General features: G+C 56.8%; 102 protein-coding genes and 8 pseudogenes (2 of these 110 only partly in view). 50 read left to right on the top strand and 60 right to left on the bottom strand.

Annotated elements, in window-relative coordinates:
- Window positions 1-271, top strand: the final stretch of a protein-coding gene (locus ACM6IR_RS25960; protein ID WP_414910325.1) for a DeoR/GlpR family DNA-binding transcription regulator. 500 nt of this gene lie to the left of the window's left edge; the window shows 271 of its 771 coding nt (coding positions 501-771); the start codon falls outside the window, past its left edge; its stop codon occupies window positions 269-271.
- A 224-nt stretch (window positions 272-495) separates the two neighbouring features.
- Here ACM6IR_RS25960 and ACM6IR_RS25955 read toward each other — a convergent pair whose 3' ends face one another.
- Complete coding sequence (locus tag ACM6IR_RS25955) at window positions 496-1,710, bottom strand: MFS transporter (RefSeq protein ID WP_414910324.1); 1,215 nt, start codon at window positions 1,708-1,710, stop codon at window positions 496-498.
- 127 nt (window positions 1,711-1,837) lie between these two features.
- On the opposite strand from ACM6IR_RS25955, the gene ACM6IR_RS25950 reads away from it, so the two are divergent.
- Window positions 1,838-2,731 carry a LysR family transcriptional regulator gene (locus tag ACM6IR_RS25950; protein ID WP_414910323.1) on the top strand — a complete coding sequence of 298 codons (894 nt, stop codon included), beginning with the start codon at window positions 1,838-1,840 and terminating at the stop codon, window positions 2,729-2,731.
- A 149-nt stretch (window positions 2,732-2,880) separates the two neighbouring features.
- On the opposite strand, the gene ACM6IR_RS25945 is transcribed toward ACM6IR_RS25950, so the two are convergent.
- The 8 genes from ACM6IR_RS25945 to ACM6IR_RS25910 form a co-directional block, all read right to left on the bottom strand.
- Window positions 2,881-4,293 carry an aldehyde dehydrogenase family protein gene (locus ACM6IR_RS25945; protein ID WP_414910322.1) on the bottom strand — a complete coding sequence of 471 codons (1,413 nt, stop codon included), beginning with the start codon at window positions 4,291-4,293 and terminating at the stop codon, window positions 2,881-2,883.
- A gap of 10 nt (window positions 4,294-4,303) precedes the next feature.
- Window positions 4,304-5,347 carry a homoserine dehydrogenase gene (locus tag ACM6IR_RS25940; RefSeq protein ID WP_414910321.1) on the bottom strand — a complete coding sequence of 348 codons (1,044 nt, stop codon included), beginning with the start codon at window positions 5,345-5,347 and terminating at the stop codon, window positions 4,304-4,306.
- 174 nt (window positions 5,348-5,521) lie between these two features.
- A complete protein-coding gene (locus tag ACM6IR_RS25935; RefSeq protein WP_414910320.1) occupies window positions 5,522-5,959 on the bottom strand; it encodes an Lrp/AsnC family transcriptional regulator in 438 nt (145 codons plus the stop codon).
- A 22-nt stretch (window positions 5,960-5,981) separates the two neighbouring features.
- Complete coding sequence (thrC, locus tag ACM6IR_RS25930; RefSeq protein ID WP_414910319.1) at window positions 5,982-7,361, bottom strand: threonine synthase; 1,380 nt, start codon at window positions 7,359-7,361, stop codon at window positions 5,982-5,984.
- Window positions 7,362-7,377: 16 nt separating this feature from the next.
- The gene (locus ACM6IR_RS25925; RefSeq protein WP_414910318.1) at window positions 7,378-8,268 is read right to left on the bottom strand and encodes a LysR substrate-binding domain-containing protein; all 891 of its coding nucleotides are present in this window, start codon (window positions 8,266-8,268) and stop codon (window positions 7,378-7,380) included.
- Between the two features lie 60 nt (window positions 8,269-8,328).
- Window positions 8,329-9,759: an amino acid permease gene (locus ACM6IR_RS25920; RefSeq protein ID WP_414910317.1), complete on the bottom strand. Its 1,431-nt coding sequence runs from the start codon at window positions 9,757-9,759 to the stop codon at window positions 8,329-8,331.
- Window positions 9,760-9,912: 153 nt separating this feature from the next.
- Window positions 9,913-11,190: a cystathionine gamma-synthase family protein gene (locus tag ACM6IR_RS25915; protein ID WP_414910316.1), complete on the bottom strand. Its 1,278-nt coding sequence runs from the start codon at window positions 11,188-11,190 to the stop codon at window positions 9,913-9,915.
- Between the two features lie 316 nt (window positions 11,191-11,506).
- A complete protein-coding gene (locus tag ACM6IR_RS25910) occupies window positions 11,507-12,505 on the bottom strand; it encodes an NAD(P)H-quinone oxidoreductase (RefSeq protein WP_414910368.1) in 999 nt (332 codons plus the stop codon).
- Between the two features lie 186 nt (window positions 12,506-12,691).
- Here ACM6IR_RS25910 and ACM6IR_RS25905 point away from each other — a divergent pair, with 186 nt between their 5' ends.
- On the top strand, window positions 12,692-13,564 hold the full coding sequence (locus tag ACM6IR_RS25905) for a LysR family transcriptional regulator (protein ID WP_414910315.1): 873 nt from the start codon (window positions 12,692-12,694) through the stop codon (window positions 13,562-13,564).
- 99 nt (window positions 13,565-13,663) lie between these two features.
- Window positions 13,664-14,197 (top strand): polyhydroxyalkanoate synthesis repressor PhaR, encoded by a 534-nt coding sequence (gene phaR / locus ACM6IR_RS25900; protein ID WP_414910314.1) that lies wholly within the window; start codon window positions 13,664-13,666, stop codon window positions 14,195-14,197.
- A gap of 35 nt (window positions 14,198-14,232) precedes the next feature.
- On the opposite strand, the gene phaP is transcribed toward phaR, so the two are convergent.
- Window positions 14,233-14,796, bottom strand: coding sequence for a TIGR01841 family phasin (gene phaP, locus ACM6IR_RS25895; protein WP_414910313.1), 564 nt, complete (start codon window positions 14,794-14,796; stop codon window positions 14,233-14,235).
- 248 nt (window positions 14,797-15,044) lie between these two features.
- Between phaP and ACM6IR_RS25890 the strand changes: the two are divergent.
- Window positions 15,045-15,329 (top strand): annotated as a pseudogene (locus ACM6IR_RS25890) (poly(3-hydroxyalkanoate) synthetase); the annotation flags it as partial.
- Complete coding sequence (locus tag ACM6IR_RS25885) at window positions 15,316-15,492, top strand: hypothetical protein (protein WP_414910312.1); 177 nt, start codon at window positions 15,316-15,318, stop codon at window positions 15,490-15,492. The pseudogene ACM6IR_RS25890 and the gene ACM6IR_RS25885, both read left to right, overlap by 14 nt.
- Window positions 15,493-15,676: 184 nt before the next feature.
- On the opposite strand, the gene ACM6IR_RS25880 is transcribed toward ACM6IR_RS25885, so the two are convergent.
- Complete coding sequence (locus ACM6IR_RS25880; protein WP_414910367.1) at window positions 15,677-16,786, bottom strand: AraC family transcriptional regulator; 1,110 nt, start codon at window positions 16,784-16,786, stop codon at window positions 15,677-15,679.
- Window positions 16,787-17,054: 268 nt separating this feature from the next.
- On the opposite strand from ACM6IR_RS25880, the gene phbB reads away from it, so the two are divergent.
- The 10 genes and pseudogenes from phbB to ACM6IR_RS25830 all read left to right on the top strand — a co-directional run bounded on the left by phbB (window position 17,055) and on the right by ACM6IR_RS25830 (window position 26,723).
- A complete protein-coding gene (gene phbB / locus ACM6IR_RS25875; protein WP_414910311.1) occupies window positions 17,055-17,801 on the top strand; it encodes an acetoacetyl-CoA reductase in 747 nt (248 codons plus the stop codon).
- A gap of 64 nt (window positions 17,802-17,865) precedes the next feature.
- The gene (locus ACM6IR_RS25870) at window positions 17,866-19,044 is read left to right on the top strand and encodes an acetyl-CoA C-acetyltransferase (protein ID WP_414910310.1); all 1,179 of its coding nucleotides are present in this window, start codon (window positions 17,866-17,868) and stop codon (window positions 19,042-19,044) included.
- Between the two features lie 172 nt (window positions 19,045-19,216).
- Window positions 19,217-20,920 carry a class I poly(R)-hydroxyalkanoic acid synthase gene (gene phaC, locus ACM6IR_RS25865; protein WP_414910309.1) on the top strand — a complete coding sequence of 568 codons (1,704 nt, stop codon included), beginning with the start codon at window positions 19,217-19,219 and terminating at the stop codon, window positions 20,918-20,920.
- A 240-nt stretch (window positions 20,921-21,160) separates the two neighbouring features.
- Complete coding sequence (locus ACM6IR_RS25860; protein ID WP_414910308.1) at window positions 21,161-21,427, top strand: hypothetical protein; 267 nt, start codon at window positions 21,161-21,163, stop codon at window positions 21,425-21,427.
- Window positions 21,428-21,663: 236 nt separating this feature from the next.
- Entirely contained in the window at window positions 21,664-22,608 is a 945-nt protein-coding gene (locus tag ACM6IR_RS25855) for a chromate resistance protein ChrB domain-containing protein (RefSeq protein ID WP_414910307.1), read from the top strand.
- Window positions 22,601-23,959, top strand: coding sequence for a chromate efflux transporter (gene chrA, locus ACM6IR_RS25850; RefSeq protein WP_414910306.1), 1,359 nt, complete (start codon window positions 22,601-22,603; stop codon window positions 23,957-23,959). The genes ACM6IR_RS25855 and chrA overlap by 8 nt, the downstream gene beginning before the upstream one ends.
- 84 nt (window positions 23,960-24,043) lie before the next feature.
- Window positions 24,044-24,496, top strand: a complete 453-nt coding sequence (locus ACM6IR_RS25845; RefSeq protein WP_414910305.1) for a chromate resistance protein ChrB domain-containing protein — start codon at window positions 24,044-24,046, stop codon at window positions 24,494-24,496.
- A 134-nt stretch (window positions 24,497-24,630) separates the two neighbouring features.
- Window positions 24,631-25,671 carry a hypothetical protein gene (locus ACM6IR_RS25840; RefSeq protein ID WP_414910304.1) on the top strand — a complete coding sequence of 347 codons (1,041 nt, stop codon included), beginning with the start codon at window positions 24,631-24,633 and terminating at the stop codon, window positions 25,669-25,671.
- A 29-nt stretch (window positions 25,672-25,700) separates the two neighbouring features.
- Window positions 25,701-25,814, top strand: a pseudogene (locus tag ACM6IR_RS25835) (winged helix-turn-helix domain-containing protein); the annotation flags it as partial.
- A gap of 414 nt (window positions 25,815-26,228) precedes the next feature.
- Entirely contained in the window at window positions 26,229-26,723 is a 495-nt protein-coding gene (locus ACM6IR_RS25830) for a PaaI family thioesterase (protein ID WP_414910303.1), read from the top strand.
- Window positions 26,724-26,792: 69 nt separating this feature from the next.
- Here the strand turns inward: ACM6IR_RS25830 and ACM6IR_RS25825 are convergent, their stop codons facing one another.
- Genes ACM6IR_RS25825 through ACM6IR_RS25810 form a run of 4 tightly spaced genes read right to left on the bottom strand, consistent with a single transcriptional unit; the run spans window position 26,793 to window position 30,795 of the window.
- The gene (locus ACM6IR_RS25825) at window positions 26,793-27,881 is read right to left on the bottom strand and encodes an ABC transporter ATP-binding protein (protein WP_414910302.1); all 1,089 of its coding nucleotides are present in this window, start codon (window positions 27,879-27,881) and stop codon (window positions 26,793-26,795) included.
- Window positions 27,882-27,920: 39 nt separating this feature from the next.
- Complete coding sequence (locus ACM6IR_RS25820; protein WP_414910301.1) at window positions 27,921-28,718, bottom strand: ABC transporter permease; 798 nt, start codon at window positions 28,716-28,718, stop codon at window positions 27,921-27,923.
- Complete coding sequence (locus ACM6IR_RS25815; protein ID WP_414910300.1) at window positions 28,715-29,644, bottom strand: ABC transporter permease; 930 nt, start codon at window positions 29,642-29,644, stop codon at window positions 28,715-28,717. The genes ACM6IR_RS25820 and ACM6IR_RS25815 overlap by 4 nt, the downstream gene beginning before the upstream one ends.
- A 23-nt stretch (window positions 29,645-29,667) precedes the next feature.
- Window positions 29,668-30,795 carry an extracellular solute-binding protein gene (locus tag ACM6IR_RS25810; protein WP_414910299.1) on the bottom strand — a complete coding sequence of 376 codons (1,128 nt, stop codon included), beginning with the start codon at window positions 30,793-30,795 and terminating at the stop codon, window positions 29,668-29,670.
- Window positions 30,796-31,213: 418 nt separating this feature from the next.
- On the opposite strand from ACM6IR_RS25810, the gene ACM6IR_RS25805 reads away from it, so the two are divergent.
- The 3 genes from ACM6IR_RS25805 (at window position 31,214) to ACM6IR_RS25795 (ending at window position 34,795) form a co-directional block, all read left to right on the top strand.
- The gene (locus ACM6IR_RS25805; protein ID WP_414910298.1) at window positions 31,214-31,993 is read left to right on the top strand and encodes a creatininase; all 780 of its coding nucleotides are present in this window, start codon (window positions 31,214-31,216) and stop codon (window positions 31,991-31,993) included.
- A gap of 147 nt (window positions 31,994-32,140) precedes the next feature.
- Window positions 32,141-33,520 (top strand): GABA permease, encoded by a 1,380-nt coding sequence (gabP, locus tag ACM6IR_RS25800; protein ID WP_414910297.1) that lies wholly within the window; start codon window positions 32,141-32,143, stop codon window positions 33,518-33,520.
- Between the two features lie 258 nt (window positions 33,521-33,778).
- Window positions 33,779-34,795, top strand: coding sequence for a GlxA family transcriptional regulator (locus ACM6IR_RS25795; RefSeq protein ID WP_414910366.1), 1,017 nt, complete (start codon window positions 33,779-33,781; stop codon window positions 34,793-34,795).
- Between the two features lie 157 nt (window positions 34,796-34,952).
- Here ACM6IR_RS25795 and ACM6IR_RS25790 read toward each other — a convergent pair whose 3' ends face one another.
- The 3 genes from ACM6IR_RS25790 to ACM6IR_RS25780 all read right to left on the bottom strand — a co-directional run bounded on the left by ACM6IR_RS25790 (window position 34,953) and on the right by ACM6IR_RS25780 (window position 39,366).
- Window positions 34,953-36,287 carry an MFS transporter gene (locus ACM6IR_RS25790; protein WP_414910296.1) on the bottom strand — a complete coding sequence of 445 codons (1,335 nt, stop codon included), beginning with the start codon at window positions 36,285-36,287 and terminating at the stop codon, window positions 34,953-34,955.
- A 235-nt stretch (window positions 36,288-36,522) separates the two neighbouring features.
- Window positions 36,523-37,734, bottom strand: a complete 1,212-nt coding sequence (locus ACM6IR_RS25785) for a M24 family metallopeptidase (RefSeq protein ID WP_414910295.1) — start codon at window positions 37,732-37,734, stop codon at window positions 36,523-36,525.
- Window positions 37,735-38,376: 642 nt separating this feature from the next.
- The gene (locus ACM6IR_RS25780; RefSeq protein WP_414910294.1) at window positions 38,377-39,366 is read right to left on the bottom strand and encodes a GlxA family transcriptional regulator; all 990 of its coding nucleotides are present in this window, start codon (window positions 39,364-39,366) and stop codon (window positions 38,377-38,379) included.
- Window positions 39,367-39,723: 357 nt separating this feature from the next.
- Between ACM6IR_RS25780 and ACM6IR_RS25775 the strand changes: the two are divergent.
- Window positions 39,724-39,948: pseudogene (locus tag ACM6IR_RS25775) on the top strand (MFS transporter); the annotation flags it as partial.
- A 341-nt stretch (window positions 39,949-40,289) separates the two neighbouring features.
- Here the strand turns inward: ACM6IR_RS25775 and ACM6IR_RS25770 are convergent.
- The 4 genes from ACM6IR_RS25770 to ACM6IR_RS25755 form a co-directional block, all read right to left on the bottom strand.
- Window positions 40,290-41,039 (bottom strand): hydroxypyruvate isomerase family protein, encoded by a 750-nt coding sequence (locus tag ACM6IR_RS25770; RefSeq protein WP_414910293.1) that lies wholly within the window; start codon window positions 41,037-41,039, stop codon window positions 40,290-40,292.
- A gap of 372 nt (window positions 41,040-41,411) precedes the next feature.
- Window positions 41,412-41,711, bottom strand: a complete 300-nt coding sequence (locus ACM6IR_RS25765; protein WP_414910292.1) for a hypothetical protein — start codon at window positions 41,709-41,711, stop codon at window positions 41,412-41,414.
- A 147-nt stretch (window positions 41,712-41,858) separates the two neighbouring features.
- Window positions 41,859-42,311, bottom strand: coding sequence for a hypothetical protein (locus ACM6IR_RS25760; protein WP_414910291.1), 453 nt, complete (start codon window positions 42,309-42,311; stop codon window positions 41,859-41,861).
- Between the two features lie 136 nt (window positions 42,312-42,447).
- Window positions 42,448-43,338, bottom strand: a complete 891-nt coding sequence (locus tag ACM6IR_RS25755) for a hypothetical protein (RefSeq protein WP_414910290.1) — start codon at window positions 43,336-43,338, stop codon at window positions 42,448-42,450.
- Between the two features lie 347 nt (window positions 43,339-43,685).
- Between ACM6IR_RS25755 and ACM6IR_RS25750 the strand changes: the two genes are divergently transcribed.
- Both ACM6IR_RS25750 and ACM6IR_RS25745 read left to right on the top strand, forming a co-directional pair.
- Window positions 43,686-44,840, top strand: coding sequence for a hypothetical protein (locus tag ACM6IR_RS25750; RefSeq protein WP_414910365.1), 1,155 nt, complete (start codon window positions 43,686-43,688; stop codon window positions 44,838-44,840).
- 74 nt (window positions 44,841-44,914) lie between these two features.
- Window positions 44,915-46,033 carry a glycosyltransferase 61 family protein gene (locus ACM6IR_RS25745; RefSeq protein WP_414910289.1) on the top strand — a complete coding sequence of 373 codons (1,119 nt, stop codon included), beginning with the start codon at window positions 44,915-44,917 and terminating at the stop codon, window positions 46,031-46,033.
- A gap of 368 nt (window positions 46,034-46,401) precedes the next feature.
- Here ACM6IR_RS25745 and ACM6IR_RS25740 read toward each other — a convergent pair whose 3' ends face one another.
- The 4 genes from ACM6IR_RS25740 to ACM6IR_RS25725 all read right to left on the bottom strand — a co-directional run bounded on the left by ACM6IR_RS25740 (window position 46,402) and on the right by ACM6IR_RS25725 (window position 51,975).
- On the bottom strand, window positions 46,402-47,643 hold the full coding sequence (locus ACM6IR_RS25740) for a thiolase family protein (protein ID WP_414910288.1): 1,242 nt from the start codon (window positions 47,641-47,643) through the stop codon (window positions 46,402-46,404).
- The gene (locus ACM6IR_RS25735) at window positions 47,640-49,523 is read right to left on the bottom strand and encodes a feruloyl-CoA synthase (protein ID WP_414910287.1); all 1,884 of its coding nucleotides are present in this window, start codon (window positions 49,521-49,523) and stop codon (window positions 47,640-47,642) included. Before ACM6IR_RS25735 ends, ACM6IR_RS25740 begins: the two co-directional genes overlap by 4 nt.
- Window positions 49,524-49,612: 89 nt before the next feature.
- The gene (locus ACM6IR_RS25730; protein ID WP_414910286.1) at window positions 49,613-51,061 is read right to left on the bottom strand and encodes an aldehyde dehydrogenase; all 1,449 of its coding nucleotides are present in this window, start codon (window positions 51,059-51,061) and stop codon (window positions 49,613-49,615) included.
- A gap of 83 nt (window positions 51,062-51,144) precedes the next feature.
- Window positions 51,145-51,975: a p-hydroxycinnamoyl CoA hydratase/lyase gene (locus ACM6IR_RS25725; RefSeq protein ID WP_046038330.1), complete on the bottom strand. Its 831-nt coding sequence runs from the start codon at window positions 51,973-51,975 to the stop codon at window positions 51,145-51,147.
- Window positions 51,976-52,188: 213 nt separating this feature from the next.
- On the opposite strand from ACM6IR_RS25725, the gene ACM6IR_RS25720 reads away from it, so the two are divergent.
- Window positions 52,189-52,677 (top strand): MarR family winged helix-turn-helix transcriptional regulator, encoded by a 489-nt coding sequence (locus ACM6IR_RS25720; protein WP_414910285.1) that lies wholly within the window; start codon window positions 52,189-52,191, stop codon window positions 52,675-52,677.
- A gap of 61 nt (window positions 52,678-52,738) precedes the next feature.
- Here ACM6IR_RS25720 and ACM6IR_RS25715 read toward each other — a convergent pair whose 3' ends face one another.
- A complete protein-coding gene (locus ACM6IR_RS25715; RefSeq protein WP_414910364.1) occupies window positions 52,739-54,046 on the bottom strand; it encodes an OprD family porin in 1,308 nt (435 codons plus the stop codon).
- Window positions 54,047-54,391: 345 nt separating this feature from the next.
- Here ACM6IR_RS25715 and mhpT point away from each other — a divergent pair, with 345 nt between their 5' ends.
- From mhpT to ACM6IR_RS25695, 4 genes and pseudogenes are all read left to right on the top strand, one after another.
- Window positions 54,392-55,609, top strand: coding sequence for a 3-(3-hydroxy-phenyl)propionate transporter MhpT (gene mhpT / locus ACM6IR_RS25710; RefSeq protein WP_414910284.1), 1,218 nt, complete (start codon window positions 54,392-54,394; stop codon window positions 55,607-55,609).
- Window positions 55,610-55,658: 49 nt separating this feature from the next.
- Window positions 55,659-55,844 carry a hypothetical protein gene (locus ACM6IR_RS25705; protein WP_414910283.1) on the top strand — a complete coding sequence of 62 codons (186 nt, stop codon included), beginning with the start codon at window positions 55,659-55,661 and terminating at the stop codon, window positions 55,842-55,844.
- Window positions 55,845-56,344: 500 nt separating this feature from the next.
- Window positions 56,345-57,256, top strand: coding sequence for a YeeE/YedE thiosulfate transporter family protein (locus ACM6IR_RS25700; protein WP_414910282.1), 912 nt, complete (start codon window positions 56,345-56,347; stop codon window positions 57,254-57,256).
- Window positions 57,214-57,330: pseudogene (locus ACM6IR_RS25695) on the top strand (adenosine-specific kinase); the annotation flags it as partial. The gene ACM6IR_RS25700 and the pseudogene ACM6IR_RS25695, both read left to right, overlap by 43 nt.
- Window positions 57,331-57,368: 38 nt before the next feature.
- Here the strand turns inward: ACM6IR_RS25695 and ACM6IR_RS25690 are convergent.
- The gene (locus ACM6IR_RS25690; protein WP_414910281.1) at window positions 57,369-58,250 is read right to left on the bottom strand and encodes a LysR family transcriptional regulator; all 882 of its coding nucleotides are present in this window, start codon (window positions 58,248-58,250) and stop codon (window positions 57,369-57,371) included.
- Window positions 58,251-58,367: 117 nt separating this feature from the next.
- On the opposite strand from ACM6IR_RS25690, the gene ACM6IR_RS25685 reads away from it, so the two are divergent.
- Window positions 58,368-58,787, top strand: a complete 420-nt coding sequence (locus tag ACM6IR_RS25685) for an ester cyclase (protein ID WP_414910280.1) — start codon at window positions 58,368-58,370, stop codon at window positions 58,785-58,787.
- A 3-nt stretch (window positions 58,788-58,790) separates the two neighbouring features.
- Window positions 58,791-59,879, top strand: coding sequence for an SDR family oxidoreductase (locus tag ACM6IR_RS25680; protein WP_414910279.1), 1,089 nt, complete (start codon window positions 58,791-58,793; stop codon window positions 59,877-59,879).
- 383 nt (window positions 59,880-60,262) lie between these two features.
- Here the strand turns inward: ACM6IR_RS25680 and ACM6IR_RS25675 are convergent, their stop codons facing one another.
- Window positions 60,263-61,120 (bottom strand): TauD/TfdA dioxygenase family protein, encoded by an 858-nt coding sequence (locus ACM6IR_RS25675; RefSeq protein ID WP_414910278.1) that lies wholly within the window; start codon window positions 61,118-61,120, stop codon window positions 60,263-60,265.
- A gap of 246 nt (window positions 61,121-61,366) precedes the next feature.
- Window positions 61,367-62,392 (bottom strand): AraC family transcriptional regulator, encoded by a 1,026-nt coding sequence (locus ACM6IR_RS25670; protein WP_414910277.1) that lies wholly within the window; start codon window positions 62,390-62,392, stop codon window positions 61,367-61,369.
- 109 nt (window positions 62,393-62,501) lie between these two features.
- Here ACM6IR_RS25670 and ACM6IR_RS25665 point away from each other — a divergent pair, with 109 nt between their 5' ends.
- On the top strand, window positions 62,502-63,539 hold the full coding sequence (locus tag ACM6IR_RS25665; protein ID WP_414910276.1) for an alpha/beta fold hydrolase: 1,038 nt from the start codon (window positions 62,502-62,504) through the stop codon (window positions 63,537-63,539).
- A 64-nt stretch (window positions 63,540-63,603) separates the two neighbouring features.
- On the opposite strand, the gene ACM6IR_RS25660 is transcribed toward ACM6IR_RS25665, so the two are convergent.
- The 6 genes from ACM6IR_RS25660 to ACM6IR_RS25635 all read right to left on the bottom strand — a co-directional run bounded on the left by ACM6IR_RS25660 (window position 63,604) and on the right by ACM6IR_RS25635 (window position 68,838).
- Window positions 63,604-64,083, bottom strand: coding sequence for a 2,4'-dihydroxyacetophenone dioxygenase family protein (locus ACM6IR_RS25660; RefSeq protein ID WP_414910275.1), 480 nt, complete (start codon window positions 64,081-64,083; stop codon window positions 63,604-63,606).
- Window positions 64,084-64,190: 107 nt separating this feature from the next.
- Complete coding sequence (locus ACM6IR_RS25655; RefSeq protein ID WP_414910363.1) at window positions 64,191-65,063, bottom strand: TauD/TfdA dioxygenase family protein; 873 nt, start codon at window positions 65,061-65,063, stop codon at window positions 64,191-64,193.
- A 425-nt stretch (window positions 65,064-65,488) separates the two neighbouring features.
- Entirely contained in the window at window positions 65,489-66,349 is an 861-nt protein-coding gene (locus tag ACM6IR_RS25650; RefSeq protein WP_414910274.1) for a class I SAM-dependent methyltransferase, read from the bottom strand.
- Between the two features lie 69 nt (window positions 66,350-66,418).
- Window positions 66,419-67,756, bottom strand: coding sequence for an MFS transporter (locus ACM6IR_RS25645; RefSeq protein WP_414910273.1), 1,338 nt, complete (start codon window positions 67,754-67,756; stop codon window positions 66,419-66,421).
- A gap of 230 nt (window positions 67,757-67,986) precedes the next feature.
- Complete coding sequence (locus ACM6IR_RS25640) at window positions 67,987-68,343, bottom strand: hypothetical protein (RefSeq protein ID WP_414910272.1); 357 nt, start codon at window positions 68,341-68,343, stop codon at window positions 67,987-67,989.
- 282 nt (window positions 68,344-68,625) lie between these two features.
- Complete coding sequence (locus ACM6IR_RS25635) at window positions 68,626-68,838, bottom strand: DUF1059 domain-containing protein (RefSeq protein ID WP_414910271.1); 213 nt, start codon at window positions 68,836-68,838, stop codon at window positions 68,626-68,628.
- A 292-nt stretch (window positions 68,839-69,130) separates the two neighbouring features.
- Between ACM6IR_RS25635 and ACM6IR_RS25630 the strand changes: the two are divergent.
- Window positions 69,131-69,993, top strand: a pseudogene (locus ACM6IR_RS25630) (diguanylate cyclase domain-containing protein).
- A 69-nt stretch (window positions 69,994-70,062) separates the two neighbouring features.
- On the opposite strand, the gene ACM6IR_RS25625 reads toward ACM6IR_RS25630, so the two are convergent.
- Entirely contained in the window at window positions 70,063-70,773 is a 711-nt protein-coding gene (locus ACM6IR_RS25625) for a CerR family C-terminal domain-containing protein (RefSeq protein ID WP_414910362.1), read from the bottom strand.
- Window positions 70,774-71,149: 376 nt separating this feature from the next.
- On the opposite strand from ACM6IR_RS25625, the gene ACM6IR_RS25620 reads away from it, so the two are divergent.
- From ACM6IR_RS25620 to ACM6IR_RS25610, 3 genes are all read left to right on the top strand, one after another.
- The gene (locus ACM6IR_RS25620) at window positions 71,150-71,731 is read left to right on the top strand and encodes a pentapeptide repeat-containing protein (RefSeq protein WP_414910270.1); all 582 of its coding nucleotides are present in this window, start codon (window positions 71,150-71,152) and stop codon (window positions 71,729-71,731) included.
- A 100-nt stretch (window positions 71,732-71,831) separates the two neighbouring features.
- Window positions 71,832-72,527 carry a pentapeptide repeat-containing protein gene (locus ACM6IR_RS25615; protein WP_414910269.1) on the top strand — a complete coding sequence of 232 codons (696 nt, stop codon included), beginning with the start codon at window positions 71,832-71,834 and terminating at the stop codon, window positions 72,525-72,527.
- A 309-nt stretch (window positions 72,528-72,836) separates the two neighbouring features.
- A complete protein-coding gene (locus ACM6IR_RS25610) occupies window positions 72,837-73,481 on the top strand; it encodes a Vat family streptogramin A O-acetyltransferase (RefSeq protein WP_414910268.1) in 645 nt (214 codons plus the stop codon).
- Between the two features lie 407 nt (window positions 73,482-73,888).
- On the opposite strand, the gene ACM6IR_RS25605 is transcribed toward ACM6IR_RS25610, so the two are convergent.
- Window positions 73,889-74,359 (bottom strand): Lrp/AsnC family transcriptional regulator, encoded by a 471-nt coding sequence (locus ACM6IR_RS25605; protein WP_414910267.1) that lies wholly within the window; start codon window positions 74,357-74,359, stop codon window positions 73,889-73,891.
- Between the two features lie 124 nt (window positions 74,360-74,483).
- Between ACM6IR_RS25605 and ACM6IR_RS25600 the strand changes: the two genes are divergently transcribed.
- The 3 genes and pseudogenes from ACM6IR_RS25600 to ACM6IR_RS25590 all read left to right on the top strand — a co-directional run.
- Entirely contained in the window at window positions 74,484-75,692 is a 1,209-nt protein-coding gene (locus tag ACM6IR_RS25600; protein WP_414910266.1) for a methionine gamma-lyase, read from the top strand.
- 2 nt (window positions 75,693-75,694) lie between these two features.
- Entirely contained in the window at window positions 75,695-78,385 is a 2,691-nt protein-coding gene (gene mdeB, locus ACM6IR_RS25595) for an alpha-ketoglutarate dehydrogenase (protein ID WP_414910265.1), read from the top strand.
- 51 nt (window positions 78,386-78,436) lie between these two features.
- Window positions 78,437-78,607 (top strand): annotated as a pseudogene (locus tag ACM6IR_RS25590) (leucine ABC transporter subunit substrate-binding protein LivK); the annotation flags it as partial.
- Window positions 78,608-79,122: 515 nt separating this feature from the next.
- On the opposite strand, the gene mqo reads toward ACM6IR_RS25590, so the two are convergent.
- Window positions 79,123-80,769 carry a malate dehydrogenase (quinone) gene (gene mqo, locus ACM6IR_RS25585; RefSeq protein ID WP_414910264.1) on the bottom strand — a complete coding sequence of 549 codons (1,647 nt, stop codon included), beginning with the start codon at window positions 80,767-80,769 and terminating at the stop codon, window positions 79,123-79,125.
- 384 nt (window positions 80,770-81,153) lie between these two features.
- On the opposite strand from mqo, the gene ilvD reads away from it, so the two are divergent.
- Window positions 81,154-82,836, top strand: a complete 1,683-nt coding sequence (ilvD, locus tag ACM6IR_RS25580) for a dihydroxy-acid dehydratase (protein ID WP_414910263.1) — start codon at window positions 81,154-81,156, stop codon at window positions 82,834-82,836.
- Between the two features lie 360 nt (window positions 82,837-83,196).
- Here the strand turns inward: ilvD and ACM6IR_RS25575 are convergent, their stop codons facing one another.
- Complete coding sequence (locus tag ACM6IR_RS25575) at window positions 83,197-83,538, bottom strand: hypothetical protein (protein WP_414910361.1); 342 nt, start codon at window positions 83,536-83,538, stop codon at window positions 83,197-83,199.
- Window positions 83,539-83,731: 193 nt separating this feature from the next.
- Here ACM6IR_RS25575 and ACM6IR_RS25570 point away from each other — a divergent pair, with 193 nt between their 5' ends.
- Window positions 83,732-83,986: a hypothetical protein gene (locus ACM6IR_RS25570; protein ID WP_414910360.1), complete on the top strand. Its 255-nt coding sequence runs from the start codon at window positions 83,732-83,734 to the stop codon at window positions 83,984-83,986.
- 36 nt (window positions 83,987-84,022) lie between these two features.
- Here the strand turns inward: ACM6IR_RS25570 and ACM6IR_RS25565 are convergent.
- Window positions 84,023-84,325, bottom strand: a pseudogene (locus tag ACM6IR_RS25565) (aldehyde dehydrogenase family protein); the annotation flags it as partial.
- A gap of 605 nt (window positions 84,326-84,930) precedes the next feature.
- Here ACM6IR_RS25565 and ACM6IR_RS25560 point away from each other — a divergent pair.
- Complete coding sequence (locus ACM6IR_RS25560; protein ID WP_414910262.1) at window positions 84,931-86,355, top strand: undecaprenyl-phosphate glucose phosphotransferase; 1,425 nt, start codon at window positions 84,931-84,933, stop codon at window positions 86,353-86,355.
- Window positions 86,356-86,569: 214 nt separating this feature from the next.
- Here the strand turns inward: ACM6IR_RS25560 and ACM6IR_RS25555 are convergent, their stop codons facing one another.
- From ACM6IR_RS25555 to ACM6IR_RS25495, 13 genes and pseudogenes are all read right to left on the bottom strand, one after another.
- Window positions 86,570-87,310, bottom strand: a complete 741-nt coding sequence (locus tag ACM6IR_RS25555) for a WecB/TagA/CpsF family glycosyltransferase (protein WP_414910261.1) — start codon at window positions 87,308-87,310, stop codon at window positions 86,570-86,572.
- Window positions 87,310-88,497 carry a glycosyltransferase family 2 protein gene (locus ACM6IR_RS25550; RefSeq protein WP_414910260.1) on the bottom strand — a complete coding sequence of 396 codons (1,188 nt, stop codon included), beginning with the start codon at window positions 88,495-88,497 and terminating at the stop codon, window positions 87,310-87,312. Before ACM6IR_RS25550 ends, ACM6IR_RS25555 begins: the two co-directional genes overlap by 1 nt.
- Window positions 88,494-89,696 carry a glycosyltransferase gene (locus tag ACM6IR_RS25545; protein ID WP_414910259.1) on the bottom strand — a complete coding sequence of 401 codons (1,203 nt, stop codon included), beginning with the start codon at window positions 89,694-89,696 and terminating at the stop codon, window positions 88,494-88,496. The genes ACM6IR_RS25550 and ACM6IR_RS25545 overlap by 4 nt, the downstream gene beginning before the upstream one ends.
- 10 nt (window positions 89,697-89,706) lie before the next feature.
- Complete coding sequence (locus tag ACM6IR_RS25540) at window positions 89,707-90,708, bottom strand: DUF535 family protein (RefSeq protein WP_414910258.1); 1,002 nt, start codon at window positions 90,706-90,708, stop codon at window positions 89,707-89,709.
- Between the two features lie 7 nt (window positions 90,709-90,715).
- Complete coding sequence (locus ACM6IR_RS25535) at window positions 90,716-91,693, bottom strand: glycosyltransferase family 2 protein (RefSeq protein WP_414910257.1); 978 nt, start codon at window positions 91,691-91,693, stop codon at window positions 90,716-90,718.
- 44 nt (window positions 91,694-91,737) lie between these two features.
- Window positions 91,738-92,262: a serine O-acetyltransferase gene (locus ACM6IR_RS25530; RefSeq protein ID WP_414910256.1), complete on the bottom strand. Its 525-nt coding sequence runs from the start codon at window positions 92,260-92,262 to the stop codon at window positions 91,738-91,740.
- Between the two features lie 8 nt (window positions 92,263-92,270).
- Entirely contained in the window at window positions 92,271-93,227 is a 957-nt protein-coding gene (locus tag ACM6IR_RS25525) for a glycosyltransferase family 2 protein (protein WP_414910255.1), read from the bottom strand.
- A complete protein-coding gene (locus tag ACM6IR_RS25520) occupies window positions 93,220-93,837 on the bottom strand; it encodes an acyltransferase (protein WP_414910254.1) in 618 nt (205 codons plus the stop codon). The genes ACM6IR_RS25525 and ACM6IR_RS25520 overlap by 8 nt, the downstream gene beginning before the upstream one ends.
- Before the next feature lie 189 nt (window positions 93,838-94,026).
- A pseudogene (locus ACM6IR_RS25515) lies at window positions 94,027-94,280 on the bottom strand (FAD-binding protein); the annotation flags it as partial.
- Window positions 94,281-94,416: 136 nt separating this feature from the next.
- On the bottom strand, window positions 94,417-95,520 hold the full coding sequence (locus ACM6IR_RS25510; protein ID WP_414910253.1) for a glycosyltransferase family 4 protein: 1,104 nt from the start codon (window positions 95,518-95,520) through the stop codon (window positions 94,417-94,419).
- A gap of 98 nt (window positions 95,521-95,618) precedes the next feature.
- Window positions 95,619-97,061 carry an FAD-dependent oxidoreductase gene (locus ACM6IR_RS25505; protein ID WP_414910252.1) on the bottom strand — a complete coding sequence of 481 codons (1,443 nt, stop codon included), beginning with the start codon at window positions 97,059-97,061 and terminating at the stop codon, window positions 95,619-95,621.
- Between the two features lie 2 nt (window positions 97,062-97,063).
- Window positions 97,064-97,252 carry a hypothetical protein gene (locus tag ACM6IR_RS25500; RefSeq protein ID WP_414910251.1) on the bottom strand — a complete coding sequence of 63 codons (189 nt, stop codon included), beginning with the start codon at window positions 97,250-97,252 and terminating at the stop codon, window positions 97,064-97,066.
- 25 nt (window positions 97,253-97,277) lie between these two features.
- The gene (locus ACM6IR_RS25495; RefSeq protein ID WP_414910250.1) at window positions 97,278-98,654 is read right to left on the bottom strand and encodes an oligosaccharide flippase family protein; all 1,377 of its coding nucleotides are present in this window, start codon (window positions 98,652-98,654) and stop codon (window positions 97,278-97,280) included.
- 98 nt (window positions 98,655-98,752) lie between these two features.
- Here ACM6IR_RS25495 and ACM6IR_RS25490 point away from each other — a divergent pair, with 98 nt between their 5' ends.
- From ACM6IR_RS25490 to galE, 3 genes are all read left to right on the top strand, one after another.
- Complete coding sequence (locus ACM6IR_RS25490; RefSeq protein WP_414910249.1) at window positions 98,753-100,279, top strand: O-antigen ligase family protein; 1,527 nt, start codon at window positions 98,753-98,755, stop codon at window positions 100,277-100,279.
- 4 nt (window positions 100,280-100,283) lie between these two features.
- Window positions 100,284-102,968 carry a glycosyl hydrolase family 5 gene (locus ACM6IR_RS25485; RefSeq protein WP_414910248.1) on the top strand — a complete coding sequence of 895 codons (2,685 nt, stop codon included), beginning with the start codon at window positions 100,284-100,286 and terminating at the stop codon, window positions 102,966-102,968.
- A gap of 74 nt (window positions 102,969-103,042) precedes the next feature.
- A complete protein-coding gene (gene galE / locus ACM6IR_RS25480; protein ID WP_414910247.1) occupies window positions 103,043-104,020 on the top strand; it encodes a UDP-glucose 4-epimerase GalE in 978 nt (325 codons plus the stop codon).
- Between the two features lie 159 nt (window positions 104,021-104,179).
- Here the strand turns inward: galE and ACM6IR_RS25475 are convergent, their stop codons facing one another.
- The 6 genes from ACM6IR_RS25475 to ACM6IR_RS25450 form a co-directional block, all read right to left on the bottom strand.
- Complete coding sequence (locus ACM6IR_RS25475) at window positions 104,180-104,902, bottom strand: glycosyltransferase family 25 protein (protein WP_414910246.1); 723 nt, start codon at window positions 104,900-104,902, stop codon at window positions 104,180-104,182.
- A 319-nt stretch (window positions 104,903-105,221) separates the two neighbouring features.
- On the bottom strand, window positions 105,222-105,953 hold the full coding sequence (locus tag ACM6IR_RS25470; RefSeq protein WP_414910359.1) for a CpsD/CapB family tyrosine-protein kinase: 732 nt from the start codon (window positions 105,951-105,953) through the stop codon (window positions 105,222-105,224).
- An 86-nt stretch (window positions 105,954-106,039) separates the two neighbouring features.
- The gene (locus ACM6IR_RS25465; RefSeq protein ID WP_414910245.1) at window positions 106,040-107,599 is read right to left on the bottom strand and encodes a GumC family protein; all 1,560 of its coding nucleotides are present in this window, start codon (window positions 107,597-107,599) and stop codon (window positions 106,040-106,042) included.
- Window positions 107,600-107,619: 20 nt separating this feature from the next.
- The gene (locus ACM6IR_RS25460) at window positions 107,620-108,732 is read right to left on the bottom strand and encodes a hypothetical protein (RefSeq protein ID WP_414910244.1); all 1,113 of its coding nucleotides are present in this window, start codon (window positions 108,730-108,732) and stop codon (window positions 107,620-107,622) included.
- Window positions 108,733-108,758: 26 nt separating this feature from the next.
- Window positions 108,759-109,316 carry a polysaccharide biosynthesis/export family protein gene (locus ACM6IR_RS25455; RefSeq protein WP_414910243.1) on the bottom strand — a complete coding sequence of 186 codons (558 nt, stop codon included), beginning with the start codon at window positions 109,314-109,316 and terminating at the stop codon, window positions 108,759-108,761.
- Between the two features lie 406 nt (window positions 109,317-109,722).
- On the bottom strand, window positions 109,723-110,220 hold the full coding sequence (locus ACM6IR_RS25450) for a hypothetical protein (protein ID WP_414910242.1): 498 nt from the start codon (window positions 110,218-110,220) through the stop codon (window positions 109,723-109,725).
- 328 nt (window positions 110,221-110,548) lie between these two features.
- Between ACM6IR_RS25450 and ACM6IR_RS25445 the strand changes: the two genes are divergently transcribed.
- The 7 genes from ACM6IR_RS25445 to ACM6IR_RS25415 form a co-directional block, all read left to right on the top strand.
- A complete protein-coding gene (locus ACM6IR_RS25445) occupies window positions 110,549-110,950 on the top strand; it encodes a hypothetical protein (RefSeq protein WP_414910241.1) in 402 nt (133 codons plus the stop codon).
- 204 nt (window positions 110,951-111,154) lie between these two features.
- Complete coding sequence (locus ACM6IR_RS25440; RefSeq protein WP_414910240.1) at window positions 111,155-111,433, top strand: DUF3303 domain-containing protein; 279 nt, start codon at window positions 111,155-111,157, stop codon at window positions 111,431-111,433.
- A gap of 154 nt (window positions 111,434-111,587) precedes the next feature.
- Entirely contained in the window at window positions 111,588-111,947 is a 360-nt protein-coding gene (locus tag ACM6IR_RS25435) for a hypothetical protein (protein WP_414910239.1), read from the top strand.
- A gap of 42 nt (window positions 111,948-111,989) precedes the next feature.
- Window positions 111,990-112,196 carry a hypothetical protein gene (locus ACM6IR_RS25430; protein WP_414910238.1) on the top strand — a complete coding sequence of 69 codons (207 nt, stop codon included), beginning with the start codon at window positions 111,990-111,992 and terminating at the stop codon, window positions 112,194-112,196.
- A 33-nt stretch (window positions 112,197-112,229) separates the two neighbouring features.
- A complete protein-coding gene (locus tag ACM6IR_RS25425) occupies window positions 112,230-112,685 on the top strand; it encodes a glycine zipper 2TM domain-containing protein (RefSeq protein WP_414910237.1) in 456 nt (151 codons plus the stop codon).
- A 400-nt stretch (window positions 112,686-113,085) separates the two neighbouring features.
- Window positions 113,086-114,699 carry an arylsulfatase gene (locus tag ACM6IR_RS25420; RefSeq protein WP_414910236.1) on the top strand — a complete coding sequence of 538 codons (1,614 nt, stop codon included), beginning with the start codon at window positions 113,086-113,088 and terminating at the stop codon, window positions 114,697-114,699.
- Window positions 114,700-114,768: 69 nt separating this feature from the next.
- A protein-coding gene (locus ACM6IR_RS25415; protein WP_414910235.1) for an OmpP1/FadL family transporter crosses the window boundary here: on the top strand, window positions 114,769-115,343 show its 5' portion. It continues 694 nt past the right edge of the window; the window shows 575 of its 1,269 coding nt (coding positions 1-575); its start codon is at window positions 114,769-114,771; its stop codon lies beyond the right edge, outside the window.

Raw genomic sequence — 115,343 nt, 5'->3', positions numbered from 1 at the left:
AGCCGACTTCGCGCTGTTGTCGCCGGTCGGCATCGACGCCCAGCGCGGTGCCAGCAACTACGACCACCGCGAAGCCGAAGTGGCGCGCGCCATGGCCGACAATGCCGAACGCGTGGTCATCCTCGCCGATTACAGCAAGATTGGCGTGGAGAGCCGCGTCGCCTTCTGCCCGCCAGAGCGCATCGACGTGCTCATCACCAACCACAAGGCCAGTACCGAAGTGGCGTTCGCCGCACTGAACGCCAAGCTGAAACGTATTGTCCTGGTGTAGCGGTGGCTTGGCGGTTGCAACAGGAATTGACGCAGCGTGATGCTCAAGTGCAGCGCAACCGGGTAGCTGCTCGTCCACGGATCGATTCGTGGCGCCGCAGACAGCATCAATACCTCCCCCTCTCTTACTGACCGTCGCCGCACACCTTTACGATTGCCTATAGCCTGAATATCGAATCCCCGGTCGATGGCGAGCTTCGCACCAGTCAACAGTCGGCTGTAGATTCAACCGGTCGATTCAACAGATTGGCTAACTCTTTCAGCGGGCGTTTTCGAGCGCGATGTCAGGCCAGTCAGAAAGGCCCCCAGCAGCAGCATGACTGCACTCGCCACGAAAGTGCCCTGGTAGCCTCTGCTATCGAACAGCAGGCCGCCAATGGTCGAGCCCAGCGCGATGGCCAGCTGAATCACGGCGACCATCAAACCGCCACCCGCTTCAGCATTCTTTGGCATGGCTTGTGCGATCCAACTCCACCAGCCCACTGGGGCCGCGGTAGCCATCAACCCCCAAAAGCCGAGCAGCGCAGCAACGGCAATGACCGAGGTTCCAAAGGGGATCAGGGTCAAGGCGATCAAGGCCATCAGTACGGGAATAGTTACTAGTGTCCGGTACAGGCCGCGCCTCAGGAATAGACCAATGATCAGGGTGCCGATGAAGCCTGCTACGCCAATCACGAGCAAAATCAACGACAGCGTGGATACGTCAACCCGCGTCACTGTTTCGAGGAAAGGTCGCAGATAGGTAAACAGGGCAAACTGCCCCATGAAGAAAGCGCCGCAGCCAGCCATGCCCAGCGCCACGGACCGGTTTTTGAACAGCTTCAAGACGTTGCGCGAACCCGGCGGGCGCTGATCCACCTTCATGGACGGCAGGCTGATCCATAGCCAGGTGAAAGCAATCGCCGCTACTGGCACCAGGCAGAAGAAGGCACCGCGCCAGCCAATGACCGAACCCAGATAGCTGCCCAGCGGTGCGGCAATCACGGTAGCCAACGCATTACCACCGTTGAAGATGGCCAAAGCCTTGGGAACCTCGTGGGCAGATACCAGCCGCATGGCCGTCGCAGCGGACATGGACCAAAAACCGCCGATGACCACCCCGATGAGAGCACGGCCGATCATGTATGTCAGATAGTTTGGCGCCAGCCCGACAACCACACCGGAAACGGCCATCAACCCCGTCAGCGCCAGCAACAGTGTCTTGCGGTTGAGGGTTCCGGCAAGCCCCGAGATCGACAGACTGGTCAGTACTGCGAATGCCCCGGAGATCGCGATGCCTTGTCCGGCCAAACCTTCGGTGACGTGAAGATCGACGGCCATCGGCGTCAGCAGGCTGACGGGCATGAACTCCGAAGCGATCAACGCGAAGACGCAAAGCGTCATTGCAAAGACACCGTTCCAGCAAGCGGGGGCCCCGTTTTCAGGGGAAACAGTACCCATTGGGGCCTTACCTTCATTCATATTCATGGCGGGCATGGTGACGAACGAGCTCGCCCGCGACTAGCTAATGAATACTTAATAGGTCTATAAGTACAGCTAATCAATTTGATGCAAAGGGGGTTGCATAATGGTCAGGAGGAACCTCAATGATCTGCTGTCCTTCGTGACAGTGGCGCGCGAAGGCAGTTTCACCCGAGCCGCCGCGGTGCTGGGTGTCACCCAATCTGCGCTCAGTCAGGCAATCAGCGGTCTGGAAGCGCGCCTCCAGATAAGGTTGCTGACGCGTACCACGCGCAGCGTCTCGCCTACGGTAGCTGGCGAGCGACTGTTACAGGCCATCGGCAATCGCTTCGATGAAATCGAAGCGGAACTGGATGTACTGACGCAATTGCGCGATAAGCCGGCCGGCACAGTGCGCATCACGTGCGGCGATCATGTCCTGCGGACAACCTTGCTGCCCAAGCTCACTTCATTGCTACATGAATACCCGGATATCAAGGTCGAGTTCGACGTCAATTACGGATTTAGAGACATCGTGGCTGATCGTTTCGATGCGGGCGTGCGTCTGGGTGACACCATTGATAAAGACATGATCGCAGTTCCCATAGGACCCGCCTTACGGATGGCTGTCGTCGCCTCGCCAGCGTACTTTGCCAACCGCTCCATTCCCAAGAACCCGCAAGACTTGATGGGCCATGGCTGTATCAACCAGCGCATGCAGACATCAGGCGGGCTTTATGTGTGGGACTTTGAGCGGAGTGGTAAACAGTTGAACGTGCGCGTAAACGGCCAGCTCACTTTCAACACGTCTGTCCACATAGTCGATGCGGCATTGGCGGGACTGGGCATTGCCTACCTGCCCGAGGAGGAATTTGAACCACACCTTCAGGAAGGTCGGCTGATGCGTGTCCTGGACGATTGGTGCCCACCGTTCTCTGGATACTATTTGTATTACCCCAACCGTCGGCAACCCTCCCCGGCGTTTTCTCTGGTGGCCAATGCACTGCGCGAAGCAGTCTAGAGGCGGCGAGCCGTATGACCCGGCCAAGCTGCAAGTGCCGCTGCCAGCGGACATTGATACAACCCCGCTTTTGCCGCAAAAAAAAGCATTGGGCGGGTGACCAGACCTTCCCAATGCAAAACGACCCGATTCGATTTTCCTTGAGTCGATCAGCCCAGCGTGTTGAGGCACACCACCTTAGGCTGGGTCATTTCCTCATAGGCAAAGCGCACCCCTTCCCGGCCCAGGCTGCCGTACTTGGAACCACCAAACGGCATTGCATCGAAGCGGTAGTCGGAAGAATCGTTGATCATCACGCCCCCGGCTTCGATCCTCCGTGCGGCGCTCATGGCCGTTGCCAGATCATTGGTGAAGATCCCGGCGTGCAGGCTGTATTCGGGCTCGTTAGCCAACTCAATGGCCTCATCGAAGGTTTCGAAAAGCTGCAACACCACTACCGGAGCAAAGACTTCGTTGCGCCAGAGCCGACTGGAATGATCGACGTTTTCCAGGACGGTTGCGGCGTAGCACGAGCCTTGTCGCCGATGGCCGCAGAGCAATGTGGCGCCCTCCTCCAACGCGTCGTTCACCACTTGCTCGGCATTTTGTGCTGCCTGCCGGGTAATCATCGGGCCGATATCGGTTTCGCAACGCAAAGGGTCGCCAATCACAAGCGCCTGAGCCAGGCTGACGAAACGCTCACGGAACGCTGCATAGATCGGTGCCTGAATCAGTAGCCGCTGAGTGCCTATGCAGTTCTGCCCTGCAGCCCAGAAGGCTCCGGACAGGCAACTCTCGACGGCGGCTTCAAGGTCGCAGTCGCCCATGACGATCACCGGTGCATTGCCGCCCAAGTCCATGGCGAGCTTCTTCAGGCCGGCCGTGCGGGCAATCTGCTCCCCGGTGACGAAGCCGCCAGTAAAGGAAATCATCCGTACCTCACGGGAGGCGACCAAGGCCTTGCCCAGTTCCGCGCCGCCGGTGGCGACTGTGACCACCGACTCGGGCAACCCTGCCTTAACCAGATACGACACCAATTTGATGGCCGACAATGGCGCAAGCTCAGACGGTTTGAGAATCACCGCGTTGCCGCCGGCAATTGCCGGACCGAGCTTGTGTGCCACCAGATTCAACGGATCGTTGTACGGGGTGATCGCGACGATCAGGCCCAGGGGCTCGCGGGAGAACCAGCCCTGGCGCGACTCGGAGCCCTCATAGGCATCGAAAGGCACCACTTCCCCGGCATTACGCCTGGCCTCTTCGGCAGAAAGCTTGAGGGTGTTGACGCAACGCTTGACCTCTTTTTCCGCCTGCTTGAGGGTCTTGCCGGCTTCGTCGACGATCAGCCGGGCAAACGCCCGGGCATCACGTTCGATGTTCAACGCAGCCTGTTCGAGAATGCGTGCCCGACGATGACGCGCTAACCCGGCGCAGGCTCGCGCACCGCTGCGCCCCTGCTCCAGCAACTGCGGAACCTGCGACGCACAGACATCCGCTACGGTCCCGATGACGGTGCCGTCAAAGGGGTTAAAGACTTCGATTTGCGGCTCAACGATTTCCAGGGTCAGACGCGATAGGTTCACAGGCTTTCTCCTAGTTGCGCACAACAGACTGGTGGATCTTGATGATGTCCGACAGCAGCGCAAACGCTGTTTCCGTACGCCCGGCCCCCGGCCCTGAAACCGTCACCGCGCCGAGCAGTTCGCAGGTAAACGACACGGCATTGGTGGCGCCGGAAACACTGGCCAGTGGATGATCATTGCTCAACAGGCGCGGCTCGACACTGGCACTGACCGAACCATCGGCATGCCGCGTGGCCGCGCCGATAAGCTTCCAGCGAGCCCCATCCTGCCGGGCTTTCTCGATGTCGCGAAGGTCGAGTGAGGAAATACCGCTGCAAGTGACATCGCTGACCTTCAGCTTGGCATCCAACAGTTCGTTGGCCAGTATCACCACCTTTAGGCGCACGTCATGCCCCTCAACATCCGCCGTCGGATCGGCTTCGGCATAGCCCAGTTCCTGAGCCTTGCTGACCGCCTCGGCAAACCCCAGGCCGCCTTCCATGCTGGTGAGAACGAAGTTCGACGTGCCGTTGAGAATCCCCTCGAAACCGACAATCGAGCTGCCCGCCAGCGCCTGCTTGGCCAAGCGGATTACCGGCGTGCCACTCATCACCGAACCTTCGTATTCAAAGGCGACGTTATTGCGTCGGGCCAGCTCTTTCAGCTCGGCGCCGTGGAGGGCAATCGGTCCCTTGTTGGTGGTAACTACATGCTTTTTGCCTTCCAGTGCCCAGCGGCAGAACGAGGTGGCCGGCTCGCCGTCTACCGGGTTGGTGAAAGTGGCTTCGGCAATGATGTCCGCGCCGCAGTCCTTGATTACCGCTTCATTGAGGGCTTCGGCCTCGCCACCCGGCAGTTGCGCCAGGGCACCTTTGACCGTCGGCAACCTGGCCAGCAAAGCGGCATCCAGCCCTTCGCGGCCAATCACCGAACCGAGGAACAGGTCGGTGACGCCGACGATTTTCAGGGTGAAACCCAATTCGGCTTTCCAGCTTTCGTTACGTTCGGCAATCAACTGAGCCAATGCCCGATTGACACCACCAAAACCGACCAGTGCCAGTTTGTATTCAGTCATTTTTTTATGCCCTTGATCCGAGTGATGGGTTGTTGGGCACTAGATTAGGGGCGCGGCCAGGGCAGTGAAATATGCCAATTTGCACTATTTTGTGGACGTTTTGACCAGCACCCGGGCAAAGCGTCACGCATAAAAAAAGCCAACACTGGTTGGCTTTTTCAGAATGAAAATAGGCTAGACGACAGACGACAGCACAAATGAGGTCACCGTGTTCTCCACCCCCGGCAATGCGGAGATTTCACTCCAGACCTTATGCACCCGCTCCGGGCTCGCAGCGCCGACCCGCAGCATCAGGTCGAACTCGCCACTCATCACATCGCACTGGATGACTTCCGGTATTGCTCGCAGGGCCTGTAGCACTTCTGCGCCGCGCATGCGGTCGTAGCGGTAGACGAAGATCACCGCATTGATGTTCGAAGAGGCTTGCCGTCCTTCCCCCGTGCGCACCGTATAACCCTGTATCACACCGTCGCGCTCAAGCCGTTCAATGCGCTGACGCACGGCATTGCGCGACAGGTTGACCTTGGCCGCCAGCTCGGCGTGAGCGGCCCTGGCATTGAGCCGCAGTTCAGCGATGATGCGCTCATCGAGAGGGTCCAGAATTCGCTTCACGTGGCCTCCTGTTTCAGCGCCTTCATAACGCGCCGAGCAGCTGATAGATCGTATCGAAGTCATCCGGTTGAATCCGGTAAAGCTGCGCCGGTCCTTGCTCCGCGACCGGGCGGTGTTGCACAGGCGTGCTGATCCCCAGTTCGCCGAGCAGCACGGCCGATTTGGCCGGTGAAATTTCCCCCAGGGTAACCATCGGTGCCACCAGGCTTCGGCGGTACAACCTGGCCGCGAGAACGCCGGTGGCAGTATGCGGGTCGATGACGTAACCGGTGTCGCGATACAGCGAGGTGATTTCCTTCAGCGTCTGCTCATCACTGACCGCGTAGGAGTCGATGATCATGCGCGCCTGCAACCAGAACTCGTTGGAGAGGGTCATCTCGCCGCTGGATTCGAACGCTGCCATCAGGCCGCTGACCGCCTGATCGTCGTGCCCGTAGAGTTCCCAGAGGAAACGCTCCAGGTTAGAAAAGATCGACAGGTCCATGGCTGGCGACAAGGTCTTGTTGGCACGCAACCTGGAGTAGTGGTTCTTCAGAAACAGCTGATGCAACGCGTCATTCTGATTGGTCGCCACGATCATCTGGGTAATCGGCAGGCCCATTTTCTGCGCGATGTACCCGGCATATACCTCGGCAAAGCTCGCTGCCGGCACGCTGAAGCCGATCGGACGCTGACCGCCCCCCAGTTGCAGCACGGCGTGGAAATAAAACACCAGTTGCGCCAACACACTGACCCAGTTGCTGGAGTTGAAACTGATCGCCTCGTGCTGCGTGCACGGCCACTGCCGGAACAGCCGCGTGACGATGGTCTGGCACTCGTCGAAGCTGCCATTGACTGCGAACTTATGAACCTTGGGGTGCGCCACCGCTTGCAGATGCTGAAGTTGATCCTGCGGTACACCCGTCTCTGGGTAAAACACCACCACGACCGTTTCATCGCAGTGTTTGAATGCCTCGATGGCCGCCAGCCCGGTATCGCCATTGGTGGCACCGAGTACCACCCCGCGACGTCCGCGTTTGCACAGAAAGTATTGCACCAGCCTTGCTTGCAACTGGGCGGCAAAATCCTTCGAGGAACGGGTCGGTCCATGGAACAGTTCCAGCACCCATTCGTTGCGGTCGACCTGATGCAAGGGCGCCAGGGAACGATGGCTGAAGTTGCTGCCAGCCTCCTTGAGCAGGCGCTTGAAGTCTGCCTCGGGGATAGCCTCGCCGACAAACGGACTCATGACCCGATAGGCCAGTTCGTCATAGGACAAAGTCGACCAATTGGCGATGTCCTGCGGTTCGAACAGTGGCAAGTCAAGGGGGACGAACAGCCCGCCGTCCTCGGCCGTTCCTGACAATACGACTTTTTCAAAATCGACCTGCACAGCCGAATTTCGTGTACTCACATAGCGCATGGTTGGCTCCGGCCATTCATTTGAAACGATGTGCCTGCTCGACCAGCCAGGTGGAAAACATGACCGCGTCGGGATGCTGGTCGACCCCGGAACCGCGGACCAGGTAAAACGACTCGCTGGCTTCGATGCGCAAGGCGAAGGGCTCGACCAGTCGCCCGTCTTCAAGCATCTCGTCAACCATCGAGGACCGGGCCAGGGCAATACCCTGCCCCAACTCCGCCATACGCAAGGTGGAAATCAACGTGTCGAACTGCATACCGGTCGACGAATCGACGGCGTCCGCACCGACCATGTTCAGCCAGTAACCCCAGCCCTCTTCGTAGCCCAGCACATGCAACAACGGATGCTGCGCCACGTCCGCCGGCACCTTCAGTGGCGAACTCTCCATCAGGGCTGGCGAGCAGACCGGAAACAAGGTGTCCCAGGTCAGTCGCTGCGACACCAGGCCGGGCCATTGACCATGGCCCCAGCGAATCTCCATGTCGTCCTCACCATCGAGTTCCTTGACCCAGATGTTGCTGATGTAGCGGATGTCGACATAGGGATGGGCCTGGCGAAAGCCCACCAGCTTGGGCGCCAGCCAGTGCACGAAAAACGCCAGACTGCCGCGCACCTTGATCGGCCGGCGTTTGTGCTGGCCAAAAATCTCATTGGTCCCCACCGCCAGTCGAGTAATCGCATCCTGCACCACCGGCAGATAGGCCTGCCCTTCCTCGGTCAGCCCCAGGCCACGGGGCAAGCGCTTGAACAGCGCCACCCCCAAGTGGCTTTCCAATTGGCGGATCTGCTGGCTGACCGCACCCTGGGTCAAAAACAGTTCTTCGGCAGCGTGAGTGAAGTTCAGGCAGCGGGCGGACACCTCAAATGCCCGCAGCCAGTTCAATGGAGGTAACGTCTTTTGCTTCATTCCCTGGACCTTATTGACACCCCCCGCACCGAGCACGCTTGCCCACCCCGTCGACAGTGCCTAGAACGCATCGGACGGTTGTGCCAAGGGGGCAAGCGACAGGCGTCGCTCGCGGCTATTGCGGGTAATGTAATACACGAAATAGCACCAGGCGATGAACGGTAAACCGAAATACAGAGCCACCCGTTGTTCAGGGTCGAACGCAATTCCGACACACGCCAGGCTGCAGCAGACCAGCGCTCCCAGTGGTACCCACGGATAACCCCGGACGCGGAACTTGAGGTCGCGGACATCGCCGCCATTGGCCACATAGTGACGGCGGAAAGCAATCTGGCTGGCGGCGATGCTCATCCACACCACCACCACCGCCAACCCGGATATCGACACCAGCGCCAGGTAGATGGTGTCGGCGGCAAACACACTACTGAGCAACGATGCGGCACCGCCGGCCATGCTGACGATGATGGCATTGAGCGGTGTGCCCATGCGGGTCAGGGCCGAGAATTGCTTGGGCAGGTGACCCTGGTCACTCAGGGTCCAGAGCATCCGTGAGGCGGCGTACAAACCGGAGTTGGCGGCCGACAACAAGGCACTGATGATCACGAAGTTCATGATATCGGCGGAGTACGGAATCCCGATGTAGGTGAACACGGTGACGAATGGACTCTCTACGAGCCCGGCCTGTTCACGTGGCAGCAAGGTCGCCAGGACGAAAATGGTCCCGACAAAGAAGATTGCCAAACGTAGCACCGTAGTGCGAATGGCACGCGGCACATTGCGTTGAGGGTCCTTGGTTTCACCCGCGGCGATACCGATCAGTTCAGTGCCGGAGAATGCAAAAGAGACCGCCAGCAATGTCATGGCAATCGGCATGAACCCGGTAGGGAAAAGCCCCTCGCGAGTGAAGTTGCTCATCCCGATACTGTGCGCCTGATCGATATGCAGCAGGCCGAGAATCGCGCCACCGCCGATCAGCAGGAACACCACCACAGTCACGACTTTGACCAGAGACAACCAGAACTCGGTCTCAGCGAACAAGCGCACCGAGATCACGTTGGTCAGAAACACCAAGCCCGCGAACAGCGCACTCCAGATCCATACCGGTGTATCCGCAAACCAACGCGCCATCAAAATGCCGGCCGCGGTGAATTCGGAGCCGATCGCCACCGTCCAGGTCAGCCAATACAACCATGCCACGGTGTAGCCGGTGCCAGGTCCGAGAAAACGCGTAGCGTAAGTGCTGAACGAACCGGTTTCCGGCATCTGCACCGCCAATTCGCCCAGGCACATCATGACCATGTAAACCATGAGTGCGCCGATGATGTAAGCAATAACCGCACCCAAGGGACCGGCCTGGTTAACGGTGTACCCGGACGTGAGAAACAGCCCGGTACCAATAACACCACCCAATGCCAACATGACAATATGGCGCGTCTGCATTTCCTGTTTAAAACCAGCGCGCGTGTTGAGTTGTTCTTCTTTTATGGACATGGTTTTTTTCTCATGAAAGTTATTAGGGCACGCATTAACGTCTGCGATGAGTTACTCGGCAGAGTAAAAACAGGTCGCCACTAAGTTTTATTATTATTCCTCTTCATGAACGCCCCACTAACGGCCTTGTCGTGAGGTATCAACGTTAAAACTTCAGCTTGCTGCCTCGGTACACGTTTCATTGATTGAGAGTTGTGTGTTTGCCTGTGCCGGCTCATCCCGCAAACATCTGACAAAAGCGAACGCCTGCTTCAGATCGTCGAGCAAATCATCAGTGTCTTCGATGCCGACAGAGACCCGCACCAGTCCTTCGGAGATACCCAGAGCCTGTCGCTCCTCCAGCGTGTTCTCAACATGACTGGTGGTCCGAGCCGGGCCGTAAATGGTTTCCACCGCGCCGAGATTGCCCGCGCAGTGGGCAAATCGAAGACGTGGCAGGAGCACCTTGACCGTGTCCATTCCACCGACCAGAACAAAAGAGACGATGGCGCCGAAGTCGGACATTTGCGCGTGCGCCACAGCGTGGTTCGGGTGGCTGGGCAAGCCGGGATAATTGACCGCCTCTACCAATGGTTCGGAGCAGAGGTACTCCGCCAGGACACGGGCACTGCGTTGCTGCTGACGCATACGCAGCACCAGAGTTTTCATGCCACGAATGATCATGTACGCCGAGAACGGGTCAAGCGTCGCGCCGTTGATTTCTCGGTAATGACGCACCTTGGCCATCAAGGACTCACCGCCGCACACCAGGCCGCCGAGCACGTCGCCATGGCCACTGAGAAACTTGGTCGCGCTGTGGATGACCACGTCCACACCCAGCGCCAGCGGGTTCTGATTCAACGGTGTGGCGAAGGTGTTGTCCGCCACCACCACGGCGCCTACGCGCCTGGCCGCAGCCACCAAACGCTGGATATCGAGTATTTTCAGGGTCGGGTTAGTCGGCGTTTCCAGGTACACCAACTGGCAACCTTTGGCGATTTCACGCTCGATCTCCTCGTGATCGATCGTCTCGCACAAGGTCACCTCCACGCCCATGCGCGGCAGGAATTCTTCGAAAATCTTGTTGGTGCCGCCGTAGCTATCCTTAGTGGACACCACACGATTGCCATGAGTCAGGAAGGTGTAAAGTACGCTGCTGATCGCCGCCATGCCGCTACTGAAGGCCACAGCGGACTCGGACATTTCCAATTCGCAGATTTTTGCTTCGAGGGTCTCGACCGTCGGATTGCTCATGCGGCTGTAGATAAAGCCCGGCACCTTGCCCAGAGCAACGTCGTACCAGATGTCGATGTCGTCGTAACCGTAAGCGGCACTGACCACGATGGGTGTTTGAGTGGCGTTGTAGGGGTGCCTGACTTGCTCCCCGCCCCAGACCGCTCGGGTCCCCGTTCCGGCGTTATCAAGCCCTGCGCTGTCAGGTTTATTATTCATTGAGGCTACTCGCACTGAGGGTGGCGAATGTTGAGTCATTCACCGGATCTGGCGGCCAATATATTCAAAACCAGTGCGCCCGAGAAACGATGTTATCGGTGCCAAAGGGCTGCTTTTTTTAATGGCTGTCAATGTGCGGGATGAGGGGTGAAATGCCCAACTATTGCATAACGATTGCAGCAGTCCAGACGAGTACGATGCTCAACAGTCCGTTTTCGGACTCGCGTAATGCAGGCCCGCTTTTTAAAAAAATGCTTTTCTTCACGCCCACCACCAAACCGGCAGAGGTTTGCCGGTTTGGTGAAACGCCAGGCTTTTAGCCGATAAGAGTGGCACCTGTGGTCAGGACAATTTTTCCAAAGTGCGTGCCGGAATCGATCAACTCGTGAGCGCCACGAGCGTCGGTAAGCGCAAAGGTCCTGTAGATAACCGGCTTGATCTTGCCGCTCTCGATGTGCGGCCAGACCTGCTGCTCCAGTTCACTCATGATGGTCGCCTTTTCCGCGGATGTGCGCGAACACAAGGTTGAGCCCATATGCGTCAGACGTTTCATCATCATCGGTACGACGTTGAGGTCCTTCGCCGGGCCCTTGACCACACCGACCTGAAGAATCCGGCCGTCCATGGCCGCGACGTCATAGTTTTTCTGCACGTAGTCGCCGGCAATGATGTCGAGAATCACATCGACGCCTTTTCCATCGGTGGACTGCTTCGCTTCGCTGACAAAATCGGCCTCGAGGTAATTGATCGCGTGGTCCGCACCCAGCGCCAGGCTGGCATCCTGATGCGCCTGCGAGCCGACTGTCGTGATGATTTTCGAAGCGCCAAATGCCTTCGCCAGCATGATCGCCGTGGTACCGATACCGGACGCACCGCCATGCACCAACACCGACTCACCAGCGACCAGCTTGCCGCGCTGGAAAACGTTCAGCCATACCGTCATAAACGTTTCTGGCATGGCCCCCGCTTCCAACAGCGTCAGGCCTTTAGGGATAGGCATCGTGTTGCAGGCATCCGCGACGGCAAACTCTGCGTAACCACCGCCGGGAATCAACGCACACACCAGTTCACCGATCTGGAAGTTGGACACGTTGGCGCCAACGGCGACGACTTGACCTGACACCTCCAGCCCTGGAATGTCAGTCACGCCAGCGGGTGGATCGTACAACCCTTTGCGCTGGAACACGTCCGGGCCGTTCACGGCAGCCGCATGGATGCGGATCAGCACCTGATCAGCGGTTGGCGTCGGTACCGAGCGCGTAGTCGGCACCAGGACCTCAGGGCCGCCGGGCTGTTGAATTTCAATGGCCGTCATGTGGGACGGTACGCGATAAGTTGGAACAGACATGGCTGTCACTCCTTTAAAAAATGATGCTCGATTGATCCGTGCGGATCAGTGAGCGAGGCCCCCAAGTCGGCGCAGTATAGGTATCGACACTGATGCTGGCGTGCAGCATTATTCCTGTCGTGAGATGCAAATTTGCATCAGAGGGAGGGCACGATGAATTGGGATGATGCGAGAGTGTTTCTAGCGGTGGAGCGTGAAAAAACGCTCCGTGGAGCGGGCCGAGCGCTCAATCTCGATCAGGCAACGGTTGGCAGGCGGATTGCGGCACTGGAGCACGCTCTGCGTGCAACGCTCTTTCTGCGCACGTCTGAGGGTTACGCGTTGACCACCGCAGGCGAGGTCGCGTTGAGATCAGCAGAGAAAATGGAGCACTTCGCGCACGAACTCGTCAGGCAAACTCAAGGTACGGATACACGGCTTGCGGGGGACGTACGGGTCACCAGTACTGACTTGATCGCCTTGGAGTTCCTGCTGCCCGCCATCGAACGACTGCATGCCTTGCATCCCGAAGTGCGCGTCCTGCTGGACACTTCGACACGCATGCTAAACCTGGCAAAGCGTGAAGCGGATATCGCGGTCCGGTCAGTCCGGCCGGACAACCCCGATCTTGTCGCGCGACGCATTGCCCGGTGGCCCATGGCGCTCTTTGCGTCGAGTGCTTATCTTGAGCGACTCGGCACGCCCGTCGCTGGTTCTGCATTCGCGGGCCACGATCTTGTCCTCTGGGCCGGTAATCGATCACCGACGCTTGCTGGCGAACCGATACACGCGGGGCGCATCGTATCGACCTTCAATTCCAGCCTCATGCTGCGTACTGCGGTGAAGGCCGGCATCGGCATCGGCGAGCTTCCAGTACATCTGGCTGAACACGACGGCCTCGTGCAGATATGGCCGGAGCCCGCACGCGGGGCGGTCTATGAAGTCTGGCTCGTCACACATCAAGACCTTCGGCACACCGCGCGCATCGCAGCCATGATTGATGGCATCGTCCGCGCGTTCGAAGATCACGCCACTCACACAAAATAGTCAGGCTCCATTGCGCCCTGGGTCAATTTTCAATCGGCAGGGTGGTGGTCAGAGTAAGATAAGATGCCTGCAAATCAGGCTCGCTGTGAGTAGCCCCGAATGACAGATAACAGTCGGAACACCATCCGTCTGATCAAGAAGTACCCGAATCGTCGTCTGTATGACACGCACACCAGCCGTCATTTGACCCTTGCGGATATACGCCAATTGGTCGTCGACAAAATCCCGTTCGAGGTGGTCGACGCCAAGACTGGCGAGGATCTGACCCGAAGTATTTTGCTGCAGGTCATTCTGGAAGCCGAAAGTGGCGGTGAGCCGATATTCTCCAGTGAGATGCTCATGGGGATTATCCAGTTCTACGGTCCCTACCAGAGCGTCCTCGGCAGCTACCTGGATAAAAGCATCCAGACGGTCATAGACATCCAGTCCCAGACCGGCGCTCAGTCCTCCGAAGCCTGGAGCAATTTCATGCACCAGCAAGCACCGGTCATGCAGGATTTGATGCGCCAGTATGTCGACCAGTCAAAAAGCCTCTACCTAAACACTCAGAACCTCTTCGGCCTGTTCGGCGGCATGCCACCAGGCAAGCCAGGTGCCGGTCACGGGCCGAAAAAAAATGGCGATGGGGAGTAAACCCATCGCCATTAGCGTAACCGCTCTAATGTGACTTACTTGTTACCGCTTGTAGCCTTGGCACCAGGAGCGGTTTTGCCGGCTGCGGCGGTCGCTGCGTCAAAACCGCTCTGGGCAACGTCAGCGGCCTGTTTTACGGCTTTCTGTGCGCTTTCAAAAACGGTACCGGCATTCGCCAGAGACGACTTGAACGCGGCCACAACAGGCTCGGAGCCAGCCGGTGCATTCTTGCTGATCACTTCAACAAACTCTTGCACCTGCTGGGTGCCCGCCTCGACCTGACGCGAGGTCAGTTTGGCGATTTCCGAGTGAGTGCCGACAATCAACGCTTGCACTTGGCGATTGAACTCAGCCAAGCGTTCGGCTTGCACATTTGGCTGGGTGAAAGAAGTCTGGAGCTCAGCGAGCCCTTGTAGATCACGGACTGCCAGCAGCTTGCGAAAGCCGTCGAACTGCTCCTCGGTGGAGGCCTGCAGTGTCTTGAACTGCAATTGGCTGAACTGTTCAGCACTGGAGAAGATTTTGCCGCTGATTTGCTGCAGGAGGTCCAGGTTGGCTTTCTGAGCGTCTTGCAATTTTTCCGAGTTAAAAAAAGACATGTTTGAATCTCCTGATACTGGAAGGCCTACATGGGCCTGAGGACGCGAGAGCGATCCTGCCGGTCATCGCGCTAGCCTTAATATTGCAGTGCACAAATCCGTTTGGCAATGGTTTTTTGTGCGCCGCACAAAAAGCTTTCTTCTCCTGCCGCTATTCGCTATAGACTCCTGACATCGAACAGCCAGCCAAGCTCTCTATATTTGAGGCGCAGGCAGCTGCTTCTCATGCATGACGCAAGGAGATCACCATGAGCCAGGAAGATACTATTGCATCGCAACATGACAAACTCTGCTCTCAACGCGGCCTGTTCGAACACCTGAGTCATCTGCAGCACCTTAATACCCTTAACGTCCTTGATGCTTTGCGCCGGCGCCAGGAAAAAAACCTCGCGCCTCTGAAGCGGGGTCAACTCAAACAACCCACGCCCACTGACTGGCAGGAATATTTCACAGACCTCGGCCAACGCAGCCTGCTGTTCTGGGACACCCTGCGCCAGCGCGGCGACAATACGCTGGCCCATGAACGCGCCGGGTAAGGAAAGCCTCGAAAAACTGATCCAGCAGGTACACCTGCTGGTCCAGGACTACAGCAATGAGCCCACCGCCCTGCGCGAAGCCATCCGATTGCAGAACCTGCTGGTTTTCGCCGTGAGCTGCACGCGTTGCTCGAAGTCCCCTTGCCGGGCTTCAGCCTGACCCACCCCCCCAGTGAAACAGTTGTCATCCCGCAGGAGCCCGCTTCGGAGCCGTCTCCGCCTGCAGTAACGCTGTCGCCGCAGATCACACCGCTGCCCGCTCCCGCCATCGTAGTTAAAGCCCCGAAGCGCAAAGCGAGCAAAGGGACAACAGGCCCCAAGCCTCAATGACCCTTCACAATGGATTAGCGGTGCATCCGTTCGGCGAAGCCTGCGATCTTTTGATCTCTGCGCAAACCGACGGGGTTCATGAGTCGAACCGGCGCGAATTCCTCGAGCATAAGCAACGAATCGTCGGTTCGATACTGACCGGGGGTCATACCGAACCAACGGGTGCATGCCTTATGGAAGCTGCTGTGATCATGAAAGCCGAGCAGGTAAGTCACATGCTTCATGTTGAAATGAGAATGGCGCAAATAGAAGTCGGCCAACTGCCGGCGCACATCGTTCAGGACATCCTTGAATTGCGTGCCGTCCTTTTCAAGGCCTCGTTGGAGCGTTCGCTTGCTGATGCTCAGTGCCGCCGCAATCGATTCCATATCACATTGGCCTTGCCCCTGGCTCAAGCGCTCGTTAATCAGCGCGCGAACCCTGCCAACAATAGAGTAGCCGGACAACAGGTCCAACTGAGCCTCGGCAAAACTGTCATGGAGTGTGGCCAACGCCTCGTTGGCCATGCTCAACGGACTCAGAAGCTCCTGGCCATCGAACAAGATGCTGTCATATGCCGCCCCGAAAATCAGCGGACAGCCAAAGAGCCGCTGATGCTCCGACGTGTCTTCAGGTTCGGGATAAGTGAACTCCACACTCAACGGTTGCGGTGACTTGCCACCTGCCAGCCAACGGCAGAAACCCAGCAGCGAAGCCAAGGCTGCATCCGTGTATTGCCGGGGTTTGACCGAGCCATGTTGCTGACGATCGAGATTGGCCAATCGGTAATGCTGCTGCTCCTGGACAAGGAAAAGGCTGAATCCAGTGCCGATCAACGGGCTGAAACGAACCAGACGTTCAAGCGCCCTTTTCAGATTCGAACTGGACATCATTGTGTAGCCCACGATCTGAAAACTACTGGGATGGAATTCCCCGTAGGCTTTCAAACCGATATTCAGATCATCCGAAGCCTGAGCAGCCAAGTCCCAAAGACGATAGATAACGCTTCGCTCGCAGAATTCTCCTGGTTTATTCACGAACTCGACATCCAGTCCTGCCTCCTGGCACAGACCGGCAAGGTCCAGTCCTTGGGCCAAAAACGTATTCGCCAGCATGCTGGCATAACCTGAACTCATTCTATACATGGCGTCCTCATTGACCACTGGAACCGAACATCCTGTCCGGAGCCGATACTGACATGCGTTGAACATATTTCAACTACGTTGCAGAAATATTAACTACCCATTCAGTTCTAAACATTGACCTCAGTATAGGCACTCCTCATTTTTTTCCAGCGGGCACCTCCCCGCGTGGCACCGAAGGACAGAAGAACGTCACCTTCAAACACTTCCACACGGCCCGTCGATAACCAACAATCTTCTCTCCAGCAGCGTAAAAAAATGGAGTAGAAGTATGGAGTCGCGTAGTCGTATTGCTGTGGTAACGGGTGGTATGGGCGGTATCGGTACGGCAATCAGCCAACGTCTATACAAGGAAGGATTCAAGGTAATCGTCGGCTGCAGCTCTGACTCCAGCCGCAAGAACGACTGGATTGCCAGCCAGCTGGAGGCGGGTTATCGGTTCGAATGCATCTATGGCGACGTCACTGATTGGGAGAGCACCCGCAAGGCTTTCGAGATGGCTCGTGAACAATTCGGCCCGATCGATGTGCTGGTCAACAACGCCGGCATCACTCGCGACGCCTCTTTTCGCAAGCTCACCCCGGAAGACTGGAACAGCGTGATCGGGACTAACCTGACGGGCTTGTTCAACACTACCAAGCAGGTCATTGAAGGCATGTTGGCCAACGGTTGGGGGCGGATCATCAATATCTCCTCGATCAACGGTCAGCGTGGCCAGTTCGGTCAGACCAACTACTCCGCCGCCAAGGCTGGCATTCATGGTTTCACCATGGCCCTGGCCCGGGAAGTCTCCGGCAAGGGCGTAACCGTCAATACCGTATCCCCAGGCTACATCCAGACCTCTATGACTGCGGCAATTCGCCCGGACATTCTGGAAGGCATGATCGCAGCAACTCCGGTTGGTCGCCTTGGCCAACCCGAAGAGATTGCCTCAATCGTGGCCTGGCTGGCTTCCGATGAGTCCGCCTACAGCACCGGTGCCGATTTCTCGGTAAACGGCGGCATGAACATGCAATAACCCCGATCAGGGCAGGAATGCCCTGGTTTGCTCGACGAATTTTGTCTTTTCGATGAGGTCACGCATGAACGAAGTCGTAATCGTTGCCGCTACTCGTACCGCCATTGGCAGTTTCCAGGGTGCTTTGTCTGCAATTCCCGCGACCGAACTGGGTGCCGCAGTGATTCGCCGCTTGCTGGAGCAGACGGGTATCGATGCTGCTCAAATTGATGAAGTGATACTCGGCCAGGTACTCACTGCCGGCGCGGGGCAAAACCCGGCACGCCAGACCGCGATCAAGGCTGGCTTGCCACACACCACGCCTGCCCTGACCTTGAACAAGGTCTGCGGCTCCGGTCTCAAGGCGGTCCAACTCGCCATCCAGGCAATCCGTTGCGGCGACGCGGAACTGGTAATCGCTGGCGGTCAGGAAAATATGAGTCTGGCCCCCTATGTTCTGCCCAAGGTACGCACCGGCCTGCGTATGGGCCATGCGCAACTGCAAGACAGCATGATCCAGGATGGCCTGTGGGACGCCTTCAACGACTACCACATGGGTATCACCGCCGAGAATCTGGTGCAGAAGTATGAGATCTCTCGTGAAGCACAGGATGCCTTCTCTGCCGCCTCGCAACAGAAGGCCGCCGCAGCCATTGAGGGCGGGCGTTTCCAGAGCGAAATCACCCCGATCCTGATTCCTCAGCGCAAGGGCGAACCGCTGGTCTTCGACACCGACGAACAGCCGCGTATCGACAGCACTGCGCAAGCGTTGGCGAAACTCAAACCGGCATTCCAGAAAGACGGCAGCGTGACTGCCGGCAACTCTTCGACCCTCAACGATGGTGCGGCCGTGCTGTTGCTGGCCAGCGCCGCTAAAGCACAAGCGCTGGGCCTTCCAGTACTGGCACGGATCAAAGCCTATGCCAGCGCCGGCGTGGACCCGTCGATCATGGGCATCGGCCCAGTCCCGGCTACACGTCTGACCCTGCAAAAGGCCGGCTGGAGCATCGAGGACCTGGACCTGATCGAAGCCAATGAAGCCTTCGCCGCCCAGTCGCTGGCGGTTGGTAAAGAGTTGGGTTGGGACACCAGCAAGGTCAACGTCAACGGCGGCGCGATCGCCCTTGGCCATCCGATCGGCGCGTCGGGGGCACGGATTCTAGTGTCGCTGGTGCACGAACTGATCCGTCGCGACGGCAAGAAGGGGCTGGCCACTTTGTGCATCGGCGGCGGACAAGGCGTCGGCCTGGCTATCGAGCGCTAACCAACGGCATCTGAGTAGCCCATGCGCGGACTTGGGACCCTTGTTCCGCGCATCAGATTGGCGTCAGGTTGGCGTCAGACAACGCTGCCCGCATTCCTGCCGTCGCTACGCCGGAGTCCGGCAAAGCGCGGCTTTTTTTCTGCCCGGCTCATCTGTATGGGCAAGGAACTTTATGGACAACAACGCGCATACATTCAAAACCTATTGGTCAGGCCAGGTTCCGTTCATCGCTTCCTTTGCAGTGCAACAATTACGCCTATGGGTCAGCGCTAATCCATGGTTTTGCGGGCATGAGCACGGCGCCTGGTTCGAGTTGCCTCGCGAAACCCTGGACAGCCTTCAAGCGGACTACCAGGTTCAATGGTGCCAACTCGGCCAAAAACTGCTGACCGGCCAACCCTTCAGCTTCGATGATCGACGCTTCTCCAGCGGCAACTGGAGCGAGCCACTGTTCGGCTCCCTGGCTGCGTTTTACCTGCTCAACTCCAGCTTTCTCCTGAAACTGCTCGACAAGCTGCTGATTGACGAAAAAAAACCGCGCCAACGCCTGCGCTATCTGGTGGAGCAAGCAATTGCCGCCAGTGCACCAAGCAATTTCCTGGTCAGTAACCCTGATGCGCTCCAGCGTATGGTTGAGACTCAAGGTGCCAGCCTGCTCACAGGTATGCAGCATCTGGCCAGCGACATGAACGAAGGCAAAATGCGCCAGTGTGATAGCGGTGCCTTCAAGGTTGGCGTCGACCTGGCCAGCACCCCCGGCGAAATTGTCTTTGAGAATCACCTATTCCAGCTAATTCAGTACTACCCGCAAAGCGAAACCCAGTACCGACACCCGGTATTCGTCGTACCTCCGTCGATCAACAAGTACTACATCCTTGATCTGCGCCCGGACAACTCGATGGTCCGCCACCTGCTGGAACAGGGACATCCCGTATTCCTGATGTCCTGGCGCAACTTTGACGAGGAACACGCTGGCACCACCTGGGATGACCTGATTGAGCACGGGGTAATCGACGCCTTGCAGGTGACCCGCGAGATCAGTGGCGAGCAGCGACTCAATTGCGTGGGCTTCTGCATCGGCGGCACCCTGTTGAGCACGGCGCTGGCAGTACTTGCTGCACGCGGCGACCGGGAGATCGCCAGCGTGAGCCTGTTCACCACGTTCCTTGATTACCTGGATACCGGTCCCATCGACATATTCGTCGACGAAGAACTGGTGTCCTATCGGGAGCGCACCATCGGCGGCATGAATGGTCCCATCGGTCTGTTTCGTGGTGAGGACATGGGCAATACCTTTTCCCTACTGCGCCCCAACGAGCTGTGGTGGAACTACAACGTCGACAAATACCTCAAGGGGCAGAAGCCGATCCCGCTTGATCTGCTGTTCTGGAACAACGACAGCACCAACCTTCCGGGGCCGATGTACTGCTGGTATCTGCGCCATACCTATCTGCAGAACGATTTGAAATCAGGCGAGCTGGAGTGTTGTGGGGTCAAGCTGGATTTGCGTGCAATTGACGCTCCCGCTTACATCCTCGCCACCCATGACGATCACATCGTGCCCTGGAAAAGCGCCTACGCCAGCACCAACCTGCTCTCCGGGGCCAAGCGCTTTGTATTAGGAGCTTCAGGGCATATCGCCGGCGTCATCAATCCACCGGCCAAGCAGAAGCGCCATTACTGGACCAATAATCGGGTCACGAAAAATCCGGAGACCTGGTTCAAGAATGCCGAGCAGCAACCCGGTAGCTGGTGGAATGATTGGTTCAACTGGCTGGCGGGACACTCCGGCGAGCGCCAACCAGCGGTTCCGCACATATGGAATGACAAATTCCCGCCTCTGGAGCCGGCGCCAGGTAGTTATGTTAAGCAATGAAAGACTGAAATACCCTGCTGCATGACTGCATGCAGCAGGTCTACTGCGGCTCATATGATCGGCACGCTGCAAAGTTTATCCACTATTGCTGCTGCAAAATCAGCAATCCGCCCTGGGTCAGTTTTCAATCAGCGCCAACTTCTTATTACGTGTGACCCGCCCCACCCCTACCAATAAACAGCCGACCGGTAAGCCCACCCGACGGCACATCATTTGTTTGGGTACAAGGAGAGACGACCCATGAGCACCCCGTTCCGTATCAACGAAGCACTTTTGATTGCCGGCCACGCATTCAAACCTTTTCAATGCGTCGCCTGGGCTCCGCAAGACGGTAATGGCGAACTGAGCCTGACCATCATCGACCGGGCCAACACTCGTATTTGTCGCAAACAGATTCCAAGCAGTGCCTATTCCGACCCGGCGCAGCTGGAAAGCCTGCTGGAAGAGGTGCGCGCCGAGTTGAGCCAGGAGGGCTACAAGCTACAATCCTGGACAATGCCAGAGTAAGCATTCTCGCGGATCGCTATGAATCGCCCCGGATTCAGTCAGGGGTGACAGGCAAAAAGCCAAAAGCAGTCATTCCCGTGTTGAAACTCCATTGCTACTGGCGCGCCCTCCCCCCTGGCTGCATAAGCTTTCATTCACCCGGTTTCGCAAAAGTCGCTTGCAATGAAAGACGACTTTCCATACGCCAAAAAAGGAGATAATGTAATCATTACTACACAATAAATAGCTAACTCTACATGAAAAATTGGCTAACGCTTATTCTCGGCTTACCCACTGCTAATGCCACCGAGCGCATGCGAGCCTGGCGTGCCTTGAAAGCCTGCGGCGCGGCAGTCTTACGCGACGGTGCCTATCTGTTGCCAGATACCCGCGTCTGCCGTGAAGCACTGGCGTCTGTTGAGCACGACATCTTGGCCATCAATGGCACCGCTTACATCCTGCCTGTCGTCGATCCTGACGGTGAGCGTTTTGTCGAGTTGTTCGACCGTAGCGATGACTACAGCAAACTACGCGCAGAGATCGAAGAATGCCGTGGGCAACTCAATCCAGAAAACGCATTGGCCACCACCAAACAGATTCGCAAGCTACGCAAAACCTACGATCAACTCACCAACGTCGATTATTTCCCAGGTAAGTCGAAGCAGCAGATTGATTCAGTCTTGCAGGAGCTTGAGACAGCTATCAGCAGGGCGTTGTCGGCTGATGAACCCCATAGCCGCGACCTACCTATAACGACACTCGACCGTGGCGACTATCAAGGCCGGACCTGGGCAACCCGCAAACGCCCCTGGGTCGACCGACTGGCGTGTGCGTGGCTGATTCGGCGCTTCATTGATCCACAGGCTCGGATCATCTGGCTCGATAGCCCGCAGGACTGTCCCGCCGACGCACTGGGTTTCGACTTCGATGACGCGACGTTCAGTCATGTCGGCAATCGCGTCACCTTCGAAACCTTGCAAGCCAGCTTTGAACTTCAAGCACCAGGCCTGAACCGCATCGCGGCCTTGGTGCACTACCTCGATATCGGAGGCATTCAGCCCGTGGAGGCTGCCGGTATCGAGCGCGTGCTGGCAGGGCTGCGCGAAACCATTACCCACGACGACCAATTGCTGGCGGCTGCGAGCGCCATTTTCAACGGCCTGCTCGCCGGGTTTGTGAAAGAGGAACAACCCAATGAGTAAGGTTTTGCCATCAAAGGTTGAAGAGGATCTATCGATGCCGGTGGCGATCAGCTTGCGTGAGGCGTTCTGGTTCTGGCTGAAGCTCGGCTTTATCAGTTTCGGCGGGCCAGCGGGACAGATTTCGATCATGCACCAAGAGTTGGTAGAACGGCGACGCTGGATATCCGAGCGCAGATTCCTGCATGCCCTCAACTACTGCATGCTGCTTCCAGGGCCGGAGGCGCAGCAACTGGCGACCTACATCGGCTGGCTGATGCACCGAACCCGGGGCGGCGTGATCGCGGGCGTGCTGTTTGTGCTGCCCTCGCTGTTCATCCTGATCGCGTTGTCCTGGATGTACATCGCCTTCGGCGAAGTGCCGGTGGTGGCCGGGCTTTTCTATGGCATCAAGCCCGCCGTGACGGCCATTGTCGTGCAAGCGGCCCATCGAATCGGCTCGCGTGCCCTGAAGAACAACTGGTTGTGGGCGATGGCGGCCGCGTCGTTTACTGCGATCTTCGTGTTCAATGTGCCGTTCCCGCTGATCGTGCTGGGAGCCGCGTTAATCGGTTATGCAGGAGGCCGCCTGGCTCCCGAGAAATTCAGGACCGGAGGTCACAGCGCTGCCAAAAAATCCTATGGCCCAGCCTTGATCGATGACGACACCCCGTCCCCTGACCATGCCCGGTTCAGCTGGTTGAAACTGGCACTGCTGGCACTCATCGGCGCGGCCCTGTGGGCTTTGCCAATGGGGATCCTGACTGCACTCTTTGGCTGGGAAGGTACCTTGACCCAAATGGGCTGGTTCTTTACCAAGGCGGCGCTGCTGACATTTGGCGGCGCCTATGCCGTGCTCCCCTACGTCTACCAAGGCGCAGTAGGTCACTATGGCTGGCTCACACCGACACAAATGATCGATGGCTTGGCACTGGGGGAAACTACGCCAGGGCCGCTGATTATGGTGGTGGCTTTTGTTGGTTTCATCGGTGCCTACGTGTTGCAAGTGTTCGGTGCCGATCATGTATTTCTCGCCGGAGCCGTCGCGGCCACTCTGGTGACCTGGTTCACCTTCCTGCCTTCGTTCCTGTTCATCCTCATCGGCGGCCCGCTGGTGGAGGCGACTCACAACGAACTCAAGTTCACCGCACCGCTTACGGGGATTACTGCAGCGGTCGTCGGGGTCATTCTCAATCTGGCGGTGTTCTTCGGCTATCACGTGCTGTGGCCCAAAGGGTTCAGCGGCACCCTCGACTGGCCCTCTGCACTGATCGCCATTGCCGCCGCGATTGCCTTGTTTCGCTTCAAGCGTGGCGTCATTCAAGTACTGATGGCCTGCGCGCTCACTGGTTTGGCAGTGCATCTGCTGCGCTAAAAAGCGTGCGTAGACCAACCGTTTTCTGGCAGGCATCGGGCCGGCCAGATCACCCAGCCTGCTTAGTCAGGCAGGAGGTGTTCCATGAGGTGGATTACCCGTGAGCGACCCAAGATTGATCGGATTGCCTGTCCCTGGCTGATCACTCATTTTATCGATCCTGAGGCCGAGTTCTTGTACGTGCCCAGCAAAGAGGTTCTGCAGATTGCCGCTGAGAAAGATGCAACGCCTTACGACATTCCGGGCGTTGAGCTTTCCCACGTAGGTGAGCTGTGCAGCTTTGATGCGTTCCTGAAGAAGTATCAGCTCAGTGATCCTGCCTTGCAGCATCTGGCCAAAATCGTGCGCGGGGCCGATACCTCCCGCCTGGATTTGACGCCGCAATCGGCTGGGCTGTACGCGATTTCGCTGGGACTATCGCAGCGTTATGCCGATGACCACGAAATGCTGGCACAGGGTTTGATCATATATGACGCGCTGTATGCCTGGTGCAAGGAGTGTCAGGGCGAGTCGCATAACTGGCCTCCGCAGATGTGAAGGGGCTTGTTCACACTGAGGCCAAGCCCAGCGTTGGGTTCATGATCAGTGAAACACTGCACGCTCTGATCTCCACATTGCTGTGACTTCGGCAAGGCGGTTGAACCCGCCTGGTCCGAGCAGGAGAAGGCCTCATGAACAGACGGGACAATCGCCGTTTCACTCTGCCAGTTTTCGCCGTTCTGTTGACTGCGCTCGCCGTTATGGACTTCGCAAGCCTTCGCGATGGTCAGGCAGCCGACGAGCCTCCGACTAACAACCTGCCACTGAAGCACGTCGCCGACATTCCATTGCCCGGTGGCGCCACTCGGCTCGATTACGAGAGCTACGATCCAGAGCGCAACCTGATGTTCATCGCGCATCTGGGTGATGGTGAAGTTATCGCCTTTGACCTGCGTGAATCCCGCGTTGCCGGGCGCATTTCGAACGTCTCGTCGGTACACGGTGTGCTGGTTATTCCCGAGTTGTCACGTGTCTATGCTTCGGCAACCGGTACGAACGAAATCGTTGCGATTGACGAAGAGACCCTGGCAATTGTCAGTCGCATACCGGGCGGCATCTATCCAGACGGCATGGCTTATGTGCCCGACCTACAAAAGCTTTACGTATCGAACGAAAACGGCGAGACCGAAACGGTGATCGACGTGCGCACTAACACTCGTGTTGCGACAATTCCGCTGGGGGGGGAAGTCGGCAATACACAATATGACCCCATCTCACGACATATCTTCGTCAATATCCAGACACGTCGGCAACTTATCGATATCGATCCCGCGACCGACCAAATTGTGGCGCGCATTGACCTGCCAGGTGCGCGTGGCAACCATGGTTTGTTGATCGATCCGCGTGACCGGCTTGCCTTTATCGCGTGCGAAGGTAACGACAAGCTCCTCGTACTGGACATGCACACCATGCGGGTTATCCAGGAATTCGATACGGGGGGAACCCCTGATGTGCTTGCGTTCGATCCCGTGCTGAACACACTTTATGTAGCCGGAGAGGCCGGCATTGTGTCGATGTTCCACGTCAAGGGTACCGTCGTCACGAAAATCGGCAGTGGCAGCGTGGGCCCGCATGCGCATGTCGTTGCCGTCGATACCTCGACGCACCGCTCGTATTTTCCGCTCAAGGATATTGACGGGCATCCGGTACTACGGATCATGGATCCCCGGTAGCGCATCGCTCGAATGGATTCACTACCGATACCCCTTACCTTCGTGTCTTCATGGGAGGTTTGCGCAAAAAAGTCGAAGTTGACCCGTTCCAGCCGCGTCATCTGGTGACCGAAACGGGCGTGGGTTACCGCTGTATTCCTTGAACATTCATTTATTGAACACCCCCGAGATCCGTGTAGCAGCTGGCGAAGCCTGCGTTCGGCTGCGTAGCAGCCGCATAATCAAACGCCTCGGTCTTCAGGCAAATCGTGGGGGCAGGATTTACGACTGCTGCGCAGCCGAACGCAGGCTCCGCCAGCTGCTACAACGTATGTGTTGCTGCCTCAAGTTGCTCCATCTCCTCCATTTTCTTCCCCAAGACGAACGCCGGGATCAGTATCAAGGCGCCCAACATGTTCCTCGACTCTTGTGTTCATCGTTGCCACTTTTATCCATGCAACCACCGCTTTTCGTACCGGGGGAAGATTCCGATGTATCGGGGCATGCCGGATGAGCGCTCATCTTTATCGTTTCAGCGTTAAGATTCGCGTTTTGACATGTTCCAGGATGACCAAGGTATGTCCACGCACGACACCTCCCTGCAAGACACCGCTGCGCCTGAAGGCGTTTGTTACGGCTGCGGCAGCAATAATCCGCACGGGCTTCACATCAAGAGCTTCTGGCATGACGACGGCGTGCATGTCATGGCCGAGTACATGCCTGATACCAAGTATTGTGGCTGGCCGGATCTGGTTTACGGCGGGTTGATCGCGATGCTGGTCGACTGTCATTCAAACTGGACGGCGATGGCCTATCAATACCGGATGGAACACCGCGACGTCGCCAGCCTCCCCCGCATCAGTTGCGTCACTGGCAGCCTGGGCATCAAATTCATCAAACCGACCCCAATGGGTGTACCGCTGACCCTACGGGCGAAAGTAGAAGGTGATGTGGGACGTAAAAGCCGCGTGATCTGTGAGGTCTACGCGGGGGACGTGCTCACGGCGATGGGAGATTCCATTTTTGTTCGCGTAGACACCGAGCAACTGGCCGCAGCCGCTCATAGTCAATAGGTTACCCACACCCGGGCAGGTGCTGCACGGGGTGGCACGCGCACATGATGCCAGGCAGGCATCAATACCTCAGTCCCCTCGCAGAATCAGTGCATGCACACCGTCCCATTCAGCGAAGATTTTTTGCCCGCAGTGCACGCCAAGCAGCTTGTAATCGGCATGGGTTTTCTGCACCTGTAGTTCGAGCCCGTCCTTGGCTTCGAGGTAGATGTTAACCATCGAGCCGATGAACTCTTCACCGACGACGGTGCAGGTCAGTCGGTTGCGCCGGACCGGCTGCGCGGTCAGGTCGATATGCTCGGCGCTGACGCAGACAGTGACTCGCTCTGCGGGGACAACCGATTTCCCCTCTGGCAGCCGCGCCAGGAACTCACCGTGTTCGCAATCGAGGCGAACCAATCCAGCATCGTCAAAGCCGACGACCGCGCCGCAGAGGATGTTTTTGCCGCCAACGAACTCGGCGACGAAGCGGTTGTGAGGCTCAAGGAAAATCTCCTGTGGCGCGCCGATCTGTTCAACCCGGCCCCGACTCATGATCACAACCCGATCGGCCATTGCAAACGCTTCGGATTGACTGTGAGTGACGTAAACAAAGGTGATGCCCAGGTCTTTTTGCAGTCCGGTCAGCACGCCTTGCATGCGCACGCTCAGATGAGCATCGAGAGCGCTCAGTGGCTCGTCGAGCAGCAGGATCGGCGGTTCGGTCACCAATGAACGTGCCAACGCCACCCGTTGGCGTTGCCCCCCGGAAAGCAGGCTGATATCGCGCGTGGCGAACTCCTCCAATCCAAGCCGCTCAAGCCAGTGCAGCGCCTTTTGGCGCCGCTCGGCCTTGGCCATGCCACGCATGCGCAGGCCGAACTCGACATTCTCCAAGACGTTAAGAAACGGGAACAGCGCGAGGTTTTGCCAGACCAGTGGCGTCTCTCGCTCCCAGGAGCAGAGGTCATTGATTCGCTCACCGTTAAGGCGAATTTCACCCTCGCTGGGTTTATCGAGACCCGCGAGCATACGCAGCGTCGTGGTCTTGCCGCATCCGCTCGACCCCATGATCGCGACGAACTCACCTTTGTAAATTTCCAGGTTCATACGCTCGACGGCCTGGTAACTGCCGAAGTGCTTGACCACGTTGTCGAATACCACCAGCGGTTGAGTCATGGCTGAATCCTTCGTGTCCGGATGATTGTCAGGTTGGTATCAGGCACTCGCGGGCTTACGCCGCCGCATCAACAGCAGCTGCGCGAGGGTCACCAGGGTCATGGTCGTGATGAAGACGATCGTGCCGATCGCGTTGATGGTCGGGCTCACCTGGCCTTGCAAGGTATTGAGGATGCGCACCGGGACGGTCTCGTTAAGCCCCGACACGAACCAGGCGACGGCGAACTCATCGAAGGAAACGGCCATGGTCACGAACAACGCAGCGAAAATGCTGGGCGCCGTGAACGGCAGGATCACATAACGCATGGCCTTCCACTGATTGGCCCCAAGGTTCCAGGCCGCCGCCTCGATGTTCGGGTCCATCTGCGCCAGGCGCATCCTGATGACCGCCATCGCGAACGGTGCACACATCACGATGTGGCTGATCATGACCGCGTAAATCTCGCCGGAAAGCCCGACCCGCGACAGGAACGCCAGCATTGCCAGCCCCATGATCACCACCGGAATAGTGGGCGGCAGTAGCGCGAGCGCCATGTAGATCGACTTGCCGAAGAACTGGTAACGGAAGTCTGTATACGCCGCAGTGAATCCGAGCAGCGTGGACACCAGCGACACGACCACCCCTACCGTGAGGCTGTTCCTGAAGGCTTGCCAAACCGTCGGGTCAGCGGCGATCGTCTCGTACCAGTGCAGGCTGAAACCGCCCAGCGGCAACGACGGAAAACGGTCGATGTTGAACGAGAACACGAAGCTGCCGGCAATGGGCGTAAAGATGAAAATGAACACCAGTACGACAAAGCTGCGCAGCAACAAGTTAATCAGACGATGCTCGTTCATGCGCGTCTCCGGTAAGCGAATCGAACCGCGCCAAAGGCCGCGATGAGCAGCGTCACGATCATCATCGTTGCGATCACCGCCGCGCGCGGCCATTGCTGACCGGACTTGGTGGTATCAGTGATCAGGGTGCTCAAGGTCGGCGGCTGACCGCCCCCCAGATAGAGCGGACTGACGAAGTCGCCGAAGGTCAGAATGAAACAGAACAGCGCCGCGACAACGATGCCGATCCGCGCCGACGGCACCACCACCAGGAACACTGTTCGCAGTCGTCCGCAGCCAAGGTTATGCGCGGCCTCGATCAACGAGCGATCGATGTACATCAGGCTGAAGAGTTGAAGCAGCACCACCAACGGCAGGCAAAGCGTGAAGTAGCCAACATAGGTGCCGAACGCCGTGTTCAGCATCGCCAATGGTTCCAGCCCGAGTTGACCCAGCGCGGAATTGAAGATCCCGTTATCGCTGAGGAACACCTGCCATGAATAGGTGCGAACCAGGTAGCTGGTGAAAAACGGCGTGATCAGCAGCAACACCAGCAACTGCTTTACCGACTCGCGGAACTTGAAGGCGATCGTATAGGCACAAGGGAAAGCCACCATACTGACCAGTACGGTGGCACCCGCCGCCATCGAAAGGGTGTGGACGTAGGCATCCCAAAAGAAGCCGCGACTGAGCATGTAGCTCCAGTTCAGCCACTCAAATGTCGGCACCATCCGGAAGTTGCGCACGACCCAGAAGCTGATCGCTACCAGGAACGCCAGCGGAAATACAAAGAAGATCAACTGCCAGATCAGGATCGGCATCGAGAAGCTGAGCCCATACCAGGGCAGACGCCATCCCCTTTTGTGACCTCGCTGCCGCACCAATAGCTCGGCAGAAGCGTTGTCCGTCAGTACCGGCGGTGAAGTCTTTAACTTGTCTGTCATCATTGCGACCACCTCCACGCGTCTCGTCAAGCACCCTTGTATTGCGACCAGAAGTCGTTCCACTCCTCCAGGTTCTGCTGGACCGGTAGCTCGCGGTACTTGATACGGCCGTCGCGGATATCATCCATGACGTTGCGCTGACCGAGTACCATGCCTTGACGCTTCGCTTCGGCGGGATCAGTTCGGTTCAGCAGTTCCCATCCTTTTTTGCTCGGGATGAGTGCTGGATAGGCGGCCATCTTCGCCGACTTGACCTGGCCTTCCGGTGAGGTGATGTATTGAATGAACTTCTTCGCCAGATCCGGGCTGTGTGCTTTTCGGGCGATGCAGTAAGACTCCGTCCATTGCAACCCGCCCTCCTGCGGCAGCACGGTTTTTACCGGTGCGCCGGCGCGTTGCAGGACCCCGGTGATCCAGTCACCGATGCCGCACATGGCATGGACCTGACCGTTTTTCAGCGAAGAAAAGGTTCCGCCGTAATCGAAGAAGCCACCGATCTGCGGACGTAGACTCATCATCTTCTGCTGCACGGTTTGCCAGTGCGCAGTATCGATGTCATAGGGGCGCGCATTGCCATTGAGCAAACTGATCTGCCCAAGGTTCGGCAGGTGCCAGTCGAAGTGACCGACCTTGCCTTTGAGGCTTTCATCCCAGAACACGTCATAGCTGCGCACCTTGGCTTCGGGCACGAGTTGCGTGTTGTAGGCGATGCCGAGAAAGCCAAAGCGGATCAGCACCGAGTAGAGCTTGTCACCCTGCCAATGGCCGGGAAAATGCTGGAACTCTGGGTAGAAGTCATCGAAGGGGTAATCAGCCGGGTCGAGTTGCTCGATGTAGTCGGCGGCATTGAGTTGCTGCACATATTCGGCGTCGGACAGGATCAGATCGAAGGTGCCGGGTGGCGATTGCGAGATCAGCCCCAGCATGTTGTCCCCACCGGTGTAGTACTTGGCCCGGACCTTGACCCCATATTTACGCTCGAAATCGGAGACGATGTCCGGTTCCGCGTGCCCGGCCCATGCCAGGATTACCAGTTCTTTTTCCGCGGCGGCAAAGCTTCTCAAGGGCAGCACGCCGCAAAGCGCTGCGGTGCCTGCGAGAATGCTAGTGGTCTTGAGGAAGGTACGGCGTGAAAGGTCGATGCGATTATTCATTATTGTCTCTCCCGGGTGATGGAAAGTGCCTCTGTCCGTTTCATCCTTTTGCTGTTGCTTCCTGCTGCTGCGCTGCCAGTCCCACGCATCATTGGCTGGCTGAATCCATTGCAGCAGGTTGCCATCACCCATTTTTGTACGCGTCCGACCTGAAGTTTGTCAGATCCGACTCATGACTCTTCTCACGCCAAAGCGGCCATCCTTCATCCGATAACCGGACAGAAATGACAAATCAGAGGGTGTTTTGTCATTTACGGGTCGGATTTAGACAAATCGCCGCCCTCCCCCTCTGATCGAATTGTTCCAGGCGCCACCGTCGATTCCTGCAATCCAAAGGGGCGGTCAGATACCCGGCAAACGCCCCCCATCCACCGGTTAAAAATTACCAAGCGGTCAATCACTTTCAGAGGGTGCGCAGATGAACAACAGCGTCGTTATTGGGGAACTCACCTGGCCTGAGTATGCAGAGAAGGTCGCGACCGGCTGCCCGATCTTTCTGCCAGTGGGTGCACTGGAACAGCATGGACATCACATGTGCATGGAGGTCGATGTCCTGCTGCCGACCGCGATATGCAAGGCGGTCGCGCAAAATGTCGGCGGCCTGGTCTTGCCTGCACTTGCCTATGGCTACAAGTCCCAGCAGAAATCCGGAGGCGGCAACCACTTTCCTGGAACGACCAGCCTCGATGGCGCCACACTGACCCACACCGTGCAGGACATCATCAGAGAACTTGCACGCCATGGCGCACGCAAACTGGTGATGATGAATGGTCACTATGAAAACTCGATGTTCATTGTCGAGGGCATTGACCTTGCGCTTAGAGAACTTCGCTACGGTGGCATCAATGACTTCAAGGTTGTCGTGCTGTCCTATTGGGATTTCATTAACGATCCTGGCGTGATCGGAAAGTTGTATCCCGATGGATTCCTCGGCTGGGATATCGAACATGGCGGTATTTTCGAAACGTCCTTGATGCTGGCCCTTCACCCCGACAAGGTCGATCTGAGTCGTGCGGTTGACCACCCTCCCGCCACCTTCTCGCCTTATGACGTCTTCCCCATCATCCCGGAGCGCACGCCCGCCTGCGGAACACTGTCATCCCCGAAAGGCTCCAGCCGGGAGAAAGGCGAACTGATTCTTGAAGTGTGTGTCTCGGGCATCAGCGCCGCCGTGCGCGAGGCTTTTGATCTGGTGTAGGAGCGAGCTCACTCGCGATGGACGTGAGAGCGACGCATTTATTCAGAAAGCACGCGTTATCGTTGACGTCCATCGCGAGCGAGCTCGCTCCTACAGATTTCCAATCCGCCGTTAACCCTCCAAAGTAAAATAATAAGGGTAAGTCTCATGTCCAACAGCTCAACCTTGGCCCCAGGCCTCAAGCAGCGTCACGTCACCATGTTGTCCATTGCCGGGGCCATCGGCGCCGGCCTGTTCATCGGCTCAGGACACGCCATCGCTTCTGCGGGACCCGCCGCCATCCTGGCGTACATTTTTTCCGGCACCCTTGTGGTATTGGTCATGCGCATGCTGGGAGAAATGGCCGTAGCGTCACCGGATACAGGGTCATTTTCGACCTATGCCGAGCGCGCGATGGGACGCAGCGCCGGCTTCACCATCGGCTGGCTGTATTGGTGGTTCTGGGTGCTGGTGATTCCTATTGAAGCCATCGCCGCTGCGGCTATTTTGCATGCCTGGTTTCCCGCGATCCAAACGTGGGAGTTTGCGATAGCGGTCACCGGCCTGCTGACGTTGACGAACCTGTTCAGTGTCGCTCGTTACGGCGAGTTCGAATTCTGGTTCGCCATGCTCAAGGTCATTGCGGTACTGGGCTTTATCGCGCTGGGCGCACTGGCCCTGGCCGGTGCGTTACCCGAAACGACGGTGAGTGGTGTAGTTCAGTTAAGCAACCAATTTGGTGGGTTCATGCCCAATGGCATGACCGCCGTTGTTGGCGCGATGCTCACCACGGTGTTCAGCTTCATGGGCACAGAAATCGTCACCATTGCTGCTGCCGAATCGCAGAACCCCTCCAAACAAATCACCCGCGCGACAAACTCCGTTGTCTGGCGTATGGGGATTTTCTATATCGTCTCGGTGTTCCTCATCATCTCCATTGTCCCTTGGAACGACCCGATGCTGATGGAGGTCGGCTCTTATCAGAGAGCGCTTGAGTTGATGAACATTCCGCACGCGAAAATGATTGTAGATATCGTCGTGCTGATTGCGGTAGCCAGCTGCCTCAACTCCGCCATCTATACCGCGTCACGCATGGTCTACTCGCTGAGCAAACGCGGGGATGGCCCTCAAGTACTGCAGAAGACTTCGTCTTCAGGAGTGCCCTATATAGCGGTGCTGGCCAGCACCGCGGTGGGTTTCCTGACCACGGCCCTCAATTATTTTGCACCCAACGAAGTCTTCTCCTTCCTCTTGGCCAGCTCAGGCGCCGTTGCACTGTTGGTCTATCTGGCCATTGCCGTTTCGCAACTGGTACTTCGCAAAAAAATGAACGCTGCGGGACAGCCGATCGTCTTCAAGATGTGGTTTTACCCTTGGCTCAGCTACCTGGTTATTTTCTGCATCTTGAGCATCCTGGTGGTCATGCTGATTTTGCCGGAGCATCGCATGGAAGTGATTGCCACGGGTGCGCTCACACTGTCCATCGTTTGTATGGGGGCCATCTTTAACGCCAGGAAGAGCACCGTGCAGGAAGCTGGATTGGCGTAAACAAATAAACGCTCGATGCTTCATTGACCTACCACGCCAACGATTAACCGTTCACCTCTTTCCGGCCCGCTTCCCACGATGAGCGGGCCGGTTTTTTTTGCCCCCCTTCTTCCTCCCCCGAAATGCCTATTCGTCTGGCTCTAGGTGTAAGATCCAGAGACCCGCAACAGGGTTATCAATCATAAAAACGAGATGATGTTGCCCCTGTCGGCCGTATGCCACAGCGCACGTCACTGTCACAGTTGAGGAGCGGTAATGATGGCGAAACTCCACGCGGCGAAACCCGCCGCAGGACGTTCGGCTAATGAACAACGGCCGGTAAAAACCGTAGGCTTTCTGATCATTCCCAACTTCACCACCATCGGCTTCGCCTCCGCGGTGGAAACCTTGCGCATGGCCAATTTGGCTGCGCGCCAATCGATGTTCCGCACGGTCATCATCGCAGCCAGCCTGGACCCGGTCACCGCCAGCAACGGCATGCGCATCCTGCCTGACTACGCCATCACCGAATCCCCCAAACTCGACATGCTGTTCGTTGTCGGATCAAACCCGATCGTCTCCAATCACAGCAGTCGACCGTTGCTCAATTGGCTACGCAAGCTGGCGCATGATCAGGTGCCACTCGGTGGAATTTGCACGGGCAGCCATTTGTTGGCGCGTGCCGATTTGCTCAAGGGCTATCGCTGCACGATTCACTGGGAAGACATCGAAGCGCTGAAGGAGCGTTTCCCGGGCATCATTATTTCCAACCAACTGTTCGAGCTCGATCGTGATCGCTACACCTGTTCCGGTGGCGTCGCCTCCATGGACATGACCCTGCAGCTGATTGCCCGCGAACCGGGTGGTCGGGACATCGCAGCCCATGCGGCCGAGTTGTTATTGTGTGATCGGGTACGTGGCGCGCAAGAGCAGCAGCGTGTGCCTTTGCGGCAGAAACTGGGCACCTCTCAGCCAAAACTCAGCCAGATGGTTGCAATCATGGAGGCCAATCTCGAGGAGCCGGTAGGCCTGGAGGAGCTGGCTCGGTTGAACGAGGTGTCGGTGCGACAACTGGAACGTCTGTTTCACAAGCACCTGCAACGCACGCCGAGCCAGTACTACCTGGAGTTGCGCCTTTCACGGGCGCGGCAATTGCTGTTGCGCAGCGAGTCACAAGTACGTGATGTCGCCCTCGCCTGCGGCTTCGTGTCCCCGGCGCACTTCTCCAAATGCTACAGCCGCTTCTTTGGTGTATCGCCCATTGGAGAGCGTAAAAAAGTGGCTGCAGTGCATTGATTGGGTGGGAGCGATGGACTGACATCAACATTGATGTTGACTGGAATGGTCTCTTCGCGAGCAGGCTCCCACAGTTGACCGAGTTGTCCCGGCGGGCGCGGTTTAATGTGGGAGCGAGCCTGCTCGCGAAGGGGGCAGTGAGGTCGCTGAGTACCGGTCAGTCCTGCAACGCTTTATGCGCCGTTTCGCGGCTCGCCAGCATGGCAACCAATGCCACCGCCGCTGCCGCCAGCAGGTACCAGGCCGGGGCCATTTTGTTGCCGGTCATTTGAATCAGCCAGGTCGCGATAAACGGTGCGGTGCCGCCGAACACCGCATTGGCGATATTGAAGCTGAAGGCAAAACCACTGAAGCGCACACGGGTGGGGAATATCTCGGCGAGGAAGCACGGCAAGGTGCCGTCGTTCATCGCCAGGATGGCGCCAAAGGCAATCTGAATCATCAGAATCACAATCAGTGGTTGATTCTCCAGCAGGCCGAACAACGGAAATGTCAGCGCCAGGAACAGCACCGAAGCGGTCAGCAACATGGTCTTGCGCCCGAACCGGTCCGACAGTTTGCCCATCAGGAAAATCAGCCCGATATAGGTCGCCAGCGACACCGTCGACGCCAGGAACGAATCACTCTCGCTCATGCCCATCTCGGTGGACAGGTAGGTCGGCATGTAGCTGAGCAACAGGTAAAACGCCACGGCATTCAGGCAGGTCACGCCAATCCCGATCATCACACTGCGGCGGTGGACAGTCAGCAATTCGCGAACCGGTGCGTGGGTCGCGCACTCCTTGGCTTCCAGTCGTTTTTCCATCTCCAGGAACTTGGGCGTGTCCTGCAAACTCATGCGGATATAGCGCCCCACCAGCCCGAACGGTGCCGCTAACAGAAAGGGTAGACGCCAGCCCCAGCTGTGCAGGTCCTCGACGCTCATCCATGAATGCAGACCGGCCACAAATACGGCGCCGAACAGCAAGCCGGCCGCCGTACTCGCCGGGACAATGCTGGTGTACAAACCCCGTTTACCCTCAGGGGCATACTCGGCGAGAAAGGCTGATGCCCCGGCGTATTCACCCGAAGCGGAAAAGCCCTGGAACAAGCGAATCAGCAACAACAAGGCGGGTGCCCACAGTCCGATATGGTTGTAGGTCGGCAGGATGCCGATGCAGAAGGTCGAGATCGACATAATCAGAATCGACCAGGACAACGCACTGCGTCGCCCGTATTTGTCACCGAAGTGCCCCCAGACCAGTCCGCCCAGTGGGCGTACGATAAAGGACAGCGCGAACACCGCGAATGTCGCCAGCAGTGCGGTCGCCTTATCGGTTTGCGGAAAAAACGTCGCTGCGATGACGGTTGCCAGATAACCATAGGCTGCATAGTCGAACCACTCGACGAAATTGCCCATGAAGCTGGCGCTGGCAGCACGCCGCAAGGCATTGCGCTCGGACGTTTGTTCAAGTTGCTGTGCCAGGTTCAGGCTTGCGCTTTGGGTGCTCATTGGGCACCTCCGGTGGTAGAGGTGCGTTGAGTGAGATAAGAAGTCGGGACGTTAAACATGACAAAACCCTCTATTGTTTTACTTGGCAGGGTCAAGGGTCAGTAGATGCTGCGCGTTATTGGCGTGCAACCGTTGTTTTTTCTTCGGCACAACTCAGCCGCCGGGGCGGTTTTTACTCCATCTGTGCCTCGTCAAAAAGCAACGCCGCACAGATGCACTGTGCGGCGCGTATTGATCACTTCTTGATGATGTTGTGCTCCGGGCCATACGGGAATTGGGTGATGTTTTCACCGCCCTGCTCGTTGACGATCAGTATGTCGTGTTCACGATAGCCGCCTGCACCCGGAAGGCCTTCAGGCAGCATGATCATCGGTTCAATGGACACCACCATCCCGGGTTCCAGCACGGTGTCGATGTCTTCGCGCAATTCCAGCCCGGCTTCGCGGCCATAGTAGTGGCTCAACGTACCGAAGGAGTGGCCGTAGCCAAAGGTGCGGTATTGCAGCAGATCGTGTTCCAGGAAGATCTCGTTCAACTGCAGGGCGATATCGCAGCAGCGCATGCCTGGCTTGATCAGTTTCAGACCGGCCTCGTGCACTTTGACGTTCACTTCCCACAAGCGCAGGTGCTCGTCGGAACAGTGATCCAGGAACAAGGTACGTTCCAGCGCGGTGTAGTAACCGGCGATCATCGGGAAGCAATTGAGACTAAGAATGTCGCCCTTGTTGACCTTGCGCGACGTCACCGGGTTATGGGCGCCGTCAGTGTTGATCCCGGACTGGAACCAGGTCCAGGTGTCCATCAGCTCGGAGTCCGGGAACGTACGGGCAATCTCGCGCACCATGGCCTGGGTGGCGTGCAAGGCCACCTCATATTCTGGCACCTGATCACGCAACGCTTCGACGATAGCGGCACCGCCGATGTCTGCTATGCGGGCACCATGACGAATGATCACGTGTTCTTCGGCGGACTTGATCATGCGCATGCGCATGCAGGGCGCGGCGATATCCACCAGTTCAGCCTGCGGATAGCGGCTGGCGAGTTTGTCGCGGTTAAGCAAATTCAGATGGTCGAACTCGATGCCGATCCGCCCGGCCTTGGGCAAGGCTTGCTGGATCGCGACGAAATAGTTATCGCGCTGCCAGTCGGTGTAGACGATGTTTTCGGTACCGACGGTACGGCGCCATGGCTGGCCACCGTCGATGTTGGCGCTGATGGTCACGGCGCTGTCCTGAGTCACGACCAACGCGTATTGACGACCGAAGGAGCAGTACAGGAAATCGCTGTAGTAATTGATGTTGTGATAGGAGGTGAAGACAGCCGCGTCGATATTGTTCTGCGCCAGGTAAGCCCGCAATTTCGCTTGGCGATTGGCGTATTCCTGAGCCGAGAACGTTGGGTTCACTTTTTCGCCGTTCTTGATCTGGATGGTTTTAGGCATTTGCATGTCATAGATCCTTGTCATTGTTTGAGCTACAGAAGGCGCCAATCTGGCGGGCCCTTGAGGATCATTCGAACAGATGCAAGGTGAGCTTTTTTGCGCGAATCCGACCTGTAGTTGGTCATATCCGCTGTTTACCAAAGTGCCCCTCAAAGCCAATGCCAGTGAGTCAAGCCATAACGCGACTTGTAGCAGCTGGCGCAGCCTGCGTCCGGCTGCGCAGCAGTCGTAAACCCCGGTACCCGGTGGGTCTGACACACCGCATAGGCTGGTTTTGCGACTGCTGCGCAGCCGGACGCAGGCTGCGCCAGCTGCTACAAGGAATGTGGTGTTACGGGTTGGTGTGGGGGGAGTACTTTTATTTCAGCATTGAGGTCGGCTGACTCGCCGTCATCGCAGAGGCGAGTTTTTTTTGCGCGGCTGTTTGCGAAAATACCCCTCAGGGCCAATACCAGTGAGTCGAGCCATAACACGACTTGTAGCAGCTGGCGCAGTCTGCGTTCGGCTGCGCAGCAGTCGTAAACCCTGGTACCCGGTGGGTCTGACACACCGCATAGGCTGGTTTTGCGACTGCTGCGCAGCCGGATGCAGGCTTCGCCAGCTGCTACAAGGCATGTGGTGTGACGGGTTGGTGTGGGGGGAGTAGTTTTATTTCAGCATTGATGTCGGCTGACTCGCCGCCATTGCGGGCGAGTTCGCTCCCACATGGTCACGAGGATGCGCGCCGAAGTACTGACGATAGCAGCGGAAGAAATGTTGCAGCGAGACGAATCCGCACTCGCGAGCGACATCCGACAGGGGCTGTTCGCCGGCCCTCAACAACTGACGCGCCTGTTGTAGACGCAAGTCCAGATAATGCCTTGAGGGCGAACACCCCAGACTGCGTTTGAACAGGCGCTCCAGATGCCGCCGCGAAATGCCCATGTCGTGGGCTAATTCGTCGATACCCAGCATTCGATCCAGGTGCTCATTCATTAATGCCAATGTCGCTTGAAGTTTGGCCGGGGTGTTAGGCATGGGCAGTAGCGGCCGGGCCTGACGCGCTGCATGTTTTTCCATGCGCAGGATCAGGCCTCGGCCGTGGGTCCGGGCCAACAGTTCGTGCATCAACCCCTGAACGGCCTGCGGGCCGACGCAGGTCAGGCGTTGGCGATCGACGCAGAACGGTGCCGCCACCGGTGTCAACTCGCTGAAGGCAGCAAATGCCATTGAAGGGTCGGGCTCCGGCAGGCTGCAGCGAAAACCATCCAGAGCGCCCACCTGCGCCAGTAGCCAACCGGCCTTGCCCAAAGCACCGAGGCTGACCGGCTGCGTGGCCCAGTAACGCAGCTGCTGTCGAACGCCTGGATGATCCGAGCCTGTAGGCAGGTTCTCGCCCCCGCAGAGGATTAACACATCAAGCATTTGCGCCTGATCCAGTCGCGCAGTCGCCGTAGCGATGCCATTGCTGGCGTGCAGTGGCTGGCCCTCCAGGCTGAGAATTTGCCACTGGCAAACACTGCGCCCCGCCAACTGATTGGCGAGGCGCAAGGGCTCCAGCGCGTTAGCCAGGGCAAACAAATCGAAGGCTTCCATCAACCAGAAACCTATGCGCAATACCGGCGGTTGTAGCCGGCCAGATTCGCTCAGTTGCAGCATGTCGCGCATCGCGCTGGGTGCCCGATCCCACTCTTGAACACGTCAAAACCACTGATAGCCATCGTTGATCTCCGCGCCGCTTCACTGTTGTCAGAAACTCATCCGATTGTCGGCGTCAGGGATCATCAAGGCGTGTCAGATATCGACTCCTAATTGTTCGCCGCTACCGATGGCGAGCGGCAGGAGAATGTCGATGACACAGGGAAGCTTTGGTGAGTTTCACCCTTCTGCGAGTGAACCCAGGATGGCAAAACAAAGGGCGAAGTCGTCTGTCTAAAACGCCTGGAAAAGGATCACACCGGTGAAGCCTCTCCCACCACGCCAGATTCAAGTGTCGCCGCCGAGGCGGGTCTCAGCGTGAAAACCCGCCTGATCGCGCTGGTTGTCGCGGTGACCTTTTTTATGGAAAACCTCGACGCCACGGTCATCGCGACGGCGTTGCCAGCCATGGCAACAGCGTTCGCGATTACACCGGTCGACATGAACGTGGGGATCACCGCCTACATTCTCGCGGTGGCGATCTTCATTCCGCTTTCAAGCTGGATCGCCGACCGGTTTGGCGCATGGCGGGCATGCGGGGGAAAGTGTCTTGAAGCGCCCTTGATCAAGCCTTCTTCACACGGGAGAGATCGTGGCAAGCGCACCAATCAAAATGGTTAACAGCAGGAATCCACCGAGAAAAATAGCCATCTTGCCCATTGGGGCCTCCTAACGTATGAGGTTGCGATGCAGCCGCTACAGAACTGCGGATCGTGCCGTCATTGTGAGCCGGAGGCTGGGTGCATTACAGATGCAGATGGTGAAGGAAAGTGCGGATCAGCGTGGAAACCACGCAGATAAACCCAATGACGTTCAGCGGCTTAACTGCGTGGCACATATCGCTCCGGATAGATCCTTATGGCGGTGTTCGCGCGTCGTAAGCGCTAAGCACTCACCTGCTTTATCCAGTCAAGGCTCGCAACAGTTGTACCGGAAGGACGGTACTCACACCCGATCCACCCTGAGTAGCCACGCTGCTCCAGCACCGCGAACAACGCAGCGAAATCGATGTTCCCCGTTCCGGGTTCGTGACGACCCGGGCAGTCGGCAATTTGCACATGGACGGTTCTGTCATAAAACCGCTCCAGGACATCTGCTGCGTCGCCGGTCAGAAGCTGCGCATGGTAAAGATCGAGAATCAGACCAACACTCGGGAAGGTCTCCAGCACCTGCTGCGCCTTACTGAAGTCAGACATGTAATAGCCCGGCATCTCCTGCGAACTGATCACTTCGATAAGCGGCCGCAAACCCTGATCTTCGAAGTACTTGACTGCATATTCAAGGTTACCCTCGAAGATAAGCGCTGCCTCATCCTGCGTCGTAATTCCAGACATGATGTGGACATCCGAACACCCCAGCGCCTTTGCATAGCGGGTGGCCTGGAGCAACCCGTCGCGGAACTCTGCTTCCTTGCCCTGCAAGGCAGCAATGCCTTTGGTAACACCAGCCGGCGCGGCGAACTGAATCAACGGCAGACCGTATTGAGCCAAGTGATCCGCCAGTCGACTCGCGTCGAATTCATAGGGGGACGGGAACTCCACCGCCCGAAAACCAGCGGCGGCGGCAGCTTCGATCCGCTGCAGAAAAGGCAACTCATTGAATTGGAAACCGAGATGAGCATTGAACTTGAGCATTGGGTAGACATCCATCCTGGGAAGAAACGAAATCATCAGCCTGGAGCATCCTTCTTCGTCAGAACGCTCCCCAATAATTCGTTAATCAGTGCAGCACTGATTGTTTTTTGCCGACACAAGATACAGAAATACAGCTCAGCCGCACTCAATCTCACAGCCATAAATTGTATTTCGTTATGACAATGGTCAATTATGGACACTGCTTCTGGCACGGAAATGCAGAGCATTCACTTCTTGAAGATACATTCGGCGCTCACTATCAACCGAGTTAACCGAATGAGATTCCATCAAAAGCTCACGACAAGCTTGACTGATTCTCGAACGAAACAAACCACGGACATTACCTCTATAATGCCCTTCACTGCCGCTCAATCAATGCCTGCACTCCGACAACACCACTTGGCAAGTATTCGGCGTCCCACCGGAACGGCCGGCATAGCGCATGCAATTATCCAGGGATTTTTTGCGAGCCATGTCCAAGGTGGGCCCCCAAGCCAGGCCGCCCTCGCCGGCAGCGGGAACCGCTTTTGCATAGCAGCTTGAGCCGTTGTTCGAGGCCGAATAGCGGGCCCGGGCATTTTTGCCTGCACACCCTGCTGTCAGCACGAGGTTGATGGCGAACAGGCAGGGTAGGACCCAGAACAAGCAGTGGCGCGCTGTTTTTCCGGCCATCCCATTTCCCCTGTATCAAGAGGCTAGCGGCATGTTTGTGATGGTGCGCTATTTAGATTAGACGGTGTCGCACCTGTCACCGGGACCTGTTTATCGGACCTCGCGCATTCGGCTGCGTTTGCCAGGGGCGGGTTGAAATGGCCGTGGCTATTTCACTGCGCTTCCTTGCTTGATATCTCCGCAAAAAATATCGACGCTGCCACTGTCCGGTGCGGTTCGCACAACGACGGAGTACTCACCGGAGAGCAGAACGGGCAGTTCGACCGGTGCGCCTCGTGTAAAAGACCAGCCGCGTATGGGTTGTCGCTCGGTGTTGACCTGATCATTCATTGCAAAGGCGACAGGTCCAGGTTGCTGGCAGCTGCCTTTATTGATGTAGGTGTAGAGGCGCAACGGCAGAGAGACTCCGCTTGGAGCACCACTGATGAAGAAATTGAATCCGGTTTTTTTGTCCCAGCTTGTCAACGTTACATTGCCGATCTGACCAGTGTTCTGCCGAGTCGCAACCAGAGTAACGGACACTCCATGGTCTGATGACGTGGTACAGCCGAAGAGGCTTGCAGCGGTCATCAGGACTGCAAGTGAGTGTCTGAGCTTCATTGCGAACCTCCTTCGCGAATGGGTGACAGCGTGTTGAAACGTCCTTGATCGAACGGCTTGCTATCGCCCTCCTTCAATCAGCGAAGTCGAGCGTGTCGCCAGGACGTCACTGTTCCGGCGTTTTAAGCGGTGACAGTCAAAGGATCTCGTCCATCGCTTGATTGTAGGTCCTGTCCAATTGATCCAGCAGATCGTTTTCTTTTTCGAGTTGTTCGAGCAGCTTTAGCATGTCGTCCGTCCCTCCAGGCTTTGTATCGGCCTTACGGACACCGAGTATCTGCGCCAGTCTGGTAAAAATGTGGTGCACGGTGGAAACCGGCAATTTTTCTTCGATGACGACTTTTACAATCTCGATGGCGATCTTGCCGGCGACATCCAGGGCTTTCGCCACCGGAAGGTCCTTGGGTGCCCCCTTCAGCGCTTCAGAGATACGACGACCAATCTCCTCCCAACTGACATCGAGCTTATCCCTTGAGAATGTTTGAAACGTAGAACGCCGCATCAGCAATGCGATCGTGGCCAGACATTGCACCCGAATGACCAGATTGCCGATTTCGGCAGCCCGTGGAAAAGCTTCAGCCTTATATCGCTCGAGGTTTTCCTGGGCTTGTCTGGTGTCATCGCTCAGTTTTTTGAACGCTTTTAACGCGCTCGACGTCGGATCATGCTCTACGGCATCACCCGCATCGACCGGCGGAACATTGAAGGGCTCCTGCTGAACCTCAAACCCTCGGATCAGGAGGGCGGTAATTGCCTGCTCCATCTTCATGTGTACCATGTTTACCTTGCTCGCAAACGCCCCCCGCTTCTCCGGGAAGCTGGTGATGTACCGTTGTGCCTCCAGCGCAGACTGTCTTGTTTTCTCGGCCCGTTTGGGGTTGTTGTCACGGAAGTCGGCAAGATAGCTTTCGATGATCCTGCGACCCGATTCATCGTCCTCGATACTTTTTTCGTCTGCGTCGATAAAGGCCTTCAACCCCTCGTCAAGGCGTCGTTGCAAGTCTTCAAGGTCTGGAGGATCGGCCATTTCAGGTCTCCGGAAGGAGGCTGTTGAGGTCCGAAAGAGTCTAGTTCATGGGCGATAACCCATGATGCCAGTTGAATCCGGGCGAACAGGCGCGTCTCTGAAAGGGAGACACATCGCGCTCATGACTCTCGGTCCAGAGCAGGGAATTTTGTGTCATAAAATATACAACTGGCGCCCCCCCTGAATATCCCTTGCAAAGTCTCAACCTTGCACCTTTACTCATTACGGAGTTTCTGAACACAACCTCATCAAACAGGTCTTCCACAGCAAGGGTTAAACACGCTTGTTGACATTGCGCCTTGTTCTCTTCCTGGTCTACCAGGAGAACTCAATGGATGACAAAAAATATGAAAGAGCGTTTCGCAGCAGTTATCCGAAATCTTATATCTCCTTCAATACGGTATGAGATACGAAACGCTGCAACCTGGTCCAGAGATATCCTTGGACGTGCATGTTTCTGGCGCTGGGAAATTGCCAGATTCAAATTGCAGAAGGAAAGTCCTTACGAATTCCTCTATATCGGAAGGAAAAAGCAGCGGGAGATGGCCAAGCTGCTCATAGGGGGAAAATCCCCTGAGGATTCCCCCATGGTCGACGGCGAACCGGAACCTGCCACGTCCAATCATGTGGTAGTGATCAGTGAAGCGCCGAGCTCAGGGGCCTTGTCTGTACCCATCTATCTGAGCGCCGTCGTACCGCTGGGGCGATCCATCGAGGACATCACCGCAAAATACGATAGCGAATTGCGTCGAAGTATTCGCAAGAACCGACCGCGCTACCGAATGCGTCAGACCCTGCTGGATGAGGAAATCGAAAAGGCAGACAGGGAAATGCTTCGCCCTTATGCCACGGCAAGGCAAGGCATCCACGCTGCGCAAGTTGCCACGCAGGAGGTGTTGAGGATAGCCAAGACTGTCGGTCGGCTCGACCTGATAATGCTCGGGGACGAGGTTGTTGCCTGCCACCTTGGCTGTGTCATAACACGGGGCGGAAAGCGCTACTGGAGCACGCTGCGTTTCGGATATTGCGAGGCGGTTTTTTCAGATGCCAAGCGATTGCGCGAAGTCAACTCGATCACCACATTCATGGCACTTGAATGGGCAATAGATAACGGTTTCGATTATTACGACATCGGTCTTTGCCTGGCACGGCCGGATGACGGCCTCCTGAAATGGAAAAGAAGGCGTGGCGGTGATATCGCTTCCTTGGGAAACCACGCTTACATGTTTGTCCGGCTGCCCAAGACGGGCACAGCCAAATTCCTCTGGGCCACGCCGCTATTCGCCGTCGAAGGAAAGAAATTGACTCTCCACCTTGGCTTGCCGGACGGGCCAAGCGATGAGGAAGTCGCCAACCGTTACCATGAAATGGTATTTGGCGGACTGCACAAAATTTATCTCTATTGCGCCAAAAGCTCGGGCGAACAATTTCTCGAAACCTTGCGCAGTCGCTACACCAATTTGCAGACCCTGCCCATTGTGGAAAGGATTTCATCCAGCTGAGCAATTTCCAGGACTGAATTAAATACCGCGCTTCACGCCTGACTATTGACCCTATCCCGCAGGGAGGACTCTTTATGGAAAGCGATGTCTCGGAAATACGCACGTCGACTGCGGGTAATCGAAAAAAATGGACCCTGGCCGCCTACAAACATATTGCAAGAAAAAGACTCGCCCGAAAGGCGGATATCGAATTAAAAAGCGTCGCGGTGAAAAGCTGGGATATTGCACCGGGCGAGACATCGCATGCTCCGTCGGCGTTCTTCCTGCCCAATCAACTGGAACGCGTGACAGGATGGGAGGCAAAGCGTTTTTATCCTTTTGAGCACCCCGCTCGCACCATGAATGGGCTGGGCAGCGTCGAACAAGGCCCGACACGTGGCTACTTGATCAAGGATGTCTGGCTGATCGATGGAGCGCTCTACAAGGACAATGCCAGTCTCTGGGTGTCTCTCAAACCGAGTAGGTTTCCGCGAATTTCCGTGGAACACGAATTCGATCGCGCAGCCGTCTACTGCACGCAAAACGGCAATACATGGTTCGGTACCTGGTTGATGGAAGACTGCGTGACCTATCCATTGGCCTGCAACGAAGGCGTCCCGGTGACTACCGCGCCATCCACCCGGTTTCCCCTGTTTCCCCAAGGCCCCGCCTATGAGGACTGGCTGGGTATGAAACCGGTCCGCTCGCACAGTGCGTTTTTTCGTGAGCTGGTGATTTTCGACGATTTGAGTAACAACCGAAGCCGATATTCACGTTTCCGTGGCATGGGTGAAAAACTACTGTCACACGTGAGCTATGACACTCACCCTGGCGTGTTCATTCTCCGGGGGAGCGGCGGTGAAGTGCGCTTTATGCGCAATGAACTTGAGCTCGCGGAACATCTGCGTCAGAGCCGGGGATTTCGCATCATCGACGCTTCGAAATCCGATGTCCCGACCATAGTGGCGACCTGTGCCGGGGCGCGAACCGTGATAGGGGTCGAAGGAAGCCAGCTCGTACACGGCATCAATGTACTCCAGCCGGGTGGTTCGTTGCTGACACTGCAGCCACCGAACCGTTTCGTCAGCTACTACAAGTACCTGACGGATCGCGATCACCAGAATTTTGGCTTTGTGGTCGGAACGCCAGAGGGCGATGGCTTCAAAATCGACGTCGAAGAGGTTGAGCGCACACTGGACCTGTTCCCGGCATGACACAGGCTTGAGGGATGTCTGAAAACGACGTCCAGAACTTGCTGCCCCCTCCCCAAAAAAATCCGCTGACGCCAAGTCTGTTTCAAGCGTGTGCGAGAAAGGCCGGACCAGGCGTCCGGCCGCCAGGTGGCTTGCCACCAGGGCCAGTCCGCACAAGGCTATTCCTTGGCCATCGATAGCCGCCTGGGTCAGCACCTTGGTGTCGTCGTTGCCGAGAGGAAACAACGATGACGGGAGGATCCAGTTGTTGCTTGAAATGCAACCGGTGACTTTATTCGTATGAACGATGGGACTTACCAGAACCGCTGACCACTTCTGGTGGATTTTCATTGGCAGAAAACACAGCTTGCCCATCAGCCGACGAAATCTCAGGCGAGCCAGGCCGGGTTTTCGATCAATAGCGCCATGCCTTGCCCGCCGCCAACACAGGCCGCGGCGACCCCGTAACGCAGATTGTGCTCACGCAGTTGTCGCGCCAGGGTCAACACCAGACGCAAGCCACTGGCGGCCAAGGGATGTCCGAGCGCCAGTGAACCACCCTGGACGTTCAGGCGCGAACGGTCCAGTTCCAGCTCCTGTGCCACCGCCAGGACTTGGGCGGCCTGGGCTTCATTGATTTCAAAGCGGTCGATCTGCTCCAGGTTCAAGCCGCTGCGCTGCAACAGCAGGCGAATCGCCGGTGCCGGACCGATGCCCATAAACTCCGGCGCCACCCCGATCACCGCGCAGGCCCGCAGCAAGGCCAACGGTGTATCCCGACAGGCCGAAGCGCGCCCGACCAGGGCCGCTGCCGCGCCATCGACCACCGCACAACTGTTGCCGGCGGTTTGCACCCCGCCTTCGTGCACGGTGCGCAACCGGGCCAAAGCCGCGATCTCTCCGGGCCGTGGGTGGCTGTCTTCACTCACCGTGTCGGCACCGCGTGACAGGCGGATGCCGCGTGGCTGATAGCCTTCCAGCTCAAACACCTGATGCCCCACGGCAACGATCTCGGGTGCCAGCCAGCCCGATTGTTGTGCCGCAAACGCCCTCTGGTGGCTGGTGCAGGCGTAGGCGTCCACCGCTTCGCGACTCAGCCCATAACGCCGCGCCAGGTTGTCGGCGGTGGTGATCATGTCCACCCCGGGAGCCGGGTCGTACAACGCCTCCCAGAGAAAATCCTTGAACTGCACTTCTGTGCCAAGGCGGAAGCCACCTCGATGGGTATAGGCCGCAATCGGATTGCGCGACATCGATTCGGCGGCCACGCACAGCGCCAATTGCACGCCGTCACCCAGTTGCCTGGCGGCCTGGCGCAGCAGTTCGAAACCGGTAGCGCAGATGCGCTGCACCCCCAGTGCCGGAACCGATTGCGCCACGCCGCTGTAGAGGCCGATGTGCCGTGGCAGCAGGTAGGCATCGAAGCTGGCCTGGGCCATGGAACCCGCCAGCACGCTGTCGACTGCCAGCGGATCGACTCCCGCGCGAGCCAGCACTTCGCGCCCGACCTTGATGCCCAGGTCGATCGGCGAAACCTCGGCCAATGCCCCACCGAGATCCACCCACGGCGTTCGCACCGCATCGAAAATTGCCGCATCGGCAAAGGCCGAGTACTGCCCGCCTGCGCTCACGACTTCGCCCCGGCGCGCAGGATGGCCGGATCGAGCCCGCGATACAGCGCCTCGACCTGCTCCGCACGCCACTGCAATACCGCACGCTGATTGATCGAGCCCTTGTCGGTGATTTCCCCCCGGTCGATGGACGCCGGCTCATCGAGCAAGGCAATCCACTCCAGGCGACTGGCATTGCCCGTGGCCTCGCGATTGAGTCGCTGCAACCAGCCGGCGAACCACTCGCGCACCGGCGCGCTGGCCAACACCTCGGTGTCACTGGAACTGGCGGCAAGCCCTGAGAGCCGTCGACACTCAAACATCCGCGCAAAGACCAGCGCGCCCAGGCATTCACGATCCGGCGCGGTCACCACCAAGTCTTGAACATAGGGCGAACCTTCGAGCACCGCGCGGCTGCGCAACGGCCCGACACTGACAAACACCCCGGATGACAACTTGAAATCTTCGGCGATGCGCCCATCGAACATCAGCCCCAATTGCGGATCGCGCGGGTCGGCGAGCTTGAGCGCATCACCGGAACAGTAGAAGCCCTGCGGGTCGAACGCTTCGAGGGTCTGCTGCGGTGACCGCCAGTAGCCGGGCATGATGTGCGGCCCACGAAAGCGCCCTTCCAGTTTTCCGTCCACCGGCACCAGACGCACCTCACAACCAGGCGCCGGCAGGCCGACATAACCGGCCATGGACAACGGCCCGGTGGTGAAGGTGCAGGACGGTGAAGCCTCGGTCATGCCGAGCCCGGCCATCATGCGGACACGCTCACCGCAGTGCTGTTCGGCGACACGGTCGAGCCGGTCCCAGACACTTTGCGACAGACCGGCGGCGGCAAAGAAGAACAGGCTGATGCGTTTGAAAAAGATCTCCCGCAGCTCCGCGTCCTGCTCCAGTGCCGAGACCAGCTCTTCCCAGCCCTTGGGCACGGTCAGATAGGCGGTGGGCGACACTTCCTTGAGGTTACGCAGGGTCTGCGCGAAACCCTGCGCCGTGGGCTTGCCGTCGTCCAGGTAAAAGCTGCCACCGTTGTAGAGCACGATGCCGACGTTGTGGCTGCCGCCGAAAGTGTGGTTCCACGGCAGCCAGTCCACCAGTACCGGCGGTTCTTCGCCGAACACCGGAAACGTCTGCAACAGCATTTGTTGGTTAGAGCACAGCATGCGTTGGGTGGTGATCACCGCCTTGGGCAGTTTGGTCGAACCGGAGGTGAACAGGAACTTGGCGATGCTGTCCGGCCCCGTGCTGGCAAACGCGGCTTCGGCCTCGGCACCGCCCGGCTGCTCAAACAGGCTGGCGAAGCTGACCTGGCGGCGTCCCGCAATTCCCCCCCGGACGGTAATCATGGGCGTTTCAGCCGGCAGCACCGCCTCGATGGCACGCCGGTAGGCCGCGGCATCACTGACAAACACCAGGCCAGGCTGCAGCAGGTCGCAGACGTGACGCAGCTTGGCGAAATCCTGGGACAACAGCGAATAGGCCGGCGACACCGGGCAGTAAGGAATGCCCGCATACAGGGCGCCGAAGGCGAGCTGCAAATGCTCGATGTCATTGCCCGAGAGCAGCACCAGCGGTTTGTCCGCCGACAGGCCGTAGCTCAACAGGCTTTGGGCGATGGCCCGGACACTGTCGAGCATCTGGGCGTAACTGATCCGGCGCCAGTCACCGTCGGCTTGGCGGGCGGCGATAAAAGTCTGCTCGGGACGCACCCGAGCCCAATGCACCAGACGGTCAAGCAGTCGCGGCGGATAGTCGGCCAATGGCTCCAGGGAACGCATGTGCAACGCGCCCTGCTGCTCTGTCACCTCGACCGCTGCGCGACCGACGGACACGTGACGGTAGCGCGGCGCACTGGCCTCGGTGTGGGGTTGCGATCTGAATTCGGAACTCACGTGCTTGTTCTCCATCAAGGCACGCTACCACCAAGCCGCACGAATGGGCATGGTGGTGGCGGCAGCCTTTTTATTGTTATTTCTGCCGTTCAGATCGGGTAATGCCGCGGTCCATGCTGCAGGGTGACCCAGCGCAACTGGGTGAAATGCTCGATGGACGCCTTGCCGCCAAAGCTGCCGTAGCCGCTGGACTTGACCCCGCCGAAGGGCATTTGCGCTTCGTCGTGCACGGTCGGGCCATTGATATGGCAGATACCCGACTCGATCCGTTGGGCCAGCGCCAGGGCGCGCCCGGTGTTACGGCTGAAAATCGCCGCCGACAAACCGAACTCGGAGTCGTTGGCCAGACGCAGCAGCGCTTCATCGCCCTCCCCGCGCAACAACACCGCCACCGGGCCAAAGGACTCCTCACGGTACAGACGCATGGTCTCGTTGACACCATCGAGCAGGGTCGGCTGTAAAATGCTGCCGTCCAGCTGTCCGCCAACCACTAGCCGCGCGCCCTTGGCCAGGGCATCGTCGATCAACCCTTTGATGCGCACTCCGGCACTGGTATCCACCAGCGAACCGAGCACAGAATCCGCCAGCGCGGGATCACCGGCGCGCAGGGTCGAGACCTTGGCCGCCAGCTTGGCGACAAAGGCGTCGGCGACCTTCCCATCGACGATCAACCGTTCGGTGGACATGCAGATCTGTCCCTGATTGAAGTACGCGCCGAAAGCGGCTGCCTCCACCGCCGCATCCAGGTCGGCATCATCAAGCACCAGCAACGGCGCCTTGCCACCCAACTCCAGCAAGGCCGGCTTGAGGTGGCGCGCCGAGAGTTCGCCGACGATGCGCCCGACACGGGTCGAACCTGTGAAGTTGACCCGCCGCACCGCCGGGTTGGCGATCAGCCGCTCGACAATCGCCGCGGCATCCGCCGGGGCATTACTGATGACGTTGACCACGCCATCACCTACCCCGGCATCCTGCAAGACCTGGCCGATCAGGCGGTGCACCGCCGGGCTTAACTCGGAGGCCTTGAGCACCACGGTATTGCCGCATGCCAGCGGCATAGCGATGGCGCGGGTGGCGAGAATCACCGGGGCATTCCACGGGGCGATACCCAGCACCACACCGCAGGGTTGACGCAGAGCCATGGCAAAACTGCCCGGCACATCCGAGGGAATGACTTCGCCATTGATCTGGGTGGTCATCGATGCTGCTTCACGCAACATGTTGGCCGCCAGCCGCACGTTGAATCCGTACCAGTTGGCCATGGCCCCGGTTTCGCCGGCCGCGGCAATGAACTCATTGCTGCGCGCCTGCAACTGCTCGGCCGCCTTGAGCAAACGGGTACGACGTTCATTGGGCGCCAGGGCGGCCCAGGCGGGAAACGCTGCCTGGGCCGCCGCCACCGCGGCATCGGCATCTTCCAGTGTGGCGGCGGCAACCCGCGATACCACTTCACCGGTCACCGGGTTGCGACGTTCGAAGGTTCGACCGTCGCGGGCAGGGAGCGACTGGCCGCCAATCAACAGGGGCACGTCCAGCATGGTGATTCCTCTTTATTGTCTTTATCGGGAATACATTCGAGCGATGCAGAGCGCCGGGGCGGACATGCATCCGGCTATCAGTCTCAGCGTTTGTAGGCCTGCAGACCGGGCTTGATGCTCTTGTCGTCGAGGAATTGCTTCATGCCCTGCTCGCGGCCACCTTCGGTGTCGAGCAGGCGCGACTGATCCAGCTTGGCGTACAGGTAGTCCTCGTTCTGCTCCCAGGTCAGCTCGCGGCAGCGCTTGAAGCCATGTTTGGCCGCACGCAGCACCACCGGGTTTTTCTCCAGCAGGTTGCGCGCCAGGTCCACTGTGACTTCACGCAGTTGCGCCAGGGGTACGCTTTCGTTGACCAGGCCCATCTCGGCGGCTTTCTGCCCACCGAAGGTCTTGCCAGTCATGATGTAGTACAGCGACTGACGATGGCCCACGGTGTCGGCCATGGCTTTGCTCACCAGATTGCCCGGCGGGATGCCCCAGTTGATTTCCGAGAGGCCGAAGGTCGCTTCGTCGGCGCAGATCGCCAGGTCACAGGCCACCAGCGGGCTGAAGCCTCCACCGAAACACCAGCCGTTGACCATGGCGATGGTCGGCTTGGTGTACATGCGCAGCAGTTTCCATTGCCATTGCGAGGCTTCACGGCGGATTTTTTCCTGGAGGATCTCCGGGCCCGCGTCCACTTCGCGGAAGTATTCCTTGAGGTCCATGCCCGCGGTCCAGGCTTCGCCGGCACCGGTCAGCACCAACACGCCGGCCGCCGGATCCTGCTCCAGGGTTTCCAGCACATCGATCATTTCCCGGTTGAGTGTCGGGCTCATGGCGTTGCGTTTTTCCGGGCGATTGAGAATGACCCAGGCGATGCCTTCTTCGATCTCGACCTTGACGGTTGTCCAGCGACCTTCGTAGTTGCTCATGGCGTTTCTCTCTTGTTCTTGACTTGAAGATGACTGGAAATTAAAGGAGTCATATAGTTATGTCAATTAACTATTAATTGAATTAACCATTTTTTATCCAGCTGGAAATCTCCTCCGAACCAACCACCATGAACGGCAGGCATAGCTATCAGCGGCCAACCCCGGCAAACTAGATACTCTTGTTAACCGCCACCTCTTCAGGATTCACCCGCAATGGCCAAGCCTTCTCCCCTCGCCGACCAGAGCGAGTCCCCGTCCGCCACCGCCGAGATGCAGGCACCGCTGGATTCGGCACTGGATGACCTGATCGGCTACGCGATGCGGCGCGCCCAACTCAAACTGTTCCAGAACCTGATTGGCCGCCTGTCAGCCCACGACCTGCGCCCCGCGCAGTTCTCGGCCCTGGCGATCATCGACCAGAATCCAGGGCTGATGCAGGCCGACCTGGCCCGGGCCCTGGCCATCGAACCGCCGCAGGTGGTGCCGCTGCTCAATAAACTGGAAAGCCGCGCGCTGGCGGTGCGGGTGCGCTGCAAGCCGGACAAACGCTCTTATGGAATCTTCCTGAGCAAGACCGGCCAAACCTTGCTCAAGGAGCTCAAGCAGATCGCCGCGCAAAGCGATTTCGACTCCACTTCAACGCTGACCGGCGAAGAACGCGAGGAGCTGCTGCGCTTGCTGAGAAAGGTTTATCAGGACTGAACGCACGCTGCCGGCACGCTCCAGAAGGGGCGGCCGGCGGGGAATATCGAAGGACCCGGGATTACCAGATCGGCAAGGTATAGAGCACCAGGAAGCGGGTCTGGTTTTCATCGCGGAATGCCGTACCGGCCGGGAAGTCATTGCGATAGATCGACTTGCGCGCCAACAGACCGACGTTTTTCAGCGGGCCGCTCTGAATCACATAACCCAGTTCCATCTGAAACTCGCGTTCCTTGCGGTCATCGGCATTGAAGGCGGCCAACTCGATATTGTCGCCGCGCACATAACGCAGGCGCCCCTTTAGCCCAGGTATGCCGGAGGCGACGAAGTCATAGTCGTAGATGGCCTGCCAGGTGCGCTCCCTGGCATTGAGAAAGTCCGAACTCATGGTCAGTTCGCTCATGCCCATCAACTCGGTGCCAGAGATGTACGGCGTCGCCGTGTCGCCACTGGAGTGCATGTAGCCAAGGCTCACCCAGTGCCCGCCGTAGCGGTAGCCGAACAATGCCGAGAGGTTGCGGTTGTCCACCTCACCCGCCTTGGCGCTGCCATCCTCGCGGCTGAAAAAACTGCGCAGGTCGCTGGTGAACACACCTTCGCCGAGCGGCAGGTTATGCAGCAATGCCAGGGTGTCCTGTTGGTACAGGTCGGTCACCTCGGCATGGTAGGCGCGCAGGCTCAGGTCCTTGCTGACCTGGTAATCACCCCCCAGATAGGCCAAGTGTGAGGTGGTGGCAGAGCCGTTGAAACGCCGGTTCGGCGAGGCGATGGTCATGGCCTGATAGTCCGTGGAATCGCGCTTGTTGATGCGATCGATGTAACCGGTGTTCAGGGTCAGGCCATTGATATCCCTGGAACTGAGCGTGGTGCCGCGAAAGGTCTGTGGCAGCAGTCGCGACGGGCTGGCAAAGGCAAACGGCAGGAAGATCGAGACATCGCCGCTCTTGATCGTTGTCTGGGCAAACCGCAGCTTGGCCGTCGGAGCCAGCCGCGAATAGTCATCCGCTGCGCGCTTGTCACTTGCCGACACCGGCAACAGTTCAGTGCCGCTGCGATCCGGAGCGGAGTCGAGCTTGACCCCCAGCAGCCCCCGCACGTCCAGACCAAAGCCCACAGTTCCTTCGGTAAACCCCGACTCCATGCCCATGATGAAACCCTGAGCCCATTCCCGCGCGGCAGTCTTGGCGCCGCCGTCCTGGTATTCACGGTCAATGTAGTAATTGCGCAGGGTCAAGTTTGCGTGACTGTCCTCGATTAACCCCTCGGCCCACAGCTGAGAGGGCAGAACGCTGACACCAACCAGCGCCACGATCCATCCTGGATGGACACTGCAAATACAGGGGAGCGACGCTACGGAACTGGTGTTCATGGGGCGTTTGGGCATGTTCGAAATCCATTTTTTATTGTTGTTTGTGGGTGTCGGACCCGCACGGGAGTGCCGGCTTCACGAACAGAGAATGGAAACAGCCAAGGGTCGTCGTCAATTGCAGATGACCGATAATCGAACATTAATATTATTATCTATTTTTTCTATCTATCTATGACCTAACCATAACAGTATGTTTTTTAAAGCTTTATTTTATGTTTGCGTGAATTTTATGACGTCATTCTTTTTTTAGTTATCTTTGTTATCTTAATCACCAGCAGTCACTGCCGGCGCACCCAACGCACGGAGGGCTCGACTGCATAACAAAAACAACAATGAGGTTCACCCATGGACAGTCCATCGCGTCGCTCGACGCTGACAATCGCTTTGTGCTTTATCGTTGCGCTGATCGAGGGGTTCGATCTGCAGGCTGCCGGCACCGCTGCCACAGGATTGCGCCAGAGCTTTGCCCTGGACCCGAAGATGATGGGCTGGGTATTCAGCGCCGGGATCATTGGCCTGCTGCCTGGCGCGTTTTTTGGCGGCTGGGTGGCCGATCGTATCGGCCGCAAGAAAATCCTCGTCGGCGCCGTGCTGCTGTTCGGTGTCTTCTCGCTCTGCACCGCCTATGTCGAGAGCTATTCCAGCCTGCTGCTGGTGCGCTTCATGACCGGCCTGGGTCTGGGTGCCGCCCTGCCCAACCTGATTGCCCTGTGTGCCGAGGCCGTGAGCGAGCGCCATCGCGGCACCGCCATCAGCGTCATGTACTGCGGCGTGCCCTTGGGTGGCGCGCTGGCGGCAGTGGTGGCGATGTTTTCCAGTGAACACTGGCAAACCACCTTTATCATCGGCGGTCTGACACCCTTGCTGGTGGTGCCGCTGATGGCCCTGCTGCTGCCCGAATCCACTGCGTTCCACCAGCAACACGTCACCACCACCAGCCCACGGTCGTCCACCGCCCAGGCGCTGTTCGGCGAAGGACGCGCACGCAGCACACTGGCCTTGTGGTTGAGCTACTTTTTCACCCTGACCGTGATGTACATGCTGCTCAACTGGCTGCCCTCGCTGCTGCTGGAACAGGGTTTCACCAAGCCCCAGGCAGGCATGGTACAGATGCTGTTCAACATAGGCGGCGCCATTGGTTCGCTGCTCGGCGGGGTGATGCTGGACCGCTGCAACGGTTTGAAAGTGGTCCTGTTCGTGTACGCCGGGGTATTGGCGGCGCTGGCCGGGGTCGGCCTGTCAGTGGGTATCGTGCCGATGGCAATCGCCGGGTTTGCCGTCGGGCTGTTCGTCATGGCCGCACAGCTTGTGCTGTATGCACTGGCGCCCCCTTCCTACCCGACGTCGGTGCGCGCCACCGGTGTCGGCGCTGCCGTGGCCATCGGCCGGCTCGGTTCGGTGGCAGGTCCCCTGGCCGCCGGCCAGATCCTCGCCGCCGGTGCCGGCACCACTGGCGTGCTGCTGGCAACTTCACCAGGGTTGGTAATCGCCGCGCTGTCGATCCTGACCGTGATCGCCCGCACTGGCGCGATCGCCGAGCCGCAACCGGAAGCGGCAAACTGAGCCCCGCTACCAAGGTTTAAGGAGTGAAAATGCCCGGCCATTTACCGCAATGCCGTTCAGTCAAGCGAATGTCGCTCCTACAATTTCCTTAACTGAACAGCATTACGGCCATTTACCGGGCATTTTTATGGACACCAAACCAACTGCCCGGTTAGCGGTGCTCGTGCTGTGCTGGATGCGAGAAGCAGCACAGCCAAAAGCGGTCATTCCGGTAAATGATGAAATCAAATCTTGAGGCCGCATGTGCTGGCCTACAACCTCAAACGAATGATGCGCATCTTCGGCATTGCAGGACTACTTGAAGCGATCAGGGCGTAAATCCAGACACTTGATCGTCCGTGAGCGACTGTTTGGTCCGCTGGCGCGGCCCAAACAGCATTTACGAGCGACTTGATTTGACTAGTGCAATTCGCGCTTCCGTCTGCTGGTTTCGCAGGCAACGCCCGTAACGCTCAGTTTTCGACGTATTCAGTGCGTTTTCACACAGCCTGGGTCGTTTCTGCCCCTCATGTTTCGTCAGTGTTTCATTTGCAAAGAGCCGGTTTTGCGCCACCGGCGCCGCCGCCTCATGGTGGCAGGCAGAAATCGGCGAGGAACAGTCATTCAACTTCTACGAAACCAGGGGATGATACAAAGCGACCGTCAGGCTGTGTCAGATACACAGGCAGCCTGATCGAGAGCTACGCTAATGCCTGGTGAGGCCCGGCCCATCCAAATCAGCAGTGGCGCACGCACATGGTTTTCTCTTTACTGATGGCGTTGGTATTAGCGTTCCTGATTGGCTGGGTTTCGCAGCGCATGGGTATGTGCCTGGTCAAAGCGAGCGAACAATTGCTGGCGGGGCGCCCGACGTTGTTTGTCGCACTGACATCGTGTGGATTGTTCGGGTTGATGCTGGCCCCGCTCTATCGTTTCTCCGAGGTCAGCCTGCCGCTGTACTCGCCTGATATTTCCTATCCTTTACTGGTTTCTGGAGGCTTGTTGTTCGGGGTGGCATCGGTGCTGAACAACGGTTGCAGCGTAGGCACGCTGACCAAGTTTGCCTGTGGCAATTTCAATAAACTGTTCACAATGATCGGCTGGGTCCTGGGGATCGTGCTCTGGTATTACATGCGCATGATGCCCGAACAGAAGACCATTCTGATGCCGGAAATTTCCAGCCGCCATTACTGGCTGTTGATCGGTGTAGTGGCGCTGGTGCTGATATTTTTGGTCGGCATACATGGTAATAAACACCTGGTTTTCTCCAGTATGCTGCTGGGTGCGTTGACGAGTGCGCTCTATACGTTCGAGCCGTTATGGACACCTAGTGTGTTCTTTTACAATGTTTCGCAGATGTTCTGGCAAGCCGATATGGCAATCAGCGCCCGGCGTATTGCGGTGTTTGTTATGTTGCTGGCAGGCATGCTGAGTTTTACCCTGTACAGGAAAATGTTCCGTTTCGAGGCCTTTACCCCATCAAAGGCTGGCGTTCATTTGTTGGCGGGTATTTTGATGGGGATTGGGGCTTCGATGATGCTCGGCGGTAACGACTCGCAAATACTGTTGGTGTTTCCAACACTGGGCGTTGCTTCAAGCATTCCACTGGTGTCGATTGCCACAGGCATTCTGGTGTCATTGTGGTGCAAAAAGCGCGGTACGAGTTGAACACCCTCAAGATGGTTCCAGAGGTGTGCCGTATTTTTTGTGCAACAGCCAATCCAACTGAATTGATTCTCGCTAGCGCCCCCATGCACCCATTTCGGGTCGCCCCGAAGAGTTAACCTTCCGCATTTGCTATGGAAAGGGCTTCGAGCAGCACCTGCTCCAGGATGGCAAAAAAACATTTGATATGAGCCTGTTTCAATGCCTGAGGCCGGGTCACCAGATAGACGTCCATATCTGGAAGTTGCAGATCCGGGAACAACTCGATCAGGTCCTTTGCCAGAATACGGGGCAGTACTGCCACACCCATTCCTCGCCGCACCGATTCGAGCTGAACCGCGAACGAATTCATGCTGATCTGCGCGCGTTCCAGGCCCGCGGCCTTTGCCGCACGCATTTGAGGCAACATGTCCAGCGGAGGAAGCAAGGCAATATTGACCGCAGTGGCCGGAGTCACCCCTGGATACCGTTTCAGATAACCTGCATCGGCGAAAACACCGTAAGCGAGCCTGCCTATTGGTCGGTAAATCAGCGACGGTTCGCCCAGATGAGCTGTGCGTACAGCAATGTCTGCCACGCCGCGGACGATCTTGTGAAAGTCGGCTGTTGCCATCAACTCCACCGAGCAACGCGGGTGAAGTGAGGTGAAGCGACTCGCAGCCTCCAGCACGCAAGTCGAAAATCCCTCTCCTGCACTGACCAGGACACTGCCAAATAGCTCTGTGTGTAGCCCGGACATGCCCGCAACGGTTTGACGCCTCAAGCCCGCCTCCGCCGCCAGGGCAACTTCCACGAGGGATTGGCCCCGCGAGGTCAACCAGCATCCTTCAACGCCCCGCTCGACGAGTGGCTCGCCCAGGGCGCTCTCAAGTTGGGTCAAGCGGCGGGACACAGTAGACGCCGCAATCCCCAGCAACTGGCCAGCTTGAAGGAAGCTGCCACGCCGCGAGACTGCCAACAGCAGACGAAGATCGTCCCAATTTGCTTGCAACGCCATGCGTCCTATCCTCCCTGGTCTGCATATGTGCAAATCCATTATGCAGTAGTCGCTGTTTTTCGGGGGATGCCTCAAAGGTATATCTACAAGCCCTCGAAAACGAATGGAATGGACTGTATGACTACTGCCCCCAACGACTATGCAGAACGCGCCGCCAGTGCCTTCAATCGCCGTGATGTGGAGGCGATGCTTGCGCTGGTTTGCGAAGACTTTATCTACATCGATAGCATGGGGATACAAACCGGTCGCGAAGCCATGCGCAAACGAGAGAACGCATTGTTCGAAGCGCTCCCCGATGCCCAAGTAATCTTCAGCCCATTCGCCGTCGGTAATGATCGTTTGGCGCTGACTGCCGTCCTGACCGGCACCTTCGCCGCACCCTTGGTGTTGCCAGGCCGGGTGATTCCACCTCTTGGACGCCCTATTACCGTGCACTACGCCGCACACTTCACCTTCAGAGACGGACTGGCCATCCGTGAAGAGGCCTTCTTCGACAGTGCGGTGTTGATGCCGTTAGCCGAACAGGGTGAGGGTTGAGCCATGCGCAGCGCATTTGTTACTGGTGCAACCGGCTTGCTGGGCAACAACCTGGTGCGTGAATTGGTCGCTCATGGCTACGCGGTCAAAGCCCTGGTCCGCTCAAGAGCCAAAGGCGAACAGCAGTTCAACAATTTGCCGGGGGTGGAACTGGTCCTCGGGGACATGGCCGATGTCGACGCATTCGCAGCATCGCTGCAAGGTTGCGATACGGTGTTTCACACCGCGGCGTTCTTTCGCGATAACTACAAGGGTGGCAGCCACTGGAAGGAACTCGAAAAGATCAATGTCGCCGGTACGCGGGACCTGATTCACCAGGCCTACCGCGCCGGTATACGACGGTTCATCCATACGTCTTCCATTGCCGTGCTCGACGGCGCACCTGGCACATCCATCGATGAGACATGTCTGCGGGCCGACGCCGATGCGGATGACTACTACCGTAGCAAGATCATCGCCGACCGTGTCGTCTTGTCGTTCCTGGAGCTCCATCCCGAGATGCATGCCTGCATGGTCCTGCCTGGTTGGATGTGGGGCCCTGCCGACATTGGTCCGACCTCCTCGGGACAGTTGGTTAACGATGTCGTGCACGGCAAATTACCCGGACTGATCCCCGGTAGCTTCTCCGTTGTTGATGCCCGCGATGTGGCATTAGCGCAGATTGCCGCTGCCAAACATGGGCGGCGAGGTGAGCGCTATCTCGCGGCGGGCCGGCATATGACAATGCGTGAGCTGGTGCCTATTCTTGGACGTATAGCGGGCGTCAAGACCCCCGTTCGACAACTACCGCTCCCCTTTCTATTCGCCTTGGCGGCTGTGCAGGAGATTTATGCGCGTGTTACCGGCAAGCCCATTCTGCTGAGCATGGCCACGTTGCGCCTGTTGGTACGAGAGAAGGACCGCACCTGTTTCAACCACAGCAAGAGTGAACAAGAGCTTGGCCTGAGTTTCCGGGCGCTCGAGCTGACAATCACCGACACGGTGGCGTGGTACCGCGATCACGATTGGTTTGAGAATCAAACCTTAAATTCCCGGAACAGCACTTCTTCCACATTGACCGCACACCAGAACAAGGACGTAAACATACTGTGAGTAGGGAAATAATCCTGATGCGTCACGATAGCTGAAGAGCTGATCAAACTCCGAGGGTTCAAACGGGCGGGCTCACCCGTCATAGGCGTCAGTGAGCAAATGCACCAAAATTTTCAGTGTGCTGAGTTCAACCTTGCGGCTGCCTGGGACAATTGGTCTGGACATTGCTTGCTTTCAGACTCTGTGGCGGGCGATGTATTTCTGAAAAAGCTATTCGACCAGGTCCGCGCCTGACAGGCGGTTCAAGTCATATGTTCCGCGGATTGGGAGTGAGTGTCTGAGCGTTTGCGAATGGCTGCAATGAAAATGGCCCCTCGTGACAGGCAAAAATCGACCCAAAGGAGACGCTCGGAAGCGTCTCCGATCTCTGGACCATTCACATATCAGTAGGGTTTATCGCCGATAATGGCCGCGCGCTCCATCTTGCGATGGCAAGGCGGATAGTCCATCACGGCATAGTGCTGGGTGCAGCGGTTATCCCATATCGCCACGCTGTTTTTCTTCCAGCGCCAACGGACTTGGTACTCGGGGTTGTAGGCCTGGCTGATCAGGTACTTCAGCAGATCGACCCCTTTTTGGTTGTAGTCCTGGCCGACACGGACACGTCCCTGGCTGTGGTAATTCACGAAATGCGTAGCGTAGGCGTTGACGAACAACACCTTCTCACCGGTTTCGGGATGGGTGCGCACGACCGGATGTTCGGCATCCGGGTATTGCGCCTTCATCGCCAAGCGCTTTTCCTTGGGCATGGCCGCAGCAAACGACGCGTTGAAGCTGTGGCTGGCGATCAGGCTGTCGATTTCCTGCTTCACGTCCGCCGGTAGCTTGTCATAAGCCAGCACCATGTTGGCCCACATGGTGTCGCCGCCGACCGGAGGGCATTCGATGCATCGCAGCACCGCGCCCATCGGCGGCGACTCACGCCAGGTGGCATCGCAGTGCCAGGCATTTTCATAGCGATCCGCCGGGTTCTCAGGGGTCTTGTAGATTTGCACGAGGCCGGGAGCCTGCGGATGGCTTGGGAGCATCGGGTGGGTTTCAAGCTGGCCGAGGCGGCTGGCAAATGCTTCGTGATCGCGACGTGAAAGTTTGTCCAGATCTTGATCACGCAGGAACAGCACCTTGTATTTCAATAGCGCCGCGTAAATTTCATTGAACAAGCCATCATCGCGCACTGCGTCACCCAGGTTCACGTTGTGCAGTTCCGCGCCGATGGCACAGGTCAGTTGTTCGACTCGCATGGCGTCTCCGTTTCGATGCTTTATGGCCGGACCGTGGGCGGGGCAGGTGAATTCGTGCCTTGATACACGGCGGCGTTTTTTATTGTTGATCCAGTCTTTGCGGGTTCGGTAAGTGGGGATACGCGCGCCCGGCATACGCTCTTGCCCGATCGGCAGAGCGATTGCGGCCCCATGGTAGATTGCCCGAGAGCAGCGCCATGGGCATTGCGGGACAAAATCTTCGCGTATTGGGACGTGGCCAACGGGTTAAAGCGGCAGTGTCGCCTTGCTCTCTCGGTAGGCGGCGGCCCAATCCGAGGGTGTCTTGCCGAACTGGCTGCGGAACCAGCGTGAAAAGTCACCGGCGGAGGAAAATCCGAGGAGTTCGGCAACTTCATACAATCGGCGTTTGCTGTTGGCCAGGTACTCTTCGGCGAGTTCAGCACGGACAGCATTGATGATCGTTGTAACACTTTCTCCCTCGGCTGCCAGGTGTCGGCTAAGGGTGCGTCGATGCATGCCAAGATGCTGGGCAATCCCATCGACAGAACACAGTCCGCTTGGCAGCAGCATCTTGACGATCTGGCGTACCCGCTGCGCCGGCTCGTCGCGCAGGGTAGTCAACTGCATGTCCAGCGATCGCTTTATTTCACGATGCAACGCGGGGTCAGCCGCAGGAATGGGCATGTCCAGATCGCGCCTTCGGCAAACGATGGCATTGAACTCCTGTGAAAACTCAATAGCTGTGCCCAACACGCGGTGGTGCACTTCAAGGCTGGCAGGTCGCTCGTGAGTAAAACTGACCCTTATCGGGCGGAACATATCGCGCGTCAGCACGCTCAACGTCCGCAATCCAATACCCGTCGACTGTTCGATAGCCTGGCGCCAGACACCGTGATGGCCCTGCATTTTCACACCCACATGCAGCAGCACCAGGTCGCCTGCATCCTCAAGTCGCAACTCCACCCCAGCGTTATGCAGCCGCATATAGCTCGCGCACGATTGCAAGGCGGCGCGAAGTGTCGGTTCTTCGCGGATGAGTAGCGCGAGCATGCCGAAATTGGATAGGTGTCGCGTTTCCGCGAGCAGCAGTCCGAAGGCCTCCTGGCCGGAGAGGCGGGCCGATTCCTCCAGCAGCCAACCCACCGAATCGCTACTGATCATGATATTCGGATCGTCGAGGGCACTGGCTGGCAACTTGGCCAAACGCAGCATACGAAATGGATCGAGCCCCACTGAACGGGCAACCTGCTCATAGTTGGTAAGGCTGGCACTTCGCGTCAGGGTATACATGTGTCCTCATGTCCCAATTTCACAAGATTGTGTCCTGCCAAGCTTAGTGCAGGACACCTTGTCACGGCTACCTTCAGGCCAACAACGACAAAAAGATGGAGGTAGATAAATGAACACGCGCACCACAACATGCATCAGTCAGCCGCTAGCGGCAAGGGCGCAAGTGGACGCCGACGACCCTGAGGCATTCAATCACTGCTTCGCCGAACTCAACGGCATTCGCATGCATTACATCGACGAGGGACAGGGTCCGCTCGTCATACTGCTGCACGGTTTTCCCTACCTTTGGTACATGTGGCGACGCCAGATCGTGGCGTTGACCGAGGCCGGTTATCGAGTCGTGGCCCCCGATCAACGGGGGTTTGGTCAAACGGATCGACCCGATGCCATTGAAGCCTATGACATGACTCAGGCAGTCGGCGACATGGTGGGCTTGATGGCGACTCTGGGCGAAACCTCCGCAGTGATCATTGGGCACGACTTGGGCGCCTGGGTGGCCCAAGCAGCAGCCATGCTGCGGCCGGATCTGTTCCGCGGTCTCGTAATGCTCAATACGCCGGTGCCACCACGCGGCAAGGTCAAGCCGACCGTAGGGTTACAGGCAATGGCGAAAGGCAGGGTGTATCACCACCTGTATTTCCAGCAGCTCGACAAGCCGGATCGCGAGTTGGCCAGCGACCCGCGCAAGACCTTGCGTAGCGTTTTCTATTCGATCTCCGGCAGTGCTGTCGGCGCTGAACGCTGGCGCCTGTTCGTCGAGCCAGGTGAGCCCATTCTCAATGCCTTCACTGAACCGAAGGGCGAGTTCCCGTCCTGGCTGAGCGCACGGGCGCTCGACTACTACGTCGCCGAATACTCCCGTACCGGGTTTACCGGTGCCTTGAATTACTACCGCTGTCGCGACCGGAACTGGGAGATCACCGCGTTTCTTGACGGTGCGGTGGTGCGCCAGCCGAGCCTGTTTATCGGTGGTGCTGCTGACCCTTCACTGGAGCCGGTCGAAATCCGCGGTCTCTACGATCAGCTCGACACCTATCTACCCGGGCTACAGAAGAAGGTACTGCTACCCGGCGTGGGCCATAGCGCCGCGGAAGAAAGCACCGAGCAAGTCAACGAACTGCTTCTAACGTTTCTCGAACAGCTCTAACGGTGGGGGGCGAGCGCTTTGGCGCGCCCGCCCGATTCGCGTTTTTCGCGGCAATGTCTGTTACTCAGTTGAATGCCGTCAGGTCTTTCGGTGCGATGTCATGCTGCTCGCAGTAGGCAAGATAGCGATGCAATCCTGACTTCCAGTTTTCGAGCGCGATGATGTTGTCGCTGCCGTCCAGAAACGCGAGATCGCCATTAACCTGAACCAGCGTGAGCACATATCCGTCTGTGCTTCCCGTGCTGACGACTTCAGGCGTGTGAGTCGATCCGGCCGTCTCATAGACGATGCTGCCAGGGCCGGCGATCCAGTCATGCTCTTTGTATTTCCACTGGCCTTCGATCGTATAGACCATCACCGTACCCGTGTGGTGATGCTTGGGCAGTTGCATGTCGATCGGCGACTTCATCATAACGATCCATTCGCCACGGATGGGGTCAAGCTTGAAGTACTTCAACAGGACGTTTTCCGCATAGGGCGTAAAGGGTACCCACGGCAGCGATTCGCCATCGATGACTGCGGTGTCGATGTGTTCGTAGAGCATGTCTATCTCCATTGATGCGGTTCAGATCGAGTATTCGTCGGCAGCCAAGGTCGCCCGACAATCTCTGATGGTCGGGTGGCCTGGTTTCTCTGGGGAGACGGTTCGAATCAGGTGAGCGGAGTGCCCGCCAGGGTCGCGCGCAGCATCTTCCGTGGCGCATTGCCGTAGTCAGCCACGGCGTAGTGCTGGACTTGCAGGTTGTCCCACATGGCAACGGTGTTGGTGCGCCACTTCAGGCGAACCTGGTATTCCGGGATGGCGGCCTGGGAGATCAGGTAGTTCATCAAGTGATGAGCCTCGGGCATGAAGTCCTGGCCGTAGCGGATGTCCTCGAAGTTGAAGAAGTTCGAGAAATGGGTGGTGAATGCGGAATTGACGAACAGCACCTTCTCGCCGGTCTCGGGATGCACAAGCACCACCGGATGCTCGGCGCCGGGGGTCTTCAGGGCCATCGCGTGACGTTCTTCGCGTGGCAACTGGGCGCCAAAGGTCTGCTCGGCACCGTGCTTGGCATACAAGCCATCGATCCGTTGCTTGATGCTTTCGGGCAACTTTTCGTAGGCCATCACCATGTTGGAAAACAGCGTATCGCCGCCGGTCTCCGGACCCTGTTCGCAGCGCAATACCGCGCCGCGGGGCGGCGCCTGCTTGTAGGTGACATCGGCATGCCAGAGGTTTTCGCGACTAGCCTTTTCCACATAGCTCTTGGGCTTGCTCGGATCGAGATTGCGGTACAGCATCAGCAACTTGTCCGCCTCCGGATGGCTTGGCGCCAGGGGATGGGCTTCCAGTTCGCTGAATTGCGCGGCGAAGTGCTGTTGCTCCATTGGAGTGATGTTCTGGTCGCGAAAGAACAACACTTTGTGCTTGAGCCATAGGGCCCTGATTTCCGCGATCAGTCCGGGGTCCTGGGCAGCGTCGACAAGGCTGACGTTGCTGAGCTCTGCGCCGATGGCGGGTGTGCAAAGCTCCACCTTGATCGAATGTTGGCGCACTGACGACCGGATAATGGCGGGTGCTGAAGGGGGGAATGCTGAAGGCGTGTCTTGGGTGGCGATTATTGTCATTGTTGTCTCCAATCCGGGCTCAATATGTGCATCCGCTATGGGTAACTGCTCCCTGCCAAATTGGGCAGAGACACCGGGCCTATAGTAGGTATCGCGGGCGCGACATCATGGGCTTGGCAGGACAGTTTCTTCGCATATTGAGACAAGGGAGAGAGGAAAACGAACAATATTGCGATGCAGGTTGGGTGATCCGATTTTGGCTGAAATTGGCCTTTGATGAGAGGCAGTTTTTGGCCGATTTTTGCCGGTCATGGCCACAAAACGTGATGGTCAAATCCGATGCAAATGACCGGTCATGTCCAATACAAATGGGTGGGCAAGTCGGTGCAATTACCCATCTATGTATTGGCTACCAGCAGTTCCTCCGTATTGTTTGGCGGGCGCAGATCATCTGTCCTGCCCACGAAGTAGCGCCGGGTAAGATCGGTCGCCGAGACGTGCTGTGCTTCTCTAAAACCCGCACCGTGGGCCAGTGCCAGAATCTCCAGCGGCGTGAAGAAACTGAGGAACGGTGTCCCGCTTGCTCGCGCTCCCCTCTGCGCCATCTCAAGCCCGGAACGTACCTCGGGGTCCGCCATCTCCAGCGGAAGCAGGAACGTCATGGCGAGCGTCGATCCCGGGGCGAAGGCCGCGACCTGGCGCAGCAGGTCCTCGTTTGCATCCTTGGTGAGATACATGCTGACACCCGTGGAGACAACGATTGCCGGCTTGCTGGCATCGAAGCCGGCAGTCACGAGCGCGTCCCGCCAGTTCTCCCCCGCCTCGAAATCGACCGGCACGAAGCGCAGCCAGTCCGGTATGCCGAAGCCGAGTTCGAGCAGGCGCTGACGCTTCCATGCCTGAGGACCTGGCTGGTCGATCTCGAACACCCTGAGGCGTGACGCGATCTGCGGCCTGCGCTGTGCGAAGCTGTCAAGGCCGGCGCCGAGGATCACATACTGACTCAGGCCGCGACCGACCTGCTCTATGACTAAATCTTCAATGAAGCGAGCACGAGCCACGATTGAGGCACGGAACGGGCGTGTGAACTGCGGGTCCATGTCCCCCCGGCTCCGCCAGTCCTTGTCCGGGGCCAGCAGCTTAAGGCCGATTTCGTCTTCCAGCACATGCGGTGGAGGGTCTATTTCGACATGCAGAGCGCGCCACAAGGCGACTCGTGCGGCGGTGCTGTCTGGCGACACATCTCGCTTGATGCTCATGACTTCAATCCTGTTTGTTCGCCGCTACCGCTTTGAACTGTAAAGCGCCCTTCACTATATGAGGCACCCTCAGGCCGCCGCGCCCACGCCTTCACCCTTTTCCCCCGTCGGAACATCATGCAGGGAAATCCTTGAGGTCTCCGGCAATGCCAAACCACCGGCCAGCGCGAGCAAGGCCACTGCAATCAGATAGAACGCCGGCGACAGGTTGCTGCCGGTGATGCTGATCAGCCATGTCGCCACCAGCGGCGCGGTACCACCGAAGAGGGTATAGGCCATGTTGTAGGTAATAGCCGAAGCGGTATAGCGAGTACGGGTGGGGAAGGTTTCCGAGAGCAAGGCCGCGGTGACCACGCCACACAACACCGCGCCAATCGCCAAGAGCATAACGCCGACGATGGACGCTGCGAACACGCCGGAACTGGCCATCAGAAACGACGGATACACCGTCACAATCAACAGAGCGCACGCCGTCATCATCGTCACCCGACGCCCTACCCGGTCTGAATATAGCCCCGCCAGCGGGCACATCGCCGCGGCGAAGATCAATGCGATCAGCGACACCAGTAACGCCGTTGCACGACTCAGACCGCCCGCGACTTGCAGATAGGTCGCGAAGTAGGTGGTGAACATATAGAACGACAGCGCCGTCAGCGACACAAAGGCACCCAGGCAGCAGATCGCCGCGCCATGGTTGCGTAAAGTGTCCTTGAGCGGGGAATGGGCAACCGCGTGTTCATGAGTCACGGCCTGGAAAGCCGGGGTCTCATCCAGCTTCCAGCGCATGTAAAGACCAATCAGGCCCAGCGGCGCGGCAATCAGGAACGGCAGGCGCCAGCCCCAGCTACCCATGGCTTCGGCCGATAATGACGCCTCAAGGGCGTAGGCCACCACCGCTGCCGCGGCGAAGGCGGAAAATGTCGACACCGGAATGAAGCTGCCATACCACGCCCTTTTATCGTTGGGTGCATGTTCCATCAGGTAGGCACAGGCACCTGCGTATTCGCCTCCAGCGGAAAAGCCCTGGACGCAACGAATCAGGGTCAGAAGAATCGGCGCCATGACCCCGATAGCGGCATAAGTAGGCAGCAAGCCGATCAAGGTCGTGGCACTCGCCATCATCAGGATTGTCATCGCAAGGGTTCGCTTACGGCCGATCCTGTCGCCCAGCATGCCGAAGAAAATTCCGCCGAGGGGCCGAAACGCAAAGGCCACGGCGAACACCGCAAAGGTCTTGAGCAACGCGGCACTGGCGTCGCCGCTGGGGAAAAATTGCTGGGCGATGGTCGTGGCCAGAAAGCCATAGACCGCGAAGTCGAACCACTCGACGAAATTGCCGATGGCCGCGGCGACAATCACCTTTCTCAGCGTTTTCGGGCTGACTTGCTCTGTAGCTGCGCTTGTCATGCTGAACCTCGACATTTCATCCATAAGCGTTCGATTATCGGAGCAGCCACTGAAACGGTTCATTTCAAAAGTGTCATCCGTATAGTCAGTACCGACTCATTGCCATTGGATTTAGCATGATTTATGCCATAGATGCGGGATATCCGCTTTTGGCCGAGAGCCGCAATCACGAAGGGGAATGAAAAAAGCCGCTGACAGTGATGACAGCGGCTTTTGGTCAGGACACGAACTTACCAGCGACCGTCTCCACGGCCATGGTAGAAGCCGTGATCATATCCCCGGTGATAACCACCGTCGTAGTAGCCGCGGGGTGGCGCTGGCTCGTACCGGCGGTATTCAATCCGCGGCGCCACCGGTACATAGGCGACTCGCTGGTATTGCGAGGCGTAACGAGGTTGTGGTTCGTAGCCTTGGTATTGTGGACGGTAGTGGTCATGGCCCGAACCGGCGATGACGGTGGCCAGTATCGCACCCACTGCCGCCCCGGCGATGACAGGCACTATCACATCGCGCTCGTTAGCGGATGCCGCACCCGCGGCGACCAGGCAACCGGACAGGATCAAGGCTTGAGTCATCTTGGAAAACATGGTGTCTCCTCTGGCGATAGGTGTGGATTCGCCATGGACGTATGAAACACCCATTTCGTGTAAGCGGAGGTCTAGGCTCGGTAAAGGTTGAGTAAAGCGATGGCTGGAAGTGTCGCGCCTCAATTGAGGGCGCAATGGCATCTCCGTCATAGGCCCCACTACGGTGGGTGCTGATCTCGGAGAAAAACAGGGGCAGACTACGATTGGTCGGCATTTGCGTTAAATCGTGGTCTGTCCCTTTTGCTGCTTTTGCTGCTTTTGCTGCTTTTGCTGCTTTTGCTGCTAAGCGGGGCGCGGTGCTTCTACAGACGGGGTGCCTTCGTGAAACATCGTCTTCAGTTGAGCACGCAGTTCTGGTGAGTCGGTGTGCTTGTGAACACTGACCGCATGCTGCGCGGCAGCCTCGAGCAGTTCGTTTTCAGAGTCCGCGGACAGGGCGACCGAGCATTTGGTATCGCTTGGAAACTCGCGGCAGTCGATGTATTTACGCGCCATGATCTTCTCCTCTCTACGTCGAAGGCAGGCCAAGGCCTGCGTGAACGATCACTCGACGCGCCACCCCAGACATTAAAAACGATTGCATGTCGCATCGAGTGTGCCGACTTTCAAAGTATAGGCCCGCCACAGGGCGCATAAAACCGGGGACGGACTGACCTGTGCGTGTCGTATCAGCGAAGTGCACTGTGACCAGACCTTGCGCATGCCGATTAAAAGCCTGCAGGATTCCTCGCCGCCGCCCTTCGCGATCGGGCTATGATCAAGCTATATGAACCGGACTCCCTGACCTATGCCCGTTGACCTGCAAGAGCTCTACCCCAAACTGATCCATCTGATGCTGGACACGGTCTTCGTGGTTGATAGGGACAACCAGATTGTATTTGTGAGTGATGCCTGTAAGGCACTGCTCGGTTACCGTGCCAACGAGCTGACCGGCACCCCGATCACCGACTATATGCATCCTGACGACCTGGCGGTCACACGAGCCTCATTATCCGGGTCATGAATGGTCAACCCCACTTCGATTTCCGCAACCGATATATCCGCAAGGACGGAGGTATCGTACACATCCTGTGGGCTGCCTTCTGGTCCGAGGAGGTGGGTGCGCGGATCGGTGTCGCACGGGACGTGACGGCCCTCAGCCAGGCCGAGGAGGAATTACGTTTCCTCGCCCATCATGATCCGCTGACAAAACTGACCAACCGGTCTCTTTTCAATGATCGATTGGACTCGGCCCTGCGAGCGGCACACCGCCACAACAGCACCCTGGCTTTGCTGTTTCTGGACATCAATGACTTCAAGGGTATCAATGATGTCCATGGCCATGCCGTGGGCGATCGTGTGCTCTGCATGATTGCACGACGGCTGGAAGGCTGCGTACGTGAGACAGACACGGTGGCCAGGATGGGCGGTGATGAGTTCACTGTTCTGTTGACGGATATCCAGTCGGAGGTCGCCGTTTCCGAGAAGATGGCGCAGATTCTCGCGGTCATGGCCGAGCCACTGGGCGCTGAATTTGGGGGGATCAACATGCCGTCCTGCAGTATTGGCGTGGCCTTTTATCCCGCGGACGGAGAGGATGCCGATACGCTGCTCAGCCATGCGGATGACGATATGTACCGGATAAAAAGGCAACGCTCTGCAGCGAGGTGATAAGCCTGCAGGGTACCTTCGGCACTCCAACTACGGGATTGGAAAGGTCCGTAGGTCGGGCAGCTACGGTTATGTCGGACTACGTCCAATGATCATTGCGTGCAGTACCGCACGGGTGTGATCGATAACCACACGCTTTATTAGATCAAGCCGCTCCGCATCAACCTTGTCCCAGTTCAATGAGGTGAGAGCAGTACGGCGCATCATCTGAAAGACTGCCAGTTGGCCGCTCAACGCCATTGATCGGATCCGCGTTTCATCATCGTTGGCTGGCCGCCCCAGCAAACGCCCAACGATGGCGTTTGTCACGGTAGAAATTGGCTCATTGAGGCGATGATTGATGATCTGAAAACCGGCGGCAGGCCCCTGGCCGCTTTGTCCGTGGGCAATGAATAGCTGCCATTCGGAGGACTCTCGCGACTTGAACATGAACTCCACGACGCGCGCCTGTATGGCACAGAAGGCATCGATTAGGGCGTCATCACTTTCATTCTCCGCGATCACGTGCTCCCCATGGGCGACCACCTGTGACAGGTACTCCCAAACGCGCGAAGCAATGTGCTCGGCGCACGCAAGGTACACCCCCTCCTTGTTATCGAAGTAGTACCGCAACGCTGGGGCATTTACGCCAGCGGCGGTTGCGATGTCGCGAGTTGATGCAGCCTCGAAGCCCCGTTCGCCGAACAGCTTCAGCGCAGCAGCAACGATCCGGGCACGAGTGTCTTCGCCGCGTGCATATCCCCCACCCTCTGGATGCCGATGCAGGGCACCTCTGATCATCGAGCTCAATTGTTCTACTCAGAAGAAAAGAAATTTATAACAGTTGACACCAATTTTGTCCATGTGGAATAGTTGTTCCAGTTGGAATACATTCGAGCTCGCGGCGTCCCCATTAAGGCTCGTCCTCTGCATCCGGGCGCAGTCATGGCATTTACTCACGTGCCATTTTTCTTTCTTTTCACGTTGAGCAATGACACCTATGGATTGTGACAATGAAACGGTTTTCTCGAATTCCAGTAACGCTAGCAACCAAACCTTCACAAACCTAAATTTTCAGGGCCGAACAAAAAATGACCTGACACTCACAAATTCTAACCTGCTGAATTGTAACTTCGGCGGGAGCGACCTGAGTGGACTGCATCTAAAAGACTGCAAAGTGCTCAACTGCAATTTTGGAAATGCGAATTTGCAAGATTGTTGGTTTTCAGGTTGTTCGTTTTACGACAAAGAGCAACTGGTCGGTTGTCAATTTAAACTGGCTGATCTGAGGCGGGCTGAGTTTTATGAGTGCGATATTTCTTTAAGTACGTTTAATCGCGCGCAATTATTTCAGTTAACGCTTGATCATTGTCGTGCGGTGGAGACAGATTTTAATTTGGCCGCATTCACCATCGCCATAAGTCGAAAGCTGGTAATCAGTTCGGCGCAGCTCACTAACACAGATTTCAGGTATGCCGATTTCAGCTCGACCAACCTATCTAAATGCAACCTTTCACATAGTAAATTTTCGTCGGTTATTATGACGATGACCAATCTAGATGAGGCTGACCTAACTAATACTGAATTTTCACCACTTCATTATTCTGGGCTTTCTGTATCCAATACTGACTTTCGTAACGCGGAATTAAGTGGTATAGATTTTCGAAAGGTAGACTCATCAGGTATTAAGATTCTTGAATGGCAGCAATCAGCTATTTTGGAGAGCTTCGGATTCGTCCTCTACCCAGACAACAGCTAGGCCCCGCGCACTACGTAGATAGTCTCGCAGACCAAACGAGAAAATCCAATCCCCGGACGGGATGTGCGGGTTACGAACAGTAAATGCCACAGGAGTTTTCATGATTGAGAAAGCTGACTACCTTATTATTGAATCTGCCAAACTGGATCGATCGGAGGTTGAGGACTTAATTAATATCCGAAAAAAACCCTTATGGTTCTCTAATGTTGACTTGTCAGGTGCTGATCTTAGTCGCCTAGACTTATGCGACACATATTTTGAGCGCTGCAACCTGACAGAAACGGATTTCACTGCCACAAAGCTTGAGGCTACTACCTGGAAAGGGTGTAAGGGGGCGAAAGTAAAATTCAAATCCGCTATGCTCAATGAAGGAAAGTTCGAAAATTCAGACCTGAACAATAGTGACTGGCAGAATTGCCGACTGGGTATAGTTTCATTTACAAGCTGCAAATTAACAGGCTCTAATTTCAGCGGGGCCGCCTCATTAGGAGTTACCTTCAAGGACACGCTGCTGGTGGGGACATTTCTCCTTGGGTTTTCCTTTCTCAAGTGTGAGCTAGACAATCTGGACTTCTCCGACGCGGACTTAAGAGATGTCGACTTCCGTAACACGGTATTCAAAGGTGGAAGCCTAAGCAATGCCCGGGTTAATGGTGCCCGTTTTGATAATGCCGACCTTCGTGAAGCCAGCTTGCACGGTCTGAAACTTATGGATGCCAAACAGTTTAAAGGGGCAATTATATCTAAAAATCAAGCTGCGATGCTATTGTCAAGCCTAGGGCTTACCGTAGCTTGATTTAAAACTCGTTTTCAATACACTCATTCGCTGTAGCCTATTCAATGATTTGCTTGGCACAAAAGCTTACTCGATTGGTCGAGAAAGCTATTTAAGTAACAGATTGAGTTTTTGTGCAAGCATTGCTGGACGTTCACCAAAACAAAAACGTCCCAATACAGCACTGCTACTGTGTGCTATACAAACACTTTAAGTCTTCAGAAAAATAGTGTCTAAGAATTAGTTATTTGAGTTTTTCTCAAGGGGGCACGAGCCTAAACGGAGCATACAAGTTCCGCTGTCGAAAGAAGCCTAAGAAGGTGTATGTGTATGAATGGCCCCAACCCTTTGAGCAAGCACCCAATGAAAGGTGTTTCTCAGGTATGTTTCATAAAGAACACGGTATCCAATCCAAATATTATCGTTGGTGATTATACCTACTACGACGACCCTGAAAACTCAGAGGACTTTGAACGTAATGTTCTATACCATTACCCGTTCGTCGGCGATAAACTCGTCATCGGCAAATTTTGCGCCCTGGCTCGTGGCGTGAAATTCATTATGAATGGTGCGAATCACAAGATGTCTGGGTTTTCCACTTATCCGTTTCAGCACTTTGGTAACGGCTGGGAAAAAGTGATGCCCCTACCCGATGAACTTCCATATAAAGGCGACACGATTATCGGAAACGACGTTTGGATTGGTTACGATTCGCTTATCAAGCCTGGCGTAAAAATTGGTAATGGCGCAATCATTGCTTCACGATCTGTAGTTGTCAGGGATGTTCCTGCCTACGCCGTTGTTGGAGGAAACCCCGCCGTAATAATCAAACAACGCTTTTCTCCAGAAATAGTATCGGCACTTGAATCAATTGCTTGGTGGCATTGGCCAATCGAGAAAATCTCTAAGCACTTGGCCATCATCGTAGCGGCAGACGTTGACGCACTGAGTGCATGTACTTCAGACCTTCCCTAGCCAAGAACATGGTATCGCATCGTTCAGTGACGAGCTTAATGTTGAATCGACCACGTTTATGTAGGTAGACAGCTTTGAACGACTGCTTTTGGCCGATTGTGTTGAAAAAGTCGGTCCTTCCAGACTGCCCGCATACTGGTTGCTGAAAACGCCTTTTTTCCGCGCAGCTACGCGAAATCTGAGCCCGGAATCCTCTGCTCATAGAAAAGATTTCAATCTCAAGCGCGTACTTTTCTGCCGTGGAAACCATGGCCGACTTTTTCAACAGAATCGGCCGTTCTCTGCCGATCAGCTCTTCGACGTGCATTAGTCAAGTCGAATGCAAACGCTGGTCAGCACTAATGTAATTTAGTTCCGTGGTTCGCTCTTGATCTTCGAGAGTCCACTTCACTAACGCAATACCGCGCTCAGCCCAGTACCGGAATCACTCGCGAGGGCTTGACCGATTTAAACGAAAAACTTGAGTAGATCTCTTTGACCGCCGGCAAGGTTTGCAGCACCTCTCGCGCAAACTCGCCGAAAGACTCCAGGTCCTTGGCCACCACTTCCAGCAGAAAATCGTAGCGCCCGGAAACGTTGTGACAGGCGACGATTTCCGGGATTTCCAATAGGCGCTGTTCGAAGGTGCGGGCCATCTCCTGATTGTGGGACTCCATCATCACACTGACAAATGCGGTGACTCCGTAGCCGAGCGCCTTGGGCGAAAGAATCGCCTGGTAGCCGGTAATCACCCCGCTCTCTTCGAGGATTTTCACCCGCCGCCAGCACGGCGAGGTGGTCAGGGCCGCATAGTCGGCCAGTTCGGCGATGGTCAGTCGGGCGTTGCCTTGCAGGGCTGCGAGTAAGGCTTTGTCAGTACGATCCAGGCCGCTCGGCATGTCTTGCCTCTTAATATTGTTTTTCAGGATTTTTATTCCAATTAATCGGTTATTTCTGGGTCAATTTGGAATTTTTCTTGTTGATATTGAGCATAGCATTGTAGGAAATCAGGGAGCATTCACCATGAACAATAAAAATAATGAACTGGGCTTTTCCACTCGAGCCATCCATCACGGCTATAACCCGCTGGACAACAACGGCGCACTGATTCCGCCGATCTACCTGACCTCCACGTTCGCCTTCCCTACCGCCGAATACGGCGCCGGTTGTTTTGCCGGCGAAGAGTCCGGGCACTTTTACACGCGGATCTCCAACCCCACGCTGGCGCTGCTGGAGTCACGCATGGCGACCCTGGAGAACGGCGAGGCGGCGGTGGCCTTCAGCTCCGGCATGGGGGCCATTGCCGCAACCTTTTGGACCCTGCTGCGCCCCGGTGACGAGATCATCGTCAACCGCACGCTGTACGGTTGCACCTTCGCCCTGCTGCACCACGGCATCGGCGAGTTTGGCGTCAAGGTGCGCCATGTCGACATGTCCAACCTGGCCGAACTGGGCGATGCTATCAGTCCTGCGACGCGCATGATCTACTTCGAATCCCCGGCCAACCCGAACATGCAGTTGGTCGACATCGCCGCGGTGGCCAAGATCGCCCACCATCATCGGGATGTCACCGTGGTGGTCGATAACACCTATTGCACTCCATACCTGCAACGCCCCCTGGAGATGGGCGCTGATGTGGTGGTGCATTCGGCCACCAAATACCTCAGCGGCCATGGCGATATCACGGCCGGCATCGTGGTTGCCAGCCAGCCACTGGCGGACCGCATTCGCCTGCAAGGTCTCAAGGATCTGACCGGTGCGGTGATGTCGCCTCAGGATGCCTTCTTACTGATGCGCGGGCTCAAGACCCTGTCATTGCGCATGGAACGCCATTGCAGCAACGCACAGGTGATTGCCCAGTATTTGCAGGAACACCCGGCCGTCGAATGGGTGACTTACCCCGGCCTGTCCTCCTTTGCCCAGTACGAACTGGCGTGCCGGCAGATGAAGCTGCCTGGGGGCATGATCTCCTTCGAACTCAAGGGCGGTCTGGCCACCGGCCGGCGCTTCATGAACGCACTGGAGTTGTTCGCCCGCGCGGTCAGCCTGGGGGACGCCGAGTCCCTGGCCCAGCACCCGGCCAGCATGACCCATTCCACCTACACCCCTGAAGAACGCGCTCACCACGGTATTTCCGAGGGGTTGGTGCGTTTGTCAGTGGGCCTTGAAGACATCGCCGACCTGCTGGCCGACGTCACCCAGGCCCTGGATGCCTGCGCTCAAGGGGGTTGAACATGGCCACCGCTTATCCCGTCAACGATGTTGAGCTCAGTGCGCAAGACCAGGACCCCCAGGAAACCCGGGAATGGCTCGATGCCTTGGCCTCCACCCTCGACGCCTGCGGCCCGGAGCGCGCCCGCTACCTGCTCAAGCGCCTGGAAGAATATGCAGGCGAACACGGCATCAGCCGCGATGCCCAGGCATTTTCCGCCTACCGCAACACCCTCCCCTTGGAGCAACAGGGCACCTACCCCGGTGATTTGCTGCTCGAAGAGCGCATCACCGGCCTGCTGCGTTGGAACGCCTTGGCCATGGTGGTCCGCGCCAACCATGCCTATGGCGAATTGGGCGGGCATATCGCCAGCTACGCCTCGGCGGCGGAAATCTTCGAGGTGGGTTTTCAGCATTTTTTCCGCGGTGATGGCGACACCGGACAGCGTAACGCCGACCTGGTGTTTTTCCAGCCTCACTCGGCGCCAGGGGTTTACGCCAGGGCCTTCCTCGAAGGTCGCTTGAGCGAAGAACAACTGGCTAACTACCGCCAGGAAATCAACGGCCCGGGCCTGTGCTCCTACCCCCATCCGTGGCTGATGCCAGACTTCTGGCAGTTCCCCACCGGTTCCATGGGCATAGGCCCCATCAGCGCGGTGTACCAGGCGCGGTTCATGCGGTATTTGCAGCACCGTGGCCTGGCGCAGACCGATGGGCGTCACGTCTGGGGCGTGTTTGGCGATGGCGAGATGGACGAACCGGAGTCCATCGCAGGCCTGTCCCTGGCGGCCCGGGAGCAACTGGACAACCTGACCTTTATCGTCAACTGCAACCTGCAACGTCTCGACGGCCCGGTGCGAGGTAACGGCCAGATCATCCAGGAACTTGAAGCGCTGTTCGCTGGCGCCGGCTGGAACGTGATCAAAGTACTGTGGGGCTCGGAGTGGGATGCACTGTTCGCCCGCGACACCGATAACGTGTTGCTCAGACGCCTGGCCGCCACTCCCGACGGGGAGTACCAGACCCTGGGAGCCCATGACGGCGCGTACAACCTGGAACACTTCTTCCAGAAGGATCCGCAGGTCCGGCGTTTGGTGGAACACATGAGCGTGGATGAGATCAATGGCCTCAAACGTGGCGGGCATGATTTCAGAAAACTCTACGCCGCCTTCGCCGCCGCCAAAGCCTGCAAGGGCCGCCCGACAGTGATCTTGGCAAAAACCAAAAAAGGCTATGGCATCGGCGCGGCCGGTGAGTCGCGGATGACCGCGCACCAAGCGAAAAAACTGGATGTCGCCGCCCTGCTGGCCTTTCGTGACCGATTCCGTCTGCCACTGACAGATGAGGACGTGGAGCAGCTGCGTTTCTATCGTCCGCCCGAAGACAGTCCGGAAATGCGCTACCTGCGCGCCCGTCGCCAGGCGTTGGGCGGACCACTGCCGGCACGCAAGAGCCAGGCGCCGAAGATCGCGGTGCCGCCGCTGGACGTCACCGGCGGTTTTGCCTTGAAGGCCGAGGGCAAGGACATGTCCACCACCATGGCCGCCGTGCGCATGCTCACGGCCTGGCTCAAAGCCCCACAGTTGGGACCAAGGGTGGTGCCCATTGTGGCCGATGAAGCGCGCACCTTCGGCATGGCCAGTCTGTTTCGGCAAATCGGTATTTATTCACCCCACGGGCAGTTGTATGAACCTGAAGACAGCGGCTCGATCCTGTCTTATCGCGAATCGCGCAATGGCCAATTGCTGGAAGAAGGCATCACCGAGGCCGGCGCCCTGTCGTCCTGGGTGGCGGCGGCCACCTCCTATTCAGTGCACGGCGAGCCGATGCTGGCGGTGTATATCTACTACTCGATGTTTGGTTTTCAGCGGGTCGGCGATTTGATCTGGGCCGCCGCCGATCAGCGCTCCCGGGGCATTTTGCTGGGGGCCACCGCTGGCCGTACCACCCTGGGCGGTGAAGGCTTGCAGCACCAGGACGGTTCCAGCCTGGTGATGGCCTCGATGGTGCCCAACTGCCGCGCCTGGGATCCGTGTTTTGCCGGGGAACTGGCGGTGATCCTCGACCACGCCGCGCGACGCCTGCTGGAGGAGCCGTGCGACGAGTTCCACTACGTGGCGGTGATGAACGAAAACTACCCCCAGCCGTCGATCGATGAAGCCCGGCACAGCGATATCCTGCACGGCCTGTATCGGTATTCGAGCAGCACCACCGAGGCGTCGCGGATTCGCCTGCGGCTGGTGGGCTCCGGGGCCATCTTGCGGGAAGTGATAGAAGCCAGCGCGATTCTGGCCCGGGACTGGAACATCAATAGCGAGGTGTTCAGTGCCACCAGCTTCAGCGAACTGGCGCGCCAAGCCCGCGAGGTCGAGCGCGACAATCGACTGCAAGTCTGCGCCCGGCGCAGCACTCAGTTGGATAAATACCTGGGCGGCACGCAGCCCATCATCGCGGCCTCCGATTATATCCGCGCCTGGCCGCAACTGATCGCTCAATACCTCGAGGCGCCCTACACCACCCTGGGCACCGACGGTTTTGGCCGCAGCGATAATCGGCAAAACCTCAGGCAATTCTTTGAGGTGGATCAACACAGCATTGTCATTGCCGGTTTAAAAAGTCTGGTGGACCACGACGGCCTCGACCCCGGCGTACTCGCCGACGCGATCCAACGCTACAAACCCGCCCCTTCGCGCGCCGCACCCTGGGATCGCTGAATCACCTGCAACACCTTATGAATCGTTACCCACAGGAGTGGAACCCCATAGTTCGTGGTCGGACATCTTTGTTCCAGCTCTACCCAGCCGGCTTCGGACATCTACGAAGACGAACGCATCGTCATGATTACCCCGGCCGCCACCAGCCCGGAACTGACGGCGCGCGGCTACAAGATGATCTTGCGCACCATCGGCCTGGACAACGTCCAGGGCCCGGCCGCAGCGCTACATCATTGACTTGAAACCGGGCAACGTCGCGGTGCTGCTCAGTTTATGAACGTCGTTTCTGACATCTAAACTATGTCGCTGACTAAGGTCATTCGCGCTTCCGCCCGCTGATTCCACAGACAACCCTCGCGACTCTCCGTTTTCGACGTATTTAGCACGTTTTCACACAGCCTTGACCCATAGGAGACGTTCAAGCCAGAGATGACAGATCCGTCTCCGCCGGGTGATTGCCCGTGAATCTAAGCGTCAGATTGTTTTTTCGCCAGTCTGATGGCTGTAGTCATATGCGGTGAGTCGCCCCCGGTTTTGTCGACGGTGAGTGACCACTTTTGGCCGATTTCTGCCTGTTGTGAAGGGTTGCAATCACCCCATAATAGAGAGTCCGTCCAGCCTTCTTTTTAGCAACCGCATCGCCCACAAAAAACCCGCTGACCGTCACCGGTTCAGCGGGTTTTTACTATGGATCAGATTATCCAGACACCCCATCAAAAACCTGATGGAGATCCTGATTACAAAGCCATATCACTAGCAGCACTAGCCTTCGGCGCTTTCGCCTTTTCAGCATCAGCCGGCGCAGCAGCCACCACCTGACCTATCACTGGCGGCGGAGTCAGCTGCAGCACCTTGGCGGTGTAGGCCCACTCTTGCGCAACCTTCTCAGGACTGCCATTCAACTGAGTGCCATAGCTCGGCACGATCTGATGCAGCTTTTCCTGCCAGGCCGGGCTAGCCACCTGATCCTTGAACACCTTTTGCAGCACGGTCAGCATGATCGGCGCTGCGGTCGATGCACCCGGCGATGCGCCCAGCAGACCGGCGATGGTGCCGTCGGCAGAAGCGACAATCTCGGTACCCAGTTTCAGCACGCCACCGGCGGCTTCATCACGCTTGATGATTTGCACGCGCTGGCCGGCTTGCCACAGGCGCCAGTCTTCGGCTTTGGCGTTCGGGAAGTATTCTTTCAGGGCGTTCATGCGGTCTTCGTCAGACAGCATCAGCTGACCGGCGAGGTACTCGACCAGCGGGTATTCCTTGATGCCGACTTTGGTCATTGGCCACACGTTGTGCGTGGTGGTGGTGGTCAGCAGGTCCAGGTACGAGCCTTCTTTGAGGAACTTGGTGCTGAAGGTCGCGAACGGGCCAAACAGGATGACGCGCTTGCCGTCCAGGACACGGGTGTCCAGGTGTGGAACCGACATCGGCGGTGCGCCAACGGAGGCTTTGCCGTAGGCCTTGGCCAAGTGTTGCTCGGTAATGGTCGGGTTCTCGGTCACCAGGAACGAGCCGCCTACCGGGAAGCCTGCGTATTCCTTGGCTTCAGGAATGCCGGACTTCTGCAGCAAGTGCAGTGCACCGCCGCCCGCGCCGATAAACACGAACTTGGCGTCGGTGTCGGTCTTGCTGCCGTCTTTCAGGTTTTTGTAGCTGACGCGCCAGGTGCCGTCTTCGTTCTTGGTGATGTCTTGCACTTCGCTAGACAGCTTCAAGTCGAACTTCGGTGTGGTTTGCAGGTGCGCAACGAACTGACGGGTGATTTCACCGAAATTGACGTCGGTGCCGATCGGCGTCCAGGTGGCCGCGACCTTCTGGCTCGGGTCACGCCCTTCCATCATCAGCGGAACCCACTTCTTGATCACCGCCGGGTCTTCGGAGTACTGCATGCCGGCGAACAGCGGGCTTGCTTGCAGCGCTTCATAGCGTTTCTTCAGGAACTTGATGTTGTCGTCGCCCCACACAAAGCTCATGTGCGGCGTGGAGTTGATAAACGAACGCGGGTTTTTCAACACGCCCTGCTGAACTTGCCAGGCCCAGAATTGACGGGAGATCTGGAAGGCTTCGTTGATTTCAACGGCTTTCGGGATCGAGACTTTGCCGTTTTCATCTTCGGGGGTGTAGTTCAACTCAGCCAGCGCGGAGTGACCGGTGCCCGCGTTGTTCCAGCCGTTGGAGCTTTCCAGGGCGACGCCGTCCAGGCGCTCGACCATTTCCATCGACAGGTCCGGTTGCAACTCATTGAGCCAGACCCCGAGGGTCGCGCTCATGATGCCGCCGCCGATCAGCAGTACATCGACCTTCTTTGCCTCTTCCGCGTGAACGGACGTGATCCCCATCGACAAAGCCAGCCCCAGCAGGGCCGTGTTCATTTTCTTAAACATCTGTAGCACCTTTGATAAAACGTCATCCGCCCTTCCCTCCTTATTCACGAGCTCCCGTGTTCACGACATCCAGGCAGTCTGTCGCGGGTGTTCGCACATAAGGATGGGAGGGTGGGCACACAAGGCCGACGTGTCTCCATCGACCTCAGTTATATGTCCCTACTGAACTGACTTTTTATCATTATTGGCCTCAGCTACTTGAGCGACAGTGATTCTGTTGGCGCGTCTCAAGGACACGCAAACTGAATAGGTCAAACCAAGTTGGGGCGCAGAATATCACGACATCGCAAACCCGCGCGTCTGTTACCGACTGGTTAGTCCGAGCACGCGCGCCGGGCCCACTATACTGATCCTGAATTTTCGGCGAGCCCGTGAGGAGCAGTCATGAGCGATAAAGACGATCTGCGCAAATATTCCTCTCAAGTGGTCGACGGCGTGGAGCGTGCGCCCGGTCGCGCCATGCTGCGCGCCGTGGGTTTCACTGATGAGGACTTCAAGAAGCCGCAAATCGGTATCGCCTCGACCTGGGCGATGGTCACGCCGTGCAACATGCACATCGACAAGCTGGCCATCGAGGCCGAAAAAGGCGCGAACGCCGCTGGCGCCAAAGGCGTGATTTTCAACACCATCACCATTTCCGACGGCATCGCCAATGGCACCGAAGGCATGAAGTATTCGCTGGTGTCGCGGGAAGTGATCGCCGACTCGATCGAAGTGGTGGCCGGGTGCGAAGGCTTCGACGGGCTGGTGACCGTGGGCGGTTGTGACAAGAACATGCCGGGGTGCCTGATCGGCATGGCGCGGCTGAATCGGCCTTCGATCTTTGTGTATGGCGGCACTATTCGGCCAGGCGCCGGCCACACTGACATCATTTCCGTGTTCGAGGCCGTGGGCCAGCATGCGCGGGGTGATATCAACGAGATTCAGGTCAAACAGATCGAAGCAGTGGCGATTCCCGGCCCTGGCTCCTGCGGCGGCATGTACACCGCCAATACCATGGCCTCCGCCATCGAGGCGCTGGGCATGAGCCTGCCCGGTTCCAGCTCCCAGGACGCCGTCGGCAGCGACAAGGCCTCGGACAGTTTCCGCGCCGGTCAGCAGGTGATGGAACTGCTGAAGCTGGACCTCAAACCGCGCGACATCATGACCCGCAAAGCCTTCGAAAACGCCATCCGGGTGGTCATCGCCCTCGCCGGCTCTACCAATGCCGTGCTGCACCTGTTGGCCATGGCGCATGCGGTGGATGTCGAGCTGACGCTGGATGATTTCGTCGAGCTGGGCAAGATTTCCCCGGTGGTTGCCGACCTGCGCCCCAGTGGCCGATACATGATGAGCGAGCTGGTCGCCATCGGCGGCATTCAACCCTTGATGAAGCGCATGCTCGCCGCCGGCATGTTGCATGGCGATGTGCTGACGGTCACGGGCAAGACACTGGCGCAAAATCTGCAAAACGTGCCCGACTACCCCGCCGGCCAGGATGTCATTCTGCCGTTCGACCAGCCGATCAAAAAGGACTCGCACCTGGTGGTGCTGCGCGGCAACCTCTCACCCACCGGCGCGGTGGCCAAGATCACGGGCAAGGAAGGCCTGCGCTTTGAAGGCACGGCCCGGGTCTACCACGGCGAGGAAGGCGCGCTGGCCGGCATCCTCAATGGCGAAGTCAAAGCCGGCGACGTGATCGTGATCCGCTACGAAGGCCCCAAGGGCGGCCCCGGCATGCGCGAAATGCTCTCACCGACATCGGCGGTCATGGGCAAAGGGTTGGGCAAGGACGTGGCGCTGATTACCGACGGCCGTTTCTCCGGCGGCTCGCACGGTTTTGTGGTGGGGCATATCACACCTGAAGCCTTTGACGGCGGCCCGATTGCGCTGATCGAAAACGGTGACACCATCACCATCGACGCGCAAACCCGACAGATTACGGTTGATGTCTCCGATGCCGTGCTGGCCGAGCGCAAAACTCGCTGGGTGCGGCCGCAATCCAAATACAAACGCGGGGTGTTGGCGAAATATGCGAAGACCGTGTCCAGCGCCTCGGAGGGCGCTGTTACGGATAAGTATCTTTAAGTGTTTGGTTCTATGGTGTCGGGGCTGCCCCTTTCGCGAGCGGGCTCGCTCCCACATTTGATCTCCGGCGTACACAAAACCATGCGGGAGCCCGCTCGCGAAGAGGCCCTCACCGTCAACAAAAAACACAAGCCTCAATGCCTGAACCGGTCCACCGATTGCGAGGGCATCCCTGCCAGCGTTGACAATGTCCCTGATACTCGAGTCCTGACGCTCAGCCACCGCAGCGATTATTGAATATACAAATCCCCAAACTAATGTCGAAAAAAAGCCCCGCGACCAAATGGGGCGCAGGGCAAAAAATGGGTTGGTTGCGGCCAACCAAAGAAACGCGTGAAACCGTTGCAGGCGACTAACCGCTTATAGGCAATCCTGTGCCGCCTGTACGAAACTGGAAGGCATGAAACTCGAGGCCAGCAATTGGCGCTCGTATAAAAACACTTTGCCCCCGTTCGGGGCTTTGTAGGCTTCCAGCACATTGTCCGCTGCGACTTTGCTGGGCACTACAATCCGGTAGCTTCGCTGGGTTTGCGACACGGTTGGGTTCATTGCACGGCCTTGCAACTTCGGCACCACGCACTCGGTGTACTCGGCAGGTGTTTTTTTGGTCTGCAGCACCAGCGTCGGGTTATTCGGCGCGGAGGCGCAACCGGCCAGCAATAAGGGGGCGAAGGCCATGACAGGAACAAATAAAAGGCGCATGAATACAGTCCTGAAATAAAATTTTCTGATTCGTCGAGCAATGACGTTCAGCCTCGGCGTGGCGATTTTCCCCCTTTTTACGAAAAAAAAAACCAGTGTTTCTTGATGGTCATTATCATCTGAACCGATAGTTGTGTGACGTACCGACTGATGCACGCTCACGCATTGTTGAACATACTCTTGAGGATCACCCGTGACTGCCCACCAGAAACAGCGAACCTTTGATCTCATCCGCGCCGCCATCCTGCCGGAGTTTCGCGATCGGGTAGCCGAATACCTGGTCGAATACGAAACCGTACTGCACGAGGACGCTGCCGACGCCGAACCGGTCCGTGCGGTCGCCCATCAGCTGCGAGGTTACTTGCGGGGATTGAACACCACTCGGGTGTTGGGTATGGCGGATTGGGAAGAACTGGATCGGCGAGTAGTGGAGTCGTGGCGGTTGTAGTAGCCTCGCCCCACTGCCTCGCCCAGGTTCAGCATGCAGGCTTGCCGCCAGGCCGTAGCGGTTATCGTTAGCCAGGGCGATCACGGCATCTTCATCGGCGAATGGCATCACCCCCAGCACCGGACCAAACACCTCTTCACGGGCCACCGCCATGCTGTGGTCGATGTCGGCCAGAATCGTCGGCTGCACGTAGAAACCTTCACCTTCCAGCAACTCGCCGCCCGACACCACGCGCGCACCTTCCTGGCGAGCCCGTTCGATATGTTTGAGCACCCCTTGTTGTTGCTTGCGCGATATCAGTGGGTTGATCGCTGCGTCGCCGCTCATGCCCGCACCGATGAAAACGGGGGCCAAGGCCTAATGCCTGTCAGTTAAGCCGTAATGCGACCTGTAGCAGCTGGCGAAGCCTGCGTTCGGCGGCGAAGCCGTCGTGAAACCTGTGCACGAGGCGTTTCTGATGCTCCGCGTTAGCTGATTTTACGACGGCTTCGTCCGATCGCGGCCCGCGCCGAACGCAGGCTTCGCCAGCTGCTACAGGAAGCGTGTTGCGCCTGAGATTCTTAACTGACAGGCATTAGGCCAAGGCCCCCGTCTCTGCTGTTTGAATCCCTCCTATTCCCCGGCCAGCTTTCCCACGGGTGAAATTGTGCTCGCGGTCGTTGACCGCCTAGAATTCGTTGCCGTCGATGGCGATCAGACACTCGCCAGACAGTCCCGGTTGCTGACGGTGCACGACGGACTGCGGCGATTGAGTAAATGATTGCACACTAGTGCTAAAGTGACAGTACCCCCCGTGACCACATTCTCCCTGGTTACACATTTCGGTGGTGGGTGGCTTGGCACGAGCATGAGTAGCTTGCCGGTGACGCTAAGACTCTCAGCGAGAGCGGTTGAACTGAATCTCGTCACCATTAAGTGCGAGGGAAAGCAAATGAGGTTTCAGCATGATTTTTGAGCCCAACAGCAGCCGTTCCGTCCTCCAGCGCCGAAGCAGTACCAGTATCGTCATTCAGGCGGGTCTCGATGGGTTAGCGGTGACCGGTGTCGCGTGGTTTTTGATCAATTATCATATCGGCTTCATAACGCAGGCTTATGTCATCCTGGTCCTGTTGCTGCTGGGGGCATTGTCTGTCGTGTACGACCACTATGCCATTTACCGCAGCAATGTCGGTTTCGCAGTCAAAGCCTTCAAGCTTTTAAAGGCATGGACGGCCACTTTTGGTTTTCTCGTTGCGATGGCTTTTCTCACCAAACAAAGCGAACAGTACTCGCGCTTATTGGTGGGGCAGTTGTTTGTCCTTGGGTATGTTGCTCAATTGCTTTTGCACCTTGCGACACGTGAAATGCAGAAGAAATATTTGGCCCACTCGACTCAATTGGAAAATGCGCTGATTATTGGCTCGGGCGAGCTGGCGAGATATCTTCACAAAAAAATAAGCAACAATCCCTGGCTGGGTGAGCGCATCGTCGGATGCGTGTTGATTGCTGAGGGCGATGATCAGGGCAAGGCCGGCTCAGATATCGGGTCAGGTTTGACGATACTGGGCGATATCGCCGACCTTGATGAGCTCGTCATGAAACATTCCATTCGTACCGTCTATTTCGTTACGCCTCTGGGAGGGTCGGAGGTTATCAAGGATGTTTACCTGAGGCTGTTTGATAAGCACATCTCTGTTAACTGGGTACCGGATATTTTTTCACTGCGTTTGATCAATCACAGTGTTCGCGAAATTGCCGGTATTCCCGTGCTGACCTTGTCTGAAACTCCGCTGATGGGCATGCGTCTGTTTCTGAAGAATCTTGAAGACAAAGTCCTGGCCTTTCTTATCTTGCTTTTTGCCACGCCGGTGCTGGCAATTATCGCTATTGCCATCAAGATCGACAGTCCCGGGCCCGTGTTCTTTCGACAACAACGCATGGGGTGGAGTGGCGAAGCATTTCGTATCTGGAAATTCAGAAGCATGGTCGTCCATCAACCGTCAGACGGCATGGTCAAGCAAGCACAAAAGAACGATCCGCGTTTGACCAGGGTTGGAGCTTTCATTCGGCGGACCAGCCTGGATGAGCTACCCCAGCTGTTCAACGTATTGATGGGGGAAATGTCCCTGGTGGGCCCCCGCCCACACGCTATTGAGCACGATGTGCAGTACTCTCCCGATATCTCGGATTATTTTGCCCGTCACAATATCAAGCCAGGCATTACCGGCCTGGCTCAGGTGCGTGGCTATCGCGGTGAAACGAGGGATATAGAACAGATGATTCGGCGAGTTGACTCGGACATCGAGTACATCAACAACTGGTCGCTCTGGCTCGATTTCGTCATTCTGGTACGGACGCTGTTTGCCTTCACCGGCAAGCATGCCTACTAGCGCACAAGACTGTAGCGGCTGCGCAAGGTGTCGAGAAGCGTCTCTCCTGGTGTTCTTGAACAATGGAGGTATATTTTGAACAGCCCACCGAAACCCATTTCCCTATGTCGACTCATTCTTAAATTTGATCATTAGGCAAGGCAGTGGCGGCACGCACCATGTTTTTTATGCCGCCCGGAAACCCGGCCGGGCGTCAAACAACTGGGCTGTTGATCTAACGTCCAGCATCTTTGCAGATCAGCGAGCGCAACAAGAACATCGGATTGCCAACCACATAACGACTGAATAATCGCTTTGGCTCACTTATTAACCTGAACACCCACTCGCAACCGAGACGACGCACCCATTGCGGCGCACGAGTCACCTTGCCGCCGAGAAAATCGAGGATCGCCCCTCCGCATACGATCAGACAGGGTACGCCGCTGTCCGCCAGCCTGGCAGCAACGGCTTCTTGCTTGGGCATGCCCATACCCAACACGACCAATTCTGGCTGAAACTGCCGGGCAAGGTTTATGTAGGCCTCAACCTCATCAAAACCATGATGAGCAGAAACGACATTGACCGCATAGACCGCTTCGCTACGCCGTACCGCATTGGCGAGAAAGGGCTCTTCAGTCCCCCAAAAAGCCACACGCCGCCCCTTGAATGCAGCCAGTAATTTGGGGATAAAGTCTGTGCCATTCATATTCAGCCCCGGCTCCAGGCCGAGTCGGCGAAACAGGATGGCCATGCCGGAACCATCTCGCAACAACACGTCAGCAGCAGACAACGCGTCGTAGTAGTCGGCGTTGCCCGCCACCAGGTTCATGGCATGGGCATTGACGAATCCAAGTACTGTCGTCACCTCAGTTCTGGATAACGCATCCATCAATCTTTGTTCATCAGCACTATCGTTGACCACCCTGAGTTTCTGGACAATCGTTTGCCAGTTGTGCTGCCAGGCCAACGCGCGCATCAAGTGTCATCTCGCTTCGAACGCACCCACTCAACCTGGCGCTTCAGCACAAAACCCAGGTACAGGGGGATTTTCTTCAGCGCGTAGAACGGCGCATACAACAAGGCTGAAAAAGAAATGATCCCGCGACCAAACTGGCTCCATGCCAACAAGATAGTCACACCCAATAGTGTTACACCGGTAGAAGCTATCAAGGCTGGCGCCAGGATTCCGGCCAATAGGAATACCAGCCATGAAAGACCCCATGCCGCCACCAGGACCAATGTCAACAAGGCCAGCGGCGGGACCAGCAAATCCAGGGTCATGGCCAGCAGATTCCTGTTGCCCTTGCCAATCGACTCCACAAGCAACGTTGGCGTATCCCCCAGAATGACCCCTAGATGGCCATGCTCCCAGCGCGTACGTTGGGTGGTTAAGCCCTCTTCACTGCGCGGAAAATAACTTGTTACCAGAGCATCGGGGCAAAACAACGGCGGTTTGCCGCTTCGGCAGAAATCCAGGCCCATTTTCAAGTCTTCGACGATGTGGCCACTGGCTAAATTGATTAAGGGTAGATCCCGCCAGGCGAAAGCCATTCCCGTACCCATTAACTGACAAGGCAAACCGAGCCGGGCCCAACCTTGCGGCCGCACCAGATTCTTCACACACCAGGCAAACTCGGCAAGCCGCACTTTTAGCCCGGAACCGGCTGGAGCACGCATTAAATTAAGTGATTGGGTTGGCCGCCCTGAGTCCATGCAACAGATTGCCAAACGCTCAATCGAGCCTTCGCTCACCTGGCAGTCAGCATCGACAATGATAATGACGTCCGGTGCAGCGCTCGCCAAATGACGCACCCCAAAGTCCAGCGCATAACTTTTGCCACGCTGCTGCTCATTGCGGCGCTCCACCACCTCGGCGCCCGCCGTGCGTGCCAGCGCGAGCGTGTCGTCAGAACAGTTGTCCGCCACCACCAACAGACGGTCCTCTTCCAGCAACTGCGGCACGATAGTGCTTAACGTCGCGACGATGACCGAGGATTCATTGTGCGCCGGCACCAACACGGCCACCCGTGGTCGCACTCCTTGCGCCGCCGGGAGCGACCGCACAGGCAGGCAGGCCAGCAGCACTTGGACAAACAGCACCAACACCGGCAGGACAATGAGTAACAACAGTGCGCTGAACAGCCAACCCAGTAATGTGATCATGCTTGCGCCTTAAACAAATTAGCCAACTTGGCCGCTTCGGTATCGATATCGTGTCGCTCCAGCACTCGCTGATAAGCCGCCGCGCCCATCCGCTGCAACACCTCGACAGGTTGCGCGAGGCAGTCCGCCAGCGCCGCTGCCAATTCGTCCACCGCTCCAGCGGGAAACAACCAACCGTTCTCGCCGTGACGCACTAACTCGGGAATGCCTGCCACGTAGGTGGTCAGTACGGGGCGACGCAAGGCCATGGCTTCCATGATGACCACCGGCAAGCCTTCGGCGAAGCTCGGCAACACCAAGGCTCGCGCCGCAAGAATTTCCGCGCGCACCTGCTCGCTACTGATCCAGCCCGTAATTCGAACATGCGCCTGCAAGCCATGGCGTGCAATCAGCGCTTCGATTTCTGCACGCATTTCCCCATCGCCGGCCAGTACTATCTCGAACACCAAGGCCTGCGCTGCCAGGATGCGAGCGGCCTCAAGCAACAACAGCTGGCCCTTTTGCTCACACAAGCGCCCCACGCAAACCAATCGCGGCACGGACGGTAGCAGCACGGCAGGCACATCGTGAAACGCAGGCTCCAGCCCACAATGCACGACCTTTACCTTTGCCCAGTGCGCATGATCCACCCAACGAAACAGCTGACTGCGCCCATAAGAACTGATAGCCGCGACAAAAGCCGCGCGCCGGACTTTCTCGCCCAGATGAATAAACTGAGGTTTGTCGAACTCTTCGGGGCCATGCACGGTAAAACTGTACGCTGGTCCGCCGAGTGCGTTGGCCAGCATCACCACCTCGGTGGAGTTGGTGCCGAAATGCGCATGCACATGCTCGGCACCGAACGCCTGCAACCAGGACAGCAGGCGGCACGCCTCAGCCAGATAGACCAAATGGTACGGCCAGGCACGATCGGCACGCCGGCCCATGCGCAGCGCCAGCCACAGCGCCGAAAAAAAGCGCCGCGGCTGGGCGCGCAACACCTGCAGCACCGGCCCTGCCAGCGCTTTCAATCCGCCCTGCAGCACATAGTGAGTTTTATCGCGTTCGGACACGTCCTCGGCATCCACCAACTCGGCATCCCAGCCACGCAGCGCAATGCGCTGTACCACAAAGCCCTGACGCTCTAACGCCAAAATTTCGCGACGAATGAAGCTATGGCTGACCTTGGGGTATTGATTGATGAAATAAGCGATACGCATAGGAACCAATTCAGATTTTGTTATGGTTAGTTATTACTGTAGGTTTTTCCACAGCGGTACAGTTATCAGGTCCTACAAACAGCACGGCGGCGCTGCCTGCATAGCTGCCTTTCAGCACATTGTCTATTTTTTCAAAAGTATCATTTAGAAGTTCATAACGCCGGCGGTACATGGCGCGTTTTTTGGAAGGAATACTTTCAAGCGCCTTGTTGGACAGGGCCATGGGAATTTCAAAAAAGTCTTCCCGCTCTGACGGAATCGCTCCATGCTCCAGCCAGATCACATCATAATTTGCCGCCAGTTCCTGAGCTTTATGAGCCCCGAAATAAGGATGACGGTGGTGACGACACTCATCCCCTACTGCATAAATTTTCGTAACACCAATATGATTTGCAATAAATTTAATAACCTCAATCAGGAAACTTCTAGGCCGAAGCCCTTCAAAGCTTTTTGTTAATTCCCTGTAGATACTCAAGGATCGTTCGCTGTCCACCCCTTTGTGTATCCCTTGAACGGCACCAATAAACATAACGGTATGACCTCCCGCTCTGCTCAAGGTGAATGCTATGGATGCTATACGCAAATCGCCCTGAAACAAGTTCAGAACCAACTCCCCTTCACGTATAAACCATATCGGACGATCCAGCACCAGGGAACAACCCGCAGAAAACGCTGACAAATCACTTAACACCAGACGTTCACTTCGACCAAAAAGCAATAACTGCGGACAACTTTTCGTGACCACTTCATAGTGTGAAGCCAATACCTCTAATTTGTCCTGAGGGCTCCAGCTTTTACTGATGTATGGCCAATGAACAACCCCCACACAATCCCCGCCCAGCTTTTCAAAACCGGCGCTACCCAGAGCGCTCGACATACGCCCCAAAAACAACTTGAGTGCTGCCCTGTTTTTACCCATTAAAATCATTAATTTAAGCTTGTTCTTCAACGCTCTTAAGGAATACCCGGGATGTAAGGACACTGCGTTTTTCACGACCATCCAATTATTCATGTAAGTCTCACTTGTATTCGATCAGCGCGGATTTTCCGGCGCCGAATCTGTTCAAAAGAAACTTCACCTGCCCGAGCATCTCGGGAAATTTTCCCAATACGAGAAAGAACGCCAGCAGCCAGTTTTCGCGCGCCGATCCACTGCCCCGGCGGGCCAGGCGCACCACTTGCAATGGATAAACCAGCAGCAAAAGTAGCCCATACCCTCCCAACAGCAGGGTTGAGAACATAGTCGCCAGCGGGATAGCCAAGCCCCAGAACCAGGCGCGGCGCGACTCACGCAGCCAGTGATGTTCCGGTGCGGCCCCGTGCAAAGAGGCGCCTTCGGCAAAGGCATAGCCACCGCGCAGGGTTCGCCGCCACCACTGGCCGAAACGGGTCATGGTCGCATCGTGCAAGGTCATTTCCGCAGCCAGACGCCAGACCTTCCATCCATTCGCACGCAGGCGCACACACAACTCAGGCTCTTCCCCGGCGATCAGATCCGCTCGAAACCCGGACGCCGCCGCGAACGCGTCCGCCCGCATCAGCGCATCACCACCACATGCCTTGGCCTCGCCGATCGGCGTGTCCCATTCGAGATCACACAACAAGTTGTATATCGAGCGCTCCGGGTAACGTTCACGGCGCCGTCCACAGACCACCGCCACGTCAGGATGTGTATCAAGAAAAGCCTGTGCCTGGAGCAGCCAGCTGCCGTCAACCTCGCAATCACCATCGACGAACTGCACATAGCTCATTGTCGGCAACAAGCGTTTCGCGCAGGCAAACCCTTCATTGCGTGCGCGCGCGGCCGTAAAGGGAATCGTCATGTCCAACTCGACCACCTCGATCCCAAACTGCTGCGCCATCTGCACTGAACCATCCGTTGATCCAGAGTCGACATAAACAATCTTCTGCGCCGTGCCCGCCAGCGAAGCCAGGCAACGCTCAAGCCGCAGGCCTTCATTGCGACCGATGACAACGACACCAATGCCCATAGCCATGGAGTTTTACTCAGCGAGGCAATCGAAATAGCCCATTGGATGGCTCATGAGAATTCCTTCTCTTCTGCCCGCCGCCTTTTCTTGATAGTCGCAGGAACACCCACCGCTACCGAATCGTCCGGGACATCGGTCAACACCACGGCGTTGGCACCAATCACGACATTGTTACCAATACGGATATTGCCCAGCACCTTGGCCCCGGCGCCGATATCGACGTTGTTGCCCATCACCGGAGCAATGGGCTCATTCACATTCTTCAAGCCCACAACGACGCCATTACGGATACGGCAATCATCGCCAAACTGTGCGTAACCGCTGATGACGATGCCGCCAAAATGATCGATGACAAAGTTGCGCCCGACCACCACCTCACACGGCAGCTCGATACCCGTGATGATCTGCACCAGTTTGAAGAGCACTTTGTAGATAAAGGAGAATAGTTTGCGTAACAGCGCCGGGCGCACCCCGTACCGCCAGCGTCCAAAGCGATAAACCAGCATCACCCAGAACCCCTGAGCCCCCCAGTCCCCTCCGTAGGCACGCAAATCCGCACGTATGTTTTCGAACATAATTGGCTCTACCGTGTGGGTTGGCTAGCGAATTTGGTTTCACGCAGCAGCGTCCAGGTCACCCGGGCATGTTCCCAGCACGCGCCAATTGCGGCCCGGCCGCGGCCCTTCAACAAAGCCTTGAGCGCCAGGATCAGATCCCCCAGAATCACCAGCGACATATGCCAGGCCAACCCCAACCGACCGTGATGCTTGCGGAAGTACAACAATTCGCTTTCGATTTGTAATTTGGGTATCTGTCGATGGGCCGCATTGAGCCCGACCTCCGACTTGGAACTTTCACCACCGATATGCACCACGGTAGTGTGTGGGTAGAACACTACCTTCCAACCCGCCTGTTTGACGCGTTTGCAGTGGTCAATTTCCTCGTAATAAAGGAAGTAGCGCGGGTCGAACAAGCCGACCTGGTCGATGACTTCACGGCGGATCAGGTAATAGCAACCGGGCACCCAGTCACACTCGCGGACCGAGGCGTGATCCCAGGCCATGTCATCGACCCGCTTCACCACCGGGAAAAATCGTTCAAGCCCTGTGCGAGACAGAAACACATTCAACGGCGTCGGAAAAAAGCGACAGGACGGTTGCAAATCACCCTCTCGCCCTTCCAACCGAACACCGAGGACACCGCAATCAGGATGTGCCTCCATGTACTCGAGCGTCTTGTTCAGGGTATCCGCCGCCACGAAGGCGTCGGTATTGAGAAGTAACGCGTACTTGCCCTGCAGGTGCTCAACCAGCTGATTATTGGCCCGACCAAAGCCGACATTATTTTCATTGGCCAGCAACAATGCCTCGGGGCAAACAGTTGCCAGGCGCTCCAGGGAATTATCGACAGAGGCATTGTCCACCACCAGATAGCGCGCCGGGTTCGCGCTATCGGGCTGGCGCAACGCCTTGAACATCGGTTGCAACAGATCCGCTGTGTTGTAATTAACGACCAACACATCCAGAGGAGCACTAATCATTGGGTTGTTCGCCGAAAAAATACTCAGCTCTCATTGCTTGCAGCTTCGGTTCCAGCTCCGGGTCAAATAAACCGTCGCGCTGCTGGATGAGGTCGATCCACGGATAAGCGGCACAACGCTCTTCGATATTCTTCACCAGCGTTTCCATCGTACAGATAACTCTGGCTGGATTACCCCCGACCACTACCCCGGGCGGAACATCTCTGAGTACAACAGCGCCAGCGGCCACAACCGAATCCGGGCCAATCGTTACGCGTGGCATGACGATAGCGCCATGGCCAATGAAGGAATTGGCACGGATATCGACGCCGCCGACAGAATCGAGTTTTGTTCCGTCACGCGCATTGAGCACATGGACGATGCCATCGTGGCCGAATATTGTGCAATCAGACAAACCTACGTTGTCGCCGAGTCGAAGCATCGCAGGGTCGGTGATGTTGCACCCGAGGTTGATCCATGCGCCTTTACCGGCGGAGTGCAGCCCCCCCCATCGTGCCATATGCTTAGCCCATTCATACCCGTCGGGTTTACATAGCTTTTTATAGAGTGAGGTTCCACGCCCCGTTGTTTTGGCATAATGAGCAATAGCGCGTTTTACCAGACTAATCATCCTGTCAGCCTCATAAATTCAGCAACATCGATGCCAAGGTTAGATACACCTTGATTCTTGGTTACTCACTACCCCCAGAATAGTCCCTCCTTAAAACTTAACAATCAGACAAACCACAAATATTCCTGTTCAGGAATGAATACCTGCCCACCACAGGCACATTCAGGTGTTCCATGAAACACCTGCCAACGCCCAGTGATTGGAGGTCCCGCCAAGACAACGCAGGCGTGTTTCCTCTGCGTAGACATCGTGGCCTGTCGATGGGCACTGGTAGAGGCTTTGCGAGTGCTGTGAATACTCGTGCCCCCGCCCTCAAGAAGCAGCACACGCCTGCCGTTTCCGGCGAAACGCAAGGCCAGCGTAATGCCGGCCGGCCCCGCGCCGATGATGCAGACGTCATAAGAATCGCGGAGTTCTTTCTGCGTTTGCCAGTCTTTGATCATGAAAAAAGAAAGTGAAAGAATGGACAGCATGTTGCCCGCATCGGCATAACGCTCATCGTACAAGAGGTTGATGAGCAGCGGACTGACGGTCCAGAACAGCCCGTCGCCAGCGTCAACGATCAAAGCGGCCTAGCCATTACCGAGCGCGTTGGTCTGGCAAATTGCTCACAAAAGCATTGTCTAGAGCAGTTTCAAATAACCTTGCAGAGCTCTCCCAAGAACTTGAAGCCACAGTCTGAAATGCCATCTCTGAAACCTCACGCCACTCTGACTCGTCTAAAGTCAAAATATGCTCAACACCACGAGCCAAGGCGTCAATATCATCAATATCGGCCAGCACGCCGTTTTTGAAACAGGATATTGCCTCTACCGGCCAGCCAGTACGCGTTGAAACGAGTGGCGTCCTGCATGCCATCGCTTCTATCGCCGTCAGATTAAAGCCCTCACTCCGGCTTGCGGAGAGCCAGACATCACATTGCGAATATAAATCGCGAATAGAATCCTGATCGGGAGAAAGATAAAACTCAAGATTGGCGGGCAGATTGAAAACACCAGTAGCAGCAAAACTTCCAAAGGCAATAACTCGAAGCGTGGGAAATTTCTCCTCGAGCAAAGAAATTACCTGAAGCGCAACATCAACCCCTTTCAACGGCTCTTCATGATACAAAATACCGATTGTCGGGCGATGTTGTTTTCCCCTCGGCACGGAGAAAAACTGCTGATGATCAACACTATTACTTACCAGCACAACATCAGATTCGCCATACTCCACGCGCATCAAATCAACCAACCACTTAGAAATGGTTATTTTATGCAAAGGCATTTTATACGTCGCTACAACCCTATCCACCGGGCAGTAAGGAAACACTTCATGCCCCTGTATAAAATACATTTTTACACCCTTGGCTGCACTTAGAGCATTCACCCACTCAGCCGTTTCCCACCAGGTTGCAACGACAACATCTGCATCTGGAATATCCGACTCCAACATCGGTCTATACTTATCTATTATCCGGTGATCAAGACCAAGACCGTCTAAATGAGATGGAATTTTCGGGGTTACTGGCCAGCCCTTTCCCGTGATGAAACTCTTTATCTTCCTGCGCAACGAAGGAGAAGGATATGGCTGGGAAACGAGTGTCACTTCGTGCCCTCTTTCAGACAATGCTTTGGCGTAAATTGCAATTACGCGAATCCCGCCAGACAGGCTCGCCACAGGCAATACAAAGGTCACTTTCATTAAAATAACTCCAATCTCCCCTGGAAATCAGAGGCTACCTATTAAAAACCAACATCTTAAAATCCAATATACATTGCGCAAAGTAAATTACCGAACCACTAACTTATGCTATTTAAATGCTCAGCCAGCCTGAGAGCAAGCTGCAAAAGAGGCATCGTAGGATTGGAGGCGCCGCCTGTGGCGAAAACACTGCTGCCCGCCACATGAAGATTCTCGACACCGAACACCTTGCAGTTCTCGTCGACCACGCCGAAATCAGGCGAACTCGCCATCCGTGTGGTCCCCATATGATGAGCGTGGGGATTGACCTTCAGCGGCACAGACTCGTCGTAAACGCACTCGTCCAGCCTGACATAGCCCAGCCCCGTGCCGGCAAAACACTTGGCCACTTCCAGCCCTATGGTCTTGATGGTATTGCGGTCCTCCGGTCTCAGTTCCCAATGAACCGTAGCCTTGCGCATTCCTAACGCATCTCGCTCTGCCAGCAACGAAACGCGGCTAGCGGGGTTGGGGAACTGTTCAATCAACGTGCCGATGACTCCATCCCCCGGACAATCGAACTTGGTAATGAATTCGATCTTTTTCTCCACCCCCATGTCGCAGACGAGATTCTCGACAAAGCTCTTGATCGCAGCGGTTCGCCCATAGGACCTCACGGTAGCCAGAAGTGAAATAGCCACGTTCCCTTTGCCCGACCCATGCTCCCTGACGAATGCATCGGTCGTGAAGTATTCGCGAGAACCTGTGTCCTGCCCGTCTTTCAGGATGAAGGTGCCGAGTTCGACATTCAGGTGTTCCATGAAACACCTGCCAACGAAACCATCCTTGCTCACAATGTCGCCCGCTACCAGCGACTCACTGTTGAGCAATTGCCTGGCATTCTCGATCGCGCCCGTCGCCAGAATGAATTGTTTTGCCGTGACTCGTTCTTTATGCAGTCCGTAGTCCGTGACGATTATCGTCGCTATGCGGCCAGTCTTGCTGTCGAATTCAAGATCGACGCAGTTGCAGTTGATGAAGACATCAAGCCCCTCGGTCTCATTGAGCTCCTTGGCATATTTCTGTGCAAATCGCGTTGGTGGACTGAGCAGGAAACGATCCGCTTCAAAGTCGGCATCGTCCAAGGAAGTATTGATAGCCTTGAATCCGGAGTTCGGCGGAAGATCCACAATAGCCATGGCTTGCGGCAGATGGCGCTCGATCTCGGAAAACGCGATGGGCCAACCGGGCAAGTGCACAGGAGGGCCCACACTAAAGTCGGACGGCTCAAAAGGACGACAGCGCCCGGCCCAGTGATTGGAGGTCCCGCCAAGATAACGCAGGCGTGTTTCCTCTGCGTAGACATCGAGGCCTGTCGATGGGCACTGGTAGAGGCTTTGCGAGTGCTGTGAATACTCGTGCCCCCCGCCCTCAAGAAGCAGCACACGCCTGCCGTTTTCGGCGAAACGCAAGGCCAGCGTAATGCCGGCCGGCCCCGCGCCGATGATGCAAATGTCATAAGAATCGCGGAGTTCTTTCTGCGTTTGGTAGTCTTTGATCATGCTTACGCTGGCCGAAAATGCTGGACTGGCAGCACCCATCCGTTGATGACAACGTACTCGGACTTAACCGCAGAAGGCCGGGCAATGGTTTCTGAAAATCCGAACATGAGCCCCCCGAGACTCAACAGGGTAAACGCCTGGAGGAACCCTCTGCGGCCCATTACAGAGGTATTCAAATCAAGTTCATTCATGATTTAAAGCTCCCCGACATTAAAGTCAAAACCAGTTAGCCAGCCCCAACATCAACTCCCCGCACAAAGCCCCTACCAGCAACATCGGCAGCACTGCCAGTTCACGCTTGATATCGAACAAACCCACCTTGCAATTGACATACACCACCAGGACCAGCGTCGGCAAGGCATGCAGGGCAACACCCCAAATCGCATATTTCACGCCGCCAATCGCCAGCAGCAAAGGCAGCAGCACCCATAACGAGACGACACGAACAATGTTATCCATGGCCTGGTACTTTGTGAGCCCCAAGGCAAGCCAGGCTTGATGCGATACTACGTAGCGATACGTGAAAAAGGAAAGTGAAAGAATGGACAGCATGTTGCCCGCGTCGGCATAACGCTCATCGTACAAGAGGTTGAGGAGCAGCGGACTGACGGTCCAGAACAGCCCGCAGAGAAACAGCGAGGCCAGATCGAACACCAACTTGAAGCGGTAATACAACGCTTGGAGCCGGGCCATGTCCTGGGTGCGTGCGGCTTCACCGAAGGCCGGCAGGGCCACGGCCCCGACCAGCCTTTGCATGCCCTGTTGAAGAGCGCCCACAATTAGCACGGCAATCGAGTAAACCCCCAGTTCACTGGCCGACATGCTTGCGCCGAACCACATGCGATCACCGTTCATGGCCAGTACGCCCACGGCCGAAGACACCAGCATCCAACGGCCGAAGACGACCAGCTCCTGGAGCGCAGGACGGTCCCAATGCAGACGGTTAGGCTGCCCCACAAACCAGAGATGGCCGAGCAGCGTCATGACCAGGGTGGAGACCAGCCCGGCCCCCACCAGCGACCAAATGGACCGGGTGAAATAACCGATGACCAACATCATCAACAAGCCGGCAAGCTGGGATGCAAACTCGGCGAGCACGACTTTTTTCTGCTGGAAGTCGCGAACGGCCACGTCGACTTTGGTCGACTGAAAACCATAGATGATCGCGGAGAAACCAGTCAAGGCCAGCACCAGTGGCAACTCCGGTGCTGCATAGGTGGAATTGGCCGACCACAAATTGATGACTTGAGCGAACCAGGCAAAGCCGGCGATCAGCAATGTCGACGCAAAAAGTATAAAGCCCCGGATGATCTGCACCGTCCACAGGGTATTGAGAAACGCCGGATCGTCGCCACGCGGGCTCTGGATGATGTTCTGGCGCAGGCCGACATCGGAAAGCAAGTGAAGTACCACCGAAACAGTGGTGGCGATGACCATGATGCCGAACATTTCCGGCATCAGCAGCCGGGCCATTATCAGGTTGCCACCCAAGCGAGTGACTTGAGACGTAACCAGTGCCCCCAGATTCCATGCCCCGGCAGATATCGCTCGCCTGCGCAGGCTCAACGGTGGCGATACATCAGCTGGCGGCATGACAACAATCCCGGACTCAATGAGAGGAAAGGTACTATAGTCGCGTTTTGCCATGCCACTAGTATCTATCGTTCACCTACCAATAAGCCTGACAACCCATGCCTGAGCACTTTCGCGCGTTAGTCGTCATCCTGGTTCTTGCCGGTATTGTTTTTGCCATGGCACGCCGACCTGCAGAAGACCTGATCCCTCACAGCGACTTCACCCGTCGACGCAACCTGTGGTTCGTACTGACAATTCTGGCGTTCGTCTCGTACAGTTTCTGGGTGTATGCGGCCGTTACTGTTGTGGTGTTGACCATCGCAAGAAAACGCGAGAGCAACCCCGCCGCCCTGTTTTTTCTTCTGCTGTTTCTGGTCCCGCCGGCCTCGGCACAAATTCCAGGCTTCGGCCTGATCAATTATTTTATCGACCTTAACTATATTCGCCTGCTGTCCTTGTGCGTCTTGCTGCCGGCTTTTTTTACTCTGCGCAGGCGAGCAGACACGCTTGCGTTCGGGCGGATCTGGCCGGACAAACTGCTAGCCGCAAACCTGACACTGACAAGCCTGCTTTTACTGCGCGAAACCACCATCACCGATATGTTGCGCCAAACGTTCTACCTGTTCACTGACGTTTTTTTGCCGTACTACGTAGCCAGCCGGGCACTGAAAAACCTCAGCGATTTCAAGGACGCCCTGTTGGGCTTTGTCCTCGCGGCCATGGTGATGTCCCTTATCGGATTCTTCGAGTTTACCCGCAGCTGGCTGCTCTACAGCGCGCTGATCAACGCCCTGGACATGCAATGGGGAATGTCCAGCTACCTGGCCCGTGGTGGGTTGCTACGCGCAAGCGTCACCACCGGCCAGGCCATTGCGCTGGGACTTGTCATCAGCGTAGCCATCGGTTTCTACCTGTTCTTGCAGGAGGGTGTCCGCAGTAAACTCCAGCGGCGCCTAGGTGCACTCCTGCTCGCCGGTGGTCTGTTTGCACCGTTGTCACGTGGCCCGTGGATCGGTGCAGCCGCCATGTTCATCCTGTACATCGCCACCGGCCGCAAGGCTGTCAAACGCCTGATGCTGCTGGCGCTCGCCGGAGTGCTCGCCCTTCCTCTGCTGACCATCGTGCCGGGCGGGCAAAAATTGCTGGACCTGCTACCGTTCATCGGTACGGTAGACGTAGAAAACATCACCTACCGCCAGCGCTTGTTTGACAACGCAATTATCGTTATCCAGCGCAACCCTTTGCTGGGCTCATTTGATTACCGCGACACACCGGAAATGCAATCCATGATTCAGGGCGAGGGGATCATCGATATCGTGAACACCTATATCGGCATAGCGCTTTCGCTCGGATTGATTGGATTGACTCTTTTCGTGGCTTTTTTTGGCACTGTTCTGTTCGGCATCCACAAGACAATGCGTTCGTTCCCCAACAAAGACAATGAGACGCATCGACTTGGGCGGGCGCTCTTCGCGACACTGGCCGGAGTATTGGTGACCATCGTTACCGTCAGCAGCATCACGGTAATCCCCGTGGTGTATTGGTCGGTCGCCGGACTGGGCGTTGCCTATATCCAGATGGCGCGCAGCCTCAAGCACACCTCAAAGGCAGTCACTGAGAACGCCCACCTCCAACTTCGGTAACCCAATGGCCAATTTTTTTCGCCGCACCCGTTTGCTGATCCCGGTCATTTTGTCTTTTGTCGTTTGGCCGCTTGGCGCCTGGGCGTCTGACTGGGTCGCCAAGGTCGATGATCAAAGTGGCCTGCCAGTGCTGGTGCATGGCGGCAGCCCCGTCGTTGCTTCTTCATTCGTCTTCTTTGAGAGCAACTGGGGCTGGACGTATTTTCCAACCGAATTCAAGATCAACACCCCCTACAACTACTCCCTCACCGGCCAGAACAAAACACTGGATTTCGACATGGCGGCGAAAATCCAGAAGAAAGGCGAGCAGGAGTTAACCTGGGACTTTGTCCTGGATGCACACAGCACGAAGTCTGGCGTGATGGGCGGGGGGCTCGTCTTCAAGTTCGACCCTACCCTTTTCTCAGGAGAAATGGGCGTGCCGGTGTTGCTCCCCGACAACAAAGGCTGGTCCTGGGGGAATGCACAGGGGAGACACATCGAGATGCGATTCGAGCCGGCCCTGGCGAGGGTCTACTTTGAACCGGGCGATAAATCCGAGGTACGTGCGTTCTTCTATAAAGACACGATCAAGCCCGGACGCCAAACCGTCAAAGCAACCTTAAGCCTATCCGGCGATGTGGCACTCGGCCCCACCACTACCGAACGCTTTGGCCTGAGCGACCCAAAGAGCTGGCCGAGTGACAAGCTCGACTGGAAAACCTCGCCGGTCGACCTGTCCTTCCTCAACGCTGACGAAAAACCTGCCGGCAAGCGCGGTTTCGTCAAGGCGTCCGGCGAGCAACTGCTATTCGCGGACAACACCCCGGCGCGCTTCTGGGGAACCAACGTCACGGCGTATGCGCTGTTCCGCACGCCAGACGATGAAATCAAGCAGCAGGCTAAACGCCTGTCCGCACTGGGTTTCAACCTTGTACGCCTGCACCACCATGACTCCCCATGGGTCTTCCCCAACATTTTTGGCGACCCTAGCCTCACGCATGACACCCAGCAACCAAGCCCAGAGTCACTGAAAAAAATTGACTGGTGGATCAAGTGCCTGAAAGACGAAGGCATTTATGTGTGGCTCGATATGCACGTCGAGCGTGCCTTTACCGAAAAGGACAACATCTACGGCTTCGAAGAGATGCCGAAAAACAGCAATGGCACCGCCAACCTCAAGGGCTATGCCTATGTCAACATCACCATTCAACAAGCGATGAAGCGCTTTGCCGCAGCCTATCTGAGCCACGTAAATACCTATACCGGTCTCGCCTACAAAGACGATCCGGCGATCGCCGCTGTACTGATTACCAACGAAAACGACGTCACCCATCACTTTGGCAATGTCCTGCTGCCAGACAAGGACGTTCCAAAGCACAACAAGATTTACATGGCCGCCGCCGAAGGGTTTGCCAACCAGCACAATCTATCCTCAAGAAAGACCTGGCGCTCCTGGGAGCCTGGCCCCTCCAAACTGTTCCTCAATGATTTGGAGCGACGTTTCGACGCAGACATGATTCAGCACCTGCGTGATTTGGGAGTGAAGGTCCCCATCGCCACGACCAGTAGCTGGGGCTACGATCCTCTCAGCTCCCTGCCGGCCCTGACTTCCGGCGACGTAATCGACGTCCACAGCTACGGTGGCACCGGGCAGCTGGAGAAAAACCCGCTCACCAGCGACGGCTTGATAAACTGGATTGCCGCTGGCCAGGTCACGGGCAAACCCCTCACCGTCACCGAGTGGAACAGTGAACCCTTCCCGACACCCGACCGCCACTCGCTGCCACTCTATATAGCCAGCACCGCCAGCCACCAAGGCTGGGATGCGTTGATGCAATATGCCTACAGCCAGGAGGCGCTATCCGGGGGATCGATGTCAGCCAGCAACTGGCACGCCTATAACGACCCGGCACTGCTGGCCACAATGCCTGCCGCCGCCTTGCTCTATCGCCGCGCTGATGTTCACGAAGCCAGTACGACCTATGTCTTCGCACCGACGCCAGGCACCCTGTTCAACCGACTCATCACACCGAAAAACTCTGCTCTGCTGCGTACTGCCATGGAGAAAGGCAAGTTGCAAATCGCCATGCCACAGACGCCGGAATTACCGTGGTTGCAACAGGGCCCTATCTCGAGCAATGCGCAGGTGTTTCATGACCCTGACCAATCGCTGCTAGACGCCAATGCTACGGAGTCCACGACAGACACGGGTGAGCTAAAACGCGACTGGAAACAAGGTATCTACACCATCGACACACCACGCACCCAGGCAGCGACCGGCTGGATCGGTGGCGAGTCGATCAGCCTTGGCAACATCCAGGTTCAAGTGAAGACGGCTTATGCCAGTGTGGTGGTGCAAAGTCTGGACAGCTCGCCAGTCGGCCAATCGCAGGATTTGCTGATTTCGCTGGGCACCCGTGCCATCCCCAAAGCGGACGACCAAATACCTTTTTATGTTGAGCCTCTCGAAGGCACGCTAACCATCCAGGCACCGCAAGGCTTGACACTGTTCACCCAAGGTACCCTTGCGCAAATGAAGAAGTTGCCCGCGACCTACCTTGATGGGCGCTATACGATCAAGTTCGACGGTGTGCAGGCATCTAATTGGTTGTTTTTGAAAAAAAGCGTCCCGCAAGTAGCAGCCTCGGGCAACGGGCAGCCAAGCCCTGCTCATAAAGCACCCTCCAATGCAGCGGCGAGCCAATAACTAACCTTTCGCTTTTAAAGTAATTGTCAAGCGCCAATCTGCGCGTACACAGCAACAGTTTCCAGGAGATCAGGATGAATTTTTTGGTTGTTGGCGGCGCAGGCTACATTGGCTCACACATGGTCAAGCAGCTATTGCGCGCAGACCACGAGGTGGTGGTGGCAGACAACTTCTCCACGGGCCACCGCAGCGCCTTGGTGGGCGGGAGATTAGTCGAACTGGACATAGCCGATACGCAAGCCCTGGACGCCTTGTTTGCCGTGCAACACTTTGATGCTGTGTTCCACTTCGCCTCCTTTATTCAGGTAGGCGAATCCGTGACGGAGCCTGCCAAGTATTACCAAAACAACTTCGCCGCCACCCTCACGCTGCTACAAGCCATGGTTCGAGCAGGGATTAAAAACTTCATTTTTTCCTCGACTGCCGCCGTCTATGGCAACCCGGTGCATGCCCCCATCGGCGAAGAACACCCCAAGGCCGCGATCAACCCTTATGGTCGCAGCAAGTGGATGGTGGAGCAGATGCTTGAAGATTTCGACCGTGCTTACGGACTGAAATCGGTCTGCCTGCGCTACTTTAACGCCGCCGGTGCAGACCCTGAGGGGCAGCTGGGTGAACGCCATGAACCGGAAACCCACCTATTGCCACTGATCCTGCAAGCGGCCTCAGGCCGGCGCACAAATATCACTGTCTACGGCCGCGATTACGACACGCCTGACGGTACGTGTATTCGTGACTACGTCCACGTTGTCGATCTCGTTGCCGCGCACGCACTTGCCGTGGATTACCTAATGGCCGGCGGTACAAGCACGGCTTTCAACCTCGGCAATGGTCAAGGGTTTTCAGTACAGCAAGTCATCGATACCGCGCGCCGCGTAACCGGCCAGGAGATATGCGTCAGTGAAGCGCCACGCCGTGCCGGCGACCCGCCACGCCTTGTGGCCGACCCACGAAGGGCCAACACCTTGCTTGGCTGGCAACCGCAGTTTGCTTCACTTGAACAGATAGTGGCTCACGCCTGGAGCTGGGAGCAGAAGTACCCCTGGCACTGAAAGTCGGCGCTCGCGCATAACACCGAGCACCTAAGGATGACGCGCTGGTAGTCAAGAGCGATTTTGGGGCTCGGCCTTGTTCAGCACTTGCCATTCAAATTGGCTGCCCGCCTCACCTTTCGCTGTCGTTGCAGCATTAAAGAGAGAAGTAGCAGAAAACTATCGAATCCTTCGCAGGATTTTTGCCTTTAACCTTCTAAGCATAGCCATTACCGAACGCAGGATAGGCGCCCTGTCAACGATGGAAAGTTCATGCAGGTCCGTCCGCGAGGGCCTTTGATAGCCAAGACTCCAAGTAAAATAGTAAGCCAGAATCTCTTTATTCGATTGAATAAGCGTATTGAGAGCAGCGTCATAATGCATCGGACCTCCGTCAGGATGTCCCGGCGGCCGCTCAAGAACCTGGAATAAAAAATCCCTCAGTTTCCCAAGGCTTTTCCCGTTTACAGCATAGAAATGGGACAAGTGTATTGGCTCGTCGACCACTTTCCAAACGGGTAAGCTCAAGTTTGAACTGCCTTCAAACGGATGCCCAAAATAGACGATGTCCCACTCCATACCTTCCAGAGACTCGATGGCCTGCTTCCCATATTGAGAAATGCGGTTGGAAAACTGTATGTCGTCTTCCATGATCAAGATATTTTTCAAGTTCAGGCGCATTGCCTCTTCCAGCACCCCCAGATGACTCAAAAAGCAGCCTCTGGCCCCGATACTCGGAAAGCCATTTCCCTCGCTGGGCGTAACAGCCTCAAAAAAACCTATTTTCTTTTCATCAAAGTGAAAGCCATTGCGAGTGAATTCTTCTACTGTTTCTAAGCGGCGATCCTTTCTTGATGGGATATTGATGATTCTTGTTCGATCAAAATAGTCGATCATGTTCATCCATCAGGTCCTCAGCGCAGTCGATCAGGGAAGTTTTATTTCATTATAGGCGGCATCTCAAAATGAAAGTTTGGGTGTCGTAAATCAGATTGTGAGTCGCCAATGCGGATATCAGTCGACTTATTCAAGTCCATTTTCGCCCCAATAATCTCAGTCGCATTCCGTCATTCCCGTATAGCATTCTGGTCGCCGGAAACAATGGCAGCTCTCAAAAAATAGCGCTAAGTTACCGCGGCGCTACAATGAGAACCTATGAGAAGTACCCTTGGCACTGAAAGTCGGCGCTCGCGCATAACGCCGAGCGCCTGAGGATGACGCTCTAGTAATAAGAGCGATTTTGGGGTTCGGCCTTGTTCAGCACCGTGCCAATCAAATTGGCTGTCCCCAGATGATGCAGGCTTTCCTCGATTTCTTTCTTGGTGTTCATGCCGTTTGCGACCACGAGAAGGACGCAGTCGAATTTAGGCAAGACGGTAATCACATCATCCGAACTCAACAACGGCGGCAAGTCGAAAATCACGATACGTGAGTCGTAGCGCTCACGCAGATCCATAATCAAATGGCTCACCGCGGGCGATGACAGCACTTCAGTGGAGTGCGGAATCGGCACACGCGTCGGCAGAACGACAAAGCGCGGCAAGGTCGGATTGACCAGCACCTCTTGCAGCTCCGCTTCATCGACCAGTAATTCGTTGAGCGATTTCTCCATCGGCAGGCCCAGGCAGGCGCCCACTGTCGGACGACGCAAGTCGAAATCCACCAGCAATGCCGTCTTGGTTGTGTGATGGGCGATGCTCATTGCCAGGTTGATCGCCAATACGGTCTTGCCTGCCTCCGGCGTCGGCGAGGTGATGGCGAGCGTACGCCAGCCATTTTCTTCCATGACTTTCAGAACTTGCGTACGCAGCAGATCGAAAGCCCCGCTCATACTCGAATTCTTGTTGTAAGCCACAATGCGGTTGCGCTCGAGATGGTCTGGCCGCAGCGGTACAACTCTTGTGTGCACATAACTGAGCGCATTCAGCCCTGCAGACTGCGTGGTCGCTGTCATCGCCTTTGGCGTTGTCACGAGACCTGACGAAGGCTGTTGCTCCGAATTTTCGGTATCGGGCTTGATTATTTCCATGTCTATTTTCCTTATGCAAACCGGCCCAGGGTTTTGAATACCAGAAGGTCCAGAGGCATGTAGAGGAAGTGCAGTAGTACCAACGAAATCGCAAACATCACGACCACACTGACGATCACAAGCGTTCGCCACTTCCTGCGACGTGCCAGTTCCGCCTTGGTGTGAATGTAGGGAATCGAAACCAGTACGCGCCTGCCCACCACACTGCCCAAGGCTTCAACACCACGCACGCGCTGACTCAACATCTCGATGAGCATCACCAGTGCACCGGCGCCCACCGGGGCGAGAACAAGGCCCATGGCAACCACTTTTTTGCGGTTCGGCCGGATCGGCTTTTCGGGCATCAGCGGCGACTCCAGCAGCACAAAACGCTCCGCCTTGTTTTCCTGCTCCAGGCTTTCGGAAATTTTCGCACCCATTTCCTTCGTGCGAATCTCCTCATATTTTTTTTGAGCGTTGTCATGGTCACGCATCAGCGTGACCAAGCCACGCTCGACTTGCGGCGTCTCAAGAATTTGCGCCTCGTAGGTTTCAATTTTGCTGAGCAGCTCCCGCTTTTGATTGGCCAGCGACTGGATCCGTGCTTCCGAGGCAGAGACTCGGGCCTGAGCCTTGGCAACATCCAGTCTGACTGAAGTCACTGCACCGCCCCCCGAACCTTTGGCAGATTCAAGGGCAGCGATTTTGCGCTTGACGGCGCGAACATCGGGGTGGGCTTCGGTATACGTCGACAGCAACCTGGTGTATTCCGCCTTGAGGCTACCCAAATCCTGCGGTTGCTCAGCTCCCGCCGCCCCAGGCTTGGCAGCGACCCCGGCACTGGCCGCGGAAACCTCCAGCTCGTTAAAGCGCAACTCCTCACGGGCCGCTTTGTAGTCGCGATCTACCTCTTTAAGCTCGGTTTCGGCGCGCGACAACATATTCATGCGCAACTCCTGATGCTCGGGTAGCGCGTTGCTGTGTGCCTGCTTGAAGTCCGCCAACCGGTTCTCCAGGGCTTCCAGTTCGACCCGGAGCTTGTCCGCCTCCTGTGTCAAAAACTCTGTGGTCTCACTGGCGCGCTCGGTGCGCTGCTTGATGTTTTCATCCAGAAACAGCGTCACCAGCTCGTTGGCCACTTTGTTCGCAATCTCGGGCTGGCGGTGCTCAAAGCCAAGGCGAAAAGCAATCGTCACTTCGCCGCGCCCCTTAACGGCGGCACTGACCAAGGAGACTGCAATCGTATTGCGCATTTCGTCGATCTTCTCGGTAACGCTCAGCGGCCTGCTTTGCGAAGCAAAAAGATGGTATTTGTCGATGATCCCTTCCAGATGCTCACGGGTCATCACACGCTGGCGAATGACTTCGATGCGCTCATCGGCAAAGGTATTGTTGTTCGCCGCCACCAGGTCCGGTGAAATCTGCTGAGACTCGACCAGAATGGTGCCGGATGACTCATAAATAGGCGGGATAGTGAGCGCAACCGCCACGCTCACGCCAAGAATAACCGCGACACTCAGGATCAACAGCAGCGCATGGTGCTTGATGATAGCGATGTAGTCGTTGACCGACATTTCGTATTCTGAGGTCATAATGATCACAATGCTGAATGTCAGAAATCGGGATGACTATAGGTCAAAGTCAGCCCCACGACGTTTGCGGTTGCGTCCGGCAAATTATCTTGCTGGCGTTCTTTGTACATGTAGGATAGGCGCGCCTCCCAAAAAGGCGAGATTTCGTGGCTAAACCAGGCACCGGCAGTGCGCAGGGTATTAGGCGTCAACCCCGTGGTTTTTTGCCATGAGGTGACAAAACCGGTGCGACTGGTGTCGTCCAGTGCATAACTCCATAGGCCATTCACGTTATCAGACTCGACGAAACCGCCGTCACCACTGGCGAAAGTACCACGACTGGCGCCGATGCTTGTCTCAATGCGCTCACCGATATAGCTCAACAAAAAGCCGCCTTGACCAGTGGGGCTGCTCGAGCCGGAGACTTGATTGACGCCCCCGTAAACCGACCCTTTTAGCCGGTCAGAAATGTCAAAGTTCATGCCCACAGTGGGGGTATAACTGTTGGAAGACGCCACCCCGGATCCCTGCTGCGGTTCATAACGCATGGCTCCAAAACGCGTGAACAACTCCACACGCTCGCTCCATGTATAGTTCAAACTCAAGAGGTTCGACAGCTGGTCATAGTTGGTCAGTGTGGAAACGTCGTAAGTGACATGGGTGTAGTCGGCTTCATCAACCAGGGTAGTACGATCACTGAGAGCAGTGCTCCAGTTGCCGCCGAACAACGATAGCTTTTGCGTTCCGTCAGGGGCAATCACGCCGGTTCCTTGAACCTCGGTAGAGAGCGTCGAGCTCTCGACATACTGCGCGTTGAGTCCAAAACCACCGCTTTCGGTCTCGCGCTGCCACCCTATCTTCAAATCGGGGTCTTGACGATCCGAAACGATGGAGGTATCGGAGGAGTGCACCACCTTCACACCCAGACCGAAAGTCCACTGATCCCGGTCGGAAGTCCCGACGAGCGTGTAATCGGGGGCGATGATTGTACGAGTCACGCCCTTTGCATTGCTCGTAGCAAGCACCGGGTTGCTGTCGTACTCGACAGTCGAGGGAAGAACGATCGCAGATTGCCAAGTGGCCGCATTGGCCACACCGGAATACGGCAAGATCAGGATAGCCGTAGCAACTCCGGTAGTTCGCAGTACAGACAAGATAATCCTTAATGCATCAAGTAAGGTTAAGGTACAACCAGCGTATCGCCGGCCTGGAGTTGGATATTGGTGGACATGTCACGCCCGGAAATCAGGTCGCTGTAGTGCACGGGCAGAACCTGTTGAGTAGCGCCCTTGCGCCGAATGACCTTGATTTCATCTTTGTCCGCGAACTTGTCGAAACCACCCGTATTGCTCAGTGTTTGCAGTACGTCAAGCGAACCCGGCATCGGCACTGGACCTGGTTTCAACACTTTGCCTTGCACGTAGACGACATTGCCTTCAATGCTTTTGATGACAACGCTGACATTCGGATCGGGTATGTACTTTACAAGCTCGGTAGCGATTTTCTTCGCGGCTCCAGTAGAGTCAAGCCCTTGAACCTCGACCTTCCCTGCCAGCGGGAAGGTAATGCTGCCATCGGGAAGTACGCGCACTTCCTCTTTCAGCTTGTCTTCGCCCCAGACGGAAATGACAACGTTGTCGCCCGCTTTCAGCTTGTAATCCGTGTCTTTTTCGTCAGCACTGGAAACGCCGGGCAAGATAGCCAGCGTGCAGAGTACAGGTATCAATGAACGCAACATTGGGTTCCCTCCACCTAAGTGGTAATGCAAGGAGTTTCACATAAAAACGGGACAAAATCACTCTAGCCCATTTCGCGTCAAAGAAGCGATCCAACAGTGAATTTGGCAACCCATTTTCCGCTGGCGCAACCCGCCAGCTAGCGAAATAGCAGCAAAAAATAGAAAAATAGTCTTATTTAACAATATCTTGGAGTTGATCATGCCACCTCCGACACCCATATGCCAAAATTAAAGCACTTAGCGCACCTGCACCAAAATGCGCAACTAACTGGCTTAAAACATTACAACCAAAGTGTCATTGAAATACAGGTAACCACTCACAACAAACCAACATCTAATAAAGCTTTTTTCTTTTCAGCTACTTGAATTTACGCATTCTGAGTGCCGAAAAGCCTGACACCAATGCCTATATCTTCCGCCGATTGGCAACAACGATAAAACCAATCAGCGCGGACGAAAATAACCATGCCGCTGTCGAAAGCGGCACTGCATTCGATTGATTGATAAAAGCGCCAGCCCCGACCGCCAGACCTTTATCCTTGATAGACAAATCAACCACTAACGGGGCTTTGGAAACAGCCGCCATTAAACCGTCGCACGATAAAGTATTGACGGAAGCACTAGCCCCCGACTGATTATTGTTGCTATTGAATTTGGCAGGTTGGGCATCATCGAAGTATTTATCGGTGATTGAAGAAGGCACGCCAAGGACGTTTCCAAACGCATACAGCGCACCACTTGGATGCTCTTCCAGAGCCGCGCCGAGTTGAGGCACCGAATCTCCGCAAGCGTTACCTATGCGACTAATTTCATAGGCCAAATTGGTCGAGTGAGCAGCAGATACCGCTGCGCCATTGAGCAGCATCAACAACAAAACGTTTTTAAGCAAAAGTTTCGTATGCATAACACCGCCTCCCTGCACAGAGGGTTACTCTTTTGTGAATGAAGGATTTCGGATCAGGTTACATGAAATGTATAAGCACATCGCCATTGCGTCAATAGCTCGTCACAACAATAAATCAAAATATAAAATTTGATGGAATGGCGTCAAAATAACGACACGACAAACGCGCCATCCTCTGCTAAACAGGCTGTCCATCTTAAAAAAGCCCGAGGTCTGGGAATTGGCTCACTACAAGCCGTTGGTGCGTTGGCGTCCACTGGCTACACGGACGATTCCCCACCCGATCCCTATGGGCAAACTCGATCGCAGCGCTCTATGATTGAACCCAATGACGACCTCTGCTCCGATCCGCCAACCCTGCCCGCCCGGCGCCTGCGACTGCGGGCGTGACCCGTTGCTGGAAACACCGGGAGCCGACGTGCGCATCCTGTTGCTGACCCGCACGGAAGAAAAGCGCCTGATCGAGCGCTTGGAAAACCTCCAGAGCTTGAACGACCTGGAGCGTCTGCAACAACGCATGTACGAGCAGTTGGGTATCCGCGTGAACATTGCCCCCGGCTTCAATGAAGTACGGACCATGCGCGGCATCAGCATCAGCCTCGGCGAACTGCCGGGATTGTGTCGCAAGACCCGTGCATCGATCCCGGCCGCCATTCGCCGCGCGCTGGAGAAGCGCCCGGAGATCGCCTACGCACTGCTCAACGCCAACGACCTGTTACGCGACGCATGATGCGGGCGAACGCTCGCACCCCTCGAAAAAACGTCTTAGAGGATCAGCGGTCGTACGCACAGTGCGCTGCGCTGCTATGCCTTCACATGGGAGATTTCGCTGCATACCAGCCAGGACGGAACTGGAAACCCAACGCGCCTCTGGTCCGGCACTCACCAGGTGGGCAAAGCACTACGGGTGCCGATCCGCAACAGGAGGTGGCCAATGTTATTCATCGTCAGTTGGTCGATCAGCCCGGACAATCGCAACGCCGCTATCGAACGTTTTCTCAAGACCGGGGGCGCCCCACCCGCAGGCGTCACGATGCTGGGGCGCTGGCATGCAGTCGGAGGCTCGGCCGGCTTCGGCATTGCCGAAGCCAGTGATGTGGTGCTCATTCAGAAATGGGTGCTGGACTGGAACGATCTCATGAGCATGGAAGTCCACGCGGCATTGACCGACGCGCAAATGGCGCCGCTGCTGGCAGCCACGGTCGGTCAATAAGCGCCATTGAGGCGGCGAGGAATACTCGCTGCCTCGATCTCAATCAACCCCCAGGATCAAAAGATCACTGCCACCGTGATGATCGGCGAAATGGCCCCCGAGTATATCCGCCAGGATCGCGTGGCCAGCGCCTTTACCTCATCGGAAGACGATCATGAATCCAGTACGCCTCATCACTGCGCATAAGCTGCTGACGGTTTCAGCCGTCGTGGAGCTCGCCACCGGGCTGGCATTGCTGCTCACCCCCGGACTGTTCAGCCATCTGCTGTTGGGGATTGCCGGAACCGATGTAACCAATCTGTTTGCGCGGTTTTTTGGTGTAGCACTAATCGCGCTCGGCGTTGCCTGTTGGCCGCGGCCGGAGAGCATCGCCGCGATTCGCGCAATGCTGTTCTACAATGGAGCCGTTGCAGTGTATCTGGCGTATGTCGGTGTGTTTGTCAGCAGCGGGTTGTTGCTGTGGCCAGCCGTCGTGTTTCACGCCGTGATGACCGCGTTGTTTCTACGTCGTTAACGTCTATGTAGGAGCGAGCTTGCTCCGGGCGGCGCTCCGACGATGGACGTGAACGATGACGCGTACTGTCTGGAAAAATGCGCCGCCTTCGAATTCATCGCGTTGACCAAGGCAAACTTTGCCAGCGGCGCAGCCTTGCCTTCAAGCACAGGTGCAGGCCTGCAAGTCTTCCAATGTCCGCAGATTTACCCGTTCGAGCCCTCAAAAACCCTGTGCTACGCTTTTTCTCACGCGATGCGATGCGAATAAATCTACCCATCCTCTGGATGACGGAGTTCGGCAATGAATATCACGGTTTCCCGGCTGATGATCACACTGGCAAGTCTGTTGCTTACCGCCTGCGCCACCGTAGGAGCCAGTAGCGGGGGTGCCGGTGAAACGGAGATTCGCTCAGGCCGGATCGAGCAGATCATGCCGACACAGATGCAGACCAACCACGACAGCGGCGTCGGCGCCATTCTTGGCGGGCTCGCCGGTGTCGGCATCGGCAGTCTGATTGGCCAGGGTACCGGTCGGGATGTCGCCATGGTCGCTGGCGCCCTTGCTGGCGCAGCCGGTGGCAACTACGTCGAAAAGAAAAAGTATGACCGGCCCCAGCAAGCGCAGCAAATTATTGTGCGGGTGAGGAATGGCGTGTTGGTGTCGGTGACGCAGCCGATCAACCCGGCGCTGAACAAAGGCATGAACGTGTACATCGAGGGGACGGGCAACGATGCCCGGGTTGTTCCACAAAGCTAGATTGCTCCAAATAGAACGACCCGGGCCACTTCCTGCGTGTCGCTGTTTTCTGGCAGGCCTTCGTCAACGTCGGTATCGAATTGCACCCGTAAATTTTCCTTTCGCGCAATGGCATAGGCTTGCTTGCCAGCCTGGCGGCCGCATTCGAACGCAGGCTTCGCCAGCGGCTATAGATCGTGTTGCGGCTTGACTGATCGGCATTAAGCGCAACGCCCCGTTCTATGACGCTCGCTATCCCATCAAACAATAAATGGCGGCAGGTGGTGTGAACCCCGCCCATTTTCCGATAGCTATTACTGGATATTTCACCATTCAAACCTACGCTCACTCGCGGGGGATCCAAAATTAAAAGATGGTGGGGTCCGTCTCACGTGCTCGCACTAGTACATAGGGTCTATATATGAACCGGACAACGTTATCTTCGCTATTCGCTCTGCCCATACTGTTATCAGCCATGGCTATGCCCGGCATGGCTTTCGCAGCCGACAAGCCGCCGAACATTGTGGTGATCATGGGCGACGATATTGGGTGGTCCAATATCGGCGTTTATAACCAGGGCATGATGGCCGGTCGAACACCCAACCTCGATCAACTGGCCGCCGAAGGCATGCGCTTTACCGACTATTATGCCGAGGCCAGTTGCACGGCCGGGCGCGCCAATTTCATTACCGGTGAACTGCCGATCCGCACCGGCATGACCACGGTCGGACAGGCCGGCTCCCCCATTGGTATTCCCCCTGAAGCGGTGACCATTGCCACCACCCTGAAAGCCATGGGTTATTCCACCGGCCAGTTCGGCAAGAACCACTTGGGCGATTTGAACGAATTCCTGCCCACCGTCCACGGTTTCGACGAGTTCTTCGGTTATCTCTACCACCTGGACGCCATGGAAGACCCCGCGCACCCCAACTATCCGCAGGAACTGCTCGCCACCGTGGGGCCGCGCAACATGGTTCACAGTTGGGCCACAACGAATGACGATACGACGGTGATGCCACGTTGGGGCAAGGTCGGCAAACAGAAGATCGAAGATGCCGGCACGCTGTACCCGGAACGGATGAAAACCATCGACGAGGAGATTCGTGACAAGGCGTTTGCCTTTGTGGACAAGGCCAAGCAGGACAATAAACCGTTCTTCCTCTGGCTCAACCCGACTCGCATGCACATCGTTACGCACCTCTCCGACAAGTATGAGGCCATGCGCAATTCGCAAAATGGCTGGTCAGAACAGGAAGCAGGCATGGCACAGCTCGACGATATCGTCGGCGACGTGATGGCCAAGCTGAAAAAAGAAGGGATGGATGACAACACCATCGTGGTCTTCACCACCGACAACGGCGCGGAAAACTTCACCTGGCCTGACGGCGGCACCACCCCGTTTGCCATGGGTAAAGGCACGGTGATGGAAGGCGGCTTCCGGGTTCCGGCGATCGTTCGCTGGCCTGGCAAGGTACCTGCGAACACGGTTGGCAACGGTATCATTTCCGGCATGGACTGGTTCCCGACGTTCGTCGCGGCAGCAGGCAACCCGAACATCACCCAAGAACTGCTCAAGGGCAAACAACTGGGCGATACCACCTACAAGGTGCACCTCGACGGCTATGACCAGACGCCGATGATCACGGGTAAAGGTCCGTCGAACCGACATGAAATTTTCTACTTCGGCGAAAGCTCACTCGGTGCGGTACGGATCGATGACTACAAGTATCGCTTTATTGACCAGCCGGGTGGCTGGCTTGGTGCCAAAGTGCCTGTCGACGTACCGTTCCTGACCAACCTTCGTCTCGACCCGTTCGAGCGTATGGGCTGGCCGGAAAACCAGTCGGCTGAAGGTTCCCAGCAGTACTTCGACTGGTTCAAGTTCCAGTTCTGGCGGTTCGTGTTCGTCCAGCAGCAGGTGGCCAAGCTGGCTGAAACCGCGATTGAATTCCCGCCGATGCAAAAAGGCGCGAGCTTCAACCTTGATTCCGTCAAAGCCAAGATCGCAGCCGCTCGGGCGGAAATGGCCAAGTAAGCAGTCGAGTCACCGGGTGGCCAACACTGGCCACCCGCGCTCCTGATGGACATTTACTGAGGTAACTTCATGCAGATAAAAACTTGCGCCCTGCCCGCCTTCACCCTGCTTACGCTGTGCTGCCAGCAAGCTTATGCCGGCGGCCTCATGCTTTACGAAATCGGCACCGATAACACCGGCCTGGCCAACGCCGGTGCCGCCGCCCGGGCCCAGGGTCCTTCGACAATTGCCAGCAACCCCGCGGGCATGAGTTACCTGCCAGGCACGCAAATCACTGCCGGTTTGCAAGTGTTGTACGGCGACCTGACTTTCGACCGCGATTCCAACACCAATGGCACTGGCAGCGGCAGTGGCAACATCCTCGCCCCCATTCCCGGCGGTAGTTTCTTCATCAGCCATGAACTCGACGACCATTGGAGCATCGGCTTCGGCCAATATGCCGACTTTGGGTTGGCTTATAATTACGGCAATAGCTGGTCCGGTCGCTATTTCGTGCAGGACGCCAGCCTCGCCGGTATATCTTTTGTACCCAGCGTGGCGTACCGCTTTAACGAACAATGGTCGGTCGGCGTCGGCGTGAAAGCCATGTACGGCATGCTGAAAGCGCAAACAGCGATTGACCGCTCGCCCTTCGGCCTCGCCGA

Origin of the sequence: Pseudomonas sp. IT-P253 (genome assembly GCF_949768125.1) — a bacterium.
Lineage (GTDB): Bacteria > Pseudomonadota > Gammaproteobacteria > Pseudomonadales > Pseudomonadaceae > Aquipseudomonas.
The sequence above is the reverse complement of the archived record's forward strand: the minus strand, read 5'-3'. Positions and strand labels throughout refer to the sequence as shown.

Coding starts and splice junctions, on each gene's coding strand:
- ACM6IR_RS25955 (WP_414910324.1), bottom strand. CDS start 1,710: ATGGGTACTGTTTCCCCTGAAAACGGGGCCCCCGCTTGCTGGAACGGT.
- ACM6IR_RS25950 (WP_414910323.1), top strand. CDS start 1,838: ATGGTCAGGAGGAACCTCAATGATCTGCTGTCCTTCGTGACAGTGGCG.
- ACM6IR_RS25940 (WP_414910321.1), bottom strand. CDS start 5,347: ATGACTGAATACAAACTGGCACTGGTCGGTTTTGGTGGTGTCAATCGG.
- thrC (WP_414910319.1), bottom strand. CDS start 7,361: ATGCGCTATGTGAGTACACGAAATTCGGCTGTGCAGGTCGATTTTGAA.
- ACM6IR_RS25925 (WP_414910318.1), bottom strand. CDS start 8,268: ATGAAGCAAAAGACGTTACCTCCATTGAACTGGCTGCGGGCATTTGAG.
- ACM6IR_RS25920 (WP_414910317.1), bottom strand. CDS start 9,759: ATGTCCATAAAAGAAGAACAACTCAACACGCGCGCTGGTTTTAAACAG.
- ACM6IR_RS25915 (WP_414910316.1), bottom strand. CDS start 11,190: ATGAATAATAAACCTGACAGCGCAGGGCTTGATAACGCCGGAACGGGG.
- ACM6IR_RS25910 (WP_414910368.1), bottom strand. CDS start 12,505: ATGACGGCCATTGAAATTCAACAGCCCGGCGGCCCTGAGGTCCTGGTG.
- ACM6IR_RS25905 (WP_414910315.1), top strand. CDS start 12,692: ATGAATTGGGATGATGCGAGAGTGTTTCTAGCGGTGGAGCGTGAAAAA.
- phaR (WP_414910314.1), top strand. CDS start 13,664: ATGACAGATAACAGTCGGAACACCATCCGTCTGATCAAGAAGTACCCG.
- phaP (WP_414910313.1), bottom strand. CDS start 14,796: ATGTCTTTTTTTAACTCGGAAAAATTGCAAGACGCTCAGAAAGCCAAC.
- ACM6IR_RS25885 (WP_414910312.1), top strand. CDS start 15,316: ATGAACGCGCCGGGTAAGGAAAGCCTCGAAAAACTGATCCAGCAGGTA.
- ACM6IR_RS25880 (WP_414910367.1), bottom strand. CDS start 16,786: ATGTATAGAATGAGTTCAGGTTATGCCAGCATGCTGGCGAATACGTTT.
- phbB (WP_414910311.1), top strand. CDS start 17,055: ATGGAGTCGCGTAGTCGTATTGCTGTGGTAACGGGTGGTATGGGCGGT.
- ACM6IR_RS25870 (WP_414910310.1), top strand. CDS start 17,866: ATGAACGAAGTCGTAATCGTTGCCGCTACTCGTACCGCCATTGGCAGT.
- phaC (WP_414910309.1), top strand. CDS start 19,217: ATGGACAACAACGCGCATACATTCAAAACCTATTGGTCAGGCCAGGTT.
- ACM6IR_RS25860 (WP_414910308.1), top strand. CDS start 21,161: ATGAGCACCCCGTTCCGTATCAACGAAGCACTTTTGATTGCCGGCCAC.
- ACM6IR_RS25855 (WP_414910307.1), top strand. CDS start 21,664: ATGAAAAATTGGCTAACGCTTATTCTCGGCTTACCCACTGCTAATGCC.
- chrA (WP_414910306.1), top strand. CDS start 22,601: ATGAGTAAGGTTTTGCCATCAAAGGTTGAAGAGGATCTATCGATGCCG.
- ACM6IR_RS25845 (WP_414910305.1), top strand. CDS start 24,044: ATGAGGTGGATTACCCGTGAGCGACCCAAGATTGATCGGATTGCCTGT.
- ACM6IR_RS25840 (WP_414910304.1), top strand. CDS start 24,631: ATGAACAGACGGGACAATCGCCGTTTCACTCTGCCAGTTTTCGCCGTT.
- ACM6IR_RS25830 (WP_414910303.1), top strand. CDS start 26,229: ATGTCCACGCACGACACCTCCCTGCAAGACACCGCTGCGCCTGAAGGC.
- ACM6IR_RS25825 (WP_414910302.1), bottom strand. CDS start 27,881: ATGACTCAACCGCTGGTGGTATTCGACAACGTGGTCAAGCACTTCGGC.
- ACM6IR_RS25820 (WP_414910301.1), bottom strand. CDS start 28,718: ATGAACGAGCATCGTCTGATTAACTTGTTGCTGCGCAGCTTTGTCGTA.
- ACM6IR_RS25815 (WP_414910300.1), bottom strand. CDS start 29,644: ATGATGACAGACAAGTTAAAGACTTCACCGCCGGTACTGACGGACAAC.
- ACM6IR_RS25810 (WP_414910299.1), bottom strand. CDS start 30,795: ATGAATAATCGCATCGACCTTTCACGCCGTACCTTCCTCAAGACCACT.
- ACM6IR_RS25805 (WP_414910298.1), top strand. CDS start 31,214: ATGAACAACAGCGTCGTTATTGGGGAACTCACCTGGCCTGAGTATGCA.
- gabP (WP_414910297.1), top strand. CDS start 32,141: ATGTCCAACAGCTCAACCTTGGCCCCAGGCCTCAAGCAGCGTCACGTC.
- ACM6IR_RS25795 (WP_414910366.1), top strand. CDS start 33,779: ATGGCGAAACTCCACGCGGCGAAACCCGCCGCAGGACGTTCGGCTAAT.
- ACM6IR_RS25790 (WP_414910296.1), bottom strand. CDS start 36,287: ATGAGCACCCAAAGCGCAAGCCTGAACCTGGCACAGCAACTTGAACAA.
- ACM6IR_RS25785 (WP_414910295.1), bottom strand. CDS start 37,734: ATGCAAATGCCTAAAACCATCCAGATCAAGAACGGCGAAAAAGTGAAC.
- ACM6IR_RS25780 (WP_414910294.1), bottom strand. CDS start 39,366: ATGCTGCAACTGAGCGAATCTGGCCGGCTACAACCGCCGGTATTGCGC.
- ACM6IR_RS25770 (WP_414910293.1), bottom strand. CDS start 41,039: ATGCTCAAGTTCAATGCTCATCTCGGTTTCCAATTCAATGAGTTGCCT.
- ACM6IR_RS25765 (WP_414910292.1), bottom strand. CDS start 41,711: ATGGCCGGAAAAACAGCGCGCCACTGCTTGTTCTGGGTCCTACCCTGC.
- ACM6IR_RS25760 (WP_414910291.1), bottom strand. CDS start 42,311: ATGAAGCTCAGACACTCACTTGCAGTCCTGATGACCGCTGCAAGCCTC.
- ACM6IR_RS25755 (WP_414910290.1), bottom strand. CDS start 43,338: ATGGCCGATCCTCCAGACCTTGAAGACTTGCAACGACGCCTTGACGAG.
- ACM6IR_RS25750 (WP_414910365.1), top strand. CDS start 43,686: ATGAAAGAGCGTTTCGCAGCAGTTATCCGAAATCTTATATCTCCTTCA.
- ACM6IR_RS25745 (WP_414910289.1), top strand. CDS start 44,915: ATGGAAAGCGATGTCTCGGAAATACGCACGTCGACTGCGGGTAATCGA.
- ACM6IR_RS25730 (WP_414910286.1), bottom strand. CDS start 51,061: ATGCTGGACGTGCCCCTGTTGATTGGCGGCCAGTCGCTCCCTGCCCGC.
- ACM6IR_RS25725 (WP_046038330.1), bottom strand. CDS start 51,975: ATGAGCAACTACGAAGGTCGCTGGACAACCGTCAAGGTCGAGATCGAA.
- ACM6IR_RS25720 (WP_414910285.1), top strand. CDS start 52,189: ATGGCCAAGCCTTCTCCCCTCGCCGACCAGAGCGAGTCCCCGTCCGCC.
- ACM6IR_RS25715 (WP_414910364.1), bottom strand. CDS start 54,046: ATGAACACCAGTTCCGTAGCGTCGCTCCCCTGTATTTGCAGTGTCCAT.
- mhpT (WP_414910284.1), top strand. CDS start 54,392: ATGGACAGTCCATCGCGTCGCTCGACGCTGACAATCGCTTTGTGCTTT.
- ACM6IR_RS25705 (WP_414910283.1), top strand. CDS start 55,659: ATGCCGTTCAGTCAAGCGAATGTCGCTCCTACAATTTCCTTAACTGAA.
- ACM6IR_RS25700 (WP_414910282.1), top strand. CDS start 56,345: ATGGTTTTCTCTTTACTGATGGCGTTGGTATTAGCGTTCCTGATTGGC.
- ACM6IR_RS25690 (WP_414910281.1), bottom strand. CDS start 58,250: ATGGCGTTGCAAGCAAATTGGGACGATCTTCGTCTGCTGTTGGCAGTC.
- ACM6IR_RS25685 (WP_414910280.1), top strand. CDS start 58,368: ATGACTACTGCCCCCAACGACTATGCAGAACGCGCCGCCAGTGCCTTC.
- ACM6IR_RS25680 (WP_414910279.1), top strand. CDS start 58,791: ATGCGCAGCGCATTTGTTACTGGTGCAACCGGCTTGCTGGGCAACAAC.
- ACM6IR_RS25675 (WP_414910278.1), bottom strand. CDS start 61,120: ATGCGAGTCGAACAACTGACCTGTGCCATCGGCGCGGAACTGCACAAC.
- ACM6IR_RS25670 (WP_414910277.1), bottom strand. CDS start 62,392: ATGTATACCCTGACGCGAAGTGCCAGCCTTACCAACTATGAGCAGGTT.
- ACM6IR_RS25665 (WP_414910276.1), top strand. CDS start 62,502: ATGAACACGCGCACCACAACATGCATCAGTCAGCCGCTAGCGGCAAGG.
- ACM6IR_RS25660 (WP_414910275.1), bottom strand. CDS start 64,083: ATGCTCTACGAACACATCGACACCGCAGTCATCGATGGCGAATCGCTG.
- ACM6IR_RS25650 (WP_414910274.1), bottom strand. CDS start 66,349: ATGAGCATCAAGCGAGATGTGTCGCCAGACAGCACCGCCGCACGAGTC.
- ACM6IR_RS25645 (WP_414910273.1), bottom strand. CDS start 67,756: ATGACAAGCGCAGCTACAGAGCAAGTCAGCCCGAAAACGCTGAGAAAG.
- ACM6IR_RS25640 (WP_414910272.1), bottom strand. CDS start 68,343: ATGTTTTCCAAGATGACTCAAGCCTTGATCCTGTCCGGTTGCCTGGTC.
- ACM6IR_RS25635 (WP_414910271.1), bottom strand. CDS start 68,838: ATGGCGCGTAAATACATCGACTGCCGCGAGTTTCCAAGCGATACCAAA.
- ACM6IR_RS25625 (WP_414910362.1), bottom strand. CDS start 70,773: ATGATCAGAGGTGCCCTGCATCGGCATCCAGAGGGTGGGGGATATGCA.
- ACM6IR_RS25615 (WP_414910269.1), top strand. CDS start 71,832: ATGATTGAGAAAGCTGACTACCTTATTATTGAATCTGCCAAACTGGAT.
- ACM6IR_RS25610 (WP_414910268.1), top strand. CDS start 72,837: ATGAATGGCCCCAACCCTTTGAGCAAGCACCCAATGAAAGGTGTTTCT.
- ACM6IR_RS25605 (WP_414910267.1), bottom strand. CDS start 74,359: ATGCCGAGCGGCCTGGATCGTACTGACAAAGCCTTACTCGCAGCCCTG.
- ACM6IR_RS25600 (WP_414910266.1), top strand. CDS start 74,484: ATGAACAATAAAAATAATGAACTGGGCTTTTCCACTCGAGCCATCCAT.
- mdeB (WP_414910265.1), top strand. CDS start 75,695: ATGGCCACCGCTTATCCCGTCAACGATGTTGAGCTCAGTGCGCAAGAC.
- mqo (WP_414910264.1), bottom strand. CDS start 80,769: ATGTTTAAGAAAATGAACACGGCCCTGCTGGGGCTGGCTTTGTCGATG.
- ilvD (WP_414910263.1), top strand. CDS start 81,154: ATGAGCGATAAAGACGATCTGCGCAAATATTCCTCTCAAGTGGTCGAC.
- ACM6IR_RS25575 (WP_414910361.1), bottom strand. CDS start 83,538: ATGCGCCTTTTATTTGTTCCTGTCATGGCCTTCGCCCCCTTATTGCTG.
- ACM6IR_RS25560 (WP_414910262.1), top strand. CDS start 84,931: ATGATTTTTGAGCCCAACAGCAGCCGTTCCGTCCTCCAGCGCCGAAGC.
- ACM6IR_RS25555 (WP_414910261.1), bottom strand. CDS start 87,310: ATGCGCGCGTTGGCCTGGCAGCACAACTGGCAAACGATTGTCCAGAAA.
- ACM6IR_RS25550 (WP_414910260.1), bottom strand. CDS start 88,497: ATGATCACATTACTGGGTTGGCTGTTCAGCGCACTGTTGTTACTCATT.
- ACM6IR_RS25545 (WP_414910259.1), bottom strand. CDS start 89,696: ATGCGTATCGCTTATTTCATCAATCAATACCCCAAGGTCAGCCATAGC.
- ACM6IR_RS25540 (WP_414910258.1), bottom strand. CDS start 90,708: ATGAATAATTGGATGGTCGTGAAAAACGCAGTGTCCTTACATCCCGGG.
- ACM6IR_RS25535 (WP_414910257.1), bottom strand. CDS start 91,693: ATGGCTATGGGCATTGGTGTCGTTGTCATCGGTCGCAATGAAGGCCTG.
- ACM6IR_RS25530 (WP_414910256.1), bottom strand. CDS start 92,262: ATGTTCGAAAACATACGTGCGGATTTGCGTGCCTACGGAGGGGACTGG.
- ACM6IR_RS25525 (WP_414910255.1), bottom strand. CDS start 93,227: ATGATTAGTGCTCCTCTGGATGTGTTGGTCGTTAATTACAACACAGCG.
- ACM6IR_RS25520 (WP_414910254.1), bottom strand. CDS start 93,837: ATGATTAGTCTGGTAAAACGCGCTATTGCTCATTATGCCAAAACAACG.
- ACM6IR_RS25510 (WP_414910253.1), bottom strand. CDS start 95,520: ATGAAAGTGACCTTTGTATTGCCTGTGGCGAGCCTGTCTGGCGGGATT.
- ACM6IR_RS25505 (WP_414910252.1), bottom strand. CDS start 97,061: ATGATCAAAGACTACCAAACGCAGAAAGAACTCCGCGATTCTTATGAC.
- ACM6IR_RS25500 (WP_414910251.1), bottom strand. CDS start 97,252: ATGAATGAACTTGATTTGAATACCTCTGTAATGGGCCGCAGAGGGTTC.
- ACM6IR_RS25495 (WP_414910250.1), bottom strand. CDS start 98,654: ATGCCGCCAGCTGATGTATCGCCACCGTTGAGCCTGCGCAGGCGAGCG.
- ACM6IR_RS25490 (WP_414910249.1), top strand. CDS start 98,753: ATGCCTGAGCACTTTCGCGCGTTAGTCGTCATCCTGGTTCTTGCCGGT.
- ACM6IR_RS25485 (WP_414910248.1), top strand. CDS start 100,284: ATGGCCAATTTTTTTCGCCGCACCCGTTTGCTGATCCCGGTCATTTTG.
- galE (WP_414910247.1), top strand. CDS start 103,043: ATGAATTTTTTGGTTGTTGGCGGCGCAGGCTACATTGGCTCACACATG.
- ACM6IR_RS25475 (WP_414910246.1), bottom strand. CDS start 104,902: ATGAACATGATCGACTATTTTGATCGAACAAGAATCATCAATATCCCA.
- ACM6IR_RS25470 (WP_414910359.1), bottom strand. CDS start 105,953: ATGACAGCGACCACGCAGTCTGCAGGGCTGAATGCGCTCAGTTATGTG.
- ACM6IR_RS25465 (WP_414910245.1), bottom strand. CDS start 107,599: ATGACCTCAGAATACGAAATGTCGGTCAACGACTACATCGCTATCATC.
- ACM6IR_RS25455 (WP_414910243.1), bottom strand. CDS start 109,316: ATGTTGCGTTCATTGATACCTGTACTCTGCACGCTGGCTATCTTGCCC.
- ACM6IR_RS25450 (WP_414910242.1), bottom strand. CDS start 110,220: ATGCATACGAAACTTTTGCTTAAAAACGTTTTGTTGTTGATGCTGCTC.
- ACM6IR_RS25445 (WP_414910241.1), top strand. CDS start 110,549: ATGACGACCTCTGCTCCGATCCGCCAACCCTGCCCGCCCGGCGCCTGC.
- ACM6IR_RS25440 (WP_414910240.1), top strand. CDS start 111,155: ATGTTATTCATCGTCAGTTGGTCGATCAGCCCGGACAATCGCAACGCC.
- ACM6IR_RS25435 (WP_414910239.1), top strand. CDS start 111,588: ATGAATCCAGTACGCCTCATCACTGCGCATAAGCTGCTGACGGTTTCA.
- ACM6IR_RS25430 (WP_414910238.1), top strand. CDS start 111,990: ATGGACGTGAACGATGACGCGTACTGTCTGGAAAAATGCGCCGCCTTC.
- ACM6IR_RS25425 (WP_414910237.1), top strand. CDS start 112,230: ATGAATATCACGGTTTCCCGGCTGATGATCACACTGGCAAGTCTGTTG.
- ACM6IR_RS25420 (WP_414910236.1), top strand. CDS start 113,086: ATGAACCGGACAACGTTATCTTCGCTATTCGCTCTGCCCATACTGTTA.